This window comes from Denitratimonas tolerans (assembly GCF_037203605.1).
GTDB lineage: Bacteria > Pseudomonadota > Gammaproteobacteria > Xanthomonadales > Xanthomonadaceae > Denitratimonas > Denitratimonas tolerans.
The window spans coordinates 56,583-171,925 of the sequence record NZ_JBBDHC010000006.1 but is presented as its reverse complement, the minus strand read 5'-3'; the positions used below and the strand labels follow the sequence as shown (position 1 = coordinate 171,925).

Genomic DNA, 115,343 nt, shown 5'->3' with positions numbered 1-115,343 from the left:
TACGAGGAAGGCGACGAGACCTTCTACCTGTCGATCACGCGCACCCGCTCGGAGCGCTATTTGTGCATCGACCTGCGCGCCACCGTCTCCACCGAGATGCGCTGCGCCGAGCTGGCCGATCCCTCGCGCCTGTTCGTGTTCGCGCCGCGCCAGCGTGACTTCCTCTATGACGCCGATCACCTCGGCGGGCGCTGGGTGATCCGCACCGACTGGCGTGCTCCGAACTACCGCCTGATGACCGTCGCCGATGCCGACGTGGGCGACCGCGCGCGCTGGCAGGAGTGGATTGCCCATCGCGAGGATGCCTTCATCGGCGGCTTCGAGTTGTTCGACGACTTCATCGCCTTCGAGGAGCGCTCCGAGGGCCTGCGCCGCGTCCGGGTGATTCCGAAGGCGGGCGACTCGTTCCTGGTGGCCTCGGACGAGCCGGCCTATGTGATGGGGCTTTCGACCAACGCCGAGCCGGGCACCCACTGGCTGCGCTATGGCTACAGCTCGCTGACCACGCCGCAGAGCACCTGGGAGGTGGATGTCGCCAGCGGCGAGCGGCGCCTGCTCAAGACCGACCCGGTGCTGGGTTACGACGCCTCGCTGTACGCCACCGAGCGGCTTTGGGCACCGGCGCGCGATGGCACGAAGATTCCCGTTTCGCTGGTCTACCGCAAGGGCTTCGAGCGCAACGGCCGCGCCGCGCTGCTGCAGTACGCCTACGGCTCCTACGGGGCCTCCAGCGATCCGCGCTTCAACCTCGCGGTACCGAGCCTGCTCGATCGCGGCATGGCCTACGCCATCGCCCATATCCGCGGCGGTCAGGAGATGGGCCGGCACTGGTACGAGGACGGCAAGCTGCTGCACAAGAAGAACAGCTTCACCGACTTCATCGACGTCACCGATTTCCTCGTGCGCGAAGGCTACGCCGCGAAGGATCGCGTGGCGGCGGCCGGCGGCAGCGCCGGCGGCCTGCTGATGGGCGCGGTCGCCAACATGGCACCGGACCGCTATGCGGTGATGTACGCCGGCGTGCCCTTCGTCGACGTGGTCACCACCATGCTCGACACCTCCATCCCGCTCACCACCAACGAGTTCGACGAATGGGGCAACCCGGCCGAGCCGGTGTACTACGAGTACATGCTTTCCTATTCGCCCTACGACCAGGTGAAGGCGCAGGACTACCCGGCGCTGTACGTGGACACCGGCCTGTGGGATTCGCAGGTGCAGTACTGGGAGCCGGCCAAGTGGGTCGCCCGGCTGCGCGCCGTCAAGACCGACGACAACCCGCTGCTGCTGCGCACCGACATGGAAGCCGGCCACGGCGGCAAGACCGGGCGCTACGTGCGCTTTCGCCGCACCTCGGAGTGGTACGCCTTCATGCTGGATCGGCTGGGCGTGCGCTGAAGGCGGCTTGCCGGGGTGTGATGGCGGTCACTTTCGATCCCCGTCACGCTGGCTGCCGCCGCTGGCCCGGAGCTAGCATCGGAGCCGATGCCGAACCGGAACGGCAGGCCGGGCAGGGACGTGACGGAGCGCGCCGAAAGGCGCGCGGGGAGCGAAGTGGCGAGCCTTGAGTCGCGGGCGCTGGAACTGTTTGACCGCTGTGCCGACATGGCGCCGCGTGCGCGTGCGCAGCGGCTCGAATCCCTGCGTCGGTCCGATCCGGAACTGCATGCGCGGGTGGCGCGGCTGCTTGCCGCCGATGCGCAGGCGAACGGGCTGCCGGAGTCGCCGCAGAAGATCCTCTCCCACTGCGCGCCGCAGGAGTCCGCAGGCGCGGATGCCGACCGCCGCATCGGGTCCCGGCTGGGCGTCTGGCGCATCGATGGGGTGATCGGCGCGGGCGGCATGGGGCGGGTGTACCTGGCCCACCGCGCCGACGGTCAGTACGCCCAGACGGTCGCGCTCAAGTGCATCCAGGCGGACGCCGCCACGCCCGTGCTGGCCGAAGTGCTGCGCAACGAGCGCGACATGCTGGCGATGCTGGAACACCCGAACATCGCCACCCTGCTCGATGGCGGCGTCGATGCCGACGGCGGCCCGTGGTTCGCTATGCAGCGGGTGCAGGGCGAGGCGATCGACCAGTGGTGCGACCGCCGTCGCCTCGACCTGCGCGCCCGCGTGGCCCTGTTCATCCGGCTCTGCGAGGGGCTGCGCTACGCGCACGGCAAGGGCGCGCTGCACGGTGACCTGAAGCCGTCGAACGTGCTGGTGGATGACTCCGGACGCCCGATCCTGCTCGATTTCGGCCTGTCGTCGCTGGCCGCGCGCAGCCACGGCGGCGTGCGGCAGGTGGCGATGACGCCCGGCTACACCGCGCCGGAGGTGGCGAGCCAGGGCAACAGCGTGGCCTCGGACATCCACGCGCTGGGCGTGATGCTGCGCGCCTTGCTGTGCGGCGTGGGCCCGGCACCGGGCGACACGTTCGCTGCGAGCACGCCGCTGCCGCTGCCGAGCGAAGAGGCGCGCCGGGGCTTGGACGAGGCCGCACGGCTGCGCGGCTGCAGGGATCGGGGCGCGCTGGCGAAGGCGCTGGCGGGCGATCTGGATGCCATCGTCTCGGCCTGCGTGGCACCGGACCCGGCCGATCGTCCGGCGTCGATCGCACACCTGCAGGACGACCTGCGCGCCTGGCTGGCGTACCGGCCGGTGTCGCTGCGCCGCGCGCGGGCGGGATACCGGCTGCGCCTGTTCCTGCGCCGCAACCGCGTTGCCACTGCGGTTGCGATTCTTGTGCTGGCGGGCGTCGCCGCTGGCGTCGGCAGCAGCCTGTACCTGCACGATCAGGCCAGCGACCATGCCCAGGCCGCGCAGGCGATGCGTCGCCTGTTCGAGAACTCCTTCGATGCGCTGACCACCGGCGGGCTTGGGCAGTCGCCGCTGATGTCAGCACCGATGCTGCGCGACGCCGAGGCCAGCCTGCGCGGCGGCGAGGCCGGCGGAGGCCTGGACGCGCGGACCGCCAGCCTGATGCTGCTGGTGCTGGCACGCAGCTATACGACGCTGGGCGACTACCGGCATGCCATGGACTTGCTGGAGGAAGCGCAGGCGCGCAGCGTCGGGCGCGACGACCAGGAAGCGTCGATCCAGGCGGCGATGGCACATCTGTTCAACATCCAGTCGCGCTACGCCCTGGCCGCCGCAGCGGCGAAGGCCGGGCGGGAGCGCCTGGGTGCCGTGCCGCGCGCTGAGCGCGAATCGGCCGGCCTGGCGCTGGAGGTCGAACTGGCGCGGGCGCAGTGGGGCATGGCGCGGATCGAGCAAGGCCAGGCAACCCTGCAGCAGGCGCTGGTGCGTGCCGAAAAAATGGCGTCCCGCGATCCCCGCCCGCTCGCCGCCCTGCTGATCCAGCAGGGCCAGTGGTCCAGCATGTTCTCGCGCAAGGAGCTGGCGGTAGTGGCGTTCGAGCGCGCCATCGAGCTGACCCGCGAGCGCGCTCCGCTGATCGCCGACGAGGCCACGGTCGAGCTGGTTCCCACGCTCAAGCAGCTGAGCCGGCATGAGCGCGCCGTGGAATTGGCCAGCGCGCTGCTCGACCGCCGGCGGCGGCTGCTGGGCGAAGACCATCCGGAAACCGGCAAGGCCTGGCAGCTGTTGGGCTATGCGCACTTCTGGCAGGGCGACACCGTCACCGCGCTGGAGTTCGTGCAGCGCGGCGAGGCCATCCTTGCCAAGGCGCTGGGCGATACGCACCCTGAAACGGTCCGCACCTCGATGGTGAAGGGCATCATCTACTCCCAGATCGGGCGCTCCGACGAGGCCGAGGCCATTGCGCGGCGCGGGCTTGCGCTGCTGGAGTCGGTGTACGGTCCCGCCCATCAGGAAACCATGAAAGCCGTCGGCCACCTGGCGGCCGTGCTGGCCACCCGGGCATCGGCACGGACCGACGCCCGCAATGGCTGGCAGGAAGTGGTTGACCTGTTCGCGCGCCGGGTCGAGATCGGCCTGCGCCAGGGCCTGCCGGTGCTGTCCGAACGCATGGTCCTGATCAAGGCGAAGCTGCGGCTGGGGCAGGCCGACCAGGCGGTTCAGGACGACATGGAAGAAATCGTGGCCGCGCTGCGGGAAGAATACGGTGCCACCAGCGATGCGGTGTACAACGCCATCACCACCTTGGGTGAGGTGTACATCGCGCGCGGCGAGAAGGCGCGGGCCAGGCATCTGATGGAATCCTCGCTGCGGGAAATTGCCGCCGCGCCGGACACGATGATCAGCCAGAGCGTGCGCCTCAACAACCATGAAAAGCTCGGCGAACTTGCGCTGGCGGAAGGCCGGCGCGACCAGGCCCGCAGCCACTGGCAGCAGGCGCTGGAAATCAGCCGGCGGATCGAGCCCGGCTCGCCATCCCTGCGCAAGATCGAGGAGAGGCTGGCGGCGCTGGGGCAGGCCCCTGCGCGGCTCCCGGGCAGCGCGGAATCGGCAGCCGGCCCGGTCAGAGAGTGATCGCGCGCGGCTCCTCGCCCAGCCGCGCCAGCAGCCAGGCGCGCGCCTTGCGCCAGTCGCGCGAGACGGTGCGCTCGGTGACTTCCAGCACCTCGGCCACCTCGCGTTCGCTCAGCCCGCCGAAGTAGCGCAGCTCCACCACGCGCGCCAGCCGCCGGTCGATGCCTGCCAGCACCGTCAGCGCCTGATCGAGCGAGAGCAGCTGCTCGAGCTGCGCCTGGGTGCCGCCTTCGGACGCCATCTCCTGCAGCGGAAGCGGTTCGCCCTCACGGTGCGCGTCGGTCAGCGCGCGGCGCGCCTGGTCGATCAGCACGAAGCGCATGGCGCGCGCGATCAGCGAGGTCAGGTGGCGGCGGCCGTCCACCTTGAGATGTGCGCCCGACAGCTTCAGCCAGGTCTCGCTGATGAGCGAGGTGGGCGACAGGCGCGGGCTGGCCTGGCGGCGGATCTGCGAACGCGCGATGCGGTGCAGGTCGGCGTAGAGCAGGGCGTAGATCCGATCCCAGGCCTCGGGCTGGCCGGCATCGGCCGCGGCCAGGAGCTGCGCGAACGACTCGCCCTCCACGTCTTCGCGGGCGTCGGGTGAGGCCGTTGCGGCGATCGTGGGGCAGGTCATGTCGGGATTTGCCGCTCGATCTCGAATGGAGGGTTAAGAAGCACAGGCGGCGCGATTGTCCCGGAGCGGGTGCCGCGGTCGTCTGGGTTTCGTTCCGTCCCCTCGGGGTGAAGGGACGGTCACCGCTGTCGTTGGCAAGCTTATCAGTATCCATTCGATGGATTTCCGGCGGCCTTCAGGGGAAGTGCCGACGGATGCGGATGGCGTCCGGTTCGGCTTGCGGCGGCAGCTTCATGTCGAAGTCCTGGAGGGAGAGACTCATGTTCACGTCGAAACACCTGCTGTGCCTGGCGCTGCTGGGGGGGATGCTTGGGCACGGTGCCGCGGTCGCGCAGCTGCGCGACGCCTCACCGGCCACGCTGGAGGAGGCGCGCGCCAAGGCGCTCGAGCCGCTGATTGCGCAGCGGCAGCAGTACCCGGAAATGTTCAAGAACGCCTACGCGCGCTATCCGTCGCTGCCGGCCGGCTCGCTCGAAGCCATCGCCCATGCCCAGACCGGCTGGCGCAACGTGAACCCGGCGCTCGAAGACCCGGGCCATCGCCACATGCCGCTGGCCTATGGCGTCATGGGCCTTTACCAGGGCGACGGGTTTGCCGATCAGGTGGCCGAGGGCGCACGCCTCACCGGCCTTTCCAAGGCCCAGGTGGCCAGTGATCCGCAGGCCAGCATCATGGCGGCGGCGGCGCTGCTGGAGCAGGCGTTCGTCCAGGAACGCAAGGCCGGCACCAAGGGCAAGCGCGGCGAGGAAGCCATGTTGGCCGCAGCGCTGCAGCGCTACGCCGGCTTCGGCGAGGGCGATGGCAACATCCAGTCCTATGCGCGCGAGAGCTTCGCCTACGTCGTGCTCAGCGGCTTGGCCTACGGCGTGCAGGAGCAGGGCGTGAAAATTCCCCGCCATGCGCTCGACATGACCAAGGCCTTCGCGCCCGAGCGCCTGCGCCTGCTGCAGGCACCGGTCCTGACCATGAACCATGACCGCGACTCGATCGCGTTCGACGGTGCCGCGCCGGCGACCGCGCCGAAGGGTGTCGACGAGACCGTCGCCGCCAAGGCGACGGTCGACTTCTCCGAGGCGATCTGGAACGCCGCCAGCGGCTACAACTACAGCACCTCCGGCAACAGCGCCTCGGCGGTGATCATGCACACCATCGAGGGTTCCTACGCCGGGGCCATTTCCTGGTTCAAGAACGCCTCCGCGCAGGTTTCGGCGCACTACGTGATCCGCAAGTCCGACGGACAGATCACCCAGATGGTGCGAGAGCACCACCAGGCCTGGCACGCGGCGTACCACAACCACTACACCATCGGGATCGAGCACGACGGCTATGCCAGCGCCGCAGACAACTGGTCCTCGGCCATGGTCAACGCCTCGGCGCGCCTGACCCGCAGCATCTGCGCGCGGCGCGGGGTGAACTGCGCCGCGGCGTGGCAGGGCCCGGGCTACAGCTACTGGAACGTCGTTCCCGACAGCGTGCGGATCAAGGGTCACGGCATGCTGACCAGCAACCAGAACCGCTACGACCCCGGCCAGTACTTTCCATGGGCCAATTTCTACACCCTCATCAACGGCGGCACCGCACCGCCGCCGCCGCCGGCACCGGGCAACGTGCGCTACTGGGTCGACACCTGGGCCAACGCGCCGGGCTATGCCTCGTCGACCAGTACCGCGCAGACCGGCACGCTCTACCAAGGCACCAGCTATGTCTACTGCAAGACCTGGGGGCGCGAGGTGCGCAGCGGCACCAGCTTCAACCGCTGGTGGCTCAAGACCGATCTGGACGTGGGCCCGGGCAACCAGTACGTCTCGGCCTTCTACCTGAGCCGCTGGGGCAACGACGAGGCGCGCGACAACGACGGCTACGACCTGCCGCGCTGCGAAGTGCTGCCCTACGGCAAGATCGGCGAGAAGTACTACGCCATGGGCGGAATCCGCAGCGTGCTGGGCGTGCCCAAGCTGGCGGAAATGGCGTCCCAGCTCAACGGACGGTTCCAGGAGTTCAACAACGGCATCATCCTGTGGCATTCGCGCACCGGTGCCTTTGCGATCCGCGGCGCGATCCTGCAGCACTTCTGGGCGACCAACTCGGAAACGCGCTGGGGCTTTGCGCTGATGGATGAAATGAACGCGGCCAAGTCGCCGGTGACCGCCCAGCAGGGCCGCTACCAGTACTTCGAGAACGGCCTGTTCCTGTGGACCCCGTCGACCGGCGCACACGCCGTGTACGGCGCGATCCTGACGCACTTCGAGACCACCGGCCGCGAGGCCCGCTACGGCTATCCCAAGGCCGAAGAACAGGCCTGGGGCACGGCGGGCGGGCGCAAGCAGGTGTTCGAGAAAGGCACGTTCTACTGGACCCCGCAGCAGGGTGTGTTCGTGCAGTAAGACACGCCTTCCGGTCCCGGCGCACGCCGGGACCGGAAGACGGGTGCCGGCCGCAAGGCTCGGCTGTAGACTCGCAGGCTCGACCCCGCTTTCCGGTGAACCCTGTGATGCGTACCCTGATCGCCCTTTTCCTCGCGGCATTCGCTGCCACCGCGAGCGCCCAGGATGCCCCGCGCGACGTGCATTCCTACGCCCAGCCCGACAAGGTCGTGATCCGCGACCTGGGCCTGGACCTGCGCGTGGATTTCGAGCGCAGGGTCCTGCGCGGCCACGCCGACCTCGCGCTGGAGTGGCGCGATCCTGCGGCACGCGAACTGGTGCTCGACACCCGCGATCTTGCCATCGAGAAAGTGCTGGGCAAGGCCGCCGACGGGCGCTGGCTGCGGCTTGCGCACGAACTGGGCGAGCGCGACGCGACGCTGGGGCAGAAGCTCACCATCCGCATGCGCAAGCCCTACGACAGCGTGCGCATCCGCTATGCGACTTCGCCCGAGGCCTCGGGCCTGCAGTGGCTGGAGCCGTCGATGACGGCGGGCAAGACCCATCCCTTCATGTTCAGCCAGAGCCAGGCGATCCACGCGCGCAGCTGGGTGCCGCTGCAGGACACGCCCTCGGTGCGCTACACCTACAGCGCGCGGGTGCGCACCGATCCGGCGGTGATGGCGCTGATGAGCGCCGACAATCCGCCCGACGAGCCGCGCGACGGCGACTACGTGTTCCGCATGCGCCAGCCGATTCCTTCCTACCTGATGGCGATCGCGGCCGGTGACCTGGTGTTCCGGCCGATTTCCGCGCGCAGCGGCGTGTGGGCCGAGCCGGTCACGGTGGAGGCGGCGCACGCCGAGTTCATCGACACCGAAAAAATGATCGAAGTGGCCGAGTCGCTCTACGGGCCCTACCGCTGGGGTCGCTACGACATCCTCGTGTTGCCGCCGTCCTTCCCCTTCGGCGGCATGGAGAACCCGCGCCTGACCTTCGCCACGCCCACGGTGATCGTGGGCGACAAATCGCTGGTGTCGCTGATCGCGCACGAGCTGGCGCACTCCTGGTCCGGGAATCTTGTCACCAACGCGAGCTGGAACGATCTGTGGCTCAACGAGGGTTTCACCAGCTACGTGGAGAACCGCATCATCGAGGCGCTCTATGGCGAGGAGGCGGCGGCGATGGAGCGGGTGATCGCGCAGTCCGGCCTGGCGCGCAGCCTCAAGACCCTGCCCAAGCCGGCGCAGATTCTTGCGCCGCGCCCGGTGGAAGGCTCCGACCCGGATGATTCGATGAGCGATGTGGCCTACGACAAGGGCGCCTGGTTCCTGGGCTTCCTGGAGTCGCGCGTGGGCCGCGAGGATTTCGATGCCTTCCTGCGCGGCTATTTCGATCACTTCGCCTTCCAGAGCATCGACACCGGGCAGTTCGTCGGCTGGCTGCGCGAACACCTCTTGGCCTCGCACCCCGGGGCGGTCACGGACAAGGAGCTGGAGGCCTGGCTGTATCAGCCCGGCATTCCCGCCAGCGCGGTGCCCACGGCGTCGGCGCGCTTCGAAAAGGTGGACGCGGCGCTCAAGCAGTGGCAGTCCGGGCGCGTGGCCGCGGCCGACCTCGACACCGCCGGCTGGGTGACCCAGGAATGGCTGCGGTTCCTCGAAGGCATGCCCGCCAAGCTGTCCAACGACAGGCTGGTGGAGCTGGATTCCGCGTTCGGCTTCACCGGTTCCAACAACGGTGAAATCCTGATGCGCTGGTTCCCGCTGACGGTGCGCAGCGGCTATTTCGAAGCGCGCCCGGCGATGGCCGAGTTCCTGCAGCGGGTGGGGCGGCGCAAGCTGATCCTGCCGATCTACGCCGCACTGGCCGCCAGCCGCGAGGGGCGCGAGTTCGCGCGCCAGGTGTTCGAGCGCGCGCGGCCGGGCTATCACCCGATCACCACCGCCTCGGTCGAGGCCACGCTGGCGGAGAAGAAGCGCTGAAGAGGTTGACGAGCGAGGCAGGCATCCCATGGACAAATCCTTCACGCTCGTCCTCGCCGGCCTGACCGTCAGCGCCGCCGGCCTCTGGCTGACGCGACCCAAGCGCCTGCTGGACTTCGAGTTCGCGCGCCAGCGCCGGCGCGCGGGCGCGCGCGTGGCGCGCGTGGCCTTGCCCGATGGCGAGGTTTCCTATCTTCATAGCGGCACGGCGTCGGGAACGCCGATCCTGCACATCCACGGCTTCACCGGGATGAAGGAGAACTGGCTGCCGCTGATGGCGGCGCTGGGGCGACAAGTGCGCCAGTACGCGCCCGACCTGCCGGGCTGGGGCGAGAGCGAGCGCCGCGAGGGTGCCGATCCCGGCTACGCCGCGCAGGCCGAGCGGCTGGCCGGATTCATCGATGCGGTGATCGGCGCACCGGTGGACCTGGTCGGCCATTCCATGGGCGGCGGCATCGCGGCGGTGCTGGCCGCGCGCCATCCGGACAAGGTGCGCCGGCTGGTGCTGATGAGCGCCGCGGGCGTGCGCTTCGAGGACAACGCCTTCGGCCAGGCCGTGCTGGACGGCGACAACCCGTTTGGCGTCACCGACGTGGACGATCTGCGGCGCTACTTCACGCTGGTGTTCGAGCGCCCGCCCTGGGTGCCGCGCGGGGTGGCGCGCTGGATGGTGCGTCGGCGCGTCGCCGATGCGCCGTTCGAGCAGGCGGTGCTGGCGAGCATCGGGCGCAGCGAAGAAGCTTTCCTGCCCCAGCGCGAGGCCGCGAACATCCGGATGCCGACCCAGCTGCTGTGGTGCCGCAACGACCCGGTGATCGATGCCAGCGCCGCATCGATTTATGCTGAGGCCATCCCCGGCAGCCGGCTGACTCTGATCCAGGGCACCAGCCACATGCCGATGATCGAGTATCTGGATGCGACCGCGACGACCCTGAAGGAGTTTCTGCAATGAAGATCCGTTCGATCATGCTGGCGTTCACCGCGTGCGCCTTCGTGTGTCTTGCCGCCTGCGACGGCGTTCCCGACGAAGCCGAGAAACAAGCCGTGCAACAGGCGCGCATCGAGGCGGCGGCGCAGAAGCAGTTGGAGAACTACCATCAGCTCAAGGCCACCGGCCGCGCGGATCTGGCGCTCAACATCGCCGACCACGTGCTCAGGAACTTCCCCCAGACCCAGGCCGCGGCCGCGATCAGGCCGGACGTGGACGCGCTGCGCGCACAGGTGAGCGACGAGCGCCGCATGCAGCAGCTCAAGGCGCTGTGGGTCTACCACGACGAAAACGATGCCGAGGCCGGCGGGCGCGTGCGCAGCGCCTACATCTTCGCCAAAGACCTGCTCGGCCCGGCCGAAAACGGCGAGCCGGCACCGCGCGGCCGCCTCGTGCTGCGCCGCCATCCGCAGTGGGGCGACGACGTGTACCTGCTTTCCGAGCGTGGCCCCTTCACCTGCACTTCGCCCTGCCGGCTGGTGGTGCATTTCGATGGTGCCGCGCCGCGCACGGTCGATGGGGAAATCCCCGAGACCGGAGAACACGCCATCTTCGTCAAGGACTTCTCCCACTTCGCCGCCAATCTGCCGGGCGCGCAGGTCGTCCGCATCGAGACCACGCTCAAGGAAGCCGGCCCGGTGACGATGGAGTTCGAGGTCGGCGGCTACGACCCGCAGACCATCGGGACGCGCTGAGCAACCGCCGCGCGCGGCGGTTGCTACACTCGCGCCATGGTCCAGGCGCGCCGCTCCAGCAAGAAGACCCGCGTCACCTCGCTCGACATCGCGCATCGTGCCGGGGTATCGCAGGCAACGGTGTCGCGCGTGCTGCGCGGCAGCCCGCTGGTCAACGCCGACACCCGCTGCCGCGTCGAGGAGGCGGTGCGCGAGCTCAACTACAAGGTCGATCGCCACGCCTCCAGCCTGCGCACCCAGCGTGCCGGCACCCTGGCGCTGCTGCTGTTCGAGGACCCGACCGCGGACGACTCGCACATCAATCCGTTCTTCCTCGCGATGCTGGGCTCGATCACGCGCGCCTGCGCCCGGCACGGGCACGATCTCCTGGTATCGTTCCAGCAGCTTTCCGACGACTGGCACGCCGACTACGACGACAGCATGAAGGCCGACGGGCTGATCCTGCTGGGCTATGGCGACTACCTGGCCTACGAGAGCACGCTGGCGCAGCTGGTCGCGCAGGGCACGCATTTCGTGCGCTGGGGGCACGTCTGGCCCGACCAGCCCGGGGTGACGATCGGCTGCGACAACGCCAACGGCGGGCGGCTCGCCGGCCGCCACCTGCTGCAGCTGGGGCGGCGGCGCATCGCCTTCCTCGGGAACGCCAGCGACGGGTTCCCGGAGTTCCAGGCCCGCCACCGCGGCTGTGCGCAGGCGCTGGCGGAAGCGGGCCTCAGTCTGGCTGCCGAGCTTCAGGTGAATGCCGACAGCACCGAACAGGCCGGCTACGAGGCGGCGCGGGCGCTGCTGGCGCACGGGCGGTCGTTCGATGCGGTGTTCGCCGCCAGCGACCTGATCGCCATCGGGGCGATGCGCGCGCTGCAGGACGCCGGCCTGCGGGTGCCGGCGGATGTGGCGGTGGTCGGTTTCGACGGCACGCCGATGGCGCGCTTCTGCAATCCACCGCTCACCACCGTGGTGCAGGACACCACCACGGCGGGCGAGCTCCTGGTGCAGGCGCTGCTGGCGCAGGTGCGCGGCGAGGACGCCGTCAGCCTGATGCTGCAGCCGACCCTGGACGTGCGCGCCTCCAGCATTGCCTGAATCTGGATGTGGCAGCGGAGCAAGCTCCGCTCTACGGCAGCGACGAGATGGCTCTCGCAGAGCCGAGCTTGCCCGGCTGCGGATGCCTTATCGCTGCGGCCGCGCTCTCGCCATCGCCGCATCCAGCGTCGTGACGAGCGTCGGTTCGGTGACGGCGGCATCCAGCAGGTAGACCTGCACGCCATGTGCCGGCACGCTGGCTTCAAGCTTGCCGCCTGCAGCGACCTCGACCACGCCGCCATCCAGCGCCGAGGTCCAGCGCCCCGCCTGCAGCATCGAATCAACCGCGAAACGCGCCGCCGCATCGCCCTTGTTGAGCAGCACCAGCGCGATCTGATGTTCGCCCTGGTGCTGGTAGACGCGATAGAACGCCGCGCGCGTGCCGTTGAGTTCGAGATTGACCTGCAGGCCGCGCTGCAGCGCTGGCGAAGCGGCGCGCGCCCGCGCGATGCGGATGAGCGCCGCGCGGATCGGACTGGTTCTGGCCGCTTCGATGCCCTCGACGCCGAAATAGTTGCGGTTGCCGCCGTGCTCCGGCCGCCCGCGCATGAAGCCCATTTCCGAGCCGTAGTAGACCACCGGAATGCCGCGCGCGGTGAACAGCCAGTGATGCGCGTCGATGAAGCCGGCATCGCTGGCGTCCAGGCGCGGCATGTCGTGGTTGTCGTAGAAAGTGGCCAGGTCGTAGGGATTCGCATACGGCCCGTCGGTGAGGTACAGGGCCGGCGCGAGGCGCGCGAAGCCGGCCTGCGCATGGCCGAAGACTGCCTCCATCGCCTCTTTCATCGGGAAGTCCAGCACGCTGGTTTCACCCTGGCCGGGCAGGGTGTGGCGGGCGATGACTTCGGCGTCGTAGTTGAAGGCCTCGCCGAACATGAAGAAGCCCGGGCGTTTGGCGCGGATGCGCTGCGTGAACGCCTGCCAGAACGCATCCGGCATCCAGGCGATGGTGTCGATGCGGAAGGCATCGGCACCCTGTTCGATCCAGCCGGAGTAGGCATCGACCAGGTAATCGAGCACGGCCGGGTTGTCCGCATCGAAATCTGAAAGCTGCGCCAGGTTTCCCTCCAGGAAACCCTCGCCTTCCACCGGGCCGCGCGCGCTGTAGAAACGGTGCAGCGGGTTGCCGGCGGGATCGAGCCGGGTCGGATCAAGGTTCTGGTGGTCGGCGAGCAGCGTGCCGTCGCGGTCGAAGATCTTTCCGAACTTGGGCTGGTCGTGCTCCATGCCCCAGGCCGGGGAGCCGTGGTTGCCCACGATATCCAGCACCAGCTTCATGCCGTGCGCGTGCAGGGCATCGGCCAACTCGCGAAAGCCCATGCCCGGGCTGGGCAGGTGCTCATCGAGCGTATTGAAGTCCACGCCCCAGTAGCCGTGGTAGCCGGTTTTGCCGCGGTCGGCGAGGCTTCCGCCGCAGGTCGGCGCGGTGCCGCCGCTGAAGGGCTCGTCCGGGTTGTCCACCACCGGCGTGATCCACACCGCGGTAAAGCCCATTTCGGCGATGTAGTCGAGATGGTCGGCCAGCCCGCGGAAATCCCCGCCCAGGTAGCCGATGTTGCCGGCCACGCCGCTGCAGGACACCAGCGGGATGTCGAAGGTGCCCTGATCGCGCTGGTCGTTGGCCGGATCGCCGTTGACGAAGCGGTCGGTCATCACGAAGTACACCGCTTCGCGTGCGAACGGCTCCAGGGTGCCGTAGTACGACGCCACCGCCGCGGATGTCGCGGACGCATCGGGTGCCTGCGGGGCGCAGGCCGCCAGAGCCACGGCACAGGCCAATGCGGACAGGATGCGGGGAAAGTGGAACATCACGACCTCATTCGCGTGTGTCGGGCAGGCGCACCAGCAACACGCACAGGCCGGCCAGGATCAGGCTGATGCCGCCAGCCGCCAGTGCGTTGATCGGACTGCCGCCCAGAAAGTTTTTCAGCAGGAAGCCGAGCAGGCTGGCGGCCACCAGCTGCGGAATCACGATGAAGAAATTGAAGATGCCCATGTAGGTGCCCATCTTCACCGCCGGTACCGCATTGGCCAGCATGGCGTAGGGCAGGGACAGGATCGAGGCCCACGCGATGCCGACTCCGACCATCGACAGCAGCAGCCAGCGCGGATCCTCGATCCAGCCGATCGACAGGAGGCCCAGCCCGCCGAGCGCGGTGTTGACCAGATGGCTGCCGCACAGCCCGAGGTGACGCACCATCGCGGGAATGGCGATGGCGGCCAGCGCGGCGAAGCCGTTGTAGGCCGCGAACAGCACGCCGACCCAGTTGGCACCGCTGTTGTACGCCGCCGAGGCCGGATCGGTGCTGTTGAAGTGCACTTCGGTGACCGCCGCCGTGGTGTAGATCCACATCGCGAACAGCGCGAACCATGAAAAGAACTGCACCGGGGCGAGCTGTGCCATCGTCGGCGGCATGTCGCGCACGTCGTCCAGGATGCGGGTGAAGGCGTTGTCGCAGGAAAGACAAGTGCGAAGCAGGAAGGCCAGTCCAACTCCCGCCAGGAGGCCCGCAAGGATGTGGAGCGCCGGATCGAGGCCGCGCGTGGCCACGACGACGGCCAGCAGCACGCCGGCCAGCACGGCGGCAGCGGCGAGGCGGCGCACGAGGCCGGGGTTGCCGGCGCGCCGCGGCGGCGCGGGCGAGGCGTCCCAGCGCGCCAGTGCCTCGGGCGGGTACTCGCGCGTGCGCAGGACGGTCCAGCCGATCGCGCCCAGCAGCACCGCGCCGCCGGCGTAGAAGGCGTAGCGCACGGTGTCGGGAATCTGCCCTTCCGGCGCGGTGTTCGCCACGCCGGCCTTTTCCAGCAGGAAGGGCAGCAGGCTGGCCACGACCGAGCCCGTGCCGATGAAGAAACCTTGCATCGCAAAACCGGCCGGGCGCTGCGACGGCGGCAGCTGGTCGCCGACGAAGGCGCGAAACGGTTCCATCGAAATGTTGATCGATGCATCCAGCACCCACAGCATGCCGGCGGCGACCCAGAGCGCGGGGGCGTTGGGAAAGGCGAACAGCGCGAGCGAAGCCATCACCGCGCCGACGAGGAAGTAGGGTCGGCGTCGTCCCAGGCCGGTCCAGGTGCGGTCGGAGAGATAGCCGACGACCGGCTGCACCAGGAGGCCGGTCAGCGGTGCCGCCACCCACAACAGCGGGATGGCGTCCATGTCCGCGCCGAGCGTCTGGAAGATGCGGCTGACGTTGGCGTTCTGCAGGGCAAAGCCGAACTGGATGCCGAGGAAACCGAAGCACATGTTCCAGATCTGCCAGAACGACAGGCGCGGTCTTTCCGCCATGACGGATACGTTCATGCCTCCCTCTTCCCTTGTGCCGGTCTGTGCCGGATGCCTGACGACACCGTATAGCGCAGGTTGCGCCCATCGGCCCCTGTAAACGTATTCACCGCGCAGTGGTTCTCGCGGCGGGCGCGCAGGCGGCATAGTCGCCCACGACGACTGCGGGCGGGGGCGGAATGAGCGAACAGCACTGGTGGCGCGGCGCGGTGATCTACCAGATCTATCCGCGCAGCTTTCTCGATACCGATGGCAACGGCGTGGGCGATCTGCCCGGCATCCTTGCGCGCCTGGACTACGTGGCCGCGCTGGGCGTGGATGCGATCTGGATCGCGCCGTTTTTCACCTCGCCCATGGCCGACTTCGGCTACGACATCGCGGATTTCCGCGACGTCGATCCCCTGTTCGGCACGCTTGCCGACTTCGACCGCGTGCTGGAAAAGGCGCACGCGCTGGGGCTGAAGGTGATCATCGACCAGGTGCTCGGGCACTGCTCGATCGAGCACCCGTGGTTCCGCGAAAGCCGGCAGAGCCGCGACAACCCGAAGGCCGACTGGTTCGTCTGGGCCGACGCGAAGCCGGACGGCACGCCGCCCAACAACTGGCTTTCCATCTTCGGCGGCGTGGCCTGGACCTGGGAGCCGCGGCGCGGCCAGTACTACCTGCACAACTTCCTGTCATCGCAGCCCGAGCTCAATTTCCACAACCCGGACGTATACGCGGCGCAGCTGGAGAACCTGAAGTTCTGGCTGGACCGCGGCGTCGACGGCTTCCGCCTGGACTCGATCAACTTCCCCTACCACGACGCGCTCTTGCGCGACAACCCGCCCAAGCCCGCCGAACTGCGCACCGGACGCGGGTTCAGCCCCGACAATCCCTACGCCTTCCAGTACCACATCTACAACAACACCCGGCCGGAAAACCTCGGCCTGCTGGAAGACGTGCGCGCCCTGCTCGATCGCTATCCGCAGGCCACCTCGCTGGGCGAGATTTCCTCGGAAGACTCGCTCGCCACCACGGCCGAATACGTCACCGATCAGCGGCTGCACATGGGCTACAGCTTCGAGCTCCTCACCGACGAGCGCAGCGCGGCCTATATCCGCCAGACGGTCGAGGCGCTGGAGGCGAAGATGCCCCGGGGCTGGCCGTGCTGGGCCATTTCCAACCACGACGTGCCGCGCGCGGTCACGCGCTGGCGCGGCGAAGCTGCGGACGACGACGCGCTGGCGCGCCAGCTGGTGGCCCTGGTGTGTTCGCTACGCGGCTCGGTCTGCCTCTACCAGGGCGAGGAGCTGGGCCTGCCCGAGGCCGAAGTGCCGTTCGAGGCGCTGTGCGATCCCTACGGCAAGGCCTTCTGGCCCAATTTCAAGGGCCGCGACGGCTGCCGCACGCCGATGCCCTGGACGGCCGACGCCGATGCCGGCTTCAGCACAGTACCGCCCTGGCTGCCGGTGCCGCAGACGCACCGGCAGCGCAGCGTGGCGACGCAGGACCCCGATCCGGCGTCGGTGCTCAACGCCATCCGCGCCTTCCTGCGCTGGCGCAAGGCGCAGCCGGCGCTGGTGCACGGCTCGATCCGCTTCATTGATGTGCCCGAAGGCGTGCTCGCCTTCGAGCGCGAAGCCGCCGGCCAGCGCCTGAGGGTGGTCTTCAATCTTTCGGATGCGGTGGTCGAATGGCGCGATTTCGGCGCAGCGGCGCTGCTGGATGTGCCGGGTCCCGCTCCGGGCGTCCTGGATGGCACCACGCTGGTCCTGCCGCGCCACGGCGCGGCGTTTGCGCTGGCGGGCTGAGGAGATGCGCGCGATGCGGATGGCGGCCTGGATCGCGTGGCTCCTCGTTCTGGCCGTGCCGGGCCATGCCCGGGCCGGCACGGTGGCGACGGTTGCCTCGCCGGACGGGCGCATCACGGTGAGTCTGGCGCTCGATGGCGACGGGCGGCCGAGCTATCGCGTGAAACACGACGGGCGCGCGCTGCTGGGCGATTCGCGCCTGGGCTTCATCTTCGCCAACGGCCGCCAGCTGCTGCGCCGCCTGCGGCTGGAGTCCGCATCGGAAAGCCACCACGACATCACCTGGGAACAGCCCTGGGGCGAGCGCCGCCTGGTGCGCGACCAGCACAACGAGCTGCGCGTGCGCCTGACCGAGGATGCGCCCGATCCGCGCCGCGTCGACCTCGTGTTCCGGGTGTTCGACGACGGCGTGGGCTTTCGCTACGAGCTGCCGGCGCAGCCGCACCTGACCGAGGCCCGCATCGTGCAGGAGCTGACCGGGTTCGCGCTCGCGCGCCCGGCGACGGCGTGGTGGATCCCGGCGCTGGAATGGAACCGCGAGGAATACTTGTACCGCCGCACCGCGCTGACGGAAGTCGGCATCGCGCAGACGCCGCTGACGCTGCGCACCGACGATGGCCTGCACCTGAGCATCCACGAAGCCGCGCTGGTCGACTACGCCGGCATGAACCTGATGCATGCCGGCAGCGGCGACCTGCGCGCGGCGCTCACGCCGGCCGCCGACGGCGCGCCGGTGGTGCGCGCCACGCCCTTCGCAACGCCGTGGCGCACGATCACCATCAGCCCGCGCGCCGGCGGGCTGGTCGAATCCAGCCTGATCCTCAACCTCAACGAACCCAATGCGATCGGCGACGTGAGCTGGTTCACGCCGGCCAAATACGTCGGGGTATGGTGGTCGCTGCATCTGGACACCGAGAGCTGGGCCACCGGCCCAAAGCACGGCGCCACGACCGAAAACACCAAGCGCTACATCGACTTCGCCGCCGCCAACGGCTTTCGCGGGGTGCTGGTCGAAGGCTGGAATCCGGGCTGGGACGGCGACTGGTTCGCCAACGGCTGGGGCTTCGACTTCACCCGCACCACGCCCGACTTCGATCTGGACGCACTGGCGCGCTACGCTGCCGGCAAGGGCGTGCACCTGGTCGGCCACCACGAAACCGGCTGCGCGGTCAGCCACTACGAGCGCCAGATGGACGCGGCGTTTGCGCTGTACGCGCGCCACGGCGTGGATGTGGTCAAGACCGGCTATGTCTGCGACGCCGGCCAGATCGAACGCCAGGATGAAACCGGTGTGCCGGTGCGGCGCGAGTGGCACGAAGGCCAGTGGATGAGCAACCACCACTTGCGCGTGGTGCAGGCGGCCGCGCGCCAGCGCATCGCGCTCAACCCGCACGAACCGATCAAGGACACCGGCCTGCGCCGTACCTGGCCCAACTGGGTTTCGCGCGAGGGCGCGCGCGGCATGGAGTACAACGCCTGGGCCAATCCGCCCAACCCGCCCGAGCACGAACCCACCCTGGTGTTCACCCGGATGCTGGCCGGACCGATGGATTACACGCCCGGCGTTCTCAGCCTGACCGGGCGCAACGGGCAGGAAATTCCCGGCACGCTGGCGCGCCAGCTGGCGCTTTACGTCGCGCTCTACAGCCCGATCCAGATGGTGGCGGACCTGCCCCAACACTATGCGCAGCACGCCGAAGCCTTCGAGTTCATCCGCGAGGTCGCGGTCGACTGGGACGAAAGTCGCGTGCTGGCCGGCGAGGTGGGCGAGTACGTGGCGATCGCGCGCAAGCAGCGCGATGCCTTCGATTGGTTTCTGGGCGCGATCAACGACCGCAGCGCGCGGACCTTGGCATTGAAGCTGGATTTCCTCGAGTCCGGCGTGCGCTACCGCGCGCGAGTTTATCGCGACGACAAGCGCGCCGGCTGGCGCGGTCCGGAACGCTTCCGCTTCGTGCGCGAGGAGAAGATCGTGACGCGCGATGACGTCATGACGCTGCGGCTGGCCGCAGGCGGCGGCGCGGCGGTGCGCTTTTCGCGCGAGCCGGAGTGATCGCGCGGGCCCGCGAGCAACGGTCCGCGGGCTTGGCCAAGGGTGCATGCGAATGCGCCGCGCGGGCGCGCGTGCGCGTGCGCAAACCGTTGCGGCGCGCCGCTCCGAAGGTTTTCGACCGGGCGCGGGATGAATACGTATGCAGCCCCTTTCGCTTGCCGGCGGCGTGCTTACCATCGTCGCAGCCGTGCGAATTGGTCATCGGCACGTAACACGACGGGGCGGCCATGGATCGCCCGGGGATCGCAAAATCACTGGAGGGGATCATGCTGCAGATGAAGAGGAACCTGTTGAGCGTGGCGCTGGCCGCGGCGGTGCTGGGCATGTGCGTGCCGGTGCACGCCCAGGACGAGGCATCGTCCGGGCAGGAGGCCGCGAAGGACCGCAAGGGCGAGAACGCCAAGGAACTCGACAAGGTCGTGGTGGTCGGTATCCGCGGCGGCATCGAGCGCGCCATCGACATCAAGAGGGAATCCACCTCCATCGTCGAGGCGATCTCGGCGGAGGACATCGGCAAGCTGCCGGACGTCTCCATCGCCGAGTCGATCGCGCGCCTGCCCGGACTGGCCGCGCAGCGCGTCGCCGGCCGCGCGCAGGTGATCAGCGTGCGCGGCCTGTCGCCGGACTTCGCCACGACCCTCCTCAACGGGCGCGAGCTGGTCAGCACCGGCGACAACCGCAGCGTCGAGTTCGACCAGTATCCCTCCGAGCTGATGGCTGGCGTCACGGTCTACAAGACGCCTGATGCCGCGCTGGTCGGGCAGGGCCTGTCGGGCACGATGGACATGCGCACCGTGCGGCCGCTGGATTACAGCGAGCCCGTCTTCGCGGTGAGCGGGCGCTGGCAGCGCAACTCGCTCGGTTCGGCCGCGAATGCCGACGGCAACGGAAACCGCTTCAACGCCAGCTACATCGGCCAGAACGCCGGCGGCAATGTCGGTTTCTCGATCGGCTACTCGCACTCGGATACGCCGATCCAGGAAGAACAGGTCGGCCTCTACGAGCCCTGGCAGGCGATCGGCGACAACTGGCGTCCGGGCGTGGCCGCCGGCACCTACTACTCGGACGGCATCAAGGCGCTGCGCCGCACCGGCTACACCAAGCGCGACGGCGTGATGGGCACCCTGGAGTTCCGCAACGCCGGCTCCTGGATCAGCACCTTCGACTTGTTCTATTCCAAGGCGCACCAGGAAAACACCGCCAACCAGTTCGAAGTCCACATCGGCGACTACAACGGCGGCTTCGACCGTCTCGCGGTGGACGGCGCGCAGGTCAACGGCAACGGCACCTTCACCGGCGGCACCGCCGGCAACGTCTATCCGCTGGTGCGCGGCATGTACAACGACCGCGAGGACACGATCCGCGCGCTGGGCTGGCGCAACGAGTTCGTGATCGGCATGGCGGACCTGATGTTCGACCTGAACTGGTCGCGCGCCGACCGCGACGAGCTGAACCTGGAGAACAACACCCAGCTGATGCCGTCGCCGCAGCTCGATTCGATCAACCTGGCGCTGCGCTCCAACGGCTTCTCGCAGCTGGTGCCCGGACGCGATTATTCGGATCCTTCGACCCTGCTCCTCGCCAACACCATCTACGGCTCGGGCTACGGCAAGGTGCCGCGCGTGGAGGACGAGCTCAAGGGTGCCAAGCTGGTGGCGACCGTGCCGGCACCGCAGGCGATGAGCAACGCCCTGTCCGACATTTCCTTCGGCCTCAACCGCGCCGACCGCAGCAAGGACAAGAGCCAGCCGGAAGGCGCGATCGAGCTGGGCGCGCAGGGCATCACCCCGGTCGGTTCCGAGTTCCAGTACGGCCTGGTCGACCTGGGCTTCGCCGGCATCGGCATGATCCCCTCATGGAACGTGCCCGGTGCCGTGGGCCAGTACATGCGTTTCAACCCGAGCGACAGCTCGGCGGCCTACCTCATCCCGAAGGCGTGGACGGTCGAGGAAACCATCGACACCGCCTTCGTGCAGGCCAACATCGACTCCCGCTGGGGTTCGGTGCCGGTGCGCGGCAACGTCGGCGTGCAGATCCAGCACACCGACCAGTCCTCGCATTCGCGGGTGTGGGACAGCTCGCAGCCCGCCGGTCAGGAAATCCGCCCCTACGGCAACGGCAAGAGCTATACCGACGTGCTGCCGAGCCTCAACCTGGCGTTCTCGCTGGGCGAGGACCAGACCCTGCGCCTGGCGCTGGCGCGGCAGGTGGCGCGGGCACGGGTCGATCAGCTGCGTTCCTCGGTCGAGTTCGGCGTCGATCCAGCCACCGGCAAGCCCGGCGCGGGCGGCGGCAATCCTCAGCTCGATCCGTGGCGCGCCAATGCCTTCGACCTGTCCTGGGAAAAGTATTTCGGGTCGCGCGCCTACGTCGCTGCGGCGTTCTTCTACAAGGACCTGCGCAGCTACATCTTCACCCAGACCCGCGACGGCTATGACTTCACCGACCTTCTGGTCGGCTATGTGCCGCCGCCGGGATCGGCACCGGTGCTGAGCACCGGCACCATGACCGCGCCGTTCAACGGTGGCGGCGGCACGCTCAAGGGCATCGAGCTGACCGGCTCGCTGCCGCTGGATCTGTTCGCCCCGGTGCTGGAAGGCTTCGGCGTGGTGGCGAGCGCCAGCTTCAACGACAGCAGCATCGAAGTGCTCGATCCCGAGAGCGCAAGCAGCGTGGGCTCGGGCCCCATCGACCTGCCGGGGCTGTCCAAGCGCGTCTACAACTTCACCGTGTACTACGAGCGCAACGGCTTCGAGTTCCGCGTCAACAACCGGCGCCGTTCCGACTTCATCGGCGAGATCGGGAACTTCGATGGCAACCGCACCCTGCGCTATGTGGTCGGCGAGAACATCACCGATGCCCAGGTCAGCTACAGCTTCGCCGCCGGCAGCGGGCTGGAGGGTCTGAGCCTGCTGCTGCAGGCCAGCAACCTGACCGATGAGGCCTACCGCACCTATGCCGGCAGCAAGGACCGCCCGCTCGAGTACATCAAGTGGGGACGCACCCTGTTGATCGGGGCCAGCTACAAGTTCTGAGCCGCGTCGGGACGTTGCATGAGCGCCCCTGCCCGCCTGTGACGGGCAGGGGCGTCTGCGAGATCGGGGGGAGGACCTGATGCAGGGAAATGCAGTGCAGTTGGCGGTGTTCCTCGGGCTCACCGCCCTGGTCGCGCTGGCCACCTGGTGGCGCTACCGCAAGGAAGGGCGGGCGGCCGACAGCGCACAGGATTTCTTTCTCGCCGGCCGCCGCCTGGGCTGGCCCTTCATTGCCGGTAGCCTGCTGCTGACCAACATCAGCGCCGAGCAGATCGTGGGCATGAACGGGGCCCAGAACATGCTCCAGATCTGGTGGGAACTGGGCGCCATCGCCGGCCTGCTGGTGCTGGCCAAGGTGCTGATCCCGCTGTACTACCGCCACGGCTGCACCACCACCACTGAACTGCTCGAGCGTCGCCTGCCCAACGGCGCCAGCCTGCGGCGCACGGTGTCGGTGCTGTTCCTCCTGGGCTATCTCTTCATCCTGCTGCCGATGGTGCTCTACACCGGCGCGCGCTTCATGCAGTCGATGTTCCAGCTGGACCTGCCGATCCTGGCCATCGCCGCGCTGTTCGCGTGCGCCGGCCTGGCCTACGCGGCGCTCGGCGGGCTGCGTGCGATCGCGATTTCCGACACCTACATGGGCGTGGTGCTGCTGGTGATGGGCGCGCTGGTGACCGGCTTCGCGCTGGACCGGATCGGCTGGGATTTCTCCGGCATCCCGGCCGAGCGCCTGACTCCGTTCGGCAGGCCCGATTCGGACATCCCGTGGCCGACCCTGTTGACCGGCATGGTGCTCGCGCACGTTTTCTACTGGGGCACCAACATGCTGATCGCGCAGCGCGCCCTGGCGGCGCGCGACATCCGCGAGGCGCAGAAGGGCATCTACGCCGCGGCGCTGTTCAAACTCGTGACCCCGCTGATCGTGGTGCTGCCGGGCATCATCGCGTTCAAGCTCTACGGTGATATCGGCGACGATGCCTACGGGCGGCTGGTTGGCGACGTGCTGCCGCCCTGGCTTGCGGGCGCATTCGCCGCCGCCATCACCGGCGCGGTGCTGTCCAGCTACAACGCCGGCCTCAACTCGGCCGCGGCGCTGTATGCCGTGGATCTGCACCTGCCGTTGTTCAACCCGCGCGCCGACGGCAAGCGCGTCGGACAGATCGTGCAATGGATCGCCATGCTGGTGTCGCTGGCGCTGGTGCCGCTGTACGAGAACGTCGAAAGCATCATCGCCACGCTGCAGCAGCTGAACGGGCTGTATTCGATGCCGGTGCTGGCGGCCTTCTTCGTGGCGATCTTTGTGCGCGGTGCCGACGCGACGGCGATCCGGATCGCGCTGGTGTTCGGGGTGGTGTTGTACGCCGTGTTCACCTTCGCCTGGACCCCGCTGCACTACCTGCATCTGATGTTCATCACTTTCGTGGCGACGGTGGCGGTGGCGATCGGCCTGGGCCGCTGGGTGCGCGCGCCGCAAGCGGAAGCCGAGCCGGCGTCCTGATCAGGGTGCAAGCTGCGCCGCAGCCTGCGCCAGCTGCGCGATGCGCGCCCAGTCGCCGGCGCGCACCGCTTGCGGCGGCAGCATCCAGGAGCCGCCGACGCAGGCGACGTTGGGCAGGGCGAGGTAGGCGGGTGCCCTGGCGGCGTCGATGCCGCCGGTCGGACAGAAGCGCGCCTGCGGCAGCGGCCCGGCAAAGCCCTTGAGCGCGGCCACGCCGCCGCTGGCTTCGGCCGGGAAAAACTTGAAGCGTTGCCAGCCCAGCTCAAGTCCGCGCATCAGTTCGCCTGCCGTCGCGATGCCGGGAATCAGCGGGATCGCGGCCTCCGCCGCCGCGGCGTAAAGCGCCTCGGTGGCACCGGGCGAGATGGCGAATTGCGCGCCGGCCTGCGCCGCCGCGTCCAGATCGCGCGCCGAAAGCACGGTGCCCGCGCCGACGCAGGCTTCCGGAAGCTCGCGTGCGATGAGGGTGATGGCGTTCAGCGCGCAGGCACTGCGCAGGGTCACTTCCAGCACCGGCAGGCCGTTGTCGGCCAGCGCGCGGCACAGCGGCAGCGCGTCCTCGATGCGTTCGATGGTGATGACGGGGATGACCGGCGCGCGCGCAAACACCGCATCGACGCGCTGTGCGAGGGAGTGGCTGTCGATCATGGTTCAAAGCTCCGGAGCGCGCAGGGCGCAGGCGGCACCCAGAAGGCCGGGGTGGGGGTGGGTGATGACGTGGATCGGGACCGATTCCAGCAGCGCCGCCATGCGGCCCTTGGCGAGGAAGCGTTCGCGGAAGGCGCTGGCGCGCAGGAACGGGATGAAGCGGGGCACGATGCCGCCGGCGATCACCACGCTGCGCGCACCGTGGATCAGGGCGCAGTCGCCGGCCACGCTGCCCAGCACCGCGCAGAAGCGCGCCAGCGCGCGCCGCGCCGACAGGTCGTGGCCATCCAGCGCGGCGGCGACGATCTCGGCGGGATCGCGCAGCAGCGGATGGCTGGCGGCATCGGCGGCAACGCCGCGCAGCACCGCGTCGATTTCCGACAGACCCTTGCCGCAAAGCAGGCGCTCGGTCGAGGTGCGTCCGTGCTGGGCTGTCAGCCAGGTGTTGATGCTGCGCTCTTCGTCCCCGATCGGCGCAAAGCCGACGTGGCCGCCCTCGGTCTCGACCGTGTGCCAGCCGTGCGAATGCGACCCGACCAGCAGCGCCACACCCAGTCCCGTGCCCGGCCCCAGCACGCTGACCGGCCCGCGCAGCGCGGCCTCGGGATCGCCGTGCAGGGTGAGGAGGGATTCGCGCGACAGCGCCGGAATCGCCCAGGCCAGCGCGCCGAAATCGTTGAGCATGCGCAGTTCGTCCAGGCCGAGCGTGTTCTGCAGTTCGCTGCGGCTGAACGACCAGGCGCGGTTGGTGAGGCGGATCTCGTCGCTGCCGACCGGGCAGGCCACCGCCAGCGCGGCGCGCGCGGGCTGCGCGTCGACCTGCGCCAGGTAGTGTTCGATCGCGTGCTGCACGCTGGCGAAGTCGGCGTTGGCCAGCGCGCGCGAGGCAAGCAGCGCCGGTTCGGGCGACGACGGGTTGACCAGCGCGAAGCGCGCGTTGGTGCCGCCGATATCCCCGACCAGGGCCAACTCGGACCGGTTCATGCGTCGTCCGCGAACAGCGCGCAGGCACCCCGCTCGGCCGGGCCGACGCGGTTGCGCATCAGGCCGAACAGCTCGCGGCCCATGCCGGACTGGTTGCCGGCCAGGTCCAGTGGCTGTGCTTCGCGGGCCTGCCATTGCGCTTGGTCCAGCATCACGTCCATTGTGCCGGCCTCGGCATCGATGCGGATCAGGTCGCCGTCGCGCAGCTTCGCCAGCGCGCCGCCATCGGCGGCCTCCGGCGTCACGTGGATCGCGGCCAGCACCTTGCCCGAGGCACCCGACATGCGCCCGTCGGTGACCAGGGCCACGCGCTGGCCGCGGTCCTGCAGGGCGGCCAGCGTGGGGGTGAGCTTGTGCAGTTCGGGCATGCCGTTGGCGCGCGGGCCCTGGCCGCGCACCACCGCGGTGAAGTCGCCGCCCAGCGCGCCGGCCTTGAACGCGGCCAGCAGGGCTTCCTGCGAGGCGAAGATTTTTGCCGGTGCCTCGTGTTGGCGGTACTGCGGCGCGACCGCCGAAACCTTCACCACCGCGCGTCCGAGGTTGCCGTGCAGCACGCGCAGGCCGCCTTCGGCATCGAACGGCGCGGACGCCGGGCGCACGATGCCGGTATTGCGCGACTGCGCGGGCGGATCGCGCCAGTCCAGCCGCGTTCCGTCCAGGAAGGGCTGTCTTGCCTGCTGGCGCAGGTTGCCGCCGTGCACGCAGGCGATGTCCTCGTGCAGCAGTCCGGCATCGAGCAGCTGGGTGATGATGAAGCCCATGCCGCCGGCGGCTTCGAAGTGGTTCACGTCGGCCGGACCGTTGGGATAGACCCGCGCCAGCAGCGGGGTGGCGCGCGAGAGTTCGTCGAAGTCGTTCCAGTCGATGAGGATGCCGGCGGCGCGCGCCACCGCGACCAGGTGCAGGGTGTGGTTGGTCGAGCCGCCGGTGGCCGCCAGTCCGACCAGGGCGTTGACGATGGCCTTCTCGTCGATCGTGTGCGCGAGCGGCCGACAGTCGTCGCCCAGCGCCGTGATGCGCAGCGCCTGTTCGGCGGCGGCCACGGTGAGTGCATCGCGCAGCGGCGTGCCGGGCGGCACGAAGGCGGTGCCCGGCAGGTGCAGGCCCATCACTTCCATCAGCATCTGGTTGGAATTGGCGGTGCCGTAGAAGGTGCAGGTGCCCGGCGCGTGGTAGGACGCGGCTTCCGCATCCATCAGCTCGTCGCGGCCGGCTTCCCCGAGCGCGAAGCGCTGGCGCACCTTCGCCTTCTCCGGGTTGGGGATGCCCGAGGGCATCGGCCCGGCCGGCACGAACACCACCGGCAGGTGGCCGAAGCCGAGCGCGCCGATCAGGAGCCCGGGCACGATCTTGTCGCACACGCCCAGCATCAGCGCGGCGTCGTAGCAATCGTGCGAGAGCGAGACCGCCGTCGCCATCGCGATCACGTCGCGCGAGAACAGCGACAGCTCCATGCCGGCGCGGCCCTGGGTGATGCCGTCGCACATCGCCGGCACGCCGCCGGCGACCTGCGCGCTGCCGCCGGCGTTGCGCGCCGCCATGCGGATCAGGCTGGGGTAGTGCTCCATCGGCTGGTGCGCGCTGAGCATGTCGTTGTAGGCGGTGACGATGCCGAGGTTGCCGCCGCGGCCGCGGCGCAGCGCCGCCTTGTCCTGCCCGGAGGCGGCGAAGCCGTGCGCCTGGTTGCTGCAGGAAAGGCGGTAGCGGTACGGACCGGCGTCGCGCGCGGCGCTCATGCGGGCGAGGTAATCGTCGCGCGTGGTCCGGCTGCGCTCGGCGATGCGTGCGGTGACACGCGCGATGGCGGGATGCAGGACGGCAGACATTACGGACTCCAGTGGATACGGATGGGTGGCGGCGAAGGTGCCTGCAGCAGGCCGCAGACCGGCAGCCCGCCCTGCGGTTCGCGCAGGACGCGCTGCAGTACCGCGCGCTTTTCCTCGCCGGTCACGACCAGGTGGATTTCCCGCGCCCGCAAGAGGCGCGGCAGGGTCAGGCTGATCCGCGCGAACGGTGCCTCGGGTGGCAGCGGATCGGGCACCGTGGCCAGGGCATCGATGCCGCTGCCCGGGGCCATGCCCTGGGCGAGATTCGCCGCGCCCGGGAACAGCGAGGCGATGTGGCCGTCGGCACCCATGCCCAGCAGCACCGCGTCGAAGTCGCCGGGGCGTTCGGCGAGCGTCGCCTGCGCCAGCGCCAGCGAGGCTGCCACATCGCCATCGGCGCGGGTAATCGGGTGCAGCCTCATGGCCGGGCTGTCGCCGAAGGCGGTGCGCAGCTGGCGCAGGTTGCAGGCGGGGTGATCGTGCGGCACGCAGCGCTCGTCGGTCGGCAGCGCGTCGATCCGCCCGTCGAACGCGGTGCGCGCGAGCCGGGCGTATACCGGCAGCGGCGTGCGCCCGCCGGCGAGGGCCAGCCAGGCCGCGCCGCGCGCGCGGATCGCGCTGCGGCAGGCCTGTTCCAGCGCGTCGCCGACCGCCTCGAGCAGACGTGCGGCGTCGGCGTAGCTGCGGGCGTGCTCGTTCGGCGACACTGTGCTGTCCTCACTCGCGCCAGGCGTGACCGCGGCGGTCGGGCAGCGTGACCGCCGCGGCCGGTCCGCAGGTTCCGGCCTGATAGGGGCGCGGCGTCATGCCGGTCGCGCGCCAGCCGGCGGCGATCGCATCGATCCAGGCCCAGGCCGCCTCGGTTTCGTCGCGTCGCACGAACAGGGTGCCGTTGCCTTCGATCGCATCCAGATACAGGCGCTCGTAGGCCACGCGCTTGCGGGTGCTGGCGAACTCCTGGTGGAAGTCGAGGTCGAGCACCACCTGCGAGAGCCGCAGGCCGTTTCGATCAAGGCCCGGTGTCTTGCTCATGAGGGTGAGGCCGATGCGCTCCTCGGGCTGCAGCCGGATCAGCAGGCCGTTGGGCTGCATGTCGGCCGCGGCCGCGCCGCCGAAAATGGAATAGGGCACCTTGCGGAACTGGATGTAGATCTCGGTGCTGCGCGCCGGCATGCGTTTGCCGGTGCGCAGGTAGAAGGGCACGCCCGACCAGCGCCAGTTGTCCACGTGCGCGCGCAGCGCCACGAAGGTTTCGGTGCCGCTCGGCCGCCCGACCTCCTCGACGTAGCCGGGCACCGCAACGCCGCCGACGGCACCGGCGCTGTACTGGCCGATCACGCTTTCGGCGGCCACCTCGTCGCGCCCGATGGGGCGCAGCGAGCGCAGCACCTTGATCTTCTCGTTGCGCACCGCCGCCGGATCGAAGCGCGCCGGCGGCTCCATCGCCACCAGGCACAGGAGCTGCAGCATGTGGTTCTGGATCATGTCGCGCAGCGCGCCCGACTCATCGTAATAGTCGCCGCGCCCCTCCACGCCGACGGTTTCGCCCACGGTGATCTGCACCTGTTCGATATGGCGTGCGTTCCAGAGCGGCTCGAACATCGAATTGCCGAAGCGCAGCGCGATCAGGTTCTGCACGCCCTCCTTGCCGAGGTAATGATCGACCCGGTAGATGCAGTCCTCATCGAACACCCCGGCCACGGCGTCATTGATCGCGTTGGAGCTGGCGAGGTCGCTGCCGATGGGTTTTTCCAGCATCACCCGGGTGCCCTCGCCATTCACTCCGTGCGCCGCGAGCGCCTGACAGGCCGCGCCGTAGAACTTCGGCGCCGTGCTGAGGTGATAGAGCACATCGCCGCTGCGCAGCGCGGTGATCGCTTCGGCCAGGGCCTGCATCGAGGCGGCATCGTCGATGCCGGCGGCGCGGTAGTCGAGCCGCTCGATCAGCCCGCGCAGGGCGGCATCGTCGTTGCGCACATCTTTGAGGCTGGCGGTGACGAGGTTGATGAAACCTTCCCGATCCAATTCGCTGCGGGCGGTGCCGAGGATGCGCATCCCCGCCGGCAGCAGGCCGTCGGCCTCAAGGTCGTAGAGCGAAGGCAGCAGCATCCTGCGCGCAAGATCGCCGGTGGCACCGAAAAGGGTCAGCAGGGAGGCGGGGCGGCTGGGGGGCACGAAGATCGTCCGGTACAAGATGCCCGGAGCTTACCGCCGACGGCACCCGAGGGCGGGATGATTTCGATTCCAGTGCGGCGTGGCTGTGTCATGATGGACATCCCGGTCCGCCCGGGCCGGTGGTGACGGTGCGTACCCGGAGGTGCCCCATGCCACGTCGACTTTTGCTGCTGCTTGTCCTGATTGCCGGAGGCCTTGCGTTCCAGCCGGCGCTGGCCGAAACCACGGTCAGCCAGCGCGCCATTGTTTCGTCCCATGCCTTCCTCAAGCACCATCCCGATCTGCGCTACCGCTTCCAGGGGTTGCGCGAGTACGAGCGCGGCGATTACCGGCGCGCCATGGGCCGGTTCCTGATCGCAGCGCAGTGGGCCGACAAGCCTTCGCAGGCGATGATCGCGCAGATGCACTTCCTCGGGCGCGGCGTGCCGCGCGACCCGGTGCGCGGCTATATCTGGATGGACCTGGCCGCCGAGCGCGGGGAGGCGCGGATGGTGGCGGAGCGCGAGCGCTACTGGGAACAGCTCGACGAATCGCAGCGTGCGCGCGTGCTGGAACTCGGCCCGGAGGTCTATGCGCGCTACGGTGACGAGGTGACCGGCCCGCGGCTCGCGCGCGTGCTGGAGCACGGTCGGCGCGCGATGACGGGCGGCCGCCTGGGGACGTCCAGCCAGCTCGACGTCGTGCTTCCCACCACCGCCGGCAGCATCACCGTGCGCGGCGAGGAGTTCTACCAGGATATCTACTGGGACCTGCCCAGCTACTGGGCTTGGCAGATTCGCGACTGGGACGCGGTGCCCAACTGGCGCATCGAGACCGGCGCACCATCGCGCTGAGCGCGATCCGGCAGCGGGCGGGTGGGGCTGGCACAATGCCGGCCCCCGATCGCGCCGCCTCGCCGTTGCCATGAGCCTCAATCCCGCCCAGCGCGCCGCCGTTGAACATTGCGACACGCCGCTTCTGGTGCTGGCGGGTGCCGGCTCGGGCAAGACCCGCGTCATCACGCAGAAGATCCACCACCTGATCGTGCGGCGCGGCATGGTGCCGGGCAAGATCGCGGCGATCACCTTCACCAACAAGGCGGCGCGCGAGATGCGCGAGCGCGCCGGGGCGCTGCTGCGCGGGGTGGACAGCGAGGGCCTGACGATCTGCACCTTCCATTCGCTGGGGCTGAAGTTCCTGCAGATCGAGCACGAAGCCGCCGGACTGCGGCGCGGCTTTTCGATCTTCGATGCCGACGACGGCGGCGCGCTGATCAAGGACCTGATGCCGCGCGCTGCCAACGCGCAGGCGATTGCCGCCGTGCGGGCGCTGGTATCGCGCGCCAAGGCCGACGGTTTTTCGCCCGAGCGCGCCGCGGAGCTGGCGCAAAGCCCGCGCGAGCGCGAGGCGGCCGACCTGTACGGCCAGTACCAGAAGCGCCTGGCGGCGTTCAATGCGGTGGATTTCGACGACCTGATCCGCCTGCCGGTGGCGCTGCTGGAGGCGCACGCGCCGCTGCGCGACGCCTGGCGCGAGCGCCTGCGCTATCTGCTGGTGGACGAATACCAGGACACCAACGCCGGACAGTACGCGCTGCTGAAGCATCTGGCCGGCCCGCGCGGCGCGTTCACCTGCGTGGGCGATGACGACCAGTCGATCTACGCCTGGCGCGGTGCCGATACCGCGAACATCGAGCGACTCGGGCAGGATTACCCGGCGCTGGGGATCATCAAGCTCGAACAGAACTATCGCTGCGCGCGCCGCATCCTGCGCGCCGCCAATGCGTTGATCGCCAACAACCCGCACCTGCACCCCAAGAAGCTGTGGAGCGATGCGGCCGACGGCGAGCCGATCCGCGTGTTCGAGTGCCGCGACGGCGAGCACGAGGCCGAGCGCATTGCCACCGAGATCGCCTTCCTCTCGCACAAGCACGCGGCGCAGTGGGGCGATTTCGCCATCCTGTTTCGCGGCAACCACCAGTCGCGCGCGCTGGAAAAGGCGCTGCAGCTGCAGCGCATTCCCTATCACCTCTCCGGCGGCACCGCGTTCCTGGAGCGCGCCGAGGTCAAGGATGCGCTGGCCTGGCTGCGCCTCATCGCCAATCCCGACGACGACACCGCCTTCCTGCGCGCGGTGGCGGCACCGCGCCGCGAGATCGGTGCCACCACGCTGGCCCGGCTGGGCGAGCTTGCCAACGGCCTGCACCTGGGCCTGGCGCGCGCGGCATCGCGCGATGACGTGCTGGGGCAGCTCGCGCCGCGCGCGGCCCGCGCGCTCGACGCCTTCATGCAGCTGGTGGCCAGCCTGCGGCGCGCTTCCACGGTGCTCGCGCCGGGCGCGCTGTGCCGTCGGCTGGTGGAGGAGAGCGGCCAGCTTGCCGCGATCCGCGCCGAGTGCAAGGACGACGCGCTGTTCGAGCGCCGCCGCGGCAACGTCGAGGAGCTGGCGCAATGGTTCGATGCCGCCGGCAAGGGCGGTGCCGGCGAGCTGGTGGCCCAGCTTGCGCTCCTCACCGCTTCCGACCGCGACGCGCCGGGCAACGCGGTGCGCCTGATGACCCTGCACGCCTCCAAGGGGCTGGAGTTCGATTTCGTGTTCATCGCCGGCGTCGAGGACGGCCTGCTGCCGCACGAGTCATCGATCGAGGAGGGCCGGCTCGACGAGGAGCGTCGGCTCATGTACGTCGGCATCACCCGCGCCAAACGTCTGCTGCACCTGAGCTATCCGCGCCACGCGCGGCGCTTCGGCGAGCTGCACAGGGTGGTGCCGAGCCGCTTCATCGACGAGCTTCCCGCCGCCGAGCTGCACGTCGTCGGGCGCGACGACGTGCAGGACGCCGAGCGCACCGCCGAGCACGCGGGCGCGGCGATCGCGCGGCTGCAGGCGCTTTTCGCCAAGTGAACCGTTTTGGCGGGCGGCGTGCGGCGATCCGTCACACAGGCCCGCTACACTGGCCCCACCTCAATCCACGAGAGCCGACCGATGAAACTCCTGCGCGCGGGCCTGGCGGCCCTGACCCTCGTTGCCCTGGGCGCCTGCACCACCGCGCCGAGCCGGGCACCGGCACCTGCCGCTGCCGCTGTCGCTGCCGTCGAAGCCGCACCGCCGGCGCACGACAACCTCAACGCCACCCTGTGGATGCAGTCTTCGGCCGAATACGCGGCCACCGCGCGCGGCATCTACGCCGCCGCAAAGCGTTCGCTCGATCAGGCGCTGGAGGATCCGAACTGGAACGCCCTGCCGCGCGGCGAATCCATGTCCGGCTTCGAGAGCAAGCCGCCGGCGATCATCGCCGACGCCGACGAGACGCTGATCGACAACAGCGCCTTCCAGGCGCGTGCGGTGATCGAGGACCGCGGCTACACGCGTGAGAGCTGGGTCGAGTGGGTCCAGGCCCGGGACGCGCGCGCGATTCCCGGCGCGGTCGAATTCGCGCAGTACGCCGACAGCCGCGGCGTGACGATCTTCTACGTCACCAACCGCGACGCGCCGGACGAATACGAGGCCACCGTCGCCAATCTGCGCAAGCTCGGTTTCCCGGTCGCGGCCGATGCCAGCAACGTGCTGCTGCGCGGGGATGCGCGCGCGCCGGCGCGCGAGAAGGGCGAGCGCCGCCGTTACGTGGACCGCAGCTACCGCGTGGTGCAGATGTTCGGTGACAACCTCGGCGACTTCCTGGACGGCATCAATTCCGATGTCGCCACGCGCCAGCAGCTGATGGCGCCTTATGCCGACTGGTGGGGTGTGCGCTGGTTCATGCTGCCCAACCCGACCTACGGCTCCTGGCCCAACGCGGTGCTGCGCGGCTGCGAGAAGGACACCAATCCGCGCGCCTGCCTCCGTTCCGCGCTCCGGCACGACTATTGATTTGATTATAAAACAATGAGTTGGTGGACTACTTGCAAGTTCCACATTAACTTGCTAACTTGGGTTCCAAGGAGTCATGCCGCAGAAGACGGCGATTGCCACCGCGCCCACAACCATAATGATCCGATCCGGCAGGATGCTGGAACTGCAGGGAAGCCAATTGGCTTCCCTTGTTTTTTTCCGGCGCGGCTTTCGGCATCATTGAGCGTTCGCTCTTTACCCAACAACCCCGGAGTCTGCGATGAAACGTCTTGCCCTGCTGGCTGGTGCCGGCCTGATTTCCCTTGGTCTTGCGGCCTGCGGCGGCAAGGACGCCGGCGAGCCGATGTCCGAAGCCAAGGTGGCGCAACAGACCGCCGATCCTGCGGGTGCGGTCGAGGCGGTGGCTGCCAGGCTCAAGGAAAACGACCTGCTTGCCGCCGTGCAGCTCATGGTGCCGGCCGCCAAGCTGGACGAACTGCGCGGCGACTGGAAGCAGGCCATGGCCAAGGAAACCCCGAGCGAGGAGGAGCGCGCCGAGTTCGCCGCGAACATGGCGAAGCTGACCGCGCCCGGTGCCGAGCAGGCCCTCTATGCCGAGCTTGAGCCTGCCCTGGTGAAGTTCGAGACCGAGATGGCCGCGCAGATGCCGATGATGATCGGCATGGGCCAGGGCTTTGCGATGCAGGGCATCCAGGCCAGCGAGGATATGACCCCGGCCCAGAAGCAGCAGGGCATCGACATGATCAATGCGCTCGGCGGCTGGCTGCAGACGGCCAAGCTCACCGATCGCGACCTGGCGAAGAAGGGCATCGGCATCGTCGTCGCCACCGCGCGCCAGATCGACCTCAAGACCCTCGACGAGCTGCGCGCGCTCGATTTCGACCAGGCTATGGGCAAGGCGGGCGTGGCCTTCGGCGGCATCAAGGACCTCTTTGCGCTGTACGGCCTGGACATGAACCAGAGCTTCGCCAGCCTCAAGGCCAAGGAGATTTCGCGCGAAGGTGCGGCCGCCAAGGTCGGCTTCAGCTACAGCTTCCTCGGCAAGGAGCTTTCGGGCGAGACCGAGATGATCGAGCAGGACGGCCGCTGGTACGGCAAGGACACGGTCGAGCAGCTGGTCAAGGGCATGGCCGGCGTCGAGGACGAGGTGGCCGACGACGAGATCGTGCTGGAGGATGAAGAGGACGCCGTGCAGGAAGACGCCAACTGATCCGGTTTCCGGAGCGGCCGACGCTTTCTCTTCGCCGAATGCGCGGCACACCGGTCCCGGTGCCGCCGTACGATGCGATGCTGCTGTCATGAACGCCCAACCTTCCACCGCAGAGCGCGCCGCGCCGTCCATGCTGTTCCGCCTGCTGGGTCGGATCATCGCGCCGTGGCTGCAGATCCGGCGCGAGCCGGTCGCCGCCGATGCGGCGCTGGTGCTGCCCGACCTTCCGGTCTGCTATGCGATCGAGCGTTACGGGCTGTCCAACGTCCTGATCCTGGAGCAGGCCTGCCGCGAGGCCGGCCTGCCCTCGCCGCTGGTGGAGATGCCGACCGATCTGACGGGGCAGGGACGGGCGGTGGTGGCGACGTCGCGCCGCAACGGTTTCTGGTTCGGCCGCCCGCGCAATCGCACTCACTCCGAAGGGCTGGCCAACCTGGTCGCCGCGCTCGGCCGCGATCCGGCGCTGGACGTGCAGATCGTTCCGGTGTCGATCTTCGTCGGGCGCGCGCCGGACCGTGAGTCGGGCTGGTTCCGCGTGCTGTTCGCGGAAAACTGGGTCATCGTCGGGGGCTTCCGACGGCTGCTGGCGGTGCTGCTCAACGGGCGCAACACCATCGTGCGCTTCTCCGCGCCGGTGTCGCTGCGCTCGGTGCTGGCCGAAGGGGCGACGCCGGAAACGTCGGTACGCAAGGTCTCGCGCGTGCTGCGCACGCACTTCCGGCGCATCCGTACCGCGGTGATCGGGCCGGACCTGTCGCACCGGCGTACCCTGGTGGACGGCCTGCTGGCCTCCGACCCGGTGCGCCAGGCCATCGCCGACCAGGCCCGGCGCGACAGCATCAGCCACGCCGCCGCGTGGCGGCGCGCGCACGGCTATGCGCGCGAGATCGCGGCGGATTACTCCAACACGGTGATCCGCTCGGCCTCGTTCGTGCTCACGCCATTCTGGAACAAGATCTACCGCGGCGTGAAGATGCACCACTTCGAGGGGCTCAAGCAGATCGCGCCCGGGCACGAGGTGATCTACGTGCCCTGCCACCGCAGCCACATCGATTACCTGCTGCTGTCCTACCTTCTGTACGTGAACGGCGTGGTGCCGCCCCACATCGCGGCCGGTGTGAACCTCAACCTGCCGGTGGTCGGGCCGATCCTGCGCCGCGGCGGCGCCTTCTTCCTGCGCCGCAGCTTCAAGGCCAATCCGCTTTACTCGGCGGTGTTCGGGGAATACGTCGCCACGCTCATCGCGCGCGGCGACTCGATCGAGTACTTCATCGAGGGCGGCCGCTCGCGCACCGGGCGATTGCTGCAGCCCAAGGCCGGGATGCTGGTGATGACCCTGCGCGCCTTCGTGCGCCAGTCGCGCCGCCCGGTGCTGTTCCAGCCGGTGTACATCGGCTACGAGCAGATCATCGAGGGCAAGAGCTATCTCGATGAACTCTCCGGGCGGCCCAAGCAGAAGGAGACCGTGTGGGCGCTGCTGCGCGCCGCCAGCGGTGCCCTGCGCCGCACCTACGGACAGGTGGCGGTGAACTACGCCGAGCCGGTGCTGCTCGACGAGGTGCTCGCCGAGCACGCGCCGGACTGGCGCGAGCGTGCCGCCGAGGGCGGCCGGCAGGAATGGATGAACCCGGTGGTCGATGCGCTGGCCCAGCGCATCCAGATCAACATCAACCGCGCCGCCGACGTGAACCCGATCAATCTGCTGTCGGTCGCCTTGTTGTCGACCCCCAAGTACGCGATGAGCGAGAGCGATCTGCTGGCCATGCTCGACCTGGCCAAGACGCTGCTCGCGTCCGCGCCGTATTCGGATCGGGTCACGATCACCGCGCTGGATGGCGCGCAGATCATCGCCTACGGGGAAGCGTCCGGGCTGCTCGTGCGCACCCGCCACCCGCTCGGCGACGTGCTCTCGTTCGAAGGCGAACAGGCGGTGCTGCAAAGCTATTTCCGCAACAACGTGCAACACCTGTTCGTCTGCGCGGCGTGGGTGGCGAGCTGCTTCCAGAACGCACGCAGGATGTCGCGCGCCGGCGTGGTCCGGCTCGGGCAACTGGTCTATCCGTTCCTGCGCCGCGAGCTGTTCCTGCCGTGGGACGAAGACGGGTTCGCAGCACAGCTCGAGGCCACCATCGACGCCATGGTCGGGCTGGATCTGCTTTCCTTCGATGCCGAATCCGGCCAGCTCCAGCGCGGCCCGGGCCAGACCGATGCGGTATTCCGTCTGCGCGTGATCGCCAATTCGGTGATGCAGGCGTTCGAGCGCTACTACATCGGCATGGCCGTGCTGGCCAAGAACGGCTCGGGCACGATCACCGCGGCCGAGCTCGAGAACCTGTGCCACCTGACCGCCCAGCGCCTGTCGCTGCTCTATGCCCCGAGCGCGCCGGAGTTCTTCGACCGCGCGCTGTTCCGCGGCTTCATCGCGACCCTGCGTGAACTGGGCCTGGTGCGGGCCGACGAGGCCGGCAAGCTGGCGTTCGGCGAGGCGCTGGAGACCTGGGCGAACGACTCCAGGCTGATCCTCTCGCGCGAGCTGCGTCACTCGATCCTCAAGATCACGCCCGACATGGCGCGCGAGGCCGCTCCGGCGGAAGGCGTCGGCTGAAGGGCGCGGGCTGCGGGCGGTTGGGTGCGTTCGGGTCTGGGCAGGCCGCGCGCGGCGCGGCGGATCAGAGATCCTGTTTGTAGCGCACGTACGGCGTGCGACCGCCGGGGGCCTCAAGCGCGGGCAGGTCCGACAGCGGCCACTTGCTGGTGTCCGGGGACTGGTTGAGCAGGTTCTGCGCGCCGAAGCTCAGTTCGCCCTGCCACGGCGTGCGCCAGGAGAAGCCGAGGTCCAGCGCCTGGAAATTGCCCTGGCCGCGCGGCAGTTCGATCAGGCGCCCGGTCAAGCGCCCGCTGAGGCCGCGGTAGCCCACGCCGAAGGTGACGGTGGTCGTGTCCCAACGCTGCGGCCCGCCCAGCAGCAGGTTCATTTCCTGCGAACCCAGGCTGGCACCGGCCGAGAACCAGCGCTGCGCGCCCAGATCGAAGCGGCCGCTCCAGTACGCCTGGCGCAGGCTGATGTCGCCGAGGGTCACGGGAGCCAGCGGCGGCAAGGCGGGCAGGGGCGTCGCGGACTCGCCCGGGCCGGGCAGCGCATCCTCCTGCGCGGTGCGCAGCGACGCATCCAGCCAAGCCAGACCGAAGCTCATGTCCATCGCGCCGCTGGCGGAACGCCAGCCGGTATCCAGAACCAGCGCGGGGCGCGAGGTGGACACGCGCAGCAGGTCGTCCTGATCGCTGATCTGGGCCAGAAGGCACTGCTGGCTCAGGGGCCCGAGCGTCACGGCCACCTGCACGCCCTGATTGCAGAGCAGTGCGAGGCCGGCGTTCGGATCGGGCTGCAGGCTGGCACGCAGCTGCCGGCCGCTCGTCGTGTTGCCCCGAACCCTCGGGCTGGGCAGGCTCCCGATGCGCGGAAACAGACGATCCAGCGGCGCGATGCCGCTGCCATCGGGTTCAAGCAGCAGCAGGGCTTCGATCTGTCCGCTTTGTGCGTTGAGCACCGGCAGAACCTTCGCATCGCTCTCGCCATAGGCCAGGTTGCCGGCCGGATCCGCTGCGCCGGGCATCGCCGCGCACGCAAGCACCGCCGCCAGAAGAAGGCGTGCGGGTGTGGCGCGGTGGCGGCGGCTATCGGGTTGCATGGCCTGCGGTTGGATTCCTGCGGGGATACCGAAGTTCCCCCCCGGAACGGGGTTGGTGGCGGTGCACGGATTGTAGCGTTTTGATACGAATTTAACAATTGAGCGGGCCGCTCGGACCCGCCGTGCCGCGCGGTTTCCGCCCCTGCGGGTGCTGCCTGGCGGCGCACGGGCGCACGGGCGGTCGCGCCGGCGCATGCGGCATCGCGCACAGCTTGAGCGCCCGGGCATGGACACCGCCGATGCCAGACGTGACACTAGCAGCGCCGGCGCAGGCCGTCGGCGGGATCGACAGGTCCGTGCGGGCATCCGGGAAGCCCGGCACGGCGCAGGAACGCGGCCGCGCAGGTGGCCAAGATGCGGGTCCGGGGATGAAGCAACGCGGTAACGCCATTGCGACAGGCGAGGCGTCGGCAGACCGATGCCCGGATGTCGCGCGCTCCGAGCTGGTGCTGACGGGCAATCGGGTCCAGTCGCTGCTGGAGTCGCTGCTGGCCTGGTCGCGCCTGCGCATGGACGTGCGCGGGCACGCCCTCTATGTGCGCGACGCCGCCGGCGCGCTGGAGTGGTGTGGCGCGGCAGGCGGCGTGGATCGGGAAGTCGGTGACTTTCTGGCTGCGGCATGCTGGCGCGGCGAGGCGGAATTGCCTCCGCCCGACTGGCTCGCGCTGCCGCTGGCGGATCGTGAAGAGCGGCTGGGCGTGCTGGTCACGCGGTTCCGCAACCCGGTCGATGCCGGCCAGCACGACGCCATGGATGCCGCCGCGCGCATCCTCTCGCACCGGCTGCCCGGCGCGCTGGAGCTGGAGCGCCTGAGCCAGGCGATGGAGAAGCTGGCCGAGGCCGAGCGGCTCCAGTATGCGCTTTACCGCATCGCCGATCTGGCCAGCGGTGAGCGCGAGATGGACGAGGTACTGACCGAGCTGCACGCGATCATTGCCGGGCTGATGTACGCGGAGAACTTCTACATCGCGCTGTACGACGCGCAGCGCCAGATGATTTCGCTGCCGTATTTCCGCGACAGCGTCGATCCCGATCCGCCCGACATCGGTGAGTTTCCCGTGAGCCTGTGGGAGGGCTCGCTGACGCTGCACGTATTGCGCACCGGCAAGGCGATGATGGGCCCGTCCGATGCGCTGCTGGCCGAGCATGACCTCGAGCAGGGTGGCTTCGGGCCGCAGAGCGAGGCCTGGCTGGGCGTGCCGATGCTGCGCGGCACCGAGGTGATCGGCGCGCTGGTGGTGCAAAGCTACGACCGCCGCCGCCGCTATGGCGAGAAGGACCACGCGCTGCTCAACTTCGTGGCGCAGCACGTCGCCACCGCGCTCGACCGGGTGCGCTCGCACGAGGAGCTCGAACGCCGCGTACGCGAACGCACCGAAGACCTGAAGGCCGCCAACCAGGCGTTGCGGCGGCAGGTGCAGGAGCGCGAGCGCTCCGAAAAGCTGCAGGCCGCCCTGTTCCGCATCGCGGAGCTGGGATCCACCAGCGGCAGCCTGGACGCATTCTACGAATCCCTGCACGGGGTGATCGGCGAGCTGATTCACGCGCGCAATTTCTACATCGCCCTGCTGTCGGAAGACGGCACCAGGCTGGACTTCTCCTATTCGGTCGACGAACGCGACCCGGTGCGCCAGTCGCGCCAGCTCGGCTGCGGGCTGACCGAGTACGTGCTGCGCACCGGACAGCCCCTGCTGGCCGACGTGGCCCGGATCATGGAGCTGGAGGAGCAGGGCGAGGCGCGCTCGCACGGCACCGTGGCGACGATCTGGCTCGGCGTGCCGCTGATCTACGATGCGCGCACCGTGGGGGTCATGGTCACGCAGAGCTACGACCAGAAGCACAGCTACGGCAAGCGCGAGCAGGACATCCTCACCTTCGTGTCCTACCACATCGCCAATGCGCTGCAGCGCAAGCGGCAAGCCGATTCGCTGCGCGAGGCCAACGTGGTGCTGGAGGAGCGCGTGCGCGAGCGCACCGAGGCGCTGGCCGCCACCAATCAGACCCTGCGCGAACAGATCGCCGAGCGCGAGCGTGCCGAACGCCGCCTGCGCCACGCCGCCCTGCACGATTCGCTCACCGGCCTGCCCAACCGCGCGCTCCTGCTCGAACGCATGTCAGGCGCGCTGGAGCGCTACCGGAAGGATCCGCTGAACCATGCCTTCGCCGTCCTGTTCCTGGACCTCGACCGCTTCAAGGTCGTGAACGATTCGGTCGGCCACCTGGTCGGCGACGAGCTGCTCAAGGCGGCCGGCGCGAGGATCCGCACCCAGCTTCCCGACGAGGCCCTGATCGCCCGCCTCGGCGGCGACGAGTTCGCGATCCTGCTGGAAACGCGCGACGCCGCCACGCGGGCCCAGGACGTGGCGCGGCACATCATCCGCACGCTGGAAGAGCCGCTGCACATCGGCGGCAAGGACATCTACAGCTCCACCAGCATCGGCATCACCTTCGCCCAGGCCCATTACCGCACCGCGGAGGAACTGCTGCGCGACGCCGACGTGGCGCTGTATCGCGCCAAGGCGAACGGGCGGCGGCGGTTCGAGGTGTTCGACGAAACCCTGCGCGGCCAGGTGCTGCTGCAGATGGAGCTGGAGGGCAACCTGCGGCGCGCGGTGACGCGACGCGAGTTCGAGCCGGTGTTCCAGCCCATCCTCCAACTCGATGACGGACGCATCGCCGGTTTCGAGGCGCTGCTGCGCTGGCGCCATCCCCAGCACGGGCTGCTCGCACCCGGTGCCTTCCTGGCGCAGGCCGAGGAGTCGGGTCTGTCGGAAGAGATCGACTGGCAGGTGTTCGACAGTGCGTTCGCGCAGGCGGACGCGCTGCTCGGCCGCGAGGCCTATCTGGGGATCAACGTCGGAGCGCGCCACTTCCGTGCGCCGCAGTTCGTCGAGGTGCTGCTGTATCGCCTCGATGCGGTGGGCTTCAATCCTGCGCAGCTGCGGATCGAGATCACCGAGCGTGTGCTGCTGGAAGACCCGGTACACAGTCGGCAGCTCATGGATCGCCTGCGCAGCCACGGCATCTCGGTGGCACTGGACGACTTCGGCACCGGTTATTCCTCGCTGAGCTACCTGCACCAGTTTCCGCTGCAGGCGCTCAAGATCGACCGCTCCTTCATCAGCCCGCTGGACAGCAGCGAGCCGGGCAATTCGCCGACCGTGCTGCGCGCGATCCACGCCCTCGGCACCGAGCTGGGGCTGGAGGTCATCGCCGAGGGCATCGAGACCGACGAGCAGCTTCGCCTCCTCAAGAACCTCGGTCGCGGAACCTGCGGGCAGGGCTTCCTGCTCGCGCGCCCGGCCTCGCTGCACGATCTCCTGGGCGCTGGCCTGCGCGGACGCTGAACCGCGCGGCGATGGCTATTGCGGGGTTGTGGAGCCGGGGGCCGCGGGTTCGCCGAACAGGCTGGCGATGTCGATGCGATCAAAGGTGTAGCGCTGGCCGCAGAACTCGCAGGTGATGGTGGCCACGTCGCCCTGCAACGCCGCATGGGCCTCGGCTTCGCCCAGCCCGCGCAGCATCCCGCCCACGCGCTCGCGCGAGCAGGTGCAGCCGAACGCCAGTGGCTGCGCGGCCAGCAGCCGCACCCCGTCCTCGTGGAACAGGCGGTAGAGGAGGGCCTCGGCCGGCAGGTCGAGCAGCTCATCCGCGGTCACGGTGTCCAGCAGGGCCTGCAGGCGCGGCCAGGCGTCCTCGTCCTCGCCGTGTCCCGGCAGGAGCTGGAGCAGCAGGCCCGCGACCTGGTCCCCGCGCTGCAGCAGGACCAGGCGCGTGGGCAACTGCTCGGACTGGGCGAAGTAGCGCTCGCAGGCACTGGCGAGGCTGTCGGCATCGAGCCCGACCAGGCCCTGGTAGCGCATCGGGTCATGCTGCCCGGGGACGCGCGTCTCGACCGTGAGCGCGAGCAGCGCGCCGTCGCCGAACTGGCGCGGGGTCAGGGGCGAGGGCACCGGTGAATTCCAGCGCGCCAGACCGCGCAGGACGCCCGGCTCGCGGTACTCTGCGAACACGGTGCGCAGCGCCGCCTCGCCCTTGAGCTGGAGCGAGAGGCTGCCCTCGAGCTTGAGATGGCCGCCGAAAAGCGCCGTGGCGGCGAGCGATTCAGCCAGCACCCGCTCGACTTCGGCAGGATAGTCACCCGTGGCGCGAACCGCCTTCCAGCTCTCGCGCAGGCGCACCAGCACGCCGCGCGCGTTGGCACCATCAATCAGGAACCGATGCAGGACATCGTCGTGGGAGGCGGGTGGATGCGTCATCGCGGAGCCTTCGGGAACAATGGATCGACTATGGTGACGCGCGGCAGCGCCTTCAAGGCACGATCAGGTGCGACGCCGCGCCGGCGGCGACGCTGGTTTTGGCGAATGGCCTTCGGATTCGTCCTGCTGCTGATCGCCAGCCTGATGCCCGTGCTGGTGCTGCGCTTCGTCGATCCACCCACCAGCGCGGTCATGCTGGCGCGCCGCTGGGACATGCGCGGCGACGCCGGCTTCACGCTGCAATACGACTGGCGCGATCTGGACAGGATGGCACCTGAGCTTGCCATCGCACTGGTGGCCGCCGAGGACCAGACCTTTCCGCGCCACCGCGGCTTCGACTTCGACGCGATCTCGGCCGTGATCGCGGCGCGCGGTGACGGCGGCCGCCTGCGCGGGGCCAGCACGATCAGCCAGCAGGTGGCCAAGAACCTCTTTCTCTGGAACGGCCGAAGCTGGCTGCGCAAGGGGATCGAGGCGTACTACACCCTCGCCATCGAGCTGCTGTGGTCCAAGCGCCGCATCCTGGAGGTGTATGCGAACATCGCGGAGTTCGGTGACGGAATCCACGGCGCACAGGCGGCCGCGCGCCGCTTCTTCGGACGCGATGCCGATCGGCTCGACGCGCGCCAGGCGGCGCTCCTGGCGGCGGTGCTGCCCAGCCCGCGCCGCCTTCATGCCGATGCGCCGACGCCCTACGTCCTGCGCCGGCGCGACTGGATCGAGCACCAGGTGCGCCAGCTCGGCGGCCCGGACTGGCTGGCCGAATGCTGTGGCATCAGCGGCCCGGCGCGGTAGCATGCGCGGCCTTGCGGGAGTTTCATGATGGATCGATCCCAACCCACGCGCCCGACGCTCGCCGTCGTGGTGCCAGCCTACAACGAGGCGGCGGTGCTCCCCCGGTTCCATGCGCGTCTGGCGGCCGTGCTCGACGGACTGGACGCAAGCGGCAGCATCATCTATGTCGATGACGGCAGCCGCGACGCGACCTGGCGGATCATCGAGGAGCTGGCCGCGACCGATGCGCGCGTGGCGGCGCTGAAGCTGGCGCGCAACTTCGGCAAGGAGGCCGCGCTGACCGCGGGCCTGGATCAGGTCGATGCCGACCTTGCGCTGGTCATCGACGCGGACCTGCAGGATCCGCCCGAGCTCATCCCCGAATTCATCGCCCGCTGGCGGGAAGGCCATGACGTGGTCTACGGCCAGCGCCTGGCGCGCGACGGCGAAACCTGGCTCAAGCGCGCCACCGCGTCCGCCTTTTACCGGGTGATGCAGCGTCTTTCGGCCACGCCGATCCCGCCCGACACCGGCGACTTCCGCCTGATGTCTCGGCGCGTGGTCGAGGCGCTGCGCGGCCTGCGCGAGCGCCAGCGCTTCATGAAGGGCATCTTCGCCTGGGTCGGGTTCCGCCAGTGCGCGCTGCCCTACCGGCGCGATCCGCGCGAAGCGGGCAGCAGCAAGTTCAACTACTGGAAGCTGTGGAACTTCGCGCTGGAGGGCATCACCTCCTTTTCCACCGTGCCGCTGCGCGTGGCGACCTATGTCGGCCTCATCACCGCGCTGGTGGCGTTCGGCTACGGTCTGTGGATCGTGGCCAAGACGGTGCTCTGGGGCAATCCGGTGGCCGGTTATCCCTCGCTGATGACGGTGATCCTGTTCCTGGGCGGGATGCAGCTCATGGCGCTGGGCATCATGGGCGAATACCTCGGGCGGCTTTACGTCGAGGCCAAGGCGCGCCCGCTGTACCTGCTCGAGGCCTTCCGCCCGGCACGCTCCGGAACCCGTGCCGTGGCCGCCACGCCGTGGCAGGACGCCGTGGCCGGAATGGGCCCGCCGCGGCCTGCGGCAGGACACGACGCGTGAGCCTGGACGCCAAGCTGAACGAACTGCTGCAGCGGTTCGCATCCCGCATGCGGGCGCAGATCGCATCCAACGCCTTGAATATTCACGGAATCGACCCGGACGAGGTGGAGCAGGAGGTGCGTATCCGGTTGTGGAAGGCGATCGAGCGTGACCCAAACGCCGAGTTTCCTGCGTCTTACATCCAGCGGGTGGTGGTCACGACCATTGTGGACGCGGTGCGGCGCGCGCAGGTGCGCGCCGCCGATCCGCTTCCCGACGGCGAAAGCGGCGTGGAGCTCGCGGCCAGCGGTCCCGGCCCGGAACGCGCTGCGGCGGAAACGCTCAAGGTCGAGGCTGTCGCGCGCTGCATCGAGGCGTTGCCGGTGCGCCGGCGCCGTCCGCTGCAGCTTTACCTGCAAGGCTTCGGCCTGCAGGAAGTGGCCGACGTGAGCGGTTTGACGCTCGATGCCGCCCGCAAGCTGATCTATCGCGGGCTGGATGAAGTGAAGGCGCGCATGCGCGAAGAAGGATTGGAGGATTGAGGATGGACGAGGCGCGGATCAAGGAACTGTATCGCCGCCACACGCAGGCGGCGCTGCCCGAGGCCGGGGACATCGTCGAGATGCTTTCGCGCCACGGCGCGTCGGCCGACGAAGCCGCGGCGCTCGATCGCGTGGCCGCGAGCGCGGCCGGTGCCGATATCGCGCGCACCGTGGCGGCGCTTGGCCCGGATATCGAATCGCTCGCCAGCCAGGTGCGCCTTGCGCGCCAGCCGCAGATTGGCCGCCTGCGCACCATCGTGCGCCGCAGCTTCGCGCTGGCGGCAGGCGTGGGTGCCCTCGCCGTGCTGTTCACGCTGATGCCGCGTCCGGGCCAGGCACCCGGTGTGCCCGCGGTGCCGGCGCACGAGCCGGACAGCGTGATCATGTCGGTGTCGTTCGAGCCGAGCGAACAGCCCCGCGCCGCCAGTCGCGATGCGGCCATCTTCAAGGGCAACTTCGATTCCTGAGCCGCGCCGGATGCCGTGAGCGTTTCCCCGAACGCCCCGGCCACGCCGGGGCGTTCTTCATCGGGACGCGCGCCGGTTTCTCAAATGACCTGGCTGGCCACCGCGACGAAGTGGCAGGCGCTGCCGCCCAGCACGAACCCGTGCCAGATCGAGTGCGCGTAGCGAATCCGTCGACTCATGTAGAACAGCGTTCCCGCGGTGTAGGCGACGCCGCCGGCAAAGAGCCAGCCCAGCGCCCAGGCGTCGAGCGCGCGGGTCATCGGCACGATCGCCACCAGCACCAGCCACCCCATCGCGATGTAGAGCAGGGTCGACACGAGCTTGAAGCGGCCGGTGAAGAAGAGCTTGAACACGACGCCGGCGACCGCCAGTGTCCAGATCACCGCGAACAGGCTCCAGCCCCACGCGCCGCGCAGCCCGATCAGGGTGAAGGGCGTATAGGTTCCCGCGATCAGCACGTAGATCGCGCAGTGGTCGAACACCTTGAGGCGGGCCTTGGCCAGCGGGTGCGGGACGGCGTGGTACAGCGTGGAGGCGACGTAAAGCAGCAGCAGCGTGGTGCAGAACACGATCGCACTGGCCAGCTGCCAGCCGTCGCCGTGCTGGGCCGAAAGCGTGATCAGCACGGCACCGGCCGCCAAGGCAACGGCGGCACCGATGCCGTGGGTCAGGGCGTTGGCGACTTCTTCGCGGAACGAGGCGGCGTGGGTACTCATGGCTGGCGAAGATAAGGCCCCGGCCCAGGCGGAACAAGTCGAACCCGACCGCGCGGGGGCGCGGGTTCAGGCACCGAGGGCGCTTGCGGCATCCCGCGGCGGCGCGCCGGGCCGTCACCCGCCCCGGCCGGCGGCGCTATCCTGCACGGTGCCGCGGTGACGTGCGCGAGCGGCAACCATCGGTGAGGTGCGGTGCAATGGAACCCTCCAGAAGCAAGCGGATCGAGGGCGGTCTGGTCGGCCTCCTGATCGGCGATGCGCTGGGCGTACCCTACGAGTTCTTCCCGCCGCAGCGGCTGCCGCCGATCGAGGCGATCGAGATGCGGCCGCCCGCAGGCTTCCCGCGAGCGCACGCGGGCGTGCCGCCCGGTACCTGGAGTGATGACGGGGCCCAGGCGCTGGTGCTGCTCGACAGCCTGCTGGCCTGCGACGGCCTGGATCTGCGCCATTTCGCCGACGGCCTGGCGCGCTGGCTGCACGACGGGTTTTATGCGGTGGACGGCGTGGTGTTCGACGTCGGCATCCAGACCGGTGCGGCGATCGGGCACCTGCGCGACGGCGTGCCGCCGGAGCGGTCCGGGCCCGCGCGGGAGCGCGAAAACGGCAACGGTGCGCTGATGCGGGTGCTGCCGCTGGTGCTCTGGCACCGCGGTGACGATGCGGAACTGGTGCAGTTGGCCATGCGCCAGGGCTTGCCGACCCATGGCCACCTGCGTTCGCAGCTGTGCTGCGCGATGTATTGCCTGTGGGCGCGCAGGGTGCTCGATCGCGCCGAGCAGCCCTGGCAGCGGGCCGAAGCGGCGCTGCGCAGGCTGTTGGCCGAGGCGGTCGATCCGGCCGAACTCGATCTCATCCTGCAGCCGCACCCGCCCGGCGGCAGCGGCTACGTGCTCGATACCCTGTGGACGGCGCGCGCCGCCGTCGAGACGACCGCGAGCTATGCCGACTGCGTGCGCCGCGCCGTCGCCTTTGGCCATGACACCGACACCAGCGCGTGCGTGGCCGGCGGCATCGCCGGCCTGGAATACGGCGTGGACGCGATCCCGGCGCGCTGGTGCCAGGCATTGCGCGGCATGGAACTGGTCGCGCCGCTGCTGGCCAGACTCGAATCGGGCTGATTCCCCGTCTTGCGGGTGCGCCCGCGCGCCGCCATGCTTCGCTTCCGATCCACGAGGTACCCCATGTCCGGACCCAGCCACGTCAGGGAAACGCCGATCCACGACCACCGCCTTCTGGTGGCCGCGCTGGAAAGCGGCTGCAAGCCGCCCTCCGCCTGGCGCATCGGCACCGAGCACGAGAAGTTCGGCTTTTACCTGCCCGATCGCGGCGGCGACCCGGCGCTCGCGCTGCGCCCGCCGCCCTACGCGGGCGAGCGCGGCATCGCCGCGCTGCTCGAAGGCATCGGCGCGCTGGGCTGGAACCGCATCGAGGAACACGGCCAGCTGATCGGGCTGTCGCGCGACGGTGCCTCGGTCACGCTGGAGCCGGCCGGCCAGCTCGAACTTTCCGGCGCGCCGCTGGAAACCATCCACCAGACCTGCTGCGAAACCATGCGCCACCTGGATGACGTGCGCGCCGTCGCCGATCCGCTCGGCATCGGCTTCCTCGGCATGGGTTTCCAGCCCAAGTGGACGCGCGAAGACATGCCCTGGATGCCCAAGGGCCGCTACCAGATCATGCGCCGCTACATGCCGAAAGTCGGCGACCTCGGCCTGGACATGATGACCCGTACCTGCACGGTGCAGGTGAACCTGGATTTCTCCAGCGAGGCGGACATGGTGAAGAAGTTCCGCACCTCGCTCGCGCTGCAGCCCATCGCCACGGCGCTCTTTGCCGACTCGCCCTTCACCGAGGGCCGCCCCAACGGCTTTGTTTCCTATCGCTCACACATCTGGACCGATACCGATCCCGACCGCACCGGCCTGCTCGACTTCGTGTTCGAGGACGGCTTCGGCTTCGAGCGTTACGTCGACTACCTGCTCGACGTGCCCATGTATTTCCTGCACCGCGGTGACGAATACATCGACGCGGCGGGGCAGAGCTTCCGCGACTTCCTTGCCGGCCGCCTGCCGGCGCTGCCGGGCGAGCTGCCCACGCTGCGCGACTGGTCCGACCACATGACCACCGCCTTCCCCGAGGTCCGCCTCAAGACGTTCCTGGAAATGCGCGGTGCCGACGGCGGGCCGTGGAACCGGCTGTGCGCGCTGCCGGCGTTCTGGGTCGGTCTGCTGTACGACGCCGATGCGCTGGACGCGGCCTGGAATCTGGTGCGCGACTTCAGCCGCGACGAGCGCCACGCGCTGCGCGATGGCGTTCCGCGCCACGGCCTGCGGCTGCCGTTCCGGCAGGCCACCGTTCGCGAACTGGCGCTCCAGGCGCTGGAGATTGCGCGCGCCGGCCTCGCGCGGCGCGCGCGCCTGAACGCACGCGGCGAGGATGAAGGCCATTTCCTCGATCCGCTGTTCGAGATCGCGCACTCCAACAAGACGCCCGCCGAGCGCAAGCTGGACTTGTTTCACGGAGCCTGGGGCGGTAGCGTCGATCCGGTCTTCACCCAGTTCGCCTATTGAGCCCTGCCATGCCTGCGATCACGCCCCCGGCACCGCGCGCCCGATTCGACGCCGACGCCATCGAGCGTCTGGCCATCCTGCTGCTCGAAGAGGGGCTGCCGCAGGGCGGGATGCCGCTGGAAGCCGTGGATGGCCTGTTCAGCGCCGCGCTGGTCTCGCCGGGCGCACCGATCGAGCTGGCCGAGGTGATGCCGCTGGTGCTGGGCTCGCGCGATGCGGTGGCGTCCGACGAACTGCGCGATCTGCTGTCGCGCCTGTGGGAGGCCACGCGCGCGCGCATCGTGCGCGGGCCGACCGGCGATCTGGCACAAAGCCTGCCGCTGATCCTTTTCCCCGATGCCGAAGACGATGAGGCCGAGGCGCCGGTGCCGCCCGAGGCGTCGGATGAGGGCGAGCCTGAAGAGGATTTCGATGAGGGCGAGCCCTTTCCCGTCGGCGCGGTCTGGGCCCTGGGCTTCAGCGTGGCCTACGGCCTGCGCGCGACGGAATGGGAGGCGCGCCTGGAGAAAGACGAGTACCTGTTCCAGGCGGTGATGGACATATTCGACCTGATTCCCCCACCGTGGGAGCACGCGCTCCCGGGCGAGGAAGACGACGAGGCGCTGGACGAGGACGAGGACGACGATGATTTCGACCAGTTCGCCGACGAGGGCGACTTCGACGAGGTGGTACCGGCAGCGGACCCGGACGACGGGGAACTCGAACCCTGTGCGGACTGGGACGATGCTCCGGACGATGAGCTTCCCTTGACCTATGCCGAGCGCGTCGACGTCATCGGTTCCCTGCCCGAGATCCTGCACGAATGCCATCTGAGCCGGATCGCGGAAGCGACCCCGCGCACCCCCACGCGGGTTGCCGAGGTGCCCGGGCGCAACGACCCGTGCCCCTGCGGATCGGGCCTCAAGTTCAAGAAGTGCCACGGCGATCCGTCGCGGCTGAACTGAACCGCCGGCGCGCGTCGCCGTCCCATGACCTGCGGCAGGGTGCAGCGGCGGTGCCTGAGCCTATGATGGCACCATGCTCTCGCGCCTGAGCCACACCCAGCTGCTGCGCTATGCCGGCCTGTTCACCTGGGCCTGCGTGGGCATCCCGCTCGTCCTCAACAGCTGGTACTTCCACGAAGGGCTCTCTCGCACCGACCTGATCGCCTGGCGCGTGGCCTATTTCACCTTCGGCCTGGGCTACTGGATCCTGACGACCCGGCTAGGCCGCTCGCGCCGCCGCCTGCTGGACATCACGCTGCTGGCGCTCATCACGGTCTGTGCGATTGCGGTCAGCCATTTTTCCAACAGCGGCCTGGGCGGCGGGCTGCTGCTGGTCATCGCCGGCATCCTGCCCTGGGTCCTCGGGCTGCGCGTCGGTCTGGCCTGGCTGGTGCTCCAGCACGTTGCGCTGGTGCCGGTGTTTGCCGGGCGGCCGGAGTTCAGCGTCATCGAAGCGGTGCTGCAGGCCTTGTTCTACGTCGGCTATTCCACCGTCGCCTTCGTCACCGGCCTGGTCGCGCGCCAGCAGGCGCAGGCGCGCGAGGAACAGCGCCGGCTGAACTCCGAGCTGCACGCCACCCGCGCGCTGCTGGCCGAATCCAGCCGCCTCAACGAGCGCGTGCGCATCTCGCGCGAGCTGCACGACCTGCTCGGCCACCACCTGACCGCCCTGAGCCTCAATCTGGAAGTGGCCACCCACCTGAGCGAGGGCCGCGCGCGCGAACACGTGCAGCAGGCCCACCTGCTCGCGCGGCTCTTGTTGACCGACGTGCGCGAAGCCGTCAGCCAGCTGCGGGAAGGCGGTGCCATCGACCTGCACGAGGCGCTCGCTGCCCTGGCCCAGGGCGTACCGTCGCTCGCCATCCACCTGGATCTGCCCGAACGCCTGTCCGTCACTGACCCGCTGCGCGCCCAGGTGATCCTGCGCTGCGTGCAGGAAATCATCACCAATGCCGTGCGCCACGCCGGTGCCGACAACCTGTGGATCACGCTGTCGCAGGCGCATGGCGGCATCGCCCTGAGCGCGCGCGACGACGGGCGCGGTGCCAGCGACGCGGTGGTCGGCAACGGCCTGCGCGGCATGCGCGAGCGGCTGGTGGAATACGGCGGCCGCCTTTCGATCGCCACCGCCAGCGCGCGCGGTTTCGCCCTTGATGCCTTCTTGCCCCTGGAGGGAAACCCATGATCCGAGTCTGCCTGGTCGACGACCAGACCCTGGTTCGCCAGGGCGTGCGTTCCCTGCTGGAGCTGTCGGACGACATCCGCGTGGTGGCCGAGGCCGGCGATGGCCGCCAGGCATTGGACACCATTCCCGAGGTCAATCCCGACGTCGTGCTGATGGACATGCGCATGCCGGTGATGAGCGGCCTGGAGGCGCTGCAGGCGCTCGCGGCGCGCGGCCAGCTGCCGCCTACCATCATTCTCACCACCTTCGACGACGACGAGCTGGTGCTCGCGGGCCTCAAGGCCGGCGCGCGTGGCTTCCTGCTCAAGGACGTCTCGCTCGAACAGCTGGTTGACGCCATCCACACCGTGGCCGAAGGCGGGTCGCTGGTGCAGCCGGCGGTGACCGAGCGCCTGCTCTCGGGCATGCAGACCCTGCGCAACGACTTCGCCTCGCTCGATCACCCCGATCCGCTTACCGAGCGCGAAACGGAAATCCTGCGGCTGATGTCGGGCGGTTATTCCAATCGGGAAGTGGCGGAATCGCTCGGCGTGGCCGAGGGCACGGTCAAGAACCACGTCTCCAATATCCTCTCCAAGCTCGGCGTGCGCGACCGCACCCGCGCGGTGCTCAAGGCCTTCGAGCTCAAGCTGATCTGAGGCTGCGAGCGCATCCGAACCGGCGGCTCGCATGCCCCCGGGTGCTCCGGCGCAGGTGTCGCGCGGGGGCGTTCCGTGATCGGGGTCACGTTTAAGATTCATGCTACGGTCAGAATTCGGCAATGAATTCCGAGCGGCTGCGGCGCGCGATCATCCGAGGCGCGCGCATCTTCTTTTTTTCAACACGCAACAGGGGCAATCACATGAACGCGACACCTCACATACGAGGCGGGGCCATTCTGCCGACGGTGCTTCTCGCGCTGGGTCTGATCGGTACCGCCGGAGCCGCACCCCAGTTCAGCGCGCGCCAGGCGGCACCGCAGAACGTGGGCACCTCGGCCATCACGGCCGCCGCACCGGCCCTGCTCAATCCCGGGGCCAGCACCACACTCTGCTTCACCGCGAACATCAACTCGCCGGACGCGGAATACACCGACCGGGTGGATGTCGACCTGCCGGACGGCTGGACGATCGGCACGGTATCCGCCAACAGCACGCCCGTGGCCAACGGATGCGCCGCCGCGCTGCCTCCGGTCTCGGGCACCGCCGCGGGCAACGTGGTGTTCTGGCAGTCCGCCGGTGCTGTGCCGACTGGCTGCGGCGCCTGGAATGGCAGCAGCGCCGGCGCGAACTTCCAGTTCTGCGTCGAGGTGACGCCGCCCGACTGCAGCGGTGCGCCCTGGGACATTCCCTGGAACCTCACCGGCGATGGCTGGGGTGCGGCCCCGCACAGCGCCAGCGGCACGTTTTCTGCCGTCGACTGCGGCCTGCCGCCGCCCACGCCGAACATCGACGTGAGCCCGGCCGCGCTGGCCAGCACCCAGGCCAGCGACACCACCACAAGTCAGACCCTGACGATTGCCAACAGCGGCGCGGCAGATCTGATCTGGACGATCGACGAGGAGCCGGTGCCACGCAGCCCAGTGACGTTGGCTTTGCCCGGAAAGAACGGGCCGGCGGCCGTCACGGCTGCGATCGCGCTGGAGCTGGATGACGGCACGGTCGAGAACAATATCGGGATTGGCGGTACACAGCAGTTCATCTTTCTCAATCGCTTCACGCCGGCCGTGGCCGATTTCCCCATCACCCTGGACGAAGTGCAGGTCTACTTCGGTTCGTCAGGCCTGGCCAACGTCGGCGACGACATGCTGCTGGTCCTTTACGAGAACACCACCGGCGGCAGCGATCCGGCCCCCGGCTCCAGCCCGCTGGCCACGTACCCGGTGACGGTGGCGACGCTGGATGCCTGGAACAGCTATACCCTGCCCGCACCGGTGACGTTCAGCGGCCCGGGCGACGTGCTGATCGGCGTCATCGCGCTCGAAGTGCCGGGGACGAGCTATTGGCCTGCCGCCCTCGACCAAACCACGCCCCAGCAGCGCTCCTGGGCCGGCTGGTGGACTGCGACGACGGCACCGATGCCGCCCGTTCTGCCGCCTGATGACACTTGGACCCTTATCGACGCCTACTTCCCGGGCAACTGGATGATCCGCGGCTATGGCGAAGGTGCCGATCCGGCCTGCGCTGCGCCCGCCAGCGTGCCCTGGCTTTCGGTCAGCCCGGCATCCGGCACCACGGCCGCCGGCACCAGCACGCCGGTGACGGTGACCTTCGATGCCACGGGCTTGGCGGCGGGCAGCTACACCGCCAACCTGTGCGTCAGGAGCGATGACCCTGACGCCGGTCCGGGCAACGGCACGGATCTGGTCGTGGTGCCGGTTTCGCTCACCGTCACCGCGCCGGTCACCCACACCGTGACCTCCAGCGTCGGCACGCCATCGGGCGCGATCGCCCCGCTGGGTGCGCAAACCGTGCTTGATGGCGATGCCATCACCTTCACGCTGACGCCCGATGCCGGCCACCACATCGACAGCGTGGGCGGCACCTGCGGCGGCACCCTGACCGGCACTTCGTACACCACCAGTGCCGTCACCGCCGACTGCACGGTGATCGCCCACTTCGCCGTGACGCCGCCGGTCACCCACACCGTGACCTCCAGCGTCGGCACGCCATCGGGCGCGATCGCTCCGCTGGGCGCGCAAACCGTGGTTGATGGCGACACCATCACCTTCACGCTGACGCCCGATGCCGGCCACCACATCGACAGCGTGGGCGGTACCTGCGGCGGCACCCTGACCGGCACTTCGTACACCACCAGTGCCGTCACCGTCGACTGCACGGTGATCGCCAACTTCGCCGTGGACCTCATTGCGGTGACGACGGTGGTACCGGCCGGTCACGGCACGATCAGCGGCCCGGCAACGGTAGCGTATGGTGCGACGGCGACCTATGCGCTGACGCCTGACGCAGGCTATGGAATCGGCAGCGTCACCGGCTGCGGCGGCACCCTGGCGGGCAATGTCTACACCACCGGCCCGATCACCGGCCCCTGCACGATCACGGTGAGCTTCGCGCTGCTGGGCGGTCCCGCGCCGACCCTGGTGCCGGCCAGCGGCTGGCAGATGCTGCTGATGATGATGGGCCTGCTGCTGGGCGGAGCCTTCATCACCTTGCGCCGCGGCAGCTGAGGCAAGGCGCGCCGCATCGGCTGATGCGGCGCGCTCCCCGTTTTTTTCGTCCGTTCGGCCCGCCCGCGGCGCAGTCCGCCGTGGGCGGGCCGCGTGCGGGACAGGCCACCAAAGGCCGCCAGACCCTGATGCGGCTCAGCCCGGCTTCAGCTATGCTTCGCGGCTCGCGCCGCTGCCGCCCCGAAACGGGCCCGCCGGCGACGCGAAGTGGCGATGAGGAGCCCCCGGAGAATCCCGAATGACCCGTTTTCTTGAATTGCTGACGTCCGCCGTCATCGTGGCGATCCTGTTCGTTGTGGTGGGGGTGTTCCTGCCCGACCAGCGCACCGTGCAGCACAGCGTGGAAACCAGCCACCCGCTGCGTCAGGCCTTTGATACGCTCAACAGTTTCAAGCGTTTTGAAGAGTGGAATCCGCTGCGCCAGCACGATCCGCGGGTTGCCTACACCCTGTCCGGTGCGACCGAGGGCGTTGGCGCACAGCTCGACTATGCGTCCGCGCTCCCCGAGATCGGCAAGGGCAGCTGGCACATCACCGAGAGCGAGCTGGACAGCCACATCCGTCACACCGTCTACAACGACAAGTACGGGCAGAACAAGAACTATCTGATGACGTTCCGCCAGAAGGGCAAGATCGTCGAGATCGACTGGAAGTATTCGGTCGATTACGGCTGGAGCCTGCCGGGCCGTTATGCCGGCCTGTACGTCGACCGCACCGTGGGCGACGACATGAAGCGCGCGCTGGCGAACATCTCCAACCTGCTGGCCTCGATGCCGAACTTCGACTATCGCAACCTGGACGTCCAGGACACGATGGTCGCGCCGGTGAACATCCTCTACATCTCCACCACGGCGGACCGCAACATCACCGCGGTCGAGAACGCCATGGACGTGGCGCTCAAGGACATCCGTGCCGCCATCGCGGCCAACCGCCTGGTGGAGGCGGAAAAGCCGCGCCTCATCACGACCAGCTTCGGCACGGACAAGTACGAGTTCGACGTGGCCATTCCGGTGGCGCGCGCGAGTGACCGCATTGCCGAGGACGAGGCCGAGACGCCCGAGGGCGAAGCTCCCGATGGCAACGGCGCGGACGCTGCGATGACAGCCAAGGCGACGGTCGACCTGACCCCGCCGGCACCCTTGGAAGACCTGCGCCTGCCGGACAACGTGCGCCAGGGGCACAGCTACGGCGGGCGTGTGCTGATGGCCGCCTATCGCGGCCACCCGGCGGCGCTGCCGCTGATCCGCGACCAGCTGCGTTCCTATGCCGCTTCGCACGGCGAGACCCTGCATGACCGCGCCTTCGAGGAATATCTTTCCGAGATCGCGGAAACGGCCGCCGAGGACGCGCAGTTCCGCGTGTACTGGCCGATCCAGTAACGTGTATCCGGCCCCACGGCGCAGCCTGTGCCGTGGGGCCTTCCCGTCCAGCCGCTGCGGACATCACCGCCGCGGCCTGCGCCACGCGCCACATGGTCGGGAACTTTCCACCACTTTTGCGGTAATTCGGCGCGCAGCGCGGCGCCGTGCTCCCCATGGGCCGGCCTGCCGCATCCCGAGGGAGAACCCATGATCGAAACCCGAAGCCTCACCAAGACCTACGACCGCATCCGCGCGGTCGACGGCGTTTCCTTTCGCGTCGAGCCCGGCCAGGTGCTCGGCTTTCTCGGCCCCAACGGTGCCGGCAAGTCCACCACGATGAAGATGATCGCCGGCTTCCTGACGCCGACGTCGGGCACCGCCAGCGTCTGCGGTCACGACGTGCGCGAGGACGGTATCCAGGCGCGTCGCCATCTGGGCTACCTGTCCGAGGGGGCGCCCAGCTATGGCGAGATGACGGTGCGCGGCTTCCTGGAGTTCATCGCCGACGTGCGCGGACTCGCGGGCGAGCGCCGCCGGCAGCGCATGGACGATGCGATCGGCCGCCTGCAGCTGGCGTCGGTGCTGGGACAGACGGTGGAAACCCTGTCCAAGGGCTTCAAGCGCCGCGTCGGGCTGGCCCAGGCCATCCTGCACGATCCGCGCGCGCTGATCCTGGACGAACCCACCGACGGTCTGGATCCCAACCAGAAGCACGAGGTGCGCGGCCTGATCCGGTCGATGGCCGCCGAGCGCACCATCATCATTTCCACCCACATCCTGGAAGAGGTCAATGCGGTGTGCTCGCGCGCGATCATCATCGCGGCCGGCCGCGTCCTGGCCGATGCCACGCCCGCCGAGCTGGAGGCGCGCTCGCGCTACCACGGCGCGGTGTCGATGCGCGTGCCCGACCCGCTGGCGCTGCGCATGGACCTGAGCCGGATCGAAGGCGTGGCGCAGGTCGAGGTCGAGGGCGGTCGCATCACCGCCTTCCCGCGTGCCGGCCAGCGCATCTTCGAGCGCGTGCAGGATTTCCTGCGCGGCCAGAAGATCGAGGCCAGCGAGCTGCAGCTCGAGCGCGGCCGCCTGGACGAGGTGTTCCGATCCATTACCCAGGCCGCAGCCCCGGCGAAGGAGGCCGCATGAGCCCGCTCCGCGCGATCTTCCGGCGCGAGCTGGCGAGCTACTTCGCCACGCCCGTCGCCTATGTCTTCATCGTGATCTTCCTGATCCTCGCCGGGGTCTTCACCTTCTACCTCGGCGGCTTCTACGAGCGCGGCCAGGCCGACCTGCTGCCGTTCTTCAACTTCCATCCCTGGCTCTACCTGTTCCTGGTACCGGCGGTCTCGATGCGGATGTGGAGCGAGGAGCGCAAGAGCGGCACGATCGAGCTGCTGCTCACCCTGCCGGTGACGACGTGGCAGGCGGTGCTGGGCAAGTTCCTCGCGGCCTGGGCGTTCCTCGGCATCGCGCTGGCGCTGACCTTCCCGATCTGGCTGACGGTCAACTACCTGGGCGACCCGGACAACGGCGTGATCCTCGCCGGCTACCTCGGCAGCGTGCTGATGGCCGGCGCATTCCTTGCCATCGGTGCCTGCCTCTCGGCCACCACGCGCAACCAGGTGATCGCCTTCATCCTCACCGTGGTGGTGTGCTTCGTGATGCTGCTCGCCGGATTCCCGCTGGTGCTGGAGTTCATCGGCGCGCTGTTTCCGCAGGGCGCAGTGGATGCCATCGCCAGCCTGAGCTTCCTGACGCACTTCACCGCCATCGCCAAGGGCGTTCTGGACCTGCGCGACGTGCTGTTCTTCCTTCTGGTCATCGCGTGCTGGCTGATCGCCTGCGCGCTGGTGATCGAGCTCAAGAAAGCCGATTGAGGAGATGCCCATGAACCTTGCGCAACGACGCATTTCCACCGGCGTCGCGCTGATCGCGCTGGCGCTGCTGTTCATCGCGCTGGTCGTCCTCACCGGCGGCCTGTTCCGCGGCGCGCGGATCGATCTGACCCAGAACCGCCTCTACACCCTGACCGATGGGACCCGCGCCATCCTCGGCAAGATCGACGAGCCGGTGAACCTCACCTTCTACTACTCCGACACCGCCGCACGCGATCTGCCGCAGCTGCGCACCTACGCCACGCGCGTGCGCGAGCTGCTGGAGGAAATGGCGGCGCGTTCGGGCGGCAAGCTGCAGCTGGCGGTGGTCGATCCGCAGCCCTTTTCCGAGGACGAGGATCGCGCCACCGCGATGGGCCTGCAGGCGGTGCCGCTGGGCAATACCGGCGACAGTCTGTTCTTCGGCCTGGCCGGCAGCAACGCGGTGGGGCAGGAGGCGGCGATCCCGTTCTTCCAGCCCGACAAGGAAGCCTTCCTCGAATACGACGTCGCCAAGCTGGTGTCGAGCCTGGCGCAGGACGCGCGCCCGGTGGTCGGCCTCATGACCACGCTGGCAATGGGGCGGGGCTTCGATCCATCCGCCGGACGCCCAACCCAGGGCTGGGTGATCGAATCGGAAATGCGCAACCTGTTCGACGTGCGCCACGTCGAGCCCACGGCCAGAAGCATCGACACCGACATCAAGGCGCTGGTCGTCGTGCATCCGCGCCACCTTTCGCCCGACACGCTCTACGCCATCGACCAGTTCGTGCTGCGCGGCGGCCACCTCCTCGCCTTCGTCGATCCGAACGCCGAACAGCAGCCTCCCGGCGCTTCGGCCGATCCGACCCAGGCCGCGTTCGAGGACAAGTCCTCCGACCTGCCCGAGCTGTTCAAGGCCTGGGGCGTGGCCTACGACCCGGGCCGCGTCGTGCTCGATGCCCAGCGCGCGCTGGAAATCCAGACCCAGCAGGGCGCGCCGCCGGTGCGCCACCTGGCCGTGCTCGGACTGACGCGCGATGATGCCAATCCCGACGACGTGGTCTCGGCGCAGCTGGGCACGATCAACGTCTCCAGCGCCGGCAGCTTCGCGCTGGCCGACGGTGCCACGGTCGCGCTCGAACCGCTGCTGCAGACTTCGGCCAGCGCCGCGCTGGTCGATGCCGAGCGCGTGCGCCTGCTGCCCGATCCCGACCAGCTGCGCGCCGACTTCAACCCCACCGGCGAGCGTTACGCGCTGGCGGTGCGGCTGGTCGGCAGCTTGCCCAGTGCCTTCCCGCAGCGCAGCGGGGACGGGCATCTTTCCGAAAGCAGCGAGCCGGCCAACGTGATCCTGGTGGCCGATACCGACATCCTCGGCGACCGGCTCTGGGCCCAGGTGCAGCAGTTCTTCGGCCAGCGCGTGGTCAATGCGTTCGCCAGCAACGGCGACTTCGTCATCAACGCCATCGACAACCTCATCGGCAGCGGCGACCTGATCGCGGTCCGCACCCGCGCCGGCTCCTCGCGTCCGTTCACCACGGTCGAGGCGCTCAGGGTCGAGGCCGACGCGCGCTTCCGCGCCAAGGAGCAGGAGCTGCAGGCGCGCCTGCAGCAGACCGAGGACAAGCTCACCGCGCTGCAGCAGGCCCGGCCCGACGGCGGTGCGCTGGCGCTCAATCCCGAGCAGCAGGAGGAATTGCTGCGGTTCCAGGACGAAAAGCTGCGCATCCGCAAGGATCTGCGCCAGGTGCGCCGCCAGCTCGACGAAGACATCCAGGTGCTGGGCCGCAAGCTCAAGCTCCTCAACATCGCCGGCATGCCGCTGCTGCTGACGCTGGGCGCGCTCGCGGTTGGCGGATGGCGCACGCGCCGTCGCCGGAGGGCCGCGCCATGAAGCTGCGGCCCCTGATGCTGCTGGCCACCGTCGCGGCGCTGGCGATACTCGCCGCGGTCTGGGTTTCCCGCTCGCGCGCGCCGGACGCGAGCGCCCTGTCGCCCGGTCCGCTGGCCCCCGGGCTTGCGCAGACGCTCGACCAGGTGACCCAGGTCCGCATCGTCGGTGCCGGCGACGCCACCCTGGTGACGCTGGATCGCAACGAGCGCGGCTGGGGCGTGGCCGAACGCGGCGGCTATCGTGCCGATACCGAAAAGCTGCGCGCGCTGCTGCAGGCCATCGCCGCAGCGCGCCGCGTCGAGGCCAAGACCGCGGTCGCCGAGCGCCACGCGCAGCTCGGCGTGGAAGACGTGAGCGCAGCCGAAGCGCGCGGCGCGCGCGTGGATGTCGTGACGCCATCGCGCACCTGGTCCTGGGTGATCGGCGACAACCTGGTGCGCGGCACCGGCACCTATGTGCGCGATGCCGCGCAGGCGCAGAGCTGGCTGATCAATGCCAACATCGCGGTGGAAAAATCCCCGGCCAACTGGCTCGACCGCGCGCTCATCGACATCGGTGCCAACCGGATCGCCGCGATCGAGGTGACGCCGGCGCAAGGCCCGGCGTTTTCGCTGCGGCGCAACGACGATGACCCTGCCTCGGATTTCGCTTTCGTCAGCCTGCCCAAGGGGCGCGAGCCGGCGGAAGGCTACCGGCGCGAGGCTCTTGCCGGGGTGCTGTCGGGGCTGACGTTCGAGGATGTCTTCGCCGCGGAGCAGCATCCGGTGCCGGAGAAGGTGCAGGTCACCCGATTCGCACTCGACGACGGGCGCGAACTGGAAATCCGTTCCTGGCCGCACGAAGGCCATACCCTGGCCGCGATTACGCAGCATCTGGACGCGGACGCCGAGGTGCCCGATGGCGATGCGCCTGCGGCCGATGCGGCGGCGCTGGTCGCCGACTTCCAGCACGCCCACGCCGGCTGGGTGTACCGGCTCCCCGCCTACAAGGCATCCAATCTGGGCAAGCCGCTGGAAGACTACCTGCAGCCGGTGAAGTAAGCCGCGCCTCGCGCGCACGGTGCGCGCCGTGCGCGCGGGATGGCCGATACGGCATCGCGATGGCCGGCTCGCGATGCCGAATCGGCCGGTCGGATATTGCACTGCGGCAACGCGATTTGGCGCGCGGATCGAGGCTTCCCGCGCGGCCGCCGTGCGCCACGAAATGCCGATGCGGACGGCTCCAAGCGCGTTTTGTGCCGAAGCTGCGGCGCTGCCCCACCCGCCGCGTATCGACCGGGCACCGCTTCCGCCCGCGCTCAATGCTGCGGTGCGAGAGCCGCAGCCGCGCAGCGCCTCCACGCGGGGCTTTGTTTCCCTACGCCGCCGTACGCATAATCGGCTTTCCATCAGGGAGGAAACCATGAGCAAGAAGACCTTCGGCGCGCGTCCGCGCACAATGATCGCGCTGGCCATTGCCGCGATCCTCACGGGCACCGGTGCCCAGGCCGCGACCATCGAAGGGCCCGGCCTCACGCATCCCGGAACGATCACCTACGATGCCGCCGGCATCCCCACCGTCACCGGTGCGACGGACGAGGACGCCGCGTGGCTCATGGGCTATGCCCACGCCCGCACCCGCTTCTTCCAGATGGACACCCTGCGGCGCGGTGCCAGCGGCACCGTCGCCGAGCTGGTGGGTTCCGCCGGCCTCGCACAGGACATCCAGGTGCGCACTCTTGGCCTGCGCCGCGCGGCGTGGGAAACCTGGGCAAAATCGACCCCACAACTGCGCGCCCAGCTCAAGTCCTATGCCGAGGGCGTCAACGCCTGGCTGGCGACAAATCCGCTGCCGATCGAATACGGCGCGCTGGAACTGACCTCGGCCGATCCCTGGACGCCGATCGATTCGGTGGTGATCGGCAAGCTGCTCGCCTACCAGCTCTCGTTCGACCTCGACACCGATTACACCGTGCGCCTGGGTGCCTATCAGCAGGCCGGCGCGGCAGCCGGCTTCGACGGCAACCTTCTGTTCTTCGGCGACACCCATCGCTCCGCGCCGCCCGATGCGCGCGCGTCGATCCCCGAGTTCGTGCCGGGCGGCGGCAGCGCCGGGTCGGCCAACCCCAAGGCCGGCGCGCCCACCGCCGCGACGCTCGATCCCTCGCTGCTGGAGCTGTCGCAGCAATACCGCGATGCGGTGATCGACAACCCCATCATCGCCCCGCACATGAAGCGCCGCGAGGATCGCGCCGGCAGCAACTGGTGGGTCGTCAGCGGCGAGCACACCGCGTCGGGCCGCCCGATCCTCTCCAACGACCCGCACCTGTCGCTTTCCACCCCGATGCTGTTCCAGGAAGGCCACATCGTCTCCAACGATCCGCGCTATCCCGCGCCGATGAACGCGGTCGGCTCGATCGCGCCGGGTACGCCTTGGCCGCTCCTGGGCTGCGTCACCGAATTCTGCTGGGGCCTGACCACCAACTCGCTTGACGTGACCGATACCTACCAGGAGCAGTTCGTCCTCAACTCCTACGGCCTGCCCACGCACACCGTCCACAACGGCGTGCGCGAGCCGGTGCTGTGGGTGTTCCAGAGCTACTTCGTCAACCAGCTCGGCGACGGCGTGGCCGACAACGTCGTGCGCAACAACTCCATCGGCTACACCAACGGCGGCATCACCATCATCGTGCCCCGCCGCAACAACGGGCCGGTGGTGCAGATCACCGGCGACAAGGGCCTGTCGATCCAGTACTCGGGCTGGGGCGCCACCCATGAACTGGAAGCCTTCCGCAAGATCAACCGCGCCACGAACCTGGCCGAGTTCCGCGCCGGCGTGATGGATTTCGACGTCGGTTCGCAGAACTTCGCCTACGCCGACAAGCTGGGCAACATCGCCTACTTCGTCAGCGCCGAAATGCCGATCCGCGAAGACCTCCAGGCCGGCACCGTCAACGGCGCGCCGCCCTTCATCGTGCGCAACGGCACCGGCGGCAACGAGTGGATGCGCCCGGTCAACCGCTACCCGGGCCAGCACCTGCCCTACGAAATCCTCTCGCCGGAGGAAATGCCCTACACCATCAATCCGGCGCGCGGCTACATCGCCAACGCCAACAACGATCCGATCGGCACCACCTTCGACAACAACCCGCTCAACCAGCTGCGCCCCGACGGCGGCATTCTCTACTATGCGCCGGGGCACTCGTCCTACCGCATGGGCCGGGTCGACCGCGAGATGCAGAAGCTGGTGGCGCGCGGCGACATCACCGTGCAGGACATGATGAAGCTGCAGGCCAACGTGCAGCAGCTCGATGCCGAACTGGTGCTGCCGCACGTCCTCAACGCCGCCGGCAACGTCGACGCCTGCGGCTACGGCAGCGATGCGGGCCTCTCCGAGGCGCTGGGCCGCCTGGCAGCGTGGGATTACTCCACCCCGACCGGCATCCAGCAGGGCTTCGATGCCGGCGACAACCCGGCGGGGCTGGCTCCGCCGAGCGATGGCGAGATCTCGCGTTCGGTCGCGGCGACGATCTGGGCGGTCACGCGTGGCCAGCTGATCCGCAACACCATCGACCACACCCTGGGCAAGGTCGGCCTGGCCAACTATCTGCCCAGCGCCAGCGATGCCTACGTCGGCCTCAAGTTCCAGCTCGATGCCTTCGGCCCGCTCGGCGGCAAGGGTGCCTCGGGGCTGGACTTCTTCACCAAGGTGCCGGCCGAACTGGGTGCCGCCGCCAGCAGCGTGCGCCGCGACTGCGTGCTGCTGGGCAGCGTGCGCGGCGCGCTCGATCTGCTCGCCAGCGAGTCCTTCGCACCGGCCTTCGGCGGCTCGACCGACCAGAACGACTACCGCTGGGGCCGCCTGCACCGCATCACCTTCAAGCACACCCTGGGGCCGGCGCTCAGCATCCCGGGTACCGCCGGCTATCCCTTCCAGGATCTGGCCGAAGGCCTGCCGGGCATCGCGCGCCAGGGCGGTTTCGACGTGGTCGACGCCTCCAGCCACAACGCACGCGCCGACAGCGTCAACGGCTTCACCTTCGGCTCCGGCCCGGTGCGCCGCTTCATCGGCGAAATGACCGATACGCCCACCCTGCTGCAGATCGCCCCGGGCGGGCAGGACGGCAACCCCGGCGGCATGGGCTACATCAGCCAGCTGCCGCTGTGGCTGGTCAACGCCTACAAGCCGATGGTGATCGATCCGGCGGTTTCGGAGACTTCGGCAGTCGCGCGCCTGGAGTTCACGCCCAAGTGAACCTGGCCGCAGGATGATCCGTGCAAACGGGGCGCGCAGTGCGCCCCGTTTGCTTTTGCGCGGAGTCGTGCTGCAATGCGACCGATGTCAAACGCAGTCACCGCCATCCGGGGTTTTGACGTGGACGCCGCGCGCGCCCACCTCGCGCGACGCGATCGCAAGCTCGCGCGCTGGCTCGAACGCATCGCGCCCATCGCGCCTGATCCCGGCTGGCTCGAACCCTTCGACCCGGTCGACGCGCTCGCCCGCGCCATCCTCTACCAGCAGCTCAGCGGCCGCGCCGCCGCCACCATCGTGGGCCGGGTGGAGCAGGGCATCGGCTCCGCGCGCCTGCACGCCGACACCCTCGGCCGGCTCGACGACGACGCCCTGCGCGCCTGCGGCGTTTCGGGCAACAAGATCCGCGCCCTGCGCGACCTCTCCCTGCGCGAACAGCGCGGCGAAGTTCCCGGCGTGGATGACATGGCCGGCATGCCGGATGACCAGATCATCGCCGCCCTCACCCCGATCCGCGGCATCGGTCGCTGGACGGTCGAGATGATGCTGATCTTCCGCCTCGGCCGTCCGGACGTGCTTCCCATCGACGACCTCGGCGTGCGGCGCGGCGTGCAGCACGTCGATCGCCTCGACGAAATGCCCAAGCCGCGCGAGCTGGCCGCGCGCGGCGAACGCTGGGGCCCGTACCGCAGCCTCGCCGCGCTCGCCCTGTGGCGCATCGCCGACCTTGCGACCGGTGTCCGCGCTCCGGTGAGGCGATCGCAGGACTAGGGAACCTCTGAACACGCTGTGTTTTGCTCGTCACTCCCGCGCAGGCGGGAGTCCAGTGCCTTTGCCTTCAAGGGCTTGAAGTCGCTGGATGCCGGCCTGCGCGGGCATGACGGTCTTGTTCAGAGCTTCCCTAGTTCGACAGACGTCCCGACGCGGCCGCCGGATGCCGGCAGCGCCCGGCTGGACCGGCGCGCTGCCCATCTTGAGTCCCGCCGTGGCGGATGCCATAATGCGCGGCCCTGATCGGCCCGCATGGCGGAAAGATCGGGCGGCTTCCGGGCGGTTAGCTCAGCGGTAGAGCACTACCTTGACATGGTAGGGGTCACAGGTTCGATCCCTGTACCGCCCACCACCGTTCTTCGTAACCACGGCCCGGCAATGCCAGCCGGACACGCAGGCGGTCGGACAAACAGCGCAGCGCGCGACGCATTCGGCTATGTAGCTCAGCCGGTTAGAGCACAGCACTCATAATGCTGGGGTCGGTGGTTCGAGTCCACCCATAGCCACCATATCCAACCCCGTGATTTCACGGGGTTTTTTTGTTGCTTGAAGAGCTGCATCCAAGCGGGCGAATCCGGTTCCGTGCCGATTTCGTGCCCAAATCGTGCCCGGCAGGGGCAAGGCCGGAGGTGAAATGACCCTCGCACACACGGTTTTCCACAGAGGGGCTGAAGTACAAGGCCAACTGGTGTCGGGCCGCGAGCGTGACTCCCGCACGCCGTGGCCGTTTTTCGGGCACGGTGGCCGCGCCTTCACCGGCCTGGCCAACAGCTGCGCCGGCGCTCCGACCGCGCTTATTCCGGAGCCCGTGTCCACACCAGCATCTGCAGCCAACCTTTCGACCCTGAGCCGCATCCAACTCGAGTCCCTCGTACGCTCGCTCACCGCAGGCCACGACCAAAACAACGCACGGGAGAACATCGATGAACGTTACTGCACCAGGCCCGGACGGTTGTGCACGGGGTCCACCGGGTCTCATCGGGTGAGACACGCACGGGCTATGGTCGAACCACTAACAACCTGGGGGAATTGCATGGATCGCAGGAGCTTTCTGGTTCGAATGCCGACGGCACTTGCCGGCGGTGCCGCCACCTTGCTGACTTCGTCGCAAGAGGAAACGCCCGAGCGCACCGAGTTGCGAGAGCAGCTTGACCTTGCAACGCGGCAGTACGATGAGGCGCGTGACCTGATCCATTGGCCGTGGCGCTATGATGAGGCCATCCCTCTGCTCAACAGCGCACTGAATGGAGGTGCTCAGGTATGGCTGCACCTGCGCGGAGTGCGCACAAAGGAGAATCACTACACTTGGGGCTTCGTCGCCTGCAACTTCCGGGACGAGATTACTGGTGTTGGCTGGAATCGCGCCGGGCTCGCCTGCCGGTTGCTGGATCGTCACTGTCAGTACATGGGGCGCTGGTACGGACCGCACGGCAACAAGCGGGACTCGCAAAGCCGCGGCACCATCCTGATGCGCTCGCGCAGCGAACTGCTTTGCGCGCTGGATGCCGTGGCCCAGTGCCTGGAGTGTACCCGCCACGCACTAAATGGCCTGACCAGCCCCCTTCCGGCGCTTACCGAAGCTCCTCGGGTCTGATTCGTCCGCACCGACTCCCAAATTAGGGAAGGCCTGAACAAGTCCCCAGCCCTTGCCCCATACCGCTCGGTGCCCGGATGGGCGACAATGCTCGCATGAACCAGCTCACTTTCGGCGATGCCGAGTACCTCGGCAAGCGCAAGCGCACGCGGCGGGAAGTGTTTCTCGCGGAAATGGAACAGGTCATCCCTTGGGAGGTGCTGCTGGCGCTGATCGAGCCGGTGTACCCCAAGGCCGGTCGTGGCCGAAGGCCCTATCCGCTGGCGACGATGCTGCGCATCCATCTGATGCAGAACTGGTTCGGCCTGAGCGATCCTGGGATGGAAGAAGCGCTTTACGAGATCGTGCCGCTGCGCCAGTTCGCCCGTTTGCCGATGACCGGGGCGTTGCCCGATGAGACCACGATCCTCAACTTCCGCCGCCTGCTGGAAACCCACGACCTGGCCGCGCGGATGTTCGAAGCGGTGAATGCCCATCTGCACGCACGTGGCCTGACGCTGCAGAAGGGCACGATCGTGGACGCCACGATCATCCACGCCCCCAGCTCGACCAAGAACGCCACTGGCAAGCGCGATCCAGAGATGCATCAGACGAAGAAGGGCAACCAGTGGTACTACGGAATGAAGGCCCACATTGGCGTGGACGCCGATTCCGGGCTGGTGCACACGGTGACGACCACGGCAGCGAACGTGGCCGACGTCACCCAGACCGAACACCTGTTACACGGCAAGGAAACGCACCTGCACGGCGACGCGGGCTTTACCGGCGTGGAGAAACGGATCAAGCAGACGCTGACGTATTCCATTGCCGAAAAGCGCAGCAAGCAAAAGCAGCTGCCAGAAGGGCCCGCGCAGGACGCCTGGCGCGAACTGGAGCGGCGCAAGGCGCAGGTTCGGGCGAAAGTGGAACACCCGTTCCGGGTCATCAAACGCCAGTTTGGCTACGTGAAGGTCCGCTTCAAGGGACTGGCGAAGAACGGCCAAGTGCTGACCCTGTTCGCACTGTCGAACCTGTGGATGGCGCGAAAGCAACTATTGATTTTGCAGGGAAGTTGCGCCTGATGGGCGCACAAGGGGCGAATAATACGCCCGAAAACACAAAAATCGGGCGATATTTGGTCAATAATTGACCAATGCCCCGGAAAGCCGCTTCAGCCATGCTCCGAAAGGGGCGTGAACGCGAAGCGGGAGGACTTGTTCAGACGTTCCTTAGTGCGGCCCTTGCGCTCACGCATTTCTCATGACGCCCAAGCATCTATAAAGTGCACATGCTCAGGTACTGCACAGGGGGGGGGGAGTTGGACGTATTTGCACTGAAGCAGCACTTGATCGGGGACTACAGCCGGTTTGCCCGTTCATTCACGTCGATCCGCGCCGAAGATCTGGGGCAGGGCGTCGAACAGGAGTACGCCAGCGGGCGCTTCTGGCCGGAGCCGCTGATCCAGATCAACCCTCGTTACAGCCTCGGCCGGACCACTGCAGAGTTGGCGGCAGCCGCTGAGCTGCACCCTGTCACCGCCAAACACTTCCCGATCGGGCTCTATCGCCACCAGGAGCAAGCCGTTGCCTTTGCCGGGCAGGGTGAGAGCTTCGTCGTCACCACCGGCACCGGCTCCGGCAAGTCTCTGTGCTTCTTTCTGCCCATTGTCGACGCCGTTCTGCGCGCCAAGGAACAGGATCCGACGCCGCGCACCCGGGCCATCGTCATCTATCCGATGAACGCCTTGGCGAACAGCCAGCGCGAGGAGTTGATCAAGTACCTGGGGGACAACGGGCCGGTCACCTTCGCACGTTACACGGGGCAGGAAGATCAGGACGAGCGCGAGCGGATCAAGAACAACCCGCCGGACATCCTGCTGACGAACTTCATGATGCTGGAAATGCTCATGACCCGTCAGTCGGAGCTGGACACCCAGGTCATCCGCAATTGCGAGGGCTTGCAGTTCCTGGTCCTGGATGAGCTGCATACCTACCGCGGCCGCCAAGGCGCGGACGTGGCCATGCTGGTCCGGCGCGTGCGCGAGCGCATGGCGCCTGAGCGACTGCAGTGCATCGGCACGTCCGCCACGATGGCCTCTGGTGGGAGCCGCGAGGACCAGAACCGGCAGGTGGCCGAGGTCGCGTCCACGCTGTTCGCGACCACGATCCCGGCGTTCAACGTCGTGACCGAGGACCTGGACCGTGCCACCGACCCGGCCAGGACCGCCGAGTCAGTGGCTGGCGAACTGACTGTCGCGATCAACGAAGGCATCCGGCCGGACACAAGCGACGCCGACCTCCGGGACAACCCGCTCGCGATCTGGGTGGAAACGCGGCTCGGCATCACCCGCGACCAGGGCCACAAATGGATCCGCGCCAAGCCCGTCACGGTGGCGAAGGCGACCGAGTTGCTCGCCGCCGAGGCCGGCGCCGACGAGGAGAGCGCCGGTCGCGCCCTCCGCGACCTGCTGCTGATCGCCGCCATTCCCGAGGGTGAGCGACGAGCGCAGGCAGACGGCAATGACCGCGCGTTCTTCGCGTTCCGCCTGCACCAGTTCATCAGCGGCGCGGGCGTGGTGTACACCACGCTCGATCCCTACGGGACCCGCCCCGTCGAACTGGAAGGCCAGCAGTTCCTGCCTGCCGACCCGGCCAAGCGCCTGTACTCCACCTACTTCTGCCGCCGTTGTGGCCAGGACTACCACCCCGTGCGCCTGCGCAAGGACGATGGCGGCCCGATGCTGCTGGCCCGCGACATCGACGACATGCCGCGTCAGGGCGACAAGGGTGAGGAAGACTCCGACGCCGACGATGACGCGCAAGGCGAGCGTCTGGGCTTCCTGCTGGGCGATCCGAAGCCAGGCGATCTGGACTTCACCGGCCAGATCGTGGACTACCCCGAGGCCTGGATCGAAACGCCGGCCAGCGGCGAGCCCCGATTTAAGCGCACGCACCGCCACTTGGAGGCGCGACAGCTTCTGGTCGAACCAGATGGCCGCGTCGGCACCGGACGACCTTACTGGTTCTTGCCCGGCAAGTTCCGCTTCTGCCTGCAGTGCCGTGACGTCCACGGCGCGCAGGGCAAGGACATCAACCGCCTGGCCGCCCTGTCGGCCGAGGGACGCAGCTCCGCGACCACCTTGCTGACCACCAGCGTCCTGCGCTGGATGCATGGGGGGGCCTCGAACGGCATCGACGTCGACAAGCGTAAGCTGCTGGGCTTCACCGACAACCGCCAGGACGCCGCGCTCCAGGCCGGACACTTCAACGACTTCACCTTTGTCACCCTGCTGCGCGGCGCAATCTTCCGTGCCCTGCGCGAAGCCGGTGGGGAAGGCCTATCGGACAGCGGCCTCGGCGCGGCGGTCCGTGCCGCGCTTGGGTTCGATCGCGAGTTGGCGCGCGGCGAGGACCCTGGCGAAAGCCACCGCCGTGAATGGCTGCAGGATCCCGCCGCGATTGGCCGTGACCTTGCCGAGGCGCAGGAGAGCCTGCGCTTCATCCTTGCCTACCGCACCTGGTACGACCAGCGCCGTGGCTGGCGCTACACCAACCCGAATCTGGAAGAACTCGGGCTGCTGCGCGTGTCTTATCGGGACCTTGCAGAGTTGTGCGCTGATGTCAGTCACTTCGCCGACGCCCCCCCCCTGCTGCGCAACGCCTCAGCTGAAACCCGCGAGCGCGTATTCCAGGAACTGTTCGACTACATGCGTACCGGGCTGGCGGTCGACGCGGCGGCACTGGACAAGCAGTCGCTCGATCAATGTCGCGACGAATCGCTCCGGCTGCTCCGGGATCCGTGGGGCTTTGGGCGCGAAGAGCGCCCGCTCGGCTCGCGTTGGCTGTTCCTGCAGCCGCCATCCGGCCGCACGCTGCGCGGCAAGGACGAGGAACTGATCCTGCGCGGGGGTCTGCAAACGCGCCTGGGCAAGACGCTGCGCAATTCGACGCTGTGGTCCGATCCGCACGCAGCCTCCCTGAACCGCAAGGATTACCAGGCGCTGTTCGAAGCGATGATCCGCATCGCAAAGGATGGCGGCTTCATCCGCAAGGATGATCACACCCTCTTCAACGTGCCCGGCTTCCGGCTCAATGCCGGTCGCGTGCGCTTCCTGGCCGGAGACGGCGGCGGCAAGCGGGCCAACGATTTCTTCCAGGCCCAATACGCAACCGTCGCCGACGTACTGGCCCAGCAGGACCGCGCCCTGTTCGCGCTGGAGGCCCGCGAGCACACCGCGCAGGTGTCCGCCGAGCTGCGTGCCCTGCGTGAAATCCGCTTCCGCTTCGGTTTGGCGGAGCAGGCGAAGCTCGCCGGCGATCTCAAGGCCGCCTGCAAGGAGCAGGGCGAGCCGAACCGCTTCCTGCCGGTGATGTTCTGCTCGCCCACGATGGAGCTGGGCGTGGACATTTCGGCGCTCAACGCGGTGTACCTGCGCAACGTGCCGCCCACGCCCGCCAACTACGTCCAGCGTGCAGGCCGGGCCGGCCGCAGCGGCCAGGCGGCGCTGGTCGTCACCTACTGCGCCGCGCGCAGTCCCCACGACCAGTATTTCTTCCGCGATCCCTCCGGGATGGTGCATGGCGTTGTCCGGCCGCCACTGCTGGATCTGGCCAATGAATCGCTGATCCGCAGCCACCTGCAGGCCGAATGGCTGGCAAGCACCGGCCAGGCGCTGGAGACCTCCATCGCCAACGTCGTCGATCCGGGCTTGCCCAATGCCCCCGTCCGCGATGCATTGACCGCAGCCATGCGGACCGACGAGGTCATGCAACTGGCGACCCGGCGTGCGGAGCGGATCCTGCTGGCCATGGCGGATCATCTCGATGCCACGAGCGCGCCCTGGTACCCGGGCGCCAGCGCCTTCGCCCAGGAGGTCGCAACGTCGGCACCGGCGCAGTTCAACGCCGCCTTCAATCGCTGGCGTGACCTGCTCAGCTCCGCCCAGCGCCAGAAGCAGTTGGCCCAGAACACCCTGAACAACCTCGCCATTACCGATCGCCGCGAGCGCGAGGACGCCCAGCGTCGCGACCGCCAGGCCAACGACCAGATCAGCCTGCTGCTGCACGGCAAGGATTCGTTCTCCAGCGACTTCTACACCTACCGCTACCTCGCCACGGAAGGCTTCCTGCCCGGCTACAACTTCCCGCGCCTGCCGCTGATGGCCTATGTCCCCGGACGTGCGGACGTGCGCAGCGGCAACGTGTTCCTGCAGCGGCCGCGGTTCCTGGCATTGTCGGAGTTCGGCCCGCGCAGTCTCGTCTACCACGAGGGTCGCGCCTACCGCGTGGTGAGCGCCCGCATCGCCCTGTCCAGCGCCGAGCAGGCCACCGCCGGCGGTCTGCTGTCCACCCAGGCCGCACGGGTCTGCGCGCACTGTGGCGCCGCGCACTTCGCCACGCACTGGAACGACTGCCACTCCTGCGGTATGCCGCTGGCCGATGCGCACAAGATCAATGGCCTGTACCGCATCGAGAACGTCGATACCCAGCCGGCCGAACGCATCACCGCCAACGACGAGGAGCGCCAGCGCCAGGCCTTCGAGCTGCAGACGGTCTACGAGTGGGGCATCCGCCATGGCCGGGTGGAGGTGAGCACGGTGCTGGCGCAGGACGGGCAGGGCGACATCCTGACCCTGCGCTACGGCCCCGGTGCCACCATTACCCGGGTCAACAAGGGCCTGCGGCGGCGCAAGAACCCCAACCAGTTCGGCTTCTTCATCAACCCCCGTACGGGCTGGTGGGTGAAGGAAGAGGTGGACGAAGACGACAACGCCGGCCACGACGACAGGCTGCCGCCGCAGCGCATCGTGCCCTTCGTGCAGGACAACAAGAACGCCCTGCTGATGCAGCCGCAAGGCGAGTGTGCGCCGCGCACGCTGGCCACGCTGCAGCACGCGCTCAAGCGCGGCATCGAAGCGGTGTTCCAGCTGGAGGAAGCCGAACTGCTGGCGGAGCCGCTTCCCAGCGCAGGCGAGCGCCAGGGTGTGCTGTTCTACGAAGCCACCGAAGGCGGGGCGGGCGTCCTGACCCGACTGGCCAACGATCCCGGTGCCCTGGCCCAGGTCGCCCGTCATGCCCTGCGCGTGATGCACTTCGACATTCCAGATGCCGGGCCATTGCCCGCGCCGGAGGAGCTGCGCGACCTGCCGGAGGTGAAGTGCGTCGCCGGCTGTTACCGCTGCCTGCTGTCCTATTACAACCAGCCTGATCACGAGCTCATCGACCGGCGCGACCGCGGCGTGCTGCGCCTGCTGTGGCGACTGGCCCAGGTCACCACGTCGCTGCAGGCCCAGCCCGATGCGCCTGTGCAACCGCCTGAAGCGCCGGCGGCGCCGGGTTGGGCCGGGCAGTGGTATGCACAGCGCGCCAAGCACGGCCCCGCTCTACCGCCGCCAGCCACCGCCGAAGCCGACGGCCAGGTGGTGTTGCACTGGCCGGACCACTATGCCGCTGTCGCCTTACCCGATACTCCCCGTGAACTGCAGGCCGCCTGGGAAGACCGCGGCTACAGCTTCATCCGTTTCCCTGCTGACACCGCCGCATGGCCGCCGCTGTTCCAGCGTCTGGGCCGGTTGCTTGGCCTTTGATTGCGTCCTTGATGAACACACCCGCTCTGCAATTCACCCCCGGCTCCCTGGTCCGCGCCCGCGGCCGCGAATGGATCGTCCAGCCCGGCAGCGTCGCGCCGCTGCTGCGCCTGCGCCCGCTGTCCGGCGGTGAGGACGAAGGCGCCGTGATCCATGCCGGGCTGGAACCGGACATCGGCTCCGCCCAGTTCCCCGCGCCCGATCCCGCGCAGGAAGGCAGCCAGCACGATGCCATTCTGCTCGCCGACGCCCTGCGCATGGCGCTGCGACGCGGCGCCGGCCCCTTCCGCTGCTTCGGCAATATCTCGGTCGAACCACGCACCTACCAGCTCGTGCCCCTGTTGATGGCTCTGCGTCAGGACCCGGTGCGCCTGCTGATTGCCGATGACGTCGGCATCGGCAAGACCATCGAGGCTGCGTTGATCGCGCGCGAGCTGTACGACCGCGGCGAGATCCAGCGCATGGCTGTGCTGTGCCCGCCGCATCTGGTCGAGCAATGGGTGCGTGAGCTCAACGAACGCTTCCATATCCCGGCCGTGGCCGTCACCGCCAGCAGCGCCGCACGCCTGGAGCGTGGCCTGCCGATCGGCGATTCGATCTTCCATGCCCACGCTTTCACGGTGGTGAGTCTCGATTACATCAAGTCCGACCGGCACCGCCACGACTTCATCCGCGCCTGTCCGGAGTTCGTCATCGTCGACGAGGCGCATACCTGCGTCAGCACCGGCCAGGCCCGCCAGCAGCGCTTCGAACTGCTGCGCGAGATTTCGGCGGATGCCGAGCGCCACCTGGTGCTGCTCACCGCCACCCCGCACAGCGGCGACCAGGAGGCCTTCTACAGCCTGCTGGCCCTGCTCAAGCGCGACTTCGCCCAGTTCGCCACCGCCAGCGGCGCGCTCAAGGAGACCCTGCGCGAGCAGCTCGCCCAGCACTTCGTCCAGCGTCGGCGCCCGGACATCGACGAGTGGCAAGACGGCAGCGTCTTCCCGCAGCGCGAAACCACCGAGATTACCTACAAGCTGACCGGCCAGTGGGACCAGTTCTTCCAGGACGTGCTCGACTACTGCCGCGACGTCACCCAGCGCGCCGGCGACGACGCCCGCCGCCAGCGCCTGAGCTTCTGGGGCACCCTGGCGCTGATGCGCTGCGTGGCCTCCAGCCCGGCAGCGGCGGTGCAGGCCCTGCAGACCCGCCTGCTGGCCGAGCAGGTCGACAACGCCCCCGACGAAGTGCTGCAGACGCTGTTCGACGGCAGCGAAGACCATCTGGACGAAGACGATGTCGCCCCCGCCGCCGACACCGGCGACCCGGCCCTGCACGCCTTGCTGGCCCAGGCCCGCGCGCTGGCCGGCGAGGCCGACGACCCCAAGCTGCGCCTGCTGCACAAGCACCTGAAACAGCTCATCGCCGACGGCTTCAACCCCGTGGTGTTCTGCCGCTACATCGCCACCGCCAACTATCTGCGCGAGCACTTGGACGGCAAGTTCCGCGGCGTCACCGTGGACGTGGTCACCGGCGAGTTCCCGTCCGAAGAGCGCGAGCGCCGTGTCGAAGCGCTGGGCGAGGCCGATCGCCGCCTGCTGATCGCCACCGACTGTCTGTCCGAAGGCGTCAACCTGCAGCAGCACCTGGACGCCGTGGTCCACTACGACCTGTCCTGGAACCCCACCCGCCACGAGCAGCGCGAAGGCCGCGTCGATCGTTTCGGCCAGCCCAGCCCCAAGGTGCGCGCCACCCTGATGTACGGCGCCAACAATCCGGTCGACGGCGCGGTGCTGCAGGTGATCCTGCGCAAGGCCGAAAAGATCCGCAAGGAACTCGGTGTGCCGGTGCCGCTGCCCGACGACGACCACACTCTGACCCAGGCTCTGATGAAGGCGGTGATGCTGCGCAGCGAGCGCGCCGGTGGCCCGCAGCAGGCCTTCGACTTCGACCAGTTCGAGGAAGCCCGTGAACTGGACGTGCGCTGGACCTCTCTGGCCGAAAAGGCCAAGACCAACCGCACCGTGTTCGCCCAGCGTCGCCTGCGGCCTTCCGATGTGCTGCCCGAATGGGAGCGCATGAAAGCCGTGCTCGGTGACAGCGAAGACGTCCGGCGCTTCACCACCGAGGCCATGTCCCGCCTCGGAGCCGGTCTGCTGTTCCGCCCAAGGCGCGGCGCCACCGCGCCGCTCACCGCATTACCGCGCGTCCTGCGCGAGCGCCTGGAAGCGGCTGGCCTGGAAGGCGACATCGGCATCGACTTCACCCAACCGCCCGCGCCGCGCTGCCGCTACGTCAGCCGCAGCCACCCGCTGGTCAGCACCCTGGCCGACGAGCTGCTGGAGCGCGCCGTCAGCGGCGAAACCCGCGACAACCAGCAGCTCGCCACGCTGGGCCGCATCGGCGTCTGGCGCAGTCCGGCGGTGCAGGCCGTCACCACCGTGCTGCTGCTGCGTCTGCGCCACCAGATCACCACCACCCGTTCCGGCCGCAGCAGCGTGCTGCTGGTCGAAGAAGCGCTGCCGGTGGCCTGGCAGGGCCGCGCCAATCCCGCCAAAGTGCAAGGCGATCAACTACTGGCATGGTTGCAGGCACCAGCCAGCGGCAACCTGCCCGAACCGGTGCGCCAGCGCGAGATGCATAGCGTGCTGACCCTGCTGGACGAGCGCCGCGACGCACTGGAAGCCATTGCCGATGCCCAGGCCGAGCGCCTGCTGGCCGACCATCGCCGCGTGCGCGAGGCGGCCGACGCCCGCGGCCGCTACAAGGTGGATGCGCTCAAACCGGTGGATGTCATCGCCGCCTTCGTGCTGATGCCCGGAGCCGGCGCATGAGCCGCCGTGACGCCGCCCTGGCCTTCGATGCCATCCACATCGAAGGCGGTCTGCTGCCCGCCGAATGGCTGGCCAGCATCGCCGCGCTCAAGGCCGCCCATCAGTTGCCCGGCGACTACGGCATCCCCAAGGGCCTGAACCTGCGCGACGAGGTGGGCCGCTACTGGCGCATCGCCCAGGCCCACTGGAGCGAGTTCGCACACGCGCGCGAGCAGGCCGAAGACCCGCACGGTCTGGCCAGCCGGTTCGTGCAGGCGCTCATGCGCGACGTGATCGGCGCCAGCGACCTGCAACCGCACGCCGCGCCGGTCGACATCGGCGAACGCCTGTACCCCATCACCGCCACCGCCCGCACAGGCCGCCTGCCGCTGGTCGTCGGCGCCGCCCACCAGCGCCTGGACGAGCGCGACCGTCGTTACGGCGATAGCGGCCGCCAGCGCAGCGCCTTCGGCCTGCTGCAGGACAACCTCAATGCCGCCGATGCGGCCCTATGGGGTATCGCCAGCAACGGCAGCGTGCTGCGCCTGGCGCGCGACAATGCCAGCCTCACCCGCCCGGCCTGGATCGAGGCCGACCTCGCGCGCATCTTCAGCGAAGAGCGCTACGCCGACTTCTCCCTGCTGTGGCTGCTGATCCACGCCAGCCGCTTCGGCAACAGGGAAGATTTGGTGGCGCAGTGTCCGCTGGAAGCCTGGCGAGAGGCCAGCAAGGAACAAGGCACCCGCGCCCGCGACAAGCTCCGTCAAGGCGTGGAAGAAGCACTGCTGGCGCTGGGCCAGGGTTTCCTGTCCGAAGCCGCCAACCAGCCGCTGCGCGATGCGCTGGCCAGCGGCACGCTCGATCGCAATGTCTATTTCCAGCAATTGCTGCGGCTGGTCTACCGGCTGATCTTCCTGCTCACGATCGAGGAACGTGGCCTGCTGCATCCGGCTGATGCCAGCCCAGATGCGGTCAAGCTCTACGCCGACGGCTACAGCCTGCGCCGCCTGCGCGAGCGCGCCCGCAGGCGCCGCGCCTTCGATCGCCATGCCGACCTGTGGGAGTGCCTGAAGCCCGTGCTGGCGGGCCTGGCCCACGGCCAGCCGCTGTTGGCGCTGCCCGCACTCGGTGGCCTGTTCGCCGAAGACCAGTGCCCGGACCTCGATACCGGTAGGCTGGGCAATGCGGACCTGCTCGAAGCCGTGGCCAAACTCGGCTGGATGCGCGAGGGCCGCAGCCTTACCCGCATCAATTGGCGCGACATGGGCCCGGAAGAGCTGGGCAGCGTGTATGAAAGCCTGCTGGAACTAGTGCCCGACATCAGTGCCGACGGCCGCGTGTTCCGCTTCGCCAATGCGGAAGCCGCCAAGGGCAATGCCCGCAAGACCAGCGGCAGCTACTACACGCCCGACGCGCTGGTGCAAGAGCTGCTGGATTCCGCGCTGGAGCCAGTGATCCAGCAGCGCATCAGCGGCGCTGCCGACCCGCAGGCCGCGCTGCTGTCCATCACCGTCTGCGACCCGGCCTGCGGCAGCGGACACTTCCTGCTTGGCGCCGCGCGCCGGCTGGCCACGCGTTTGGCGCAGCTGCGCGCCCACGACACGCCCAGCGGCGATGACTTCCGCCACGCGCTGCGCGATGTGGTCACCCACTGCATCTTCGGCGTCGACCGCAACCCGATGGCGATCGAGCTCGCACGCATGTCGCTGTGGCTGGAAGCGATGACGCCGGACAAGCCGTTAGGTTTTCTCGACCATCATCTGCGGCGTGGCGACGCACTGCTGGGCCTGACCGACCTGTCCGCGCTGGAGCAGGGCATCCCCAAGGACGCATTCAAGACACTCTCCGGCGATGACGCGAAAGTCTGCAAGGAACTGGCCAGGCGCAACGCCGCCGAGCTCAAGGACCTTGCGCGCAAGCGCACCGCGCAAAGTTTCGGCCAGCGCGATCTTCTGGGGCTGCGTGCGGAAGGGCTGGACAAGCTCCGTGCGCTGGAAGCGCTGCCCGATGCCACGCTCGAGCAGATCGCCGCCAAGCAGGCCGCCTGGCAGGCCTTCGCCGATGCATCCGCCGACAGCCCGCTGCGCCACGCCGCCGACATGTTGCTGGCCGCCTTTCTGCTGCCCAAGACTGAAACCACGCATGACAGCGTGCCCACCACCGCCACCGTGGTGCTGGAGTTGCTGGGCGAGCACGCCGCGCCCGGCCACGACGGCAAGCGCGCCGCCGCCCGCGAGGCCTGCGAGGAAGCCCGGGTGCTGCACTGGCCGCTGGCCTTTCCGCTGGTCCATGCGGCCGGCGGCTTCACCTGCGTGCTTGGCAACCCGCCGTGGGAGCGCATCAAGCTGCAGGAGGAGGAGTTCTTCGCCAGCCGCAACACGAATGTGGCCGAAGCGAAGAATAAGGCCGAGCGCAGCCAGCGCATTCAGTGGCTGAGTGAGGGCATGCTTGCCGCGCATCTGGACCCGGAACGCGGGCACAACGAGGTGCAGGCGCAGGCTGAGCAGCGGCTGTACCGAGAGTTCCTCAGCGCACGCCGCACCGCTGAGGCAGCCAGCGCCTTCGTCCACGTCAAGGGCGACGATGGTGGCCGCTATCCGCTCACCGGCCGTGGTGATGTCGATACGTATGCACTCTTTGCAGAAACCTTCTTGCAGATAAGAAATGCCGGTAGTCGTGCCGGAATCATCGTCAAATCAGGCATCTCTACGGACGACACCTACAAGGCGTTCTTTCAGTGGCTGGTTTCATCCAGACAACTGATCTCTCTTTTCGGGTTCGACAATGCGAAGCGCATCTTTCCGAGCGTTCACGCGGACACCCCTTTCGTACTTTTGACGATGGGGTCGACGCAGGATCCTGCGAAGATCTGTCACTATATTCTGGCAATGCATGAGCTCGCGGACCCGCGCCGGCGTTTTACCCTGACGTCGGACGAGTTCCGATTGATCAATCCCAACACGTTGACCTGTCCTGTGTTCCGCAGTGAGCGCGACGCCGAACTGACCAAGAAGCTCTACCGCTCTGCGCCAGTGCTAATCGATGAGGGTCGCCATGATGGCAACCCGTGGGACATCCGCTTCATGACGATGTTTCACATGTCAAACGACAGCCACGTGTTCAATGATGCGCCGGGCGAGGGCCTGCTGCCGCTGTATGAGGCCAAGCTGATCCACCAGTTTGACCATCGCTGGGCCACGTATGTCGATGCCGACACTACCCGTGATGTCACAGTTGCCGAAAAGACCGATCCCGACTTTGTTGTGACGCCACGTTACTGGATAGATGAGTCTGAAGTCATGCAGCGTCTTGTCGAGAAAATTTGGCGGCGACCATGGCTGATGGGCTGGAGAGACATCACCAATGCGACCAATGAGCGTACCGTGATCGCCAGTGTGATTCCTCTGTCTGGTGTGGGCAACAAGATTCCGTTGTTCTTGTTCGAGGAGAGTGTCGATGCCAGGCATGCAGCTGCGTTTCTCGCCAACATGTCGAGCTTGGCACTCGATTTCACAGCGCGACAAAAGATCGGCGGTACCACGCTCAACTACTTTTATCTCAAGCAGTTCCCTGTCTTTCCTCGCAGCCGCTACATCGATGCGGATTTTTCCTTCGTCGTTCCGCGCGTTCTGGAGTTGACCTACACCGCCCACGACATCGCCCCTTGGGCGCGCGACCTCGGCTACGACGGCCCGCCCTTCACCTTCGACCCGGATCGTCGCGCCATCCTGCGTGCCGAACTGGACGCGTACTACGCTCGCCTCTACGGCCTCACCCGCGACGAGCTGCGCTACATCCTCGACCCCGCCGACGTCATGGGCGCCGACTACCCCAGCGAAACCTTCCGCGTGCTCAAGAACAACGAAATGCGCGAGTTCGGCGAATATCGCACCCGGCGGCTGGTACTGGAGGCGTGGGACAAATTGCAATCCGGAGAGCTGCACTGATGTTGACGCATCTGCAAATCAAGAACTTCAAGGCCTGGAAGGACACCGGTCCGATCCGCCTCGCGCCGCTGACGGTGATCTTTGGTGCCAACAGTGCCGGCAAGAGCAGTCTGGGGCATCTGTTGCTGGGCCTGAAGCAGACGGCCTTGCTGACCGATCGCCGTCGCGCCTTGCACCTGGGCGACGTCAACTCCCTGATCGACTTGGGCACCTTCGCCGATTGCCTTCATGGACACGACCTGAAGGCCAAGCTGGAGTTCACCCTTGGCTGGCGCTTGCCGCAGGCGGCGGAGCTTCGTGACCCGTTGCAACCGAAGAAGCCGTACGTCGGCAACCGAATCCAGTTGGAATCCGTGCTTCGGGCGGACGGTCGTGGCTTGCCGGAGCTGGAACGCTTCAGTTATGAGCTCACGGACGATCAGGGTGCTGGGCAGCTGCGCGTGGAGCACGGCGTGCGCGAAAGTGGCAAGGCGTATCTCGATGCCGAGCCGATGAAACTGCTAATGAAGCAGGGGCGCAAGTGGCCGATCGAATCGCCGGAAAAGTTCTACCGGTTCTCGGATGTGACCTTGGCCCGCTATCAGAATGCGGATTCATTGAGCGAATTCGCATTGGAGACCGAGCGCCTGCTGGCCGGACTGACCTATCTCGGCCCGTTGCGTGATTATCCGAAACGCACTTATTCCTGGGCGGGCGACATCGTTCCTGACGTTGGCGCAAAGGGGGAGTTTGCCATTGCGGCCTTGCTGGCCGCAGCCCAGGAAAAGCGAATGCTCAATCGCGGCTATAGAAGGAAGCGGGAGCGCTTCGACGAGTTTATAGCCAGTTGGCTGCGCGATCTTGGCGTGATCCAAAGCTTCTCGGTCAAGCCCGTCGGCAGCGGACGGAAGGAGTACGAGGTTCTGGTGCGTGCCAGTTCGGGCGCGCCTGAAGTGAAGTTGACCGACGTCGGCTTTGGCGTTTCGCAAGTGCTTCCTGCGCTGGTGCAGGCCTTCTATGCGCCCGCAAACTCCACGGTGTGGATGGAGCAGCCTGAGATTCATCTGCACCCGCAGGTCCAGGCAGAGCTGGCCGATGCGTTCATCAGTGCGGTACAGGCCCACGAGGGCGGGCAACCGCGCAACGTCCAGTTGATCGTGGAAAGCCATTCCGAACACTTCCTGATGCGGCTGCAGCGCCGGATAGCCGAAGAAATGATCCATCCGGACGACGTGGCAGTCTACTTCGCCAGGCGCGGCGGCAGGACCCTCGACCTGGAAGCTCTGCGGCTGGACATGTACGGCGATATTGAAAACTGGCCCGACAACTTCTTTGGCGACGAGATGGCCGAGATCGCCGCACGGACACAGGCAGCGATGACTCGGCGCATCAAGGAGCGGGGGAAAGAGGGTGGCTGAAGTCGTGGTGGACACCAACGTGTTGTTGGTTGCGGAGGGCAAGCACCCGGATGTCAGCGAAGAATGTGTACTGGCATGCGTGAGCCGACTGCAGAAGATCATGCAGGGGGAAACGGTGGTGGTGGATGACGGCTACCGCGTCCTTGGCGAGTACCAGAACAAGCTCGACGCCAGGCGCGGCAAGGGTGTGGGCGCGACGTTCCTCAAGTGGCTGTTGCAGCGGCAGGCAAATCCTAGGCACGTTGTCCAGGTGGCTGTCAATGAGTATGCGAAAGATCGGTACACCGAGTTTCCGGTGGCCGCTCTGGAGGCGGAGTTCGATCCGCCGGATCGCAGGTTTCCAGCCGTGTCCAATGCCCATCCTGCCAAGCCTCCGATCCTGCAAGCAGCGGATTGCAAGTGGCTGCGCTGGTGGCCGGATCTGCAGGCGGCCGGCATCGCTGTTCATTTCCCGTGTCCAGACGACGTGTGCCGGTTCTACGGGAAAAAGTATCCAGAAGAGCCTGTTCCCGCGTTGCCGAAATGAATGATTTCTTCCGCTTCCCCAACACCCCGCATATCGCCTGGCTTGGCGAGGGCGCCCCACGCGACGACAAAGTGCTGGCACCGGATGAAGTCGCTGCGCTACTGTCCGGCCCGGTGGTGGTGGAAGAGAAGCTCGACGGCGCCAACCTCGGTTTCTCGGTCGGCCCGGATAGGCATCTGCGCGCCCAGAACCGCGGCCAGTACCTGATCGAGCCGCACGCCGGCCAGTTCCAGCGCCTGCCCGAGTGGTTGGCATTGCATGGGTCTGGCCTTGTCGACTCACTGGGCGAGGATCTGATCGCCTTCGGCGAATGGTGCGCCGCTCGTCATTCGCTGGACTATCCCGCACTGCCGGACTGGTGGCTGCTGTTCGATGTCTATGACCGCGGCGAGGGCAGGTTCTGGAGCACCCGACGTCGGAATGAGCTGGCGGAAACGTTGGGTCTTGCTACCGTGCCGCGCTTGGCGGCCGGCCTGCAGACCGTAGCGTCGCTGCGTAGGGGCGTGGGCGAGTGGAGAAGCCGTTACCGCGAAGGCGGCCTGGAGGGCGTGGTGGTGCGCCGCGAGGATGAGGATTGGCTGCAGGCCCGCGGCAAACTCGTCCGCGCCGACTTCACCCAAGCCATCGACAGCCACTGGCGCAGCCGCAAGCTGGAATGGAACCGGGTGCAGTGGACGCCCCCGGCGCGACCCGCATCAGACGCCGCCAACAAACGTGATGATCCTGCATGAGCACTTCACCCAAGATCGAATCCGCGGATCTGTCCATCGAGCAGATGTACAAGGACTTCTACGTAGTTCCACCGTATCAGCGCGAATACGTGTGGTCGGACGTGGATGTGCAGGCCTTCGCCGACGACATCTACAACGAGTTCTACGGCGCCAAGGGCGAGTTGATCGCCGACCGGGAGTACTTCATCGGCAGCGTGGTGGTTTGTCGCACGGCCCATGGCCCCTATGATCTGATCGATGGCCAGCAACGTATGACCACGATCTTCCTGTTCCTGTGCGCAATCCGCGACGCGCTGCAGGCGCTGGGTGAAGCGTCAAGCAAATCGCTGGAGGCGATGATCTGCGACACCCGCACCGGGGACGACGGCAATGATGTGCAGGATTTCCGCCTGTTGCTCCAATACGAGGACAGCCGCGACGTTCTGGTTCGGATCGCGCAGGGCGGACCCGTTGCCTCCAGCCGGGACGACACCCGGTCCATGGCCTGCATCATCGAAGCCTACGAGACCCTGCGAAATTTCCTGGCGGCCGAGTTTGGAGGCAACGTCGATGAGATCAAGCAGTTCTTCGTCGCTTTCATCCGCCGGGTCAAGCTGATCCGCATCGTGACGCCGGACCTGACCCACGCGCTGAAGGTGTTCGAGACGGTCAATGATCGCGGCGTGGGTCTGACCGCAATGGATCTGCTCAAGAACCTGCTGTTCATGCGCACCACGCCAGCTGATTACCCGAAGCTTCAAGCATTATGGAAGGAGCTGACTTCGCATCTGGAGGTCTGCAGGGAGAAGCCACTGCGCTTCCTGCGCTACTACGTGATGGCGAACTACCGCGACTACCGCAGTTCCAGCGGCAAGCCCGTACGGGAGGATGAGCTGTATGAGTGGTTCGGCAGGCATGCTGCCGAGATTGGAATCGACGCCAAGCCGCTCGTGTTCGCAAAGGATCTGGTCTCTGCGGCGCGCGATTACGGACAGTTTGCCGCAGGGCGTGCGCCGGATGGAAAGACGCCGATCGCCGGCCTGCAGAACATTCAGCATCTGAGTGGCAAGGCGCGCCAGCACTTTATCCTGATGCTGGCATCCAGGCATCTTCCGGTCGATGCATTGGTCGAGCTGGCGCGCCAGGTGGAGAATCTGTTCTTCGTCTTCGTGATCGTCCGTGAGCCAACCAAGAACTTTGAAACCAAGTTCGCGGACTGGTCGGAGAGCCTGCGCACTGCCCGCACCCTGGAAGACGTGCAGGGGATCATCCGTTCGCGGATCGCGCCCGAGGTGGAAAGCAAGTCGCGGACCTTCGACTTCGCGATGAACGAGCTCGCGGCGACGGCTGTCCCCAAGTATCGCCTGAAGTACGTGCTGGCCAAGCTGGCGCAGCATGTGGATCAGGTCGCGTGGCAAGGCGCCCAGAGCGTCCAGCAGCTCGACCATTACCTGGACGGCAAGCTGGAGATCGAGCATGTGTTTCCGCAGAAGCCGGAGCAGACGGCCTGGACCGACTTCGATGATCCGGAAACAGCCGCCCGCTGCGTCCAGCGCCTTGGCAACCTGACCTTGCTGGAGAAGCCGCTCAACGCCGCCGTATGCAACGCCGGGTTCGACAAGAAACTCGCGGCCTACAGGAATTCCAAGATCATGCTCACGCGTGCAATTGGCAATTCGGACGTGTTCGGCAAGAACACTTCACTGCAGCGCGCCATTGGCTTGGTCGCTATTGCTCCTGCCGGCAATACATCGTCGGCGGATGGAAGCTGCCTGGATTGGAGCACTGAGGCCATCGAGGCCCGACAGACAAGCATGGCCAAGCTTGCCCGCGAGGTGTGGATGGTCGACCAGCTCTGTGCTCAGACAAAGGGATAGGCAGGGCGATCATGAAACGCGCGCTGCTCGATGAGTCGCTTTGGTTCATCCACAAGGACGGCGGTCGGTTCTATCCGTGGCATCGGTATTCGAAGCATCATGGGTTCAGTAGCTTCTGGGTGTCCGACGGCTCCAACCTGATCGAGCACGCGGTACCCGTTGCGACTATCGCTGAGCTGGTAGTGGAGGTTTTCTCGCGCGGGCGCAGCGTCTGGTTGTTCGACAACGGCAATCGGAGCGGGCTGTACCGATATGGCTATGACGCCATCCTTGGCTGGGGCGCTTCGGCGGAGGTTGCATCCATGGCGCTGCGGGCTGGGGCACCCGCAGCCGCGAGTGCAGGCATCCATAAGCCCCTTCCAGCCCTGGTGGCGAAGGCGCTTGCCGACACCGGCTACGACCTCATTTCCTCGGCAGATGGCGACTGGTTCGCCGCAGCGATCAGTGGGAGCGCTTGGCGTGTGCTGGTCCAGGCTGTCGATGAAGGCGTGTTGCTGGCGGTGGCCGACCCCACCATGGCGCAGAGGATCGGCTTGGCATCGACCGAAGTGGCAGTGCCTGCGGGCATGGCCGATATCGGCATGGCCCGCGGCGCCATGCAGCTCTACGAAGCCCTGCGCGTGCTCCATTCACTGCAGACCCATCCGGCATCCACGCTGTCCGCGCGAGTCGAGGCGCGATTGGCAGGAATCCCGGAAACCGAGCGCACCCGTGAGGTGCGCCAGCGTGTCGGTCAGGATGTGTTCCGCGAGGCGCTGATGGACCTTTGGCAGGGACGCTGCGCCCTCACCGGTATTCCATTCCCGTCCGAATTACTGCGCGCAAGTCACGCCAAACCGTGGTCAAAGGCGACCGATGCCGAACGTTTGGATCCATTCAACGGTCTGCTTCTGGCTACGCATCTCGACGCGATGTTCGACACAGGCTTGATCAGCTTCGACGGGCATGGGCGTGTGATAACTTCGGCGCACCTCGATCCCGTGGTTCGCGCTCACTTCGATATCCATGAAGGGTCGCGTTTACGAAGCGTGACACCTGGACACCTACCGTACCTTGCCTGGCACCGTGAGAACATTCTTCGGGGCTGATCAGCCGCGCGAAATGCTGCCGCGCCTGGCAACGGCGCTGATGCGCTGCAAGCCTTGTCCTGAGGCGATTCTGCGTGCGGCGAGCAATTTTCATGGCGGAGGGTCAGGGCTAATCAGGTTGTCGCTTTGACTATCGACTGGGCGCGCTATCGCCATACGAAAGTAGCTTGATCCCACCAGACCAATGTATCCCAGCACGCGGGAGGCGGCTGAAAATATCTCCGCCGTCACTCCCGCAAAGGCCGGAGCGACGGGCAAAATCGACGTGCCCGGAGGTTCCCTTGCCGTCTACCAGCCGTCGAAAAGACCGCCGTCGGCGAAGTCCCAGATGAAATAGACGTAGCCGCGCCAGTCGTAGCGCTGGGTGTCGTTGAGCGGCAGTTCCGCACCGACGTTGAGGGCGATGTTGCCGCGCTTGTTGAGGCCGATGCGGGCCTGCGGCAGCGCGGACCACTGCACGGCTTCCTTGCGCGCCGGACCGATGCCGCGCTCGAACGGCACCTCGGCCACGATTTCCAGCGCCGGGAAAACGCTTCGCGGCCAGGGCGTGTGGGTCCAGTGCACGATGCCGGCGAGCTCCGCGCTGCTCATGTCGGAGTCGTCCAGATCCAGCTTCAGCCGGGCGCTGCCCTGGAAGGTGAAATCGTCATTGAGGATCTTGCCGACCGCGAGATAGGGCAGGAGCTGCCAGTGCGCGTCGCCGTTCAGCGGTACGCCAAGCTGGACCGCGCCGGTGAGGATGAAGCCCGCCTGCCGGTCGTGCTTGAGGACGTACTTGAATCCGGGCTCGAACGCGCTGAAGCGGGAGGTGTCGCCATTGGCCTCGTGGCTGACTTCGAGAACGCCCTGTGCGCGCGTGCCGATGCGGAACTCGTACTCCAGCGTGTTCTTCCAGGAGTGGCCGCCGTCCACGTCGCTGTAGCGCGTCTTCCACACCCACTCGTCTTCCGGAAACGCCTTCTTGGTCCGCACCGGCAGAAACAGGTTGAGCGCGCCGTCCGGGTAGTCGTGGGCGCCGCCGATGTCGGTCTTGATGTAGTCGAGCACGGCATCGATGTCGGCTTCGGTCAGGGTTTCGCCGAAAGGCGGCATCGAGACGGAAAAGCCGAGCGCCGGCCCACCGTGGGTGATCACGCCTTTCCAGGTCGACGCCGGTTCGCGACTGTTGAACAGGATGTCGGAAAAATTCGCGGGCGTGATTTCCAGGCTCTGGACCAGCGGCGAGTCGAGGTCGGGCTGCCCGTTCACACCGTGACAGCTGACGCAGTAGGTGGCGTAGACGGCTTCGCCGCGGGCAGGCTGGTCCGCCGCCGCAGCGACCGCGCCGACCTGCAGGCACAGGCAGATTGCGAGCAATTGTCGAACGATGTTCATGGCCTCGAGTCCCTTTGTGCGAACCGGTGATCAGTAAACTGCAAGACGTCCGGGGCGGTTTGACCGAGATCAAACCGCGCGCATCGCGTGGATGATGCGGTGGCGGCGGACGCTGCAAAGGATCCATCCGTCGGCCTGTTGCAGTAGGGCACAGGCGCGGTTTGTCGGGCCACGGCAGCAGGCTACAGCGCCGTCCGCCGAAGCAGCTGCGCGTTGATCGCCACGATCACCGTGCTGGCTGACATCAGGATCGCGCCCACGGCCGGGTCGAGGAGAATGCCAGCCCAGGCCAGCGCGCCGGCGGCCAGCGGGATCGCGATGATGTTGTAGCCTGCCGCCCACCACAGGTTCTGCACCATTTTGCGGTAGCTGGCGCGGCTCAGGGCGACGATGCGCGCCACGTCGCGCGGGTCGGAGCGGACCAGCACCACGTCGCCGGCTTCCACCGCGACGTCGGTGCCGGCACCGATCGCAACGCCCACGTCGGCGGTCACCAGCGCGGGCGCGTCGTTGACGCCGTCGCCGACCATCGCGACCTTGCTGCCATCGCGCTGCAGTTCCTCGATCTTGGCGACCTTGTCTTCGGGCAGGACTTCCGCGAAAACCCTGTCGATGCCCAGCTCCCGCGCCACCGATTCGGCCACGGCCTGCGAGTCGCCGGTGAGCATGGCGACCCTGATGCCGGCGGCGTGCAGGCGCGCGACGGCTTCGTGCGATTCGGGCCGCACCGCGTCGGCGATGGCGAACACGGCGAGCACGCGCTCGCCCTCGATCAGCCAGGTGGCCGACTGTGCGTTGGCGGCCGCAGTCCGGGCCGCCTGCTGGATCTTTTCGCTGGGTTCCACGCCCAGCCGCCTGAGCATGCCGGGCCCGCCCAGGTGCAGCGTGCGGCCTTCGACCTCGGCGCGGATGCCGACGCCGGGCATGGATTCGAAGCCGGACGACGCGGGGATTTCCAGACCGCGCTCCTTCGCGCTGGTGGTCAGTGCATGGGCGATCGGGTGTTCGGCGTCACGCTGCGCCGCCGCCGCCACGCGCAGGGCGTCATCGCCGGTCACGCCATCCGCGACCGTCATCGACACCACGCGATGCGAACCCAGGGTCAGCGTGCCGGTCTTGTCGAACACCACGATATCGAGGTTGCGTGCTTCCTCCAGACCGCGCCGGTCGCGCACCAGCAGGCCGTTCTGCGCGCCGACGGTGGTGGAAATCGCGATCACCAGCGGCACCGCCAGCCCGAGCGCATGCGGGCAGGCGATCACCAGCACCGTCACCACGCGGGTGATGGTGAAATCCAGCGTTGCGCCCGCCACCTGCCAGGCAATGAAGGTGACCACGGCCGCCCCGATGGCGACCAAGGTGAGCCAGAACGCGGCGCGATCGGCCAGCGCCTGGGCACGCGAGCGCGAGGTCTGCGCCTGTGCGACCAGGCGCATGATCCCGGCCAGCGCCGTGCTGTCGCCGGTGCCGGTGACTTCGATCCGCAGCGAACCCTGCGCGTTCACCGTGCCGGCGATGACCTTGTCGCCCTCGCGCTTTTCGATCGGCCTGGACTCGCCGGTGATCATCGCCTCGTTGACGCTGCTTTTGCCGCTTCTCACCAGGCCGTCGGCGGGGATGCCCGCGCCGGGGCGGATCAGCAGCAGGTCGCCGTCGTGGAGTTCACCGACCCGCACCACTTCGACTTCATCGCCATGGACGATCCGCAGCGCCGTGTCGGGCAGCAGCTTGGCGAGTTCCTTGAGCGCGCCCTGGGCCTGGAAGATCGAGCGCATCTCGATCCAGTGGCCCAGCAGCATGATCGTTACCAGGGTCGCCAGCTCCCACCACAGCGCGTGTCCCGGATAGCCCAGCGTCACCGCCGCGCTGTAGAGGAAGGCGACGAGGATCGCCAGCGAAATCAGCGTCATCATTCCGGGCAGGCGGTTCTTCAGTTCGCCCCACGCGCCCTTCAGGAACACCCAGCCGCCGTACAGGAAAACGGCGGCACCGAAGGCCGCGGGGATGTACTGCGAGCCGGGGAAGCGCGGCGCGGTGTAGCCGAACCAGTCCTGCAGCATCGGCTCCCACACCAGCGCGGGAATCGTCAGCGCCAGGCTGAGCCAGAAGCGATCGCGGAACATTTCCACGCTGTGGCCGGCGTGCTTGTCGTGGCCGGCGTGTTCGTCCATGCCGTGTCCGCCGTGTCCGCCGCCGTGCGCGTGGTGGCGGGAATGATCGCCGGAAGGCCGGGAATGTTCGATGGAGTGATGGTCGGTAGTCATGGGCCTGCGCTCGCGGGCGGATTGGAGGACGGCGGCGGGCGCGTTCGATCCTTCGCGCAGCGACGGCGCGCGATCCCGCAGGCGCGGCCTGCATCCGATCCGGGCATCGCCGCATCGAACGGGTGGGCCCGATGCGGCGGTTTGCCGACGGCGGGCCGGGCATCGCCATGATGCCACCGCGCCGCGCGGCTGGATTACGCGCCCGGGGCGTCGTGCACGCGCCCGGCCTGCAGTGCGGCCAGGCGCAATCCCGGGAATCGACCGAAGTTGCGGTCGAAGCTGCCCAGCTCGGCACCGTGCTCGATGGCAAGCGCGGCGAGGTGGGCGTCGGTGACGAGGTCGCCGCCCGTGCCTGCGCCGATCAGCAGGCGCGCCAGCACGGCGGCGTGGCGTTCAGTGGGGTGAAGGAGGCGGGCGCGCGGGTGGTTGAGCCAGTCGTCGACTTGCCCCAGGGCCTCATCGATGGTGAGCGGGCGCGGAAAGATGCCGGGGCGTGTGGCGATGCGCAGGAAACCCAGCAGCACGACCCAGGCATAGCCAATGCCGTCGGGCGCGTCATGCGCGTCTTCCAGCCAGCGCGCTGCGGCGGGCTGCTGCGCCGCATCGGCGTTGACCGCGTACAGCAGCACGTTGAGGTCGGGCATCTTCACGGGCGGTAGCGCGCCAGGGTGCTCTGGTCGTCGAGTTCGCCGGCCAGCGCGAGCGCCTTGGTCAGGTCCACGCGCGGGCGGCCCATCGGATAGGACTTCTGCACGAAGGGAGCCGGCTTGCCCGGGGCGGACAGACCCTTGCGCAGGGCGTCGTTGACGACCTGCTTGAAGGGGCGCTGCTGCGCGTGCGTCGCCTGCTTGAGCAGGGCGATCACGTCGGGATCGAGGGTGAGCGTGGTGCGCATGATGTGTCAGGCATCAAATCATTGAGCATCATGATGCCTTGCGGCGGGGCGATTGGCAAACCCGGGGCGGTGCGCGTCGGAGACAACGCCGCGCCGCCGTCAGCCGGCCAGAATCAGGTCCGCAGCGCGCTCGGCGATCATGATCGTCGGCGCGTTGGTGTTGCCGCCCGGCAGGTTCGGCATCACCGAGGCATCGATCACGCGCAGTCCCTCCACCCCGCGCACGCGAAGCTCGGGATCGACCACGGCCGCCTCGTCGCTGCCCATGCGGCAGGTGCCGATCGGGTGGTAGACGGTTTCCGCGCGCGATTTCACGAACTGCACCCACTCGGCCTCGGTCTGCGGAGTTTTTGCGGGAAAGATGGGCGCGCCGCGGTAGGGGTCGAAGGCCTTCTGCGCGAAGATGTCGAGCGACAGCTTGCCGCACTCGACCATCACCTTGAGATCGAAGCCCTCGGCGTCGCCCAGGTAGTTCGGGTCGATGCGCGGCTTGTCGTCCGGCCGGTTGCTGGCGAGCCATACGCGCCCGCGGCTGTGCGGACGCACGTGGCAGGCGTGCAGGGTGTAGCCGTCGCCGGACAGGCGCTTGCGGCCGTGGTCGTCGATCATGGCCGGGATGAAGTGGAGCTGGATGTCGGGGCGATCGTCCGGTGCCAGTGCCGAGCGCGCGAAGCCCGCGCCTTCGGCCACGTTGCTGGTGCCCGGCCCGCGCCGGCCGCGCAGGAAGTAGTCGAAGCCGGCCTTGATCTGGCTGATGCGGTCGTAGGTGATCGGCCTGGTGCAGTGCTGGAGCGTGGTCACGTCGAGGTGATCCTGCAGGTTCGCACCGACCTCGGGCGCGTCGTGGATCACCTCGATGCCGTGCTGGCGCAGCTGCGCCGCCGGGCCGATGCCGGAAAGCAGCAGCAGCTGGGGCGAATTGATCGCGCCGCCGCTCAGGATGACCTCGCGCGAGGCCTCCAGGCGCAGCGTCTGGCCACCCTGCCGGCATTCCACGCCGATGGCGCGGCCGTTGCGGAACAGGACGCGGGCCACCTGCGCGCCGGTGCGCACGGTGAGGTTGGGGCGCGCCTTCGCCGGATCGAGGTAGGCCACCGCGCTGGAGCAGCGCGCGCCGTCGCGCTGGGTGACCTGATAGAGGCCGACGCCTTCCTGCCGCGCGCCGTTGAAATCGGGGTTGAAGGGCAGGCCGGCCTGCTGGCCGGCTTCCACGAAGACCTGCGTCAGCGGATTGACGTAGCGCAGGTCCGAGACCGACAGCGGCCCGTCGCCGCCGTGGAAGGCGTCGGTGCCGCGCGAATTGCCTTCGGATTTGCGGAAGTAGGGCAGCACGTTGTCCCACTGCCAGCCGGTGGCGCCGTTCGCGGCCCATGCGTCGTAATCGCCCGAGACGCCGCGGATGTAGCACATGGCGTTGATCGAGCTCGAACCGCCCAGCAGCTTGCCGCGCGGGCACCAGAGCCGGCGTCCGCCGAGCCGGGCCTGCGGCTCGGTCTGGTAGTCCCAGTTGATCGAGGTCATGCCCGCAATGCGCGCCAGGCCCGCAGGCATGTGCACGAACGGGTGCCAGTCGCGCCCGCCCGCTTCCAGCAGCAGTACGCGGACCTCGGGGTTTGCGCTGAGCCGATTGGCCAATACGCAGCCGGCGGAACCGGCACCAATCACGATGTAGTCGTACATGCATCCGGCCGAATCAGGGCGCGGTCAGCCCCTCATGGAACCTAGCTGCGGAGCCATAGAGCAAATGCTCGGACCGGAGCTTTGTGTGCTTCGATGCCACGGAACCGTGACGTGGGCCGTCGATCGGAGCCGAAAGGGCGGGAAAAGGCTTGGCGATGCTGCACTGCATCGGATACTTTGCGCGCTGGACGGCCCCGGTGCCGGTCCGGTGATCCTTCACCCGCGGCGGAGTACGCCACCTCTTGACCACGCCAACCCGTCACCGAACCCGTCCCGGCAGCGGACTGCGGGACGTGATCGCCTCGCTGGGCGTCGGCTCGCCGGCGCTGTGGTGGTCGCTGCTCTACTTCTTCAGCCTGTTGACCGGCTACTACGTGCTGCGCCCGGTGCGCGATGCCATGGGCGCGTCGGCCGATGCGCAGGCGATCTTCCCGCCGGCGCTGATCGCCTGGGCGCAGGGCCACGGCTTCAGCCTCGGGGATTTCACCCTGCAGGTGCTGTTCACCGGCACCTTCTTCGCAATGGTGCTGGCGCAGCCGATCTACGGTGCCCTGGTCTCGCGTTTCCCGCGCCGGGTGTTCCTGCCGGGCGTGTACCTCTTCTTCATCGCCTGCCTGCTGTTCTTCTACTGGGCGTTCGCGCGCGAGCTGCCGGGGCGCGGGGCGCTGTTCTTCATCTGGACCGCGGTGTTCAACCTCTTTGCCGTCACCGTGTTCTGGAGCTACATGGCCGATGTCTTCGACAACGAGGACGCCAAGAAGGTTTACGGCTACATCGGGGCCGGCGGCACCATCGGCGCGCTCACCGGGCCGATCATCACGCGCCTGCTGGCCGAGCGCGTCGGCGTGGCCAACCTGCTGCTGGTGTCGGCCGCATTCCTGGCGCTGTGCCTGGTGTGCATCCTCAAGCTGCGCCCTTGGGCGATCCTGCGCGAGCGCCGCCACGGGGCCGCCAGCGGCGAGGGTGCCATGGGCGGTTCGATGCTGGCCGGCCTGGCGCTGGTGTGGCGCGATCCGCTGCTGCGCGCGCTGGCGATGCTGATGTTCTTCGGCGTGGGCGTCGGCACCCTGCTCTACAACGAGCAGGCCGCGATCGCGCGCCATCTGGCGCATGACGCCACCCGCACCACCTACTACGCCGGACTCGACCTGGGCGTGAACCTTTTGACCATCATCGTGCAGGTGTTCCTGACGCGCTGGCTGCTGCATCGCTACGGCGTGGCCCCGCTGCTGCTGATCCCGGCGATGGCGATCCTGATCGGCTTCGCGGTGCTGTCCGCCTCGCCGCTGCCGGCGCTGATCTGGGTGGTGCAGGTGATGACCCGGGCCGGCGAGTTCTCTCTCGCCAAACCGGCGCGCGAAACCCTCTACACCCGCGTCGATCGGGAGTCGCGCTACAAGGCCAAGGCGGTGATCGACACGGTGGTCTACCGCGGCGGCGACCTGACCTTCGTGTGGCTGCACAAGCTCCTGTCCGGCTTCGGCTCGAACGTGGTGTTCCTCGTCGGCGTGGGCGTGGCCGCGGGCATGGCGCTGGGTGCCTGGCGCGTGGTGCGCGCGGAGAAGAGCCTGCCCGACGAGGTGCCGCGGGCCGCAATGGCCGAAAGCCGCGTCGCCTGAAGCTCAGCGCGCGGCGCGTGCCGCCCTGGGTGCCAGCCACATCGTGATGCGGGCGCGGAACACGATTTCATCGCTGGTGTCGCGCACGGCCACCGCGACCGGAAGCTCGTAGCCGCTATCCGCGGCGGCGACGGGAATCTCGGGCGTGGCCGTGGCTTCCAGCGTGCCGTGGGCCTTGCGCAGGTATTCCACCGTCATGCCCTTGGGTATCCAGCGCATCGAGGGCGGCAGGCTGGCGTCCACCATCAGCCCTCCGGCCAGCTCCGCCAGGTTGCACATGGCGATCGCGTGGACGGTCCCGATGTGGTTGCGCACCGCGCGGCGGTCGCGCAGCGTGGCCTTGCAGCAGCCTGGCTCCAGCTGCGCGATGCGCGGACGGATCGAGCCGAAATAAGGTGCCTTGAAGCAGACCAGGCGGCTGAACAGCCAGCGCCCCATCGGCTTGCCGGCGAGGCGGCGGTAGAGGGCGAGCGTGGACGGCATCGGATGACCTCGAATCAATGGGAAGGCGACGTCGGCCGCGTAGCCACGTCGGCCACGCAGGGCCGACCTGCGGTGGTGGAGAGGGTTCCCGCCTCGGCGCGCAGGTCGGGTCTACGCCCCCGACGGGCTGTTCTTACGCCGCCTTGCTGCGCGGCGTGGGCTTCTGCACGAAGCTTGCCGCCGCCAGTTCGGACGGGTCGAAGTCGTCCACGCTGATCGCGTCGAGCGTGAGCGCGTGCAGCTCCTGCAGCAGCGCCACCTCGTCGGCGTTCAGCAGGCCCTTGAGGCGCGCTTCCTGCAGCTGCGCGTCGTGCTCGCGCGCTTCGATCTGGCCGGCCTTGATCGCCTTGAGGAACTTGCGTTCGACCGGCTCGGCCGCGACCACCACGGGCAAGGCGGCGTTGATGCGTCCGCCCGGGTTGTTCTCGCACGGGGTCAGGAAGGTGCCGGCACCGAGGCGGTCGCGCGCGTCGCCCGGCGAAAGCAGGATCGCGGCAACGCGGTGGCCGAGGCGGTCGCCCGGCGCGTGCGCACGGCGGCCCCAGGGGAAGATCAGCATCCACAGCGCCCAGCCCACCGGCTTGATCGGGAAGTTGCGCAGCGCCTCGGACAGCGCCAGCTCGATCTTGTGCGCGCAGTCGTGGAAGGCCCAGGCCAGCAGCGGGCGGTCGCCGGTCGGGCGACCTTCATCCTCGTAGCGCTTGAGCATGGCGCTGGCGATGTAGAGCTGGCTGAGCACGTCGCCCAGGCGCGCGGACAGGCGTTCCTTGAACTTGAGCCGTCCGCCCAGGGTGAGCATCGAGACATCGGCCGCAAGCGCGAGGTTGGCCGAGTAGCGGTTGAGCTTGCGGTAGTAGCGGCGGGTGTAGGCATCGCCCGGCACCGTGCCGACGCTGGCACCGGTCAGCCCCAGCACCAGGCTGCGCACCGCGTTGGAGATGGCGAAGCCGATGTGGCTGAACAGCGCGTGGTCGAACTCGCGCAGGCGCGTGGCCGGATCCGGATGGCGCGCCGCCTGCATTTCCTTGAGCACCCAGGGATGGCAGCGGATCGCGCCCTGGCCGAAGATCATCAGGCAGCGGGTGAGGATGTTCGCGCCTTCCACCGTGATCGAGATCGGTGCGGCCTGCCAGTTGCGCCCGGCGAAGTTGCGCGGCCCCAGCACGATGCCCTTGCCGCCGATCACGTCCATCACGTCGCTGACCATCTGGCGGCCCTTCTCGGTGCAGTGGTACTTGGCGATGGCGGTGGCGACGGCGGGTTTTTCCCCGCGATCGACCGCCGCAGCCGTGGCCTGCGCCAGCGCGCTGCCGGCGTAGGCGTTGCCGCCGATGCGCGCCAGTGCCTCCTCGATGCCCTCGAAGCGGCCGATGGCCAGACCGAACTGCTTGCGGATGCGGGCGTAGGCACCGGTGACCAGCGCGCCGGCCTTCATGCCGCCGGCCGCGGTCGACGGCAGGGTGATGCCGCGGCCGACCGAGAGGCATTCCACCAGCATGCGCCAGCCGTGGCCGATGTAGTCCTCGCCGCCGATGAGCGAGGACAGCGGCAGGAACACCTCGTGACCGCGCACCGGGCCGTTGAGGAAGGCGGAGTTGAGTGGTACGTGGCGGCGGCCGATCTCCAGGCCCGGCGTCTCGCGCGGCATCAGCGCCAGCGTGATGCCGCGATCGCTGGTGTCGCCCAGCAGTCCGTCCGGGTCGTACAGGCGGAAGGCCAGCCCGATCACCGTGGCGATCGGTGCCAGGGTGATGTAGCGCTTGTCGAAGTTGAGCCTGACGCCGAGCACCTTGGCGCCGTTCCACTCGCCCTCGCAGACCGTGCCGTAGTCGGGCAGCGAGGTGGCGTCGGAACCGACCATCGGGCCGGTGAGCGCGAAGCAGGGGATCTCGCGTCCGTCGGCCAGGCGCGGCAGGTAGTGGTTCTTCTGCTCGTCGGTGCCGTAGTGCAGCAGCAGCTCCGCCGGCCCGAGCGAGTTGGGCACGCCCACGGTGGACGACAGCGTGGCCGAGATCGAGGCCAGCTTGGCAATCACGCGCGCGTGCGCCAGCGCCGAGAAGCCGAGGCCGCCATACTCCTTCGGAATGATCATGCCGAAGAACCTGTGCTTGCCCAGGAAGCTCCAGATTTCCGGCGGCAGGTCGGCGCGAACGTGGGTGATGTCCCAGTCGTTGGTCATCGCGCAGACCTCTTCCACCGGGCCGTCGAGGAAGGCCTGTTCCTCGGCCGTCAGCTCCGGCCTGGGCTGGTCCATCAGCGACTTCCAGTTCGGCATGCCGGAAAACAGCTCGCCCTCGAAGCCGACCGTGCCCGCTTCCAGCGCGGTCTGCTCGGTTTCCGAGAGCGTCGGCAGCATCTTCTGGTAGATCGCAAGCAGCGGCGCGCTGATGCGGTGGCGGCGCAGGCCGGTGCTGAGCAGCGGCACCGCCACCAGCGCCAGCAGCGCGGCGGCGATGAGCGTGGCGATGACGCTGGCCTTGGCCGCCAGCGCACCGACGAGGCCCGCCGCGCTCAGGATCACCCAGGTCTTGAGCGATGCGCGCAGGTAGGCCGCGATGGCTCCGGCCAGCAGCAGCAGGAGGAAGGGAAGGAGGATGTTCATCGGGATTCTCCGCGAGAGGTCGGGCCGTCGGCGTGCAGCGTCGTCAGGAAAGCAGAAATGGTTCGAGTAAAAGCGTCATTGTCGTCACCGACCACCATGTGGGTGGCCTCGGGCAGGCGGACGTGCTGCGCGTGCGGCACCAGCGCGAGGAACTCGCGCACGTGGGCGTCGTTCACCAGCTCGCTGCGTCCGCCGCTGACCAGCAGCACCGGTACCTTGATGCGGCGCGCGGCCTCGACCAGATGCGCCTGGTATTCCTCGCCGCGGCGGCCGATCGCATCGACCATGCGCGGATCCCAGTGCCAGCGCCAGCGCCCGGCAGGCGTCCGGAACAGGATTTTTTCCAGATCCGCGGGCGACTTGCGCGCGCGGTGCGGCAGGTAGCCGGCGATCTCGTCGGCGGCGTGCTCCAGGCTGTCGAAGCCTTGCGGGTGCGCCGTCATGAAGCCGAGGATGCGCTCCACGCCGGCCGCCTCCCAGCGCGGCGTGATGTCGGCCAGCACCAGGGCGCGAAACGGCGGCGGCGCGCGGTGGGTCTGGGCGAACATCCCGAGCAGTCCGCCCATCGAGGCACCGACCAGCACCGGCGGCCGCGCGTGCTCATCGGCCAGCCGCGTCAGGTCGTCGGCGAATTGCTCCAGCGCGTAGTCCTGGTCCGGCGGGTTCCAGCGGCTCTGGCCGTGGCCGCGGGCGTCGAAGCTGGTGCCCGGATAGCCCCGCGCGGCCAGCTGCCGCGCGGCGCGCGACCACGCCAGCCGGGTCTGGCCGAAGCCGTGTGCGAACAGCAGGTCCGGATGCGAGGGCCGCCCCGCGAAGCGTTCCAGCGCCAGCGGCCCGGAATAGGTCAGGCCCGAGGCTTCGGGTGCGGAAGGGATCTGCGATACCATACACATTAGTATGTTGAGCGCGGCGACACCTGTCAATACGCACCCGTATGGTGATTTCCCCGCCCGTTCTTTTCGCCCCGACTACCCTTGCAACCACCCCACGGAGTTCCGCCTGATGAGTGCATCCGCCACCGCTTCCGCCAAGGCCGAACGCACCCGGCGCCTCAGCGCCACGCACTGGGCCGCGGCGGCACTGGACCTGATCGCGGAGGAAGGCGTTCGGGCGGTGGCGGTCGAACCGCTGGCGCGCCGCCTCGGCGTGACCAAGGGCAGCTTCTACTGGCACTTCCCCTCGCGCGATGCCCTGCTGCAGGCCGCGCTGGAGCGCTGGGAGCAGGTCGAACTGGACGAGGTCTTCGCCCAGCTCGAAGCCATTCCCGACCCGCGCCAGCGCATGCGCGAGCTTTTCCTTCGCGTCGCGCACGAGGTGCGCTCGCACGTGATCTATTCGGAACTGCTCAAGGCGCTGGATCATCCCGTGGTGCAGCCGGTGATGCAGCGCGTCTCCAAGCGCCGCCTCGACTACCTCATGCTCGCCTTTCGCCAGGTCGGCATGGCGCGCGTCGAAGCCCAGAACCGCGCCCACCTGACCTACGCGGCCTACGTCGGCTTCCTGCAGCTCTCCCTGCATCTGCGCCAGCCGCGCCTGCAGCATGCCGAGTTCGAGGCCTACGTCGACCACGTGATCAGCACGCTGATTCCGATGACGGTCGGATGACGCCTTTCGCGGGCGCTGTTGTTCTTCCGCAACAATGTGTTGCGTGCGCCCGCCGGCGACACTTCCAACATTAAAAATTTGTTGTTATGATCCGCCACTGCGGCAGGATCGGGGGTGTCTCCGTTCGGCGGCAAACGTTGAGGAGGGAGGGGTTACACCCCCGATCCCGGACAAACCAAACCACTCTTAACAGAAGCTGGAGAGAGAGAATGAAGTTCACTCGCAATCTACTGAGCAACGCAGTGCGAACCTGCCTCGTGCTCGGTGCCACCGGTGCCATCGGCCTTACCGCCAACGTCGCCTTCGCGCAGGACAAGGACGAAGCGACCAAGCTGGATCGCATCGAAGTCACCGGCTCGCGCATCAAGCGCGCCGACATTGAAGGCTCGCTGCCGGTCGTCGTGATGGACCGCGCGCAGATCGAAGCCAGCGGCAGCATCTCGGTCGCCGACTTCCTGCGCGACACCACCTTCAACAGCTTCGGTTCCTACCAGAGCTCCTCGGGCAGCTCGGGCCTTGGTGCCACCACGGTCAGCATGCGCGGTCTGGGATCCGAGCGGACCCTGATCCTGATTGACGGCCGCCGTGCCCCGACCTCCCCGCAGCTCGGCTCGGGCCAGGACCTCAACTCGATCCCGCTGGCGGCGGTCGAGCGCTTTGAAATCCTCAGCGACGGTGCCTCGGCCATCTACGGCTCCGACGCCCTGGGTGGCGTGATCAACATCATCACCCGCAAGGACTTCGATGGCGTCCAGATCAGCTTCGGCATGGGTCGCCCGACGGAAGACGGCGGTGACACCGAGGAAGGCAGCGTCATCATCGGCACCTCCAGCGACCGCGGCCGCGTGCTGGCCGGTGCCTCCTATGCCGAGCGCGACATCGTGTTCAACCGCGACCGCGACTACTGGTACACCGGCCCCGGCAGCTCGGTCTACTCCAACAACTTCGCCACCCGCATCTCCACCGCGGCCAGCGCGCGCCTGCCGCACCCGACCTACGGCACCGCGGTCCCCGGCCTGTGCACCAACGGCGACGACAGCGACCTGTTCTGGCAGGCCAGCACCGGCGTTTGCCAGTTCAACCACAAGGCCGTCTCGGCCGTCATCTCCAGCATGAAGAACAACTCGGTCTTCGCGCGCGGCGACTACGAGATCAACGACGACTGGACGTTCTACTTCGACGCCGCTTCCACCAAGGCCCAAGCCTTCGGCCGCTACGCGCCGGTGCCGTCCAGCCCGTTCCCGGGCGGTGCGATCCGCCTCGTCGCCGGCAGCCCCAACCACCCGGGCACCGCGCCCGCCGACGGCGGCCTGAACCCGTACTACGACGACTTCTACGCGCAGTACGCCAACCAGGACCTGTTCCTGTTCCACCGCTTCGCCGCGCTGGGCAACCGCGACTCGTTCTCCGAAGTCACCACCAACAACTACACCGGTGGCTTCCAGGGCCGCCTCGGTGCCGTCGATCTGGACTTCGGCGCGCGCTACGTCGAGAGCCGCGGCTGGGACAAGGGTGAGAACTACGTCGTGGGCGGCCTCGCCCAGGCGCCGATCACCTCCGGCGCGTACAACATCTACGACCCGTTTGCGGGCGATCCGAACGGCCTGGGCTTCACCACCACGATCCTGCGTGACCTGAAGACCTCCACCAAGGAGTTCTACGCCAACGCCGGTTTCGACCTGTTCTCGCTGTCCGGTGGTTCGGCCGCGGCCGTGGTCGGTGCCGAGTACCGCGAGGATTACTACCAGGACAACTACGATCCGCTGTCCGAGTCGGGCCAGGTCGTGGGCTCGGCGGGCAACTCCGCCGCCGGTGGCCGCGACGTCACCGCCGTCTACTTCGAAGTGCTGCTGCCGTTCCTGAGCAACTTCGAGGTCGACATCGCCGGCCGCTACGACGACTACAGCGACTACGGCAGCGACTTCGCTCCCAAGGTTTCGCTGCGCTGGCAGCCGCTCGACAGCCTGACCTTCCGCGGCTCCTACGGCGAAGGCTTCCGCGCGCCGTCGCTCGACATCCTGACCGCCAAGCCCTCGTTCAGCGCCGATGACACCAACGATCGCGACACCTGCATCATGCTCACGGGCAACCCGAGCTGCTCCACGCAGATCAACACCTGGCGCATCGCCAACCCGAGCCTGACGTCGGAGCAGTCCGAGCAGTTCAGCCTGGGCGTGGTGTGGGATGCCACCAACTGGCTGAACATGAGCCTTGATTACTACAACATCAAGATCACCGACCAGATCGCCTTCATCGGCAGCGCCACCATCACCGGCTGTCTGCGCGGCAGCATCACGATGTGCCCGACGGGCCTGTCGCTCTTCCCGGCCGGCACCTCGGTCAACCCGCCGCACCCGGAAATCGGCCTGGGCCTCGAGCTCGACCCGGTGACCGGCGGCATCGTCTACGCCCAGACCGGCTACGCCAACCTGGGCGAGATCCAGACCGAAGGTTACGACTTCACCGCGCGTACCAACTTCGATCTGGGCGGCTGGGGCTCGCTGCGCAACCAGCTGATGATCGGTTACGTGGCCGACCAGCACACCAACGACAACCCGAGCTACGTTGGCCAGCCGGGTGCCCCGCGCATCCGCGCCGGTCTGCAGAACGTGTGGTCGATGAACGACTTCGAGGTGACCTGGAACATCAACTACATCCACCACACCCACTCGTGGACCTATCGCGACTGGATCGGTGACTCGAGGAACGGCTACACCGGCTCGTTCGAAGAGTACGCGGAAGGCCTGGTCGGCAAGACCATGCCGTCGTTCACCTCGCACGACCTGCAGTTCAGCTACAAGGCACCGTGGGATGCGACCGTCAGCCTCGGCGTGCGCAACGCGCTCAACCGCGATCCGAGCAACGACTACCTGTACACCCACTATGCGGCGGACTCGGTCGATGTGACCCTGTACGACGTCTGGGGTCGCGTGCCGTACTTCCGCTACACCCAGCGCTTCTGATCCTCGCGGATCGTTCGCTGCATGCTGTACCCGGAGGGGCCTCGAAAGAGGCCCCTCCGCTTTTGTGCCGATCACGCCGCGCGCCGTTCGCGCCGCCAGGCTGGGTGCGGGGTGCGGGCATCACCGCGCGGCGCGCGATTGCCGTGGCGCAGCGGGCGCGCCGAGCGCGGCGGAATCCTGCGCAATCGCAGTTAAAATGTCTGGTTTCCACATCACGGATTCCATCGATGAACAAGGTTTCCTTCATCACGGCCTATGCGGTTCCCCTCGTCAACGTGCAGCTGGACGAGGCCGACGCGCTGAATGCCGAACTGCGCAGCTTCTTTCTGGAGTGCGAATCGCAGGGCGAGCGCTACGCCAACCGCGAGGCCCTCGTGCAGCGCAACGCGACGCTGTTCGAGAGCGCCTTCAACCTGTTCGACTGGAAGCACCCTGCGGTGACGAAGCTGCGGGATTTCTGCCTCGCCTCGCTGTATCACGGCGTCGGCGAACTGAACGGCTACGACCAGCCGACGCTGGCGCGCCTGCACGTCGCGATGGAGTCCTGGTTCCACGTGACCCGCAAGGGCGGCTTCTTCGGTGCGCACAACCATCCGCTGCACTCCTGGTCGGGCGTGTACTGCGTCTGCCAGGAAGGCGACGAGGCCGACGAGCACAGCGGCCGCCTGACCTTCATCAGTCCCTTCGCGATGAACACCATGTTCGTCGACATGGCCTCGCACAAGCTCAAACCGCCCTTCCACACCGGCAGCTGGCCGATCCGCCTCAAGCCCGGGCAGCTGATCCTGTTCCCGTCCTGGCTGCTGCACGAAGTCACGCCGTTCAATCCCGAAGGCGACGGCCTGCGCATGACCGTGGCCTTCAATGCGCGCTTCCGCATGGATGGCGTCGAGCCGCTCAAGGTGCCGCCGGAACACGCCTGATTGCCGCTAGACTGGCCCATTGCGCTGTCGCGTTCGTGCGGCGGCGTCGATTACACGCAGGAGTTTCTTCATGTCGCAGTCGCCGGCGGTCGATGAGCCGCTCACGCGCGCGCAAGCCTGGACCCGCTACTGGTCCAGCGGCGTGCAGCATTCATGCCCGGGCAGCTTTGCCGCCAACTACACCGGCAGGATCGGTGACTTCTGGAAGTCGGTGTTCGAGGCGCTGCCATCCGACGCCCGGGTGCTGGACGCCTGCTGCGGCAATGCGCCCATGAGCCAGATGCTGCTGGACTCCGACTACGGGGCGCGCGTCGCGCGCGTGGATGCGGTGGACGCGGCCGAGGTCGCGCCGCAGTGGCTGGATGCCGCATCGGAATCCGTGCGTGCGCGCTTCGTGCTGCACGCCGGCGCGGATGTCGCCGCGCTGCCGCTGGACGACGCCACGTTCGATCTGTGCATGAGCCAGTACGGCATCGAGTACGTCGGCGAGGCGGCGTTCCGGGAGTGCGGACGGGTGCTGCGCCCCGGTGGCCGCCTGGCCGCGGTGCTGCACCACGTCGATGCCCTGCCGGTGCGCATCGCGCACGAGGAATGCGCCCATATCGACTTTCTGCTGGAGGATGACGGGCTGCTCGCCCGCGCCCAGACGCTGATCGAACCTCTCGCCAGCGCCGCCACCACGGAAGGGCGCGACGCGCTTCGCTCCGACGCCGCCGCCAACGCCGCGCGCGGCGCGTTCAATGAGGCACTGCGCGCCATCAAAGAGCGCGTCGCCGGCGCGCGCCATCCGGATGCGCTGATCGAGCAGCGGGAATACCTGATGCAGCTTCTGGCCGCCGTGCCCGACATCGGCGCGCAGGCCGGCCAGCAGCATCTGGACGACATGCGCGATGCCCTGCGCGCGGCACGCCTGCGCCAGCAAGAACTTCCGCCGGCCGCGCTCGACGAGGCCGGTGTGCGCGCCTTGGTCGATGCCTTCGGCGGCCGCATCGACCGGCTGGATCCCCTGCACTTCGAGAACGGGGAAATCGCCGGTTGGGCGCTGGTCGCGACGCGCGCCTAGGCCGACCGCCGGCAGCGCCCATGACCAGGCAGAAATCCGCCTACGTCTGCACCCAGTGCGGTGCCACCGCCAGCAAGTGGCAGGGCCAATGCCCCGGCTGCGAGCAGTGGAACACCTTGACCGAATACGCGCTGGAAAGCGCGGCCGAAGGCAAGGCGCGCGGCGCGCGCGGCGGCTATGCGGGCGCGGGTGGCGCGGCGAAGGTGACGCGCCTGGCGGACGTGACCCGGGGCGAGGAAGTGCGCCAGTCCACCGGCATCGGCGAGCTGGATCGCGTGCTGGGAGGCGGCCTGGTGGAGGGTTCGGTGGTGCTGATCGGCGGCGATCCGGGCATCGGCAAGTCCACCCTGCTGCTGCAGGCCGTCGCCGCGATGGAGCCGCGCCTGCCAGGGCTGTACGTCACCGGCGAGGAAAGCCTGGGCCAGGTGAGCGCGCGCGCCGCGCGGCTCGGCCTGGCGCTGGGCGATCTGCGCTGCCTGACCGAGACCTGCGTCGAGCGCATCCTGCCCCAGCTCGTGCGCGAGAAGCCGCGCCTGGTGGTGATCGATTCGATCCAGACCATGTACTCCGAGCCGCTCGCGGCGGCGCCGGGCTCGGTCAGCCAGGTGCGCGAATCGGCGGCCAAGCTGGTGCGCTTCGCCAAGGAGACCGGCACCGCCGTGTTCCTGGTCGGCCACGTCACCAAGGAGGGCGGGATCGCGGGGCCGCGTGTGCTCGAGCACATGGTCGATGCGGTGCTCTACTTCGAGGGCGAGAGCGGCAGTCGCTTCCGCGTGCTGCGCGCCTTCAAGAACCGTTTCGGCGCGGTCAACGAACTGGGCGTGTTCGCGATGGGCGACGCCGGCCTGCGCGAAGTGCCCAATCCCTCGGCCATCTTCCTTTCCGGCAGCAGCGAACCGCAGCCGGGCAGCTGCGTGATGGTCACGCGCGAGGGCACCCGCCCGCTGCTGGTGGAAGTGCAGGCCCTGGTCGATCAGAGTCCGCTCGCAAACCCGCGTCGCGTCGCGCTCGGGCTGGAGCAGAACCGCGTGGCGATGCTGCTGGCGGTGATGCACCGCCACGGCGGCATTGGCGTCTACGATCAGGATGTCTACGTCAACATCGTCGGCGGCATCCGCATCCAGGAAACCGCCGCCGACCTGCCGGTGCTGCTGGCGATTCTCTCCAGTCTGCGCGGTCGCCCGCTCGAACTTCCCACCGTAGCCTTCGGCGAGGTCGGGCTTTCCGGCGAGCTGCGGCCGGTGCCCAACGGCGAGGAGCGCCTGCGCGAAGCCGCCACCCACGGCTTCAGGCGCGCCATCGTGCCGCGTGCGAATGCACCCAAGAAGCGCTTCGGGGAGATGGACGTGATCGCCGTCGAGCGCCTGGTCGATGCATTGGAAGCAACGTCGTAGGCCGACCCGAAGCGGGCGGATACCCCTCGTCGGAACGCGGTAGGGCGGAACCCACGCAGTGGTTTCCGCCGTCTTGGGGCGAGCCCCCGACGCCGCACTCAGCCGCCCAGTTCGGACAGCTCGTGCCGCAGCGCGTCGACGTTGCCCAGGTTCAGCTCGATCAGGCGCTTGAGCTGGGTGAAGCTGCCCAGGTCGATCTTGCTGCAGGCAAACCCGAGCCCGGCGTCGTCGATGCGCGCCAGTTCCACGCCCATGCCGATCAGGATGCCGCCTTCCAGCCGCAGATCGAGCCGGTAGCGGTGGCCGATCGTGCCATCCCAGTCGGGCGGTGGTTCCACCAGCACGCCGGCCAGCGACAGATCGACCAGGCGCGTGTTCCACATGGCGCTGCCCGAATACAGCCGCACGCTGCCGTCGATCGGGAAACGGCGGAAGCGCCGCTGCGTGGTTGCGAGGGCGGAAACATCGAGGCCATCGATGGACGGAGTGCTGTTCATTCGCCTCGTGCCAGGATCACTTCGAGCACGAACTTGCTGCCGAAAAAACCCAGGCCCAGCAGCGCCATCGCCACCAGGGCCAGACGCACCGCGCGGCGCCCGCGCCAGCCGTAACGCACGCGGCCCAGCAGCAGGATGCCGAAGATCACCCAGGCCAGGAGGCTGAGCACGGTCTTGTGGACCAGGTGCTGGGCAAAGAGGTTTTCCACGAACACCACGCCGGTCAGCAGCGACAGCGTGAGCAGGGCGAATCCGACCCCGATCAGGCGGAACATCAGCGTCTCGACCAGGGTCAGCGGTGGAAACACCTGCAGCAGCCGCCCGAGGCGACGCTGCCGCAGGCCGCGCTCCTGCGCCCACAGCATGATCGCCAGCAGCGCCGCCAGGCTCAGCGCCGCGTAGGCCAGCAGCGACAGCCAGGCGTGCAGCTGGATCTGCCAACCCATCGATGCCGCCGTCGCCGGGGCCGCGCCGTAGTGGTAGAGCAGCAGCAGGAGCGCCGCGAGCGGGTACGCCACCACGCCCAGCGCGCCGACCGGCCGGCTCAGGCTCAGCTCCGCGGTGAGCGCGGCGGTGCCGAACGCGATCAGCGACAGCGCCGCGAAGAAGTGCATGTCCGGCCCGCCGGAGGCATGCCAGGCCATCAGGTGTGCGGCGGCGTGGCCCGCGGCCCCGAGAAGCGCGAGCCCGGCGGGAACGCGCGTGCGGACGCCGGCATCGCCCGCCAGTGCGCGCACCTGCCAGACTGCGGCGGCGAAATAGGCGATGACGGCGGCGTAGACGAGGAGCCCTGACATTCCCGAAGTTTGGCACAGCCCGCCGATGCTTGGCAGGCATGGCGGCCGCATCCGGCGACGTGTGGTCGAACCCACGCGATATACTGGCTGGCCATCCCGCACGACTGCCGCCATGTTCGATTCCCTCAGCCAGCGTCTTTCCACCACGGTCCAGCGCCTGCGCGGGCGCGGTCGGCTGACCGAGGAGAACATCCGCGAGGCCACCCGCGAGGTGCGCGTCGCCCTGCTGGAGGCCGATGTCGCCCTGCCCGTGGTGCAGGCGCTGGTCCAGCGCATCAAGGTGCGCGCGGTCGGTCAGGAGGTGATGAAGAGCCTCACGCCCGGCCAGGCACTCATCAAGGTGGTGCGCGACGAGCTGACCCTGGTGATGGGCGCGCAGAGCGCCGAGCTCGATCTCAACGTGCCCGCCCCGGCGGTGATCCTGATGGCCGGCCTGCAGGGCGCGGGCAAGACCACCACGGTGGGCAAGCTCGCCAAACTCCTGAAGGAGCGGCGCAAGAAGAAAGTGATGGTGGTCTCGGCCGACGTCTACCGCCCCGCCGCGATCGAGCAGCTCAAGACCCTCGCCGAACAGACCGGCGTGCTGTTTTTCCCGTCCGATCCCTCGCAGAAGCCGGTCGATATCGTCAAGGCCGCGATCAGCGATGCGAAAAAGAGCTTCGTCGACGTGCTGCTGGTCGATACCGCCGGACGCCTCGCCATCGACGAAGCGATGATGGCCGAGATCAAGGCCTTGCATCAGGCCGTCGATCCGGTCGAAACACTGTTCGTGGTCGATTCCATGACCGGCCAGGACGCCGCCGTCACCGCCAAGGCGTTTTCCGAGGCGCTGCCGCTGACGGGCGTGGTGCTCACCAAGACCGACGGCGACGCGCGCGGCGGTGCGGCCCTGAGCGTGCGCTACATCACCGGCAAGCCGATCAAGTTCATCGGCACCTCGGAAAAAATGGACGGGCTGGACGTGTTCCACCCCGACCGCATCGCCAGCCGCATCCTCGACATGGGCGACGTGCTCTCGCTGGTGGAGCAGGTCGAGCGCGACGTCGATCAGGAGAAGGCCGCCAAGCTCGCCGAGAAGGTCGCCAAGGGCAAGAAGTTCAACCTCAACGACATGCGCGACCAGCTCGAGCAGATGCAGAACATGGGCGGCATCCACGCCCTGATGGACAAGCTGCCGGGCATGGGCCAGATGCCGGACAACCTCAAGAACCAGGTCACCGGCAAGGAAGTGCCGCGCATGATCGCCATCATCAACTCGATGACCCTGAAGGAGCGCCGCAATCCGGGCCTGCTCAACGGCTCGCGCCGCGCGCGCGTGGCCAGGGGTTCGGGAACCAGCCCGGCGCAGGTCAATCAGCTGCTCAAGCAGTACCAGAACATGGAAAAGATGATGTCCAAGCTTTCCATGGGCGGCATCAAGGGCATGATGCGCGGCATGAAGGGCCTGATGGGCGGGCGCGGCGGCTTCCCGATGCGCTGAGGCGCGCACCGCTGCGCAGGCGGGAAAGCCCGGGGCGCAGGCAGGCCGATCTTCGTGGCGTCATCGGCCCGGGCTGGCCGCGGGCCGCGCCTCGCGCCGCTCCATCCACCATGCCAGCATTGCCAGAACGAGCCAGCCGGCCAGCCACGGCCAGGGCGATCCGCGCGGCCCGGGCTGCGGTGCGACGGATTTCGCGTTGCCCTGGGATGAAAGCGCCGCCAGCGCCGTTGTCGCGTCGTGCCGACGCTGCGCCTGCCAGGCCCGCCCCGCCGCGGCGGGCAGCACCGCGAACGGAACCTCGGACTCGCCGTCGCGCAGCCGATGCCAGCCCTCGCGCGCTGGCCAGAACGCGGCGCAGCGCCGCGAGCCTGTCGCCGGGTCGATCGCAAGCCCGATCACCGCGCCCGCAGGATCGATTACCTGCGCACCGTCCGCGAGCCCGCACAGCGCGATGCGCTCGCCGGGCCACAGCGGCTGCGTGATGTCGACCCGGGCGGGAGCCTCTGTGGCACGCGCGAGGGTGGCGAATACACCGGCCCACAGCGTGCCGTGGCGTTCGCGATGGCCCGTCAGTACCAGGCGATAACTGTCGACCAGGCTGATCAGGCCGAGCCGCCCGCGCCCGCGCGCGCGCCAGTGGCCGAGCGCCTCGCCGTGCGAATCGCGCAGCAGGAGCGCGGCGTCTTCGCCGCGGACGGAGATCGCGATGCGGGTCAGCACCGGCAGCGTGCCGGCGTCCTCCTCGTCGCGCGACGGCAGGTGCGCGGCCACGGGGTCGGCACCGCCTTCGAGTTCAAGGCCCCAGTCGCGCAGGCGCGCACTCGCCCGCGCGGCGGGCGGCGCGTCGATCCGGACCAGCACGCCCAGCCCCGCATCCAGCGCCGCACCCAGCGCCGCGAACGTCGCCGCATCCAGCGCAGCGAGGCTGCGTGCGTCCAGCACCACCAGGTCGACGGTGCCCAGCGCCGCCGCATCGAGCGCCGGCAGCGCATCGCCCAGCGTCATCCCGGCTCCGGTGCCGATGCGGGTGCGCAGCGCCGCGCCGCTGTCGCTCGCCCAGCGGCGCAGGTACTTCAGCTCGGCATTGGGCGCGCCGCCCAGCACCAGGACGCGCGGCGGCGCGGGCGCATCCACGCGGATCGGCAGCGGCAGGCGCTCGCGCTCGCTGCCATCCCCGGCGGCGAGCCGCAGGGCGAAACGGGCGAGGCCGGCGGCGCGCGCGGTGCCCGCCAGGACGAAGCGGCCGCTGGCGTCGGTGCGTGCCTGCGCTACGGGTTCGCCGGCCGGATCGAGCAGGCTCACCCGTGCGTTCGGGACGCCGGCCACGCGCCCGTGCAGGGCGAAGCCGTTGCCTGCCGCCACCCGCGACGGGGCGTGGAGTTCGACCAGGCCCTGAGCCGGCGCGTCGCCGCCCGGGACGATGGCAAGCTCGCGCGCGGCCTCGATGTCGCGCGCCGGCAGGCCCTCGCCACGCACGCGCAGCGATGTCACCTGCGGATGGCGGCGCAGCGCGGTGGCCAGATCGGGCACGCGCTCGGCGGCGATGTCCGATGGGGCTTCGGGCAGGGCGATGCGCGGCAGCATGCGATCTTTGGCAAGGTCGGTGGCGCGCGCGGTGAACACCAGCAGCGACGCCTCGGGCAGCGCCGCGCGTGGCGGAAACAGGCCGAAGAACAGCAGCGCCGCCAGCGCCGGCTGGAGCAGGAGCCGCAGCGCGAAGCGGAGGTGCGTGCCCGCGAGTTCGCCGCGCGTGCGCCGCCGCATCAGCCGCAGCCACGACGCGAGCACCGCAAGCGCCAGCGCGATGCCCGTCAGCACGGGTGGCGATGCGCCGATCATTCGGTTTCCCCGGTGCGCAGCGCGTCGAGATAGCGCGCGCCTGCCGCATCGTGCGCGGGGCGGCGCGACACGGCCGCAGGCGGCGCATCCAGCAGCGGCCAGAGCGCCGCGCGCAGGGCGTGCCGGCAGTCGCGGCAGTCCGGCTGGCGCGCCGCGGCGTCGAGCGCCTCCTGCAGCACAAGCGGGTCGGCCGCGCGCCCGGACTGCGCCGCCAGCGCAGCGCGCAGGCGCTGGAGCAGCGTCGGGTCGAGGGGAGCTGTATCCATGTCGCCCAGCGCGCGCCAGAGCGCGGGCAGATCGTCGGGTTCGAGCTGCGCCGGGCGCAGCGGGTCGGGGCGCGATGCCAGACCGTCGCGGGTGCCGCCCAGCCGCCGGGCTTCGTCGATCGGCGGCAGGTCCGTGCCGAGCCGGGGCAGGTAGATGCGGTCGGCCTGCTGCACCTCCTTGATGAGATCGAGCGCGCGGTAGGCGTGCGGCAGCGCGGCCTGCGGCTGCGCCTGGCGCAGGCCCAGCTCGGACTGCCACATCTGCCCCAGCGCCTTGCGCAGCACCTCCCGGGTGCGCGCATCGAGCAGGGTCGCGGCCTCGGGGATGTCGTGGCTGTGGCCGAAGCTGGCGATGAGGTCCATGTCCTGGCCGAAGCTTTCAGGATGCGCCTCGCGGGCATGATCGTGGTCGTCGTGTCCCCCGGCATCGTCGTGGTCATCGCCGTCTTCCGACGGCCCGGTGGCAAGCCCGCCGGGTGCGCCTTCGGATTCCTCGCCCAGGAACTGGCCGTAGCGCAGCCGCAGGATGCGCTGATCGACGCCCAGCGCATCGGCGCGCCGGGCAAAGGCACCCGCCTCCAGCGCCGGCTTCTCGCGCAGCAGCGCCTCGGCGTCGAGGATGATCTGGCGCTGGCTGCGGAAATAGGCCGGCAGCACGCGCTGGACGGCCGCTTCGAGGTCGCCCGATCCGGCGTCGCCCGCGTTCGCCCAGCGCAGGATCAGGCTGGCGCTGCGCGTCTCCTGCGGCACCGGCGCGCGGGTATCGCGCACCGCGAGCTGGACGATGAGGTCGTCGCCGGGCGCGTAGCCCAGGCCGGCGAGATCGAGCGCGTGCGCATAGCGCCGGCGCGCGGGCTCGCCCTCGCCGCGCAGGCGCAGGGTTCGTTCGGAGACGCCGATGTTCTCGCCGCTGCCCTGGGCGTGGGTGATGCGCAGGCTGGCAAATCCGGCCAGCGCATGGTCGTCGCTGGCCTCGAAGGCCACCGACCAGCGCTTCTGGCCGGGTGCAGCCTGGCTCAGGCCGTGCTCGGGTGCGAGCACGCGAATCTGCGGCGGCTGGTCGGCAATCGCGTCGAGGCGTGCGGGCGCATCGCCCGGCGCCACGCCGTCCGCCTCGATGCGGTAGAGCACGGAGCGATCCAGCCCCAGCTCGGCCAGCCACAGATCGCCCTCCTGCGTGAGCGTGACGCGGCGGCCGTCGAGCAGGAGCAGCGCCGCCTCGCGGGGCGGAGAGGAAAACCGCAGCCGCCAGCGCAGCCGCGAATCCTGCGGTGCGCGCAGCGACAGCGTGGCGCTCGTTGTCGGCGGCAGGCCGGTGTAGGGCGGTGGCGTGATTTCGACGGTGGTGTCGATGAGGCGCAGCGGGCCGGTATCGACGACGGCGGTGCGGGCGACTTGCTCGGGCGCGGCCGATGGTGCCGGCCAGAACCCTGCGGCCAGCGCGCAGCCCGCGGCCAGAGCGAACGAGCATGCCAGCGCGCCGGCGGGCCAGGGCGCGCGCAGGTCCGCAGGCCGCGCTTGCAGGCGGTCCAGCAAGCGCTGGCGCTGGAGCCGCTGGAGCGCCGACGGCGCGGCGTCGGGCAGCAACAGGTCGGCGCTGTCGTCCAGATCCGGCCGCGCGGCGTCGAGCGCGCGTACCAGCCAGCGCGCATCGCGCCGTCGCCATCGCGCGATCACGAGAGCGCCCGACAGCAAGGCGAGCGTGGCCAGCGCCAGGCCCGCCGCGCGGCTTCCGCCCAGGCGCGCGGCAAGCAGGGTGATGGCCGCGAGCCACGGCAGGCCGAAGGCGAGCGTGATCGCGGCATCGCGACGGCGTGCCGCCAGCCAGATGCGGCGCGGCAGCGCGTTCAAGCCGCGCTCCTTTGAGGCAGGCGCGCGGCCAGCCAGCGCTCCGCGCCGAACGCCAGCGCGATCAGGAGCGCCAGCCACGGGCGCAGGTCGCGCGGGGATTCCGGCCACGGCGCGGCACCGTCGAGCGGACGCCAGGCGCGGGCGTCGGCGCGCGCCGGTTCCGGTGCCGATCCCTGCAAAAGCGCGCGCAGCCGCTGCGGAAAATCGGCTTCGAGCAGGGCCGGAAACACCTGCGGATCCAGTGCGCGGGTGAAACGCAGCGCGCGGCCGCGTCCGAAAGCCGCGCCTTCGGCCAGGCTCGCCCCGTCCGCGTCGCGCCAGAGCGCAACCGCATCCACGCCGGCGGGAAGCGGCGAATCGGCCGCCAGCAGAGCGGTGCCGCCTTCGGCGATTCGGGTTTGCAGCGCCTCGGGCAGCGCGCCTTCCGCCAGCCAGGCGACGAACCCCGTGCGGTCGGCGGGCAGGGCGGCGTCGGGCGCGTGCGTGGGGATGGGCGCGTCCGAGCCGCCCCATGCGGATGCGGCGGCCTGCAGGTAGCGCGCACCTGCCGCGTGCGCGGCGTCGGCAATCACGTGCAGCGCGGGTGGTCCGGGTTCGGGCGGCGGGCGGACGCCGGGCGGCGAGCCCGGCGCGATGCGCCAGTCCAGCGTGCGCGACAGCCGTGGAATCTGCGCGTCCGCGCCGTCGAAGATCGGCGTGGCCAGCACGATCAGCGGCGCGGCGGCATCGAGCTCGGCATCGAGCTGGCGCAGCAGGCTGGCGACGGGCTGCGGCGCGTTCGGCGCGCCGTCTCCCAGCGCCGGAAAACCTTCCGCCAGCCAGTGCAGGCGGGCCCTGGCCGGCAGCGCCTGCGCGGTCAGGGATGCCGCGGAAACGCCCGGCATCACGGCAACGAAGGGGCGCGCGTCGCCGGCACCCGACAGCGCCGGCTGCGCCAGCCACAGCGCGATCAGCGCGAGCAGAACGAGGCGTGCGGCGAGCAGCGCGCGTTCCTCCAGCCGCAGCCGCCGGCGCGGGCGCGCCTCGGGCGCAAGCCAGCGCAGCGCGGCAAAGTCGATGCGCCGGTGCACGTCGCGGCGCGCCAGGTGGATCAGGACCGGCAGCGCCAGCGCGGTCAGCGCCGCCAGCGCGCCGGGCAGCAGCAGCGCGAGACTCACGCCGGCGCTCCCGGCGCGAGGATGCGGTGCAGCACCCGGTCGGGCGGTTCGTCGAGCGCGCCGCGCGCGCGTGCGATGCCGGCGGCGTCCAGGCGGGCGTCGAGCGCGCGCAGCGCGGCGCTGAACCGCTCCAGATAACCGTCGCGCATGGCGCGGGCATCGCCCTGGATTTCGGCACCGGTTTCCGCGTCGTGGAACAGGAAGCTGCCGTCGAAGGGAAAGTCGCGCTCTTCGGCGGTAAGGAGCTGGATCGTGCGGACCTCGCGACCGGCGGCGGCGAGGCGTTCGGCCAGCGCCACCGCCGCCTCGTCGAACAGATCGCCGATCAGGATCACCAGATCGCCCGCGCGGGTGCGTTCCCACAGCGGTGCCAGCCGGGCCCGGGCTGGGAAATGCCCGCCGCACTCCAGCGCCTGGAGCGCCAGCCACAGGCCGTTGTGCGCACGGGTGCCGGCGCGCGGCGGCAGCATCCGCAAATCGGTCGCGTGCAGACCGACAAGGCCGACGCGGTCGCCCTGACGCAGCGCGATTTCCGCGATGCAGGCGGCGATCAGGCGCGCGCCGTCGAGGCGGCTCCACTCCGGGCGCGCGCGGTCGGACTGCGCCATCGACGCCGAACCGTCGACCAGCAGCCACAGCGTGAGCGGACTTTCGCGTTCGGCTTCGCGCACGAAAAAGCGGTCCGAGCGCGCATAGAGCTTCCAGTCGACCTGGCGCAGCGCATCGCCGGGCTCATAGCCGCGATACTGCACGAACTCCAGCCCTGCACCGCGGGTGTGGCTGGCGTGCTGGCCGATGCCGCCGGCACCCGTCGAGCGCGCCGCCGCCAGCCGCAGGTTCTTCAGCCGGCTCAGGACATCGGGCGGGATCAGCGCATGCGCCACGGCGCGCGGCTCAAGGCGCGGGATACGGCACGGCCCGCAGCAGCGCGGCGATCACCTCGTCCGCCGACTTGCCTTCGGCCTCGGCCGCGAACGACAGCAGCAGGCGGTGGCGCATCACCGGCGCGGCCAGCGCGGCAGCATCCTCGCGCGTGGCGGCGAGGCGTCCGTGCAGCAGGGCGCGGGCCTTGCTGGCCAGCACCAGCGACTGCCCGGCGCGCGGGCCGGCACCCCAGCGCACGTAGCCGCGCACCTCGGGCGGTGCCAGCGGATCGTCGGGGCGGCTGGCGCGCACCAGCCGGGTGATCCAGGTGAGCAGGTCATCGCCGACGTGGATCCCGCGCACCAGCGCCTGCGCCGCGAGCACATCGTCGGCACCCATCACCCGCGGCACCAGCGCGGCCGGGCCGCCCGTGGTCTGGTGCAGGATCTCGCGTTCATCGTCCTCGTCGGGATAGGACACCATCACGTGCAGCAGGAAGCGGTCGAGCTGGGCTTCCGGCAGGGGATAGGTGCCGGCCTGTTCGAGCGGATTCTGGGTCGCCAGCACGAAGAACGGCGCGGGCAGGGCATAGGTGGTGCCGGCATAGCTCACGGTGCGCTCGGCCATGGCCTCCAGCAGCGCGGCCTGGGTCTTGGGCGGGGTGCGGTTGAGCTCGTCGGCCAGCAGCAGGTGGGTGAAGACCGGTCCTTTCTGGAAGCGGAACTGGCGGTGCCCGGTGCCGCGGTCCTCCTCCAGCAGCTCCGCGCCGAGGATGTCGCTGGGCATGAGGTCGGGGGTGAATTGCACGCGGCGGAAGTCCAGCGCCAGCGCCTGCGCCAGTGAGCGCACCAGCAGGGTCTTGCCCAGCCCCGGCACGCCTTCGATCAGGCAGTGGCCGCCAGCCAGGAGCGCGATCAGGAGCTGTTCGACCACGGCCTCCTGGCCGACCACGGCGGTGGCGATGGCGCGACGCAGGGCGTCGAGGCGCTCGATCCGCTGCGACACGGCGGCTTCGTTCTCGGGAATTTGCATGGAGGTTTCAGGCCATCAGTGCGTACATGATGATGTTGACGCCGAACCGGGTATTGTCTTCGGCAAGGAAGCGCTTGTTGCGCCAGTCGTAGTCCCACTCGCAGCCATAGTCCTTGTTGCTGTAGAGCACGCCCAGGCGGCCGTCGACCTCGATGCCCTTGAGGTAGTCGTGCACCAGGTCGTCGCCCCAGCCGTTGAGCTCGAAGCTGGTGGCCGGTGGGCCATCGGGGAAGCGGAAGAAGCTGGAGTAGATCGGGTGATTGTTGGGCAGCTTGCGCAGCGCCCTGGGTCCGAAGATCGAGGCCATCTGCGCCTCGAAGGAGCGCGCGAACAGGCCATCGATGTCGTGGTTGCAGTCATCCACGAAGACGAAGCCGCCGTTTTTCACGTAGTGCTCGAAGTTGCGGCGCTCTTCGGGATTGAACTCGACCAGGGTGTGACCGGCGAGGTAGCAGAACGGCGCGGTCAGCATGCGCGGGTCCGCCAGCGCCACCACGTGCTCGACCGGATCGATCCGCAGGTGGGTGTAATCGATCAGCGATGTGATGAGGTTGGAGGGCATGCGCGCGTCCACGTCCCAGTCGCCCGAGTCGTAGCGCAGGCGGGTGAAGTGGAAGTCATACGGGCCGGTGCCAGCGCCGCCCCGGGGATTGGGGATTGGCGATTGGGGATTGGCACTGGCGCTGACCCACGGGGCCAGCGCCAGTGCCGCGCCTCCGGCCAGCAGCCCGCGCAGGAACTGCGCGCGACTCATGACGGGAGCTTTTGACGGGCGGGCGGAGCGAAGCAAGGGCGGGCGGCCTGGAGGTGTGGTACGGGTGCGGCGCGCGGGCGCTGCGAAGGCCAGACAGTAGCATCACCGCGCGCGTCGTCGCCTCGTCGCGTCGAAGCGCGCATCTTGCAATACCATGGGGCTTCATGACGCGACGCGGAGATGCCACGCTGTCCAGCCAACGCGCCACGGGAACGGTGACCAGGATTCGCGGCGACGTCGTGGACGTGCGCTTCCCCGGTGCCGTGCCGCGCATCCAGGACATGCTGCATGCCGGCGCCCTGCGGCTGGAAGTGGCCAGCCTCCTGAATCAGGACACGGTGCGCTGCATCGCGCTGGCACCGGTGCGCGGCCTGGGTCTGGGGGGCGAAGTGACGGCCAGCGGCGCGCCGATCGAGGTGCCGGTGGGCGAGGCCGTGCTGGGCCGGATGCTGAACCTCTTTGGCGAGCCGATCGACGGCGGGCCGGCGCTGCAAACCGGGCAGCGTCGCCCGATCCACCGCCCGCCGCCGCCGTTGGAGGAGCGCGTGGTGCGCGGCGCGGTGCTGGAAACCGGCATCAAGGCGCTCGACCTGCTTTCCCCGATCGAGCGCGGCGGCAAGACCGGCCTGTTCGGCGGTGCCGGCGTCGGCAAGACGGTGCTGATCAACGAGTTGATCCACAACACCGTCAGCCACCACCACGGGGTGAGCCTGTTCTGCGGCATCGGCGAGCGCTCGCGCGAGGCCGAAGAGCTGTACCGCGAGATGGCCGAAGCCGGCGTGCGCGACCAGACGGTGATGCTGTTCGGCCAGATGAACGAGGCCCCGGGGGTGCGCTTCCTGGTGGGCAAGGCCGCGCTGACCATGGCCGAATATTTTCGCGACGAGCTTCGGCAGGACGTGCTGCTGCTGATGGACAACGTGTTCCGCTTCGTCCAGGCCGGGGCCGAGGTGTCGGGCCTCCTTGGCCGCATGCCCTCGCGCGTGGGCTACCAGCCCACCCTGGCGACCGAGCTGGCCAGCCTGCAGGAGCGCATCACCTCGACCCGCAACGGCGCGATCACCTCGGTACAGGCGGTCTACGTGCCGGCCGACGACTTCACCGACCCGGCCGCCGTGCACATCTTTTCGCATCTTTCCGCCTCGGTGGTGCTCTCGCGCAAGCGCGCCAGCGAGGGCCTGTACCCGGCGGTCGATCCGCTCGCCTCCAGCTCGGTGATGCTGACCCCGGCCGTGGTCGGGCAGCGCCACTACGACATCGCCCGCGCGGTGCGCCGCACCCTGGCCGAATACGAGGAACTGCGCGACATCATCGCGATGCTGGGCATGGAGGAGCTTTCCGCCGCCGATCGCGCGGTGGTGGCGCGGGCGCGCCGTCTCGAACGCTTCCTGACCCAGCCCTTCCATGCCGCCGA

The 115,343-nt window shown here is 68.6% G+C and carries 78 protein-coding genes, 2 tRNA genes and 1 pseudogene (2 of these 81 cut by a window edge); 54 read left to right on the top strand and 27 right to left on the bottom strand.

What is annotated here, in order from left to right; translation table 11 throughout:
* Positions 1 to 1,395, top strand: partial view of a S9 family peptidase gene (locus WB794_RS06070; RefSeq protein WP_337334951.1) — the 3' portion only. The gene continues 672 nt to the left of window position 1, outside the view; the window shows 1,395 of its 2,067 coding nt (coding positions 673–2,067); the start codon falls outside the window, past its left edge; the stop codon is at positions 1,393 to 1,395.
* A gap of 207 nt (positions 1,396 to 1,602) precedes the next feature.
* Complete coding sequence (locus WB794_RS06065) at positions 1,603 to 4,434, top strand: protein kinase domain-containing protein (RefSeq protein WP_337334950.1); 2,832 nt, start codon at positions 1,603 to 1,605, stop codon at positions 4,432 to 4,434.
* Here WB794_RS06065 and WB794_RS06060 read toward each other — a convergent pair.
* On the bottom strand, positions 4,424 to 5,050 hold the full coding sequence (locus WB794_RS06060) for an ECF-type sigma factor (RefSeq protein WP_337334949.1): 627 nt from the start codon (positions 5,048 to 5,050) through the stop codon (positions 4,424 to 4,426). The genes WB794_RS06065 and WB794_RS06060 overlap by 11 nt on opposite strands.
* A gap of 260 nt (positions 5,051 to 5,310) precedes the next feature.
* Here WB794_RS06060 and WB794_RS06055 point away from each other — a divergent pair, with 260 nt between their 5' ends.
* From WB794_RS06055 to WB794_RS06035, 5 genes are all read left to right on the top strand, one after another.
* Positions 5,311 to 7,434: an N-acetylmuramoyl-L-alanine amidase gene (locus WB794_RS06055; protein WP_337334948.1), complete on the top strand. Its 2,124-nt coding sequence runs from the start codon at positions 5,311 to 5,313 to the stop codon at positions 7,432 to 7,434.
* Between the two features lie 107 nt (positions 7,435 to 7,541).
* Entirely contained in the window at positions 7,542 to 9,398 is a 1,857-nt protein-coding gene (locus tag WB794_RS06050; RefSeq protein ID WP_337334947.1) for a M1 family metallopeptidase, read from the top strand.
* 28 nt (positions 9,399 to 9,426) lie between these two features.
* Positions 9,427 to 10,350 (top strand): alpha/beta fold hydrolase, encoded by a 924-nt coding sequence (locus WB794_RS06045; RefSeq protein ID WP_337334946.1) that lies wholly within the window; start codon positions 9,427 to 9,429, stop codon positions 10,348 to 10,350.
* Positions 10,347 to 11,081 (top strand): hypothetical protein, encoded by a 735-nt coding sequence (locus tag WB794_RS06040; RefSeq protein WP_337334945.1) that lies wholly within the window; start codon positions 10,347 to 10,349, stop codon positions 11,079 to 11,081. The genes WB794_RS06045 and WB794_RS06040 overlap by 4 nt, the downstream gene beginning before the upstream one ends.
* Positions 11,082 to 11,117: 36 nt before the next feature.
* The gene (locus tag WB794_RS06035) at positions 11,118 to 12,164 is read left to right on the top strand and encodes a LacI family DNA-binding transcriptional regulator (protein WP_337334944.1); all 1,047 of its coding nucleotides are present in this window, start codon (positions 11,118 to 11,120) and stop codon (positions 12,162 to 12,164) included.
* Between the two features lie 87 nt (positions 12,165 to 12,251).
* On the opposite strand, the gene WB794_RS06030 is transcribed toward WB794_RS06035, so the two are convergent.
* Positions 12,252 to 13,973 carry an alpha-amylase family glycosyl hydrolase gene (locus tag WB794_RS06030; protein ID WP_337334943.1) on the bottom strand — a complete coding sequence of 574 codons (1,722 nt, stop codon included), beginning with the start codon at positions 13,971 to 13,973 and terminating at the stop codon, positions 12,252 to 12,254.
* A 7-nt stretch (positions 13,974 to 13,980) separates the two neighbouring features.
* On the bottom strand, positions 13,981 to 15,453 hold the full coding sequence (locus WB794_RS06025; protein ID WP_337334965.1) for an MFS transporter: 1,473 nt from the start codon (positions 15,451 to 15,453) through the stop codon (positions 13,981 to 13,983).
* Positions 15,454 to 15,629: 176 nt separating this feature from the next.
* Between WB794_RS06025 and WB794_RS06020 the strand changes: the two genes are divergently transcribed.
* The 4 genes from WB794_RS06020 (at position 15,630) to WB794_RS06005 (ending at position 23,832) form a co-directional block, all read left to right on the top strand.
* Entirely contained in the window at positions 15,630 to 17,243 is a 1,614-nt protein-coding gene (locus tag WB794_RS06020; RefSeq protein WP_337334942.1) for an alpha-glucosidase family protein, read from the top strand.
* A gap of 13 nt (positions 17,244 to 17,256) precedes the next feature.
* On the top strand, positions 17,257 to 19,296 hold the full coding sequence (locus WB794_RS06015) for a glycoside hydrolase family 97 protein (protein ID WP_415926650.1): 2,040 nt from the start codon (positions 17,257 to 17,259) through the stop codon (positions 19,294 to 19,296).
* Between the two features lie 266 nt (positions 19,297 to 19,562).
* Positions 19,563 to 22,331 carry a TonB-dependent receptor gene (locus tag WB794_RS06010; RefSeq protein WP_337334940.1) on the top strand — a complete coding sequence of 923 codons (2,769 nt, stop codon included), beginning with the start codon at positions 19,563 to 19,565 and terminating at the stop codon, positions 22,329 to 22,331.
* A gap of 79 nt (positions 22,332 to 22,410) precedes the next feature.
* Complete coding sequence (locus WB794_RS06005) at positions 22,411 to 23,832, top strand: solute:sodium symporter family transporter (RefSeq protein ID WP_337334939.1); 1,422 nt, start codon at positions 22,411 to 22,413, stop codon at positions 23,830 to 23,832.
* Here WB794_RS06005 and eda read toward each other — a convergent pair whose 3' ends face one another.
* From eda to zwf, 5 genes are read right to left on the bottom strand one after another with little or no spacing between them, the layout of a single operon-like run.
* Positions 23,833 to 24,480, bottom strand: a complete 648-nt coding sequence (gene eda / locus WB794_RS06000; protein WP_337334938.1) for a bifunctional 4-hydroxy-2-oxoglutarate aldolase/2-dehydro-3-deoxy-phosphogluconate aldolase — start codon at positions 24,478 to 24,480, stop codon at positions 23,833 to 23,835.
* A 3-nt stretch (positions 24,481 to 24,483) separates the two neighbouring features.
* Positions 24,484 to 25,464, bottom strand: a complete 981-nt coding sequence (gene glk, locus WB794_RS05995) for a glucokinase (RefSeq protein WP_337334937.1) — start codon at positions 25,462 to 25,464, stop codon at positions 24,484 to 24,486.
* Positions 25,461 to 27,290, bottom strand: coding sequence for a phosphogluconate dehydratase (gene edd / locus WB794_RS05990; protein WP_337334936.1), 1,830 nt, complete (start codon positions 27,288 to 27,290; stop codon positions 25,461 to 25,463). The genes glk and edd overlap by 4 nt, the downstream gene beginning before the upstream one ends.
* Positions 27,290 to 27,997 carry a 6-phosphogluconolactonase gene (pgl, locus tag WB794_RS05985; RefSeq protein ID WP_337334935.1) on the bottom strand — a complete coding sequence of 236 codons (708 nt, stop codon included), beginning with the start codon at positions 27,995 to 27,997 and terminating at the stop codon, positions 27,290 to 27,292. Before pgl ends, edd begins: the two co-directional genes overlap by 1 nt.
* Before the next feature lie 10 nt (positions 27,998 to 28,007).
* Entirely contained in the window at positions 28,008 to 29,465 is a 1,458-nt protein-coding gene (gene zwf / locus WB794_RS05980; protein ID WP_337334934.1) for a glucose-6-phosphate dehydrogenase, read from the bottom strand.
* A gap of 149 nt (positions 29,466 to 29,614) precedes the next feature.
* Here zwf and WB794_RS05975 point away from each other — a divergent pair, with 149 nt between their 5' ends.
* The 5 genes from WB794_RS05975 (at position 29,615) to plsB (ending at position 37,108) form a co-directional block, all read left to right on the top strand.
* Entirely contained in the window at positions 29,615 to 30,298 is a 684-nt protein-coding gene (locus WB794_RS05975) for an SEL1-like repeat protein (RefSeq protein ID WP_337334933.1), read from the top strand.
* Positions 30,299 to 30,368: 70 nt separating this feature from the next.
* A complete protein-coding gene (locus WB794_RS05970) occupies positions 30,369 to 32,345 on the top strand; it encodes a UvrD-helicase domain-containing protein (RefSeq protein ID WP_337334932.1) in 1,977 nt (658 codons plus the stop codon).
* Between the two features lie 81 nt (positions 32,346 to 32,426).
* Positions 32,427 to 33,311: a 5'-nucleotidase, lipoprotein e(P4) family gene (locus WB794_RS05965; RefSeq protein WP_337334931.1), complete on the top strand. Its 885-nt coding sequence runs from the start codon at positions 32,427 to 32,429 to the stop codon at positions 33,309 to 33,311.
* Between the two features lie 241 nt (positions 33,312 to 33,552).
* The gene (locus WB794_RS05960; protein WP_337334930.1) at positions 33,553 to 34,503 is read left to right on the top strand and encodes a hypothetical protein; all 951 of its coding nucleotides are present in this window, start codon (positions 33,553 to 33,555) and stop codon (positions 34,501 to 34,503) included.
* An 88-nt stretch (positions 34,504 to 34,591) separates the two neighbouring features.
* Positions 34,592 to 37,108 carry a glycerol-3-phosphate 1-O-acyltransferase PlsB gene (gene plsB, locus WB794_RS05955; protein WP_337334929.1) on the top strand — a complete coding sequence of 839 codons (2,517 nt, stop codon included), beginning with the start codon at positions 34,592 to 34,594 and terminating at the stop codon, positions 37,106 to 37,108.
* Between the two features lie 64 nt (positions 37,109 to 37,172).
* Here plsB and WB794_RS05950 read toward each other — a convergent pair whose 3' ends face one another.
* A complete protein-coding gene (locus WB794_RS05950; RefSeq protein WP_337334928.1) occupies positions 37,173 to 38,192 on the bottom strand; it encodes a porin family protein in 1,020 nt (339 codons plus the stop codon).
* A 368-nt stretch (positions 38,193 to 38,560) separates the two neighbouring features.
* Here WB794_RS05950 and WB794_RS05945 point away from each other — a divergent pair, with 368 nt between their 5' ends.
* Entirely contained in the window at positions 38,561 to 41,539 is a 2,979-nt protein-coding gene (locus WB794_RS05945; RefSeq protein ID WP_337334927.1) for an EAL domain-containing protein, read from the top strand.
* A 15-nt stretch (positions 41,540 to 41,554) separates the two neighbouring features.
* Here the strand turns inward: WB794_RS05945 and hslO are convergent, their stop codons facing one another.
* Positions 41,555 to 42,451, bottom strand: a complete 897-nt coding sequence (hslO, locus tag WB794_RS05940) for an Hsp33 family molecular chaperone HslO (RefSeq protein ID WP_337334926.1) — start codon at positions 42,449 to 42,451, stop codon at positions 41,555 to 41,557.
* Between the two features lie 30 nt (positions 42,452 to 42,481).
* Between hslO and mtgA the strand changes: the two genes are divergently transcribed.
* From mtgA to WB794_RS05920, 4 genes are read left to right on the top strand one after another with little or no spacing between them, the layout of a single operon-like run.
* On the top strand, positions 42,482 to 43,246 hold the full coding sequence (gene mtgA, locus WB794_RS05935) for a monofunctional biosynthetic peptidoglycan transglycosylase (protein WP_415926649.1): 765 nt from the start codon (positions 42,482 to 42,484) through the stop codon (positions 43,244 to 43,246).
* Between the two features lie 27 nt (positions 43,247 to 43,273).
* Positions 43,274 to 44,311 carry a glycosyltransferase family 2 protein gene (locus WB794_RS05930; RefSeq protein WP_337334924.1) on the top strand — a complete coding sequence of 346 codons (1,038 nt, stop codon included), beginning with the start codon at positions 43,274 to 43,276 and terminating at the stop codon, positions 44,309 to 44,311.
* The gene (locus WB794_RS05925; protein ID WP_337334923.1) at positions 44,308 to 44,832 is read left to right on the top strand and encodes an RNA polymerase sigma factor; all 525 of its coding nucleotides are present in this window, start codon (positions 44,308 to 44,310) and stop codon (positions 44,830 to 44,832) included. Before WB794_RS05930 ends, WB794_RS05925 begins: the two co-directional genes overlap by 4 nt.
* A gap of 2 nt (positions 44,833 to 44,834) precedes the next feature.
* Positions 44,835 to 45,299, top strand: a complete 465-nt coding sequence (locus WB794_RS05920; protein WP_337334922.1) for a hypothetical protein — start codon at positions 44,835 to 44,837, stop codon at positions 45,297 to 45,299.
* Positions 45,300 to 45,379: 80 nt separating this feature from the next.
* Here the strand turns inward: WB794_RS05920 and trhA are convergent, their stop codons facing one another.
* Positions 45,380 to 46,015 (bottom strand): PAQR family membrane homeostasis protein TrhA, encoded by a 636-nt coding sequence (gene trhA / locus WB794_RS05915; protein ID WP_337334921.1) that lies wholly within the window; start codon positions 46,013 to 46,015, stop codon positions 45,380 to 45,382.
* Between the two features lie 197 nt (positions 46,016 to 46,212).
* On the opposite strand from trhA, the gene WB794_RS05910 reads away from it, so the two are divergent.
* The 25 genes from WB794_RS05910 (at position 46,213) to WB794_RS05790 (ending at position 84,527) form a co-directional block, all read left to right on the top strand.
* Entirely contained in the window at positions 46,213 to 47,133 is a 921-nt protein-coding gene (locus WB794_RS05910; RefSeq protein WP_337334920.1) for an ADP-ribosylglycohydrolase family protein, read from the top strand.
* 63 nt (positions 47,134 to 47,196) lie between these two features.
* Positions 47,197 to 48,585: a glutamate--cysteine ligase gene (locus WB794_RS05905; protein WP_337334919.1), complete on the top strand. Its 1,389-nt coding sequence runs from the start codon at positions 47,197 to 47,199 to the stop codon at positions 48,583 to 48,585.
* A gap of 8 nt (positions 48,586 to 48,593) precedes the next feature.
* Positions 48,594 to 49,529, top strand: coding sequence for a YecA/YgfB family protein (locus WB794_RS05900; protein WP_337334918.1), 936 nt, complete (start codon positions 48,594 to 48,596; stop codon positions 49,527 to 49,529).
* Positions 49,530 to 49,602: 73 nt separating this feature from the next.
* Positions 49,603 to 50,754 carry a sensor histidine kinase gene (locus WB794_RS05895; RefSeq protein ID WP_337334917.1) on the top strand — a complete coding sequence of 384 codons (1,152 nt, stop codon included), beginning with the start codon at positions 49,603 to 49,605 and terminating at the stop codon, positions 50,752 to 50,754.
* Entirely contained in the window at positions 50,751 to 51,392 is a 642-nt protein-coding gene (locus WB794_RS05890) for a response regulator (RefSeq protein ID WP_337334916.1), read from the top strand. Before WB794_RS05895 ends, WB794_RS05890 begins: the two co-directional genes overlap by 4 nt.
* Positions 51,393 to 51,595: 203 nt before the next feature.
* Positions 51,596 to 53,920 carry an InlB B-repeat-containing protein gene (locus WB794_RS05885; protein WP_337334915.1) on the top strand — a complete coding sequence of 775 codons (2,325 nt, stop codon included), beginning with the start codon at positions 51,596 to 51,598 and terminating at the stop codon, positions 53,918 to 53,920.
* Positions 53,921 to 54,158: 238 nt separating this feature from the next.
* Positions 54,159 to 55,298, top strand: coding sequence for a polyketide cyclase (locus WB794_RS05880; RefSeq protein WP_337334914.1), 1,140 nt, complete (start codon positions 54,159 to 54,161; stop codon positions 55,296 to 55,298).
* 189 nt (positions 55,299 to 55,487) lie between these two features.
* Positions 55,488 to 56,423, top strand: coding sequence for an ABC transporter ATP-binding protein (locus WB794_RS05875; protein WP_337334913.1), 936 nt, complete (start codon positions 55,488 to 55,490; stop codon positions 56,421 to 56,423).
* Positions 56,420 to 57,154 (top strand): ABC transporter permease subunit, encoded by a 735-nt coding sequence (locus tag WB794_RS05870; RefSeq protein ID WP_337334912.1) that lies wholly within the window; start codon positions 56,420 to 56,422, stop codon positions 57,152 to 57,154. The genes WB794_RS05875 and WB794_RS05870 overlap by 4 nt, the downstream gene beginning before the upstream one ends.
* 10 nt (positions 57,155 to 57,164) lie before the next feature.
* Positions 57,165 to 59,027 (top strand): GldG family protein, encoded by a 1,863-nt coding sequence (locus tag WB794_RS05865; RefSeq protein WP_337334911.1) that lies wholly within the window; start codon positions 57,165 to 57,167, stop codon positions 59,025 to 59,027.
* On the top strand, positions 59,024 to 60,067 hold the full coding sequence (locus tag WB794_RS05860; protein WP_337334910.1) for a DUF4340 domain-containing protein: 1,044 nt from the start codon (positions 59,024 to 59,026) through the stop codon (positions 60,065 to 60,067). Before WB794_RS05865 ends, WB794_RS05860 begins: the two co-directional genes overlap by 4 nt.
* A gap of 361 nt (positions 60,068 to 60,428) precedes the next feature.
* Positions 60,429 to 63,260 (top strand): penicillin acylase family protein, encoded by a 2,832-nt coding sequence (locus WB794_RS05855; protein ID WP_337334909.1) that lies wholly within the window; start codon positions 60,429 to 60,431, stop codon positions 63,258 to 63,260.
* A gap of 84 nt (positions 63,261 to 63,344) precedes the next feature.
* Positions 63,345 to 64,028 (top strand): DNA-3-methyladenine glycosylase family protein, encoded by a 684-nt coding sequence (locus WB794_RS05850; RefSeq protein WP_337334908.1) that lies wholly within the window; start codon positions 63,345 to 63,347, stop codon positions 64,026 to 64,028.
* 277 nt (positions 64,029 to 64,305) lie between these two features.
* A tRNA-Val gene (locus tag WB794_RS05845) sits at positions 64,306 to 64,380 on the top strand.
* Between the two features lie 80 nt (positions 64,381 to 64,460).
* Positions 64,461 to 64,537, top strand: a tRNA-Met gene (locus tag WB794_RS05840).
* Between the two features lie 524 nt (positions 64,538 to 65,061).
* Entirely contained in the window at positions 65,062 to 65,622 is a 561-nt protein-coding gene (locus WB794_RS05835) for a hypothetical protein (protein WP_337334907.1), read from the top strand.
* 95 nt (positions 65,623 to 65,717) lie between these two features.
* Entirely contained in the window at positions 65,718 to 66,683 is a 966-nt protein-coding gene (locus WB794_RS05830; protein ID WP_337334906.1) for an IS5 family transposase, read from the top strand.
* Between the two features lie 263 nt (positions 66,684 to 66,946).
* Entirely contained in the window at positions 66,947 to 72,187 is a 5,241-nt protein-coding gene (locus WB794_RS05825) for a DEAD/DEAH box helicase (protein ID WP_337334905.1), read from the top strand.
* 11 nt (positions 72,188 to 72,198) lie between these two features.
* Positions 72,199 to 75,003, top strand: coding sequence for a helicase-related protein (locus tag WB794_RS05820; RefSeq protein WP_337334904.1), 2,805 nt, complete (start codon positions 72,199 to 72,201; stop codon positions 75,001 to 75,003).
* Entirely contained in the window at positions 75,000 to 78,929 is a 3,930-nt protein-coding gene (locus tag WB794_RS05815; protein ID WP_337334903.1) for an Eco57I restriction-modification methylase domain-containing protein, read from the top strand. The genes WB794_RS05820 and WB794_RS05815 overlap by 4 nt, the downstream gene beginning before the upstream one ends.
* Positions 78,929 to 80,326 (top strand): AAA family ATPase, encoded by a 1,398-nt coding sequence (locus WB794_RS05810; RefSeq protein ID WP_337334902.1) that lies wholly within the window; start codon positions 78,929 to 78,931, stop codon positions 80,324 to 80,326. The genes WB794_RS05815 and WB794_RS05810 overlap by 1 nt, the downstream gene beginning before the upstream one ends.
* Positions 80,319 to 80,852, top strand: a complete 534-nt coding sequence (locus tag WB794_RS05805) for a hypothetical protein (protein ID WP_337334901.1) — start codon at positions 80,319 to 80,321, stop codon at positions 80,850 to 80,852. The genes WB794_RS05810 and WB794_RS05805 overlap by 8 nt, the downstream gene beginning before the upstream one ends.
* Positions 80,849 to 81,583, top strand: a complete 735-nt coding sequence (locus WB794_RS05800; protein ID WP_337334900.1) for an RNA ligase family protein — start codon at positions 80,849 to 80,851, stop codon at positions 81,581 to 81,583. Before WB794_RS05805 ends, WB794_RS05800 begins: the two co-directional genes overlap by 4 nt.
* Entirely contained in the window at positions 81,580 to 83,439 is a 1,860-nt protein-coding gene (locus WB794_RS05795) for a DUF262 domain-containing protein (RefSeq protein ID WP_337334899.1), read from the top strand. The genes WB794_RS05800 and WB794_RS05795 overlap by 4 nt, the downstream gene beginning before the upstream one ends.
* A gap of 11 nt (positions 83,440 to 83,450) precedes the next feature.
* Complete coding sequence (locus WB794_RS05790; protein WP_337334898.1) at positions 83,451 to 84,527, top strand: HNH endonuclease; 1,077 nt, start codon at positions 83,451 to 83,453, stop codon at positions 84,525 to 84,527.
* 288 nt (positions 84,528 to 84,815) lie between these two features.
* Here WB794_RS05790 and WB794_RS05785 read toward each other — a convergent pair whose 3' ends face one another.
* The 5 genes from WB794_RS05785 to WB794_RS05765 all read right to left on the bottom strand — a co-directional run bounded on the left by WB794_RS05785 (position 84,816) and on the right by WB794_RS05765 (position 90,740).
* Complete coding sequence (locus WB794_RS05785) at positions 84,816 to 85,901, bottom strand: c-type cytochrome (RefSeq protein WP_337334897.1); 1,086 nt, start codon at positions 85,899 to 85,901, stop codon at positions 84,816 to 84,818.
* Between the two features lie 182 nt (positions 85,902 to 86,083).
* On the bottom strand, positions 86,084 to 88,165 hold the full coding sequence (locus WB794_RS05780) for a heavy metal translocating P-type ATPase (RefSeq protein WP_337334896.1): 2,082 nt from the start codon (positions 88,163 to 88,165) through the stop codon (positions 86,084 to 86,086).
* A 194-nt stretch (positions 88,166 to 88,359) separates the two neighbouring features.
* Positions 88,360 to 88,809, bottom strand: a complete 450-nt coding sequence (locus WB794_RS05775) for a TA system VapC family ribonuclease toxin (RefSeq protein ID WP_337334964.1) — start codon at positions 88,807 to 88,809, stop codon at positions 88,360 to 88,362.
* 2 nt (positions 88,810 to 88,811) lie between these two features.
* Complete coding sequence (locus WB794_RS05770; protein WP_337334895.1) at positions 88,812 to 89,060, bottom strand: hypothetical protein; 249 nt, start codon at positions 89,058 to 89,060, stop codon at positions 88,812 to 88,814.
* Positions 89,061 to 89,159: 99 nt separating this feature from the next.
* Entirely contained in the window at positions 89,160 to 90,740 is a 1,581-nt protein-coding gene (locus WB794_RS05765) for a GMC family oxidoreductase (RefSeq protein WP_337334894.1), read from the bottom strand.
* A 242-nt stretch (positions 90,741 to 90,982) separates the two neighbouring features.
* Here WB794_RS05765 and WB794_RS05760 point away from each other — a divergent pair, with 242 nt between their 5' ends.
* Positions 90,983 to 92,359: an NTP/NDP exchange transporter gene (locus WB794_RS05760; protein WP_415926648.1), complete on the top strand. Its 1,377-nt coding sequence runs from the start codon at positions 90,983 to 90,985 to the stop codon at positions 92,357 to 92,359.
* Positions 92,360 to 92,362: 3 nt separating this feature from the next.
* Here WB794_RS05760 and WB794_RS05755 read toward each other — a convergent pair whose 3' ends face one another.
* The 3 genes from WB794_RS05755 to WB794_RS05745 form a co-directional block, all read right to left on the bottom strand.
* A complete protein-coding gene (locus tag WB794_RS05755; RefSeq protein WP_337334893.1) occupies positions 92,363 to 92,842 on the bottom strand; it encodes a hotdog fold domain-containing protein in 480 nt (159 codons plus the stop codon).
* Positions 92,843 to 92,975: 133 nt separating this feature from the next.
* Complete coding sequence (locus WB794_RS05750) at positions 92,976 to 95,444, bottom strand: acyl-CoA dehydrogenase (protein WP_337334892.1); 2,469 nt, start codon at positions 95,442 to 95,444, stop codon at positions 92,976 to 92,978.
* A complete protein-coding gene (locus tag WB794_RS05745; protein WP_337334891.1) occupies positions 95,441 to 96,331 on the bottom strand; it encodes an alpha/beta fold hydrolase in 891 nt (296 codons plus the stop codon). The genes WB794_RS05750 and WB794_RS05745 overlap by 4 nt, the downstream gene beginning before the upstream one ends.
* A 115-nt stretch (positions 96,332 to 96,446) precedes the next feature.
* Between WB794_RS05745 and WB794_RS05740 the strand changes: the two genes are divergently transcribed.
* From WB794_RS05740 to radA, 5 genes are all read left to right on the top strand, one after another.
* Positions 96,447 to 97,049 (top strand): TetR/AcrR family transcriptional regulator, encoded by a 603-nt coding sequence (locus tag WB794_RS05740; RefSeq protein ID WP_337334890.1) that lies wholly within the window; start codon positions 96,447 to 96,449, stop codon positions 97,047 to 97,049.
* A 209-nt stretch (positions 97,050 to 97,258) separates the two neighbouring features.
* Positions 97,259 to 100,012, top strand: a complete 2,754-nt coding sequence (locus tag WB794_RS05735) for a TonB-dependent receptor plug domain-containing protein (protein ID WP_337334889.1) — start codon at positions 97,259 to 97,261, stop codon at positions 100,010 to 100,012.
* Positions 100,013 to 100,239: 227 nt separating this feature from the next.
* Positions 100,240 to 100,935 carry a putative 2OG-Fe(II) oxygenase gene (locus WB794_RS05730; RefSeq protein WP_337334888.1) on the top strand — a complete coding sequence of 232 codons (696 nt, stop codon included), beginning with the start codon at positions 100,240 to 100,242 and terminating at the stop codon, positions 100,933 to 100,935.
* Positions 100,936 to 101,005: 70 nt separating this feature from the next.
* Complete coding sequence (locus WB794_RS05725; protein WP_337334887.1) at positions 101,006 to 101,998, top strand: class I SAM-dependent methyltransferase; 993 nt, start codon at positions 101,006 to 101,008, stop codon at positions 101,996 to 101,998.
* Between the two features lie 20 nt (positions 101,999 to 102,018).
* Positions 102,019 to 103,392, top strand: a complete 1,374-nt coding sequence (radA, locus tag WB794_RS05720; RefSeq protein ID WP_337334886.1) for a DNA repair protein RadA — start codon at positions 102,019 to 102,021, stop codon at positions 103,390 to 103,392.
* Positions 103,393 to 103,490: 98 nt separating this feature from the next.
* Here the strand turns inward: radA and WB794_RS05715 are convergent, their stop codons facing one another.
* Positions 103,491 to 103,889, bottom strand: coding sequence for a PilZ domain-containing protein (locus tag WB794_RS05715; RefSeq protein WP_337334885.1), 399 nt, complete (start codon positions 103,887 to 103,889; stop codon positions 103,491 to 103,493).
* Positions 103,886 to 104,686 carry a cytochrome C assembly family protein gene (locus WB794_RS05710; RefSeq protein WP_337334884.1) on the bottom strand — a complete coding sequence of 267 codons (801 nt, stop codon included), beginning with the start codon at positions 104,684 to 104,686 and terminating at the stop codon, positions 103,886 to 103,888. The genes WB794_RS05715 and WB794_RS05710 overlap by 4 nt, the downstream gene beginning before the upstream one ends.
* Positions 104,687 to 104,798: 112 nt before the next feature.
* Between WB794_RS05710 and ffh the strand changes: the two genes are divergently transcribed.
* Positions 104,799 to 106,166, top strand: coding sequence for a signal recognition particle protein (gene ffh / locus WB794_RS05705; protein WP_337334883.1), 1,368 nt, complete (start codon positions 104,799 to 104,801; stop codon positions 106,164 to 106,166).
* Between the two features lie 60 nt (positions 106,167 to 106,226).
* Here ffh and WB794_RS05700 read toward each other — a convergent pair whose 3' ends face one another.
* From WB794_RS05700 to WB794_RS05675, 6 genes and pseudogenes are all read right to left on the bottom strand, one after another.
* The gene (locus WB794_RS05700; RefSeq protein WP_337334882.1) at positions 106,227 to 108,005 is read right to left on the bottom strand and encodes a carboxypeptidase-like regulatory domain-containing protein; all 1,779 of its coding nucleotides are present in this window, start codon (positions 108,003 to 108,005) and stop codon (positions 106,227 to 106,229) included.
* Positions 108,002 to 110,122, bottom strand: coding sequence for a hypothetical protein (locus WB794_RS05695; protein ID WP_337334881.1), 2,121 nt, complete (start codon positions 110,120 to 110,122; stop codon positions 108,002 to 108,004). Before WB794_RS05695 ends, WB794_RS05700 begins: the two co-directional genes overlap by 4 nt.
* Positions 110,119 to 111,279: a BatA domain-containing protein gene (locus WB794_RS05690; protein WP_337334880.1), complete on the bottom strand. Its 1,161-nt coding sequence runs from the start codon at positions 111,277 to 111,279 to the stop codon at positions 110,119 to 110,121. The genes WB794_RS05695 and WB794_RS05690 overlap by 4 nt, the downstream gene beginning before the upstream one ends.
* Positions 111,276 to 112,163: a DUF58 domain-containing protein gene (locus tag WB794_RS05685; protein ID WP_337334879.1), complete on the bottom strand. Its 888-nt coding sequence runs from the start codon at positions 112,161 to 112,163 to the stop codon at positions 111,276 to 111,278. The genes WB794_RS05690 and WB794_RS05685 overlap by 4 nt, the downstream gene beginning before the upstream one ends.
* Positions 112,164 to 112,173: 10 nt before the next feature.
* Positions 112,174 to 113,175: an AAA family ATPase gene (locus WB794_RS05680; protein WP_337334878.1), complete on the bottom strand. Its 1,002-nt coding sequence runs from the start codon at positions 113,173 to 113,175 to the stop codon at positions 112,174 to 112,176.
* Positions 113,176 to 113,182: 7 nt separating this feature from the next.
* A pseudogene (locus WB794_RS05675) lies at positions 113,183 to 113,803 on the bottom strand (DUF4159 domain-containing protein); the annotation flags it as partial.
* 290 nt (positions 113,804 to 114,093) lie between these two features.
* Between WB794_RS05675 and atpD the strand changes: the two are divergent.
* Positions 114,094 to 115,343 carry the 5' portion of a F0F1 ATP synthase subunit beta gene (gene atpD / locus WB794_RS05670; protein ID WP_337334876.1) on the top strand. The gene runs 148 nt beyond the window's last position, so the window shows 1,250 of its 1,398 coding nt (coding positions 1–1,250); the start codon lies at positions 114,094 to 114,096; the stop codon falls past the right edge of the window.

Coding starts and splice junctions, on each gene's coding strand:
- WB794_RS05775 (WP_337334964.1), bottom strand. CDS start 88,809: ATGCCCGACCTCAACGTGCTGCTGTACGCGGTCAACGCCGATGCGGCG.
- ffh (WP_337334883.1), top strand. CDS start 104,799: ATGTTCGATTCCCTCAGCCAGCGTCTTTCCACCACGGTCCAGCGCCTG.
- trhA (WP_337334921.1), bottom strand. CDS start 46,015: ATGAGTACCCACGCCGCCTCGTTCCGCGAAGAAGTCGCCAACGCCCTG.
- WB794_RS05770 (WP_337334895.1), bottom strand. CDS start 89,060: ATGCGCACCACGCTCACCCTCGATCCCGACGTGATCGCCCTGCTCAAG.
- plsB (WP_337334929.1), top strand. CDS start 34,592: ATGAACGCCCAACCTTCCACCGCAGAGCGCGCCGCGCCGTCCATGCTG.
- WB794_RS06045 (WP_337334946.1), top strand. CDS start 9,427: ATGGACAAATCCTTCACGCTCGTCCTCGCCGGCCTGACCGTCAGCGCC.
- WB794_RS05875 (WP_337334913.1), top strand. CDS start 55,488: ATGATCGAAACCCGAAGCCTCACCAAGACCTACGACCGCATCCGCGCG.
- WB794_RS05865 (WP_337334911.1), top strand. CDS start 57,165: ATGAACCTTGCGCAACGACGCATTTCCACCGGCGTCGCGCTGATCGCG.
- WB794_RS06065 (WP_337334950.1), top strand. CDS start 1,603: ATGGCGCCGCGTGCGCGTGCGCAGCGGCTCGAATCCCTGCGTCGGTCC.
- WB794_RS05765 (WP_337334894.1), bottom strand. CDS start 90,740: ATGTACGACTACATCGTGATTGGTGCCGGTTCCGCCGGCTGCGTATTG.
- WB794_RS06015 (WP_415926650.1), top strand. CDS start 17,257: ATGCGGATGGCGGCCTGGATCGCGTGGCTCCTCGTTCTGGCCGTGCCG.
- hslO (WP_337334926.1), bottom strand. CDS start 42,451: ATGACGCATCCACCCGCCTCCCACGACGATGTCCTGCATCGGTTCCTG.
- WB794_RS05945 (WP_337334927.1), top strand. CDS start 38,561: ATGAAGCAACGCGGTAACGCCATTGCGACAGGCGAGGCGTCGGCAGAC.
- WB794_RS05795 (WP_337334899.1), top strand. CDS start 81,580: ATGAGCACTTCACCCAAGATCGAATCCGCGGATCTGTCCATCGAGCAG.
- WB794_RS05715 (WP_337334885.1), bottom strand. CDS start 103,889: ATGAACAGCACTCCGTCCATCGATGGCCTCGATGTTTCCGCCCTCGCA.
- WB794_RS06025 (WP_337334965.1), bottom strand. CDS start 15,453: ATGGCGGAAAGACCGCGCCTGTCGTTCTGGCAGATCTGGAACATGTGC.
- WB794_RS05735 (WP_337334889.1), top strand. CDS start 97,259: ATGAAGTTCACTCGCAATCTACTGAGCAACGCAGTGCGAACCTGCCTC.
- WB794_RS06035 (WP_337334944.1), top strand. CDS start 11,118: ATGGTCCAGGCGCGCCGCTCCAGCAAGAAGACCCGCGTCACCTCGCTC.
- WB794_RS05885 (WP_337334915.1), top strand. CDS start 51,596: ATGAACGCGACACCTCACATACGAGGCGGGGCCATTCTGCCGACGGTG.
- WB794_RS05755 (WP_337334893.1), bottom strand. CDS start 92,842: ATGCCGTCCACGCTCGCCCTCTACCGCCGCCTCGCCGGCAAGCCGATG.
- WB794_RS05810 (WP_337334902.1), top strand. CDS start 78,929: ATGTTGACGCATCTGCAAATCAAGAACTTCAAGGCCTGGAAGGACACC.
- WB794_RS05970 (WP_337334932.1), top strand. CDS start 30,369: ATGAGCCTCAATCCCGCCCAGCGCGCCGCCGTTGAACATTGCGACACG.
- WB794_RS05900 (WP_337334918.1), top strand. CDS start 48,594: ATGCCTGCGATCACGCCCCCGGCACCGCGCGCCCGATTCGACGCCGAC.
- edd (WP_337334936.1), bottom strand. CDS start 27,290: ATGTCTGCCGTCCTGCATCCCGCCATCGCGCGTGTCACCGCACGCATC.
- WB794_RS05750 (WP_337334892.1), bottom strand. CDS start 95,444: ATGAACATCCTCCTTCCCTTCCTCCTGCTGCTGCTGGCCGGAGCCATC.
- WB794_RS06060 (WP_337334949.1), bottom strand. CDS start 5,050: ATGACCTGCCCCACGATCGCCGCAACGGCCTCACCCGACGCCCGCGAA.
- WB794_RS05920 (WP_337334922.1), top strand. CDS start 44,835: ATGGACGAGGCGCGGATCAAGGAACTGTATCGCCGCCACACGCAGGCG.
- WB794_RS05800 (WP_337334900.1), top strand. CDS start 80,849: ATGAATGATTTCTTCCGCTTCCCCAACACCCCGCATATCGCCTGGCTT.
- WB794_RS05930 (WP_337334924.1), top strand. CDS start 43,274: ATGGATCGATCCCAACCCACGCGCCCGACGCTCGCCGTCGTGGTGCCA.
- WB794_RS05700 (WP_337334882.1), bottom strand. CDS start 108,005: ATGATCGGCGCATCGCCACCCGTGCTGACGGGCATCGCGCTGGCGCTT.
- WB794_RS05860 (WP_337334910.1), top strand. CDS start 59,024: ATGAAGCTGCGGCCCCTGATGCTGCTGGCCACCGTCGCGGCGCTGGCG.
- mtgA (WP_415926649.1), top strand. CDS start 42,482: ATGGTGACGCGCGGCAGCGCCTTCAAGGCACGATCAGGTGCGACGCCG.
- WB794_RS06020 (WP_337334942.1), top strand. CDS start 15,630: ATGAGCGAACAGCACTGGTGGCGCGGCGCGGTGATCTACCAGATCTAT.
- WB794_RS05730 (WP_337334888.1), top strand. CDS start 100,240: ATGAACAAGGTTTCCTTCATCACGGCCTATGCGGTTCCCCTCGTCAAC.
- WB794_RS05890 (WP_337334916.1), top strand. CDS start 50,751: ATGATCCGAGTCTGCCTGGTCGACGACCAGACCCTGGTTCGCCAGGGC.
- WB794_RS05780 (WP_337334896.1), bottom strand. CDS start 88,165: ATGACTACCGACCATCACTCCATCGAACATTCCCGGCCTTCCGGCGAT.
- WB794_RS05830 (WP_337334906.1), top strand. CDS start 65,718: ATGAACCAGCTCACTTTCGGCGATGCCGAGTACCTCGGCAAGCGCAAG.
- WB794_RS05710 (WP_337334884.1), bottom strand. CDS start 104,686: ATGTCAGGGCTCCTCGTCTACGCCGCCGTCATCGCCTATTTCGCCGCC.
- glk (WP_337334937.1), bottom strand. CDS start 25,464: ATGAACCGGTCCGAGTTGGCCCTGGTCGGGGATATCGGCGGCACCAAC.
- WB794_RS06050 (WP_337334947.1), top strand. CDS start 7,542: ATGCGTACCCTGATCGCCCTTTTCCTCGCGGCATTCGCTGCCACCGCG.
- WB794_RS05785 (WP_337334897.1), bottom strand. CDS start 85,901: ATGAACATCGTTCGACAATTGCTCGCAATCTGCCTGTGCCTGCAGGTC.
- WB794_RS05960 (WP_337334930.1), top strand. CDS start 33,553: ATGAAACGTCTTGCCCTGCTGGCTGGTGCCGGCCTGATTTCCCTTGGT.
- WB794_RS05850 (WP_337334908.1), top strand. CDS start 63,345: ATGTCAAACGCAGTCACCGCCATCCGGGGTTTTGACGTGGACGCCGCG.
- WB794_RS05680 (WP_337334878.1), bottom strand. CDS start 113,175: ATGCAAATTCCCGAGAACGAAGCCGCCGTGTCGCAGCGGATCGAGCGC.
- WB794_RS06055 (WP_337334948.1), top strand. CDS start 5,311: ATGTTCACGTCGAAACACCTGCTGTGCCTGGCGCTGCTGGGGGGGATG.
- WB794_RS05870 (WP_337334912.1), top strand. CDS start 56,420: ATGAGCCCGCTCCGCGCGATCTTCCGGCGCGAGCTGGCGAGCTACTTC.
- WB794_RS06040 (WP_337334945.1), top strand. CDS start 10,347: ATGAAGATCCGTTCGATCATGCTGGCGTTCACCGCGTGCGCCTTCGTG.
- WB794_RS05895 (WP_337334917.1), top strand. CDS start 49,603: ATGCTCTCGCGCCTGAGCCACACCCAGCTGCTGCGCTATGCCGGCCTG.
- WB794_RS06005 (WP_337334939.1), top strand. CDS start 22,411: ATGCAGGGAAATGCAGTGCAGTTGGCGGTGTTCCTCGGGCTCACCGCC.
- WB794_RS05950 (WP_337334928.1), bottom strand. CDS start 38,192: ATGCAACCCGATAGCCGCCGCCACCGCGCCACACCCGCACGCCTTCTT.
- WB794_RS05880 (WP_337334914.1), top strand. CDS start 54,159: ATGACCCGTTTTCTTGAATTGCTGACGTCCGCCGTCATCGTGGCGATC.
- WB794_RS06010 (WP_337334940.1), top strand. CDS start 19,563: ATGCTGCAGATGAAGAGGAACCTGTTGAGCGTGGCGCTGGCCGCGGCG.
- WB794_RS05905 (WP_337334919.1), top strand. CDS start 47,197: ATGTCCGGACCCAGCCACGTCAGGGAAACGCCGATCCACGACCACCGC.
- WB794_RS05820 (WP_337334904.1), top strand. CDS start 72,199: ATGAACACACCCGCTCTGCAATTCACCCCCGGCTCCCTGGTCCGCGCC.
- WB794_RS05910 (WP_337334920.1), top strand. CDS start 46,213: ATGGAACCCTCCAGAAGCAAGCGGATCGAGGGCGGTCTGGTCGGCCTC.
- eda (WP_337334938.1), bottom strand. CDS start 24,480: ATGATCGACAGCCACTCCCTCGCACAGCGCGTCGATGCGGTGTTTGCG.
- WB794_RS05815 (WP_337334903.1), top strand. CDS start 75,000: ATGAGCCGCCGTGACGCCGCCCTGGCCTTCGATGCCATCCACATCGAA.
- WB794_RS05790 (WP_337334898.1), top strand. CDS start 83,451: ATGAAACGCGCGCTGCTCGATGAGTCGCTTTGGTTCATCCACAAGGAC.
- WB794_RS05965 (WP_337334931.1), top strand. CDS start 32,427: ATGAAACTCCTGCGCGCGGGCCTGGCGGCCCTGACCCTCGTTGCCCTG.
- WB794_RS05740 (WP_337334890.1), top strand. CDS start 96,447: ATGAGTGCATCCGCCACCGCTTCCGCCAAGGCCGAACGCACCCGGCGC.
- WB794_RS05975 (WP_337334933.1), top strand. CDS start 29,615: ATGCCACGTCGACTTTTGCTGCTGCTTGTCCTGATTGCCGGAGGCCTT.
- radA (WP_337334886.1), top strand. CDS start 102,019: ATGACCAGGCAGAAATCCGCCTACGTCTGCACCCAGTGCGGTGCCACC.
- WB794_RS05855 (WP_337334909.1), top strand. CDS start 60,429: ATGAGCAAGAAGACCTTCGGCGCGCGTCCGCGCACAATGATCGCGCTG.
- WB794_RS06030 (WP_337334943.1), bottom strand. CDS start 13,973: ATGTTCCACTTTCCCCGCATCCTGTCCGCATTGGCCTGTGCCGTGGCT.
- WB794_RS05725 (WP_337334887.1), top strand. CDS start 101,006: ATGTCGCAGTCGCCGGCGGTCGATGAGCCGCTCACGCGCGCGCAAGCC.
- WB794_RS05745 (WP_337334891.1), bottom strand. CDS start 96,331: ATGGTATCGCAGATCCCTTCCGCACCCGAAGCCTCGGGCCTGACCTAT.
- WB794_RS05835 (WP_337334907.1), top strand. CDS start 65,062: ATGGATCGCAGGAGCTTTCTGGTTCGAATGCCGACGGCACTTGCCGGC.